At 54.8% G+C, this 115,343-nt stretch carries 99 protein-coding genes and 1 other RNA gene (1 of these 100 only partly in view); 57 read left to right on the plus strand and 43 right to left on the minus strand.

The features are described 5' to 3' along the window. A protein-coding gene (locus tag ABJ205_RS03465; protein ID WP_348156526.1) for a helix-turn-helix domain-containing protein crosses the window boundary here: on the plus strand, positions 1 to 541 show its 3' portion. Its footprint begins 233 nt before the window's first position; 541 of the gene's 774 nt are visible here — the last part of the coding sequence; the start codon falls outside the window, past its left edge; the stop codon is at positions 539 to 541. 20 nt (positions 542 to 561) lie between these two features. On the opposite strand, the gene ABJ205_RS03470 is transcribed toward ABJ205_RS03465, so the two are convergent. Next, the gene (locus ABJ205_RS03470) at positions 562 to 1,800 is read right to left on the minus strand and encodes an aspartate aminotransferase family protein (protein ID WP_348156528.1); all 1,239 of its coding nucleotides are present in this window, start codon (positions 1,798 to 1,800) and stop codon (positions 562 to 564) included. A gap of 162 nt (positions 1,801 to 1,962) precedes the next feature. Between ABJ205_RS03470 and ABJ205_RS03475 the strand changes: the two genes are divergently transcribed. Further along, positions 1,963 to 2,514 carry a hypothetical protein gene (locus ABJ205_RS03475; protein ID WP_348156531.1) on the plus strand — a complete coding sequence of 184 codons (552 nt, stop codon included), beginning with the start codon at positions 1,963 to 1,965 and terminating at the stop codon, positions 2,512 to 2,514. 2 nt (positions 2,515 to 2,516) lie between these two features. Here the strand turns inward: ABJ205_RS03475 and rpoH are convergent, their stop codons facing one another. Together rpoH and ABJ205_RS03485 are read right to left on the minus strand one after the other, a co-directional pair. Further along, complete coding sequence (gene rpoH, locus ABJ205_RS03480; protein ID WP_348156534.1) at positions 2,517 to 3,416, minus strand: RNA polymerase sigma factor RpoH; 900 nt, start codon at positions 3,414 to 3,416, stop codon at positions 2,517 to 2,519. Between the two features lie 114 nt (positions 3,417 to 3,530). Next, the gene (locus ABJ205_RS03485) at positions 3,531 to 4,484 is read right to left on the minus strand and encodes an RluA family pseudouridine synthase (protein ID WP_348156536.1); all 954 of its coding nucleotides are present in this window, start codon (positions 4,482 to 4,484) and stop codon (positions 3,531 to 3,533) included. 18 nt (positions 4,485 to 4,502) lie between these two features. Between ABJ205_RS03485 and ABJ205_RS03490 the strand changes: the two genes are divergently transcribed. The 5 genes from ABJ205_RS03490 to aqpZ all read left to right on the plus strand — a co-directional run bounded on the left by ABJ205_RS03490 (position 4,503) and on the right by aqpZ (position 9,216). Beyond that, positions 4,503 to 4,904 (plus strand): M67 family metallopeptidase, encoded by a 402-nt coding sequence (locus ABJ205_RS03490; protein ID WP_348156539.1) that lies wholly within the window; start codon positions 4,503 to 4,505, stop codon positions 4,902 to 4,904. Positions 4,905 to 5,036: 132 nt separating this feature from the next. Further along, on the plus strand, positions 5,037 to 5,690 hold the full coding sequence (locus ABJ205_RS03495; RefSeq protein ID WP_348156541.1) for a histidine phosphotransferase family protein: 654 nt from the start codon (positions 5,037 to 5,039) through the stop codon (positions 5,688 to 5,690). A gap of 5 nt (positions 5,691 to 5,695) precedes the next feature. Next, positions 5,696 to 6,439 carry an N-acetylmuramoyl-L-alanine amidase gene (locus tag ABJ205_RS03500; protein WP_348156558.1) on the plus strand — a complete coding sequence of 248 codons (744 nt, stop codon included), beginning with the start codon at positions 5,696 to 5,698 and terminating at the stop codon, positions 6,437 to 6,439. 39 nt (positions 6,440 to 6,478) lie between these two features. Next, entirely contained in the window at positions 6,479 to 8,425 is a 1,947-nt protein-coding gene (locus tag ABJ205_RS03505; RefSeq protein ID WP_348156544.1) for an alkyl sulfatase dimerization domain-containing protein, read from the plus strand. Between the two features lie 95 nt (positions 8,426 to 8,520). Next, a complete protein-coding gene (aqpZ, locus tag ABJ205_RS03510) occupies positions 8,521 to 9,216 on the plus strand; it encodes an aquaporin Z (RefSeq protein ID WP_348156547.1) in 696 nt (231 codons plus the stop codon). A 245-nt stretch (positions 9,217 to 9,461) separates the two neighbouring features. Here the strand turns inward: aqpZ and ABJ205_RS03515 are convergent, their stop codons facing one another. Further along, a complete protein-coding gene (locus ABJ205_RS03515; protein WP_348156549.1) occupies positions 9,462 to 9,779 on the minus strand; it encodes a hypothetical protein in 318 nt (105 codons plus the stop codon). A gap of 115 nt (positions 9,780 to 9,894) precedes the next feature. Between ABJ205_RS03515 and ABJ205_RS03520 the strand changes: the two genes are divergently transcribed. Then, positions 9,895 to 10,503, plus strand: coding sequence for a helix-turn-helix domain-containing protein (locus ABJ205_RS03520; protein ID WP_348156550.1), 609 nt, complete (start codon positions 9,895 to 9,897; stop codon positions 10,501 to 10,503). Positions 10,504 to 10,550: 47 nt separating this feature from the next. Next, an RNA gene (rnpB, locus tag ABJ205_RS03525) (RNase P RNA component class A) lies at positions 10,551 to 10,972 on the plus strand. Positions 10,973 to 10,987: 15 nt separating this feature from the next. Here the strand turns inward: rnpB and ABJ205_RS03530 are convergent. From ABJ205_RS03530 to ABJ205_RS03545, 4 genes are all read right to left on the minus strand, one after another. Next, complete coding sequence (locus ABJ205_RS03530; protein WP_348156553.1) at positions 10,988 to 12,478, minus strand: FMN-binding glutamate synthase family protein; 1,491 nt, start codon at positions 12,476 to 12,478, stop codon at positions 10,988 to 10,990. A gap of 149 nt (positions 12,479 to 12,627) precedes the next feature. Next, positions 12,628 to 16,152, minus strand: a complete 3,525-nt coding sequence (locus tag ABJ205_RS03535) for an autotransporter domain-containing protein (protein ID WP_348510004.1) — start codon at positions 16,150 to 16,152, stop codon at positions 12,628 to 12,630. Positions 16,153 to 16,312: 160 nt separating this feature from the next. Next, a complete protein-coding gene (locus ABJ205_RS03540; RefSeq protein ID WP_348155474.1) occupies positions 16,313 to 17,623 on the minus strand; it encodes a UDP-glucose/GDP-mannose dehydrogenase family protein in 1,311 nt (436 codons plus the stop codon). 86 nt (positions 17,624 to 17,709) lie between these two features. Then, positions 17,710 to 18,516 carry a metallophosphoesterase family protein gene (locus ABJ205_RS03545; RefSeq protein ID WP_348155472.1) on the minus strand — a complete coding sequence of 269 codons (807 nt, stop codon included), beginning with the start codon at positions 18,514 to 18,516 and terminating at the stop codon, positions 17,710 to 17,712. Between the two features lie 363 nt (positions 18,517 to 18,879). On the opposite strand from ABJ205_RS03545, the gene ABJ205_RS03550 reads away from it, so the two are divergent. Both ABJ205_RS03550 and ABJ205_RS03555 read left to right on the plus strand, forming a co-directional pair. Further along, on the plus strand, positions 18,880 to 19,788 hold the full coding sequence (locus ABJ205_RS03550; protein ID WP_348155470.1) for a TorF family putative porin: 909 nt from the start codon (positions 18,880 to 18,882) through the stop codon (positions 19,786 to 19,788). 133 nt (positions 19,789 to 19,921) lie between these two features. Continuing rightward, a complete protein-coding gene (locus ABJ205_RS03555) occupies positions 19,922 to 20,359 on the plus strand; it encodes a VOC family protein (RefSeq protein WP_348155467.1) in 438 nt (145 codons plus the stop codon). A 64-nt stretch (positions 20,360 to 20,423) separates the two neighbouring features. Here ABJ205_RS03555 and nhaA read toward each other — a convergent pair whose 3' ends face one another. After that, positions 20,424 to 21,665, minus strand: coding sequence for a Na+/H+ antiporter NhaA (gene nhaA, locus ABJ205_RS03560; RefSeq protein ID WP_348155465.1), 1,242 nt, complete (start codon positions 21,663 to 21,665; stop codon positions 20,424 to 20,426). Between the two features lie 99 nt (positions 21,666 to 21,764). On the opposite strand from nhaA, the gene ABJ205_RS03565 reads away from it, so the two are divergent. The 5 genes from ABJ205_RS03565 to ABJ205_RS03585 all read left to right on the plus strand — a co-directional run bounded on the left by ABJ205_RS03565 (position 21,765) and on the right by ABJ205_RS03585 (position 28,196). Further along, the gene (locus tag ABJ205_RS03565) at positions 21,765 to 23,252 is read left to right on the plus strand and encodes a glycosyl transferase family protein (protein ID WP_348510005.1); all 1,488 of its coding nucleotides are present in this window, start codon (positions 21,765 to 21,767) and stop codon (positions 23,250 to 23,252) included. Continuing rightward, positions 23,249 to 24,586, plus strand: coding sequence for a hypothetical protein (locus ABJ205_RS03570; protein WP_348160302.1), 1,338 nt, complete (start codon positions 23,249 to 23,251; stop codon positions 24,584 to 24,586). The genes ABJ205_RS03565 and ABJ205_RS03570 overlap by 4 nt, the downstream gene beginning before the upstream one ends. A 79-nt stretch (positions 24,587 to 24,665) precedes the next feature. Beyond that, positions 24,666 to 25,580 (plus strand): sulfite exporter TauE/SafE family protein, encoded by a 915-nt coding sequence (locus ABJ205_RS03575; protein ID WP_348160301.1) that lies wholly within the window; start codon positions 24,666 to 24,668, stop codon positions 25,578 to 25,580. 59 nt (positions 25,581 to 25,639) lie between these two features. Continuing rightward, positions 25,640 to 26,353, plus strand: a complete 714-nt coding sequence (locus ABJ205_RS03580) for a TIGR02186 family protein (RefSeq protein WP_348160308.1) — start codon at positions 25,640 to 25,642, stop codon at positions 26,351 to 26,353. 172 nt (positions 26,354 to 26,525) lie between these two features. Further along, a complete protein-coding gene (locus tag ABJ205_RS03585) occupies positions 26,526 to 28,196 on the plus strand; it encodes a DUF87 domain-containing protein (protein ID WP_348160306.1) in 1,671 nt (556 codons plus the stop codon). A 74-nt stretch (positions 28,197 to 28,270) separates the two neighbouring features. Here the strand turns inward: ABJ205_RS03585 and ABJ205_RS03590 are convergent, their stop codons facing one another. The 5 genes from ABJ205_RS03590 to ABJ205_RS03610 all read right to left on the minus strand — a co-directional run bounded on the left by ABJ205_RS03590 (position 28,271) and on the right by ABJ205_RS03610 (position 35,788). Beyond that, the gene (locus ABJ205_RS03590) at positions 28,271 to 30,034 is read right to left on the minus strand and encodes a TIR domain-containing protein (RefSeq protein ID WP_348160299.1); all 1,764 of its coding nucleotides are present in this window, start codon (positions 30,032 to 30,034) and stop codon (positions 28,271 to 28,273) included. A 24-nt stretch (positions 30,035 to 30,058) separates the two neighbouring features. Further along, a complete protein-coding gene (locus ABJ205_RS03595; protein WP_348160297.1) occupies positions 30,059 to 30,796 on the minus strand; it encodes a 7-carboxy-7-deazaguanine synthase QueE in 738 nt (245 codons plus the stop codon). Between the two features lie 195 nt (positions 30,797 to 30,991). Further along, the gene (locus tag ABJ205_RS03600) at positions 30,992 to 31,807 is read right to left on the minus strand and encodes a M90 family metallopeptidase (RefSeq protein WP_348160296.1); all 816 of its coding nucleotides are present in this window, start codon (positions 31,805 to 31,807) and stop codon (positions 30,992 to 30,994) included. 156 nt (positions 31,808 to 31,963) lie between these two features. Beyond that, positions 31,964 to 32,884 (minus strand): hypothetical protein, encoded by a 921-nt coding sequence (locus ABJ205_RS03605; RefSeq protein WP_348160295.1) that lies wholly within the window; start codon positions 32,882 to 32,884, stop codon positions 31,964 to 31,966. Between the two features lie 141 nt (positions 32,885 to 33,025). After that, entirely contained in the window at positions 33,026 to 35,788 is a 2,763-nt protein-coding gene (locus ABJ205_RS03610; RefSeq protein ID WP_348160293.1) for a valine--tRNA ligase, read from the minus strand. A 322-nt stretch (positions 35,789 to 36,110) separates the two neighbouring features. Here ABJ205_RS03610 and ABJ205_RS03615 point away from each other — a divergent pair, with 322 nt between their 5' ends. Genes ABJ205_RS03615 through ABJ205_RS03630 form a run of 4 tightly spaced genes read left to right on the plus strand, consistent with a single transcriptional unit; the run spans position 36,111 to position 39,677 of the window. After that, positions 36,111 to 37,223: an ABC transporter permease gene (locus ABJ205_RS03615; RefSeq protein WP_348160292.1), complete on the plus strand. Its 1,113-nt coding sequence runs from the start codon at positions 36,111 to 36,113 to the stop codon at positions 37,221 to 37,223. After that, on the plus strand, positions 37,223 to 38,056 hold the full coding sequence (locus ABJ205_RS03620; protein WP_348160290.1) for an ATP-binding cassette domain-containing protein: 834 nt from the start codon (positions 37,223 to 37,225) through the stop codon (positions 38,054 to 38,056). Before ABJ205_RS03615 ends, ABJ205_RS03620 begins: the two co-directional genes overlap by 1 nt. A gap of 35 nt (positions 38,057 to 38,091) precedes the next feature. Continuing rightward, complete coding sequence (locus ABJ205_RS03625; RefSeq protein WP_348160288.1) at positions 38,092 to 39,039, plus strand: MlaD family protein; 948 nt, start codon at positions 38,092 to 38,094, stop codon at positions 39,037 to 39,039. Continuing rightward, positions 39,036 to 39,677, plus strand: coding sequence for an ABC-type transport auxiliary lipoprotein family protein (locus tag ABJ205_RS03630; protein ID WP_348160286.1), 642 nt, complete (start codon positions 39,036 to 39,038; stop codon positions 39,675 to 39,677). Before ABJ205_RS03625 ends, ABJ205_RS03630 begins: the two co-directional genes overlap by 4 nt. A gap of 8 nt (positions 39,678 to 39,685) precedes the next feature. Here ABJ205_RS03630 and ABJ205_RS03635 read toward each other — a convergent pair whose 3' ends face one another. Genes ABJ205_RS03635 through crcB form a run of 6 tightly spaced genes read right to left on the minus strand, consistent with a single transcriptional unit; the run spans position 39,686 to position 43,538 of the window. Then, entirely contained in the window at positions 39,686 to 40,393 is a 708-nt protein-coding gene (locus ABJ205_RS03635) for an ATP12 family protein (protein WP_348160284.1), read from the minus strand. Further along, a complete protein-coding gene (locus tag ABJ205_RS03640) occupies positions 40,390 to 40,632 on the minus strand; it encodes a hypothetical protein (protein WP_348160282.1) in 243 nt (80 codons plus the stop codon). The genes ABJ205_RS03635 and ABJ205_RS03640 overlap by 4 nt, the downstream gene beginning before the upstream one ends. After that, the gene (locus ABJ205_RS03645; protein WP_348160280.1) at positions 40,629 to 41,288 is read right to left on the minus strand and encodes an HAD-IA family hydrolase; all 660 of its coding nucleotides are present in this window, start codon (positions 41,286 to 41,288) and stop codon (positions 40,629 to 40,631) included. Before ABJ205_RS03645 ends, ABJ205_RS03640 begins: the two co-directional genes overlap by 4 nt. Then, a complete protein-coding gene (locus ABJ205_RS03650) occupies positions 41,285 to 41,872 on the minus strand; it encodes an FMN-binding negative transcriptional regulator (RefSeq protein ID WP_348160279.1) in 588 nt (195 codons plus the stop codon). Before ABJ205_RS03650 ends, ABJ205_RS03645 begins: the two co-directional genes overlap by 4 nt. Beyond that, on the minus strand, positions 41,872 to 43,125 hold the full coding sequence (locus tag ABJ205_RS03655; protein WP_348160277.1) for an RluA family pseudouridine synthase: 1,254 nt from the start codon (positions 43,123 to 43,125) through the stop codon (positions 41,872 to 41,874). The genes ABJ205_RS03650 and ABJ205_RS03655 overlap by 1 nt, the downstream gene beginning before the upstream one ends. Continuing rightward, positions 43,122 to 43,538: a fluoride efflux transporter CrcB gene (gene crcB / locus ABJ205_RS03660; RefSeq protein ID WP_348160275.1), complete on the minus strand. Its 417-nt coding sequence runs from the start codon at positions 43,536 to 43,538 to the stop codon at positions 43,122 to 43,124. Before crcB ends, ABJ205_RS03655 begins: the two co-directional genes overlap by 4 nt. Before the next feature lie 265 nt (positions 43,539 to 43,803). Between crcB and rpsU the strand changes: the two genes are divergently transcribed. The 10 genes from rpsU (at position 43,804) to ABJ205_RS03710 (ending at position 52,665) form a co-directional block, all read left to right on the plus strand. Next, on the plus strand, positions 43,804 to 44,010 hold the full coding sequence (gene rpsU, locus ABJ205_RS03665) for a 30S ribosomal protein S21 (protein ID WP_006834591.1): 207 nt from the start codon (positions 43,804 to 43,806) through the stop codon (positions 44,008 to 44,010). 168 nt (positions 44,011 to 44,178) lie between these two features. Next, entirely contained in the window at positions 44,179 to 44,760 is a 582-nt protein-coding gene (locus ABJ205_RS03670; RefSeq protein WP_348160273.1) for an FKBP-type peptidyl-prolyl cis-trans isomerase, read from the plus strand. A 65-nt stretch (positions 44,761 to 44,825) separates the two neighbouring features. Further along, positions 44,826 to 46,526: a DUF4153 domain-containing protein gene (locus ABJ205_RS03675; protein ID WP_348160271.1), complete on the plus strand. Its 1,701-nt coding sequence runs from the start codon at positions 44,826 to 44,828 to the stop codon at positions 46,524 to 46,526. Positions 46,527 to 46,611: 85 nt separating this feature from the next. Beyond that, positions 46,612 to 46,914: an Asp-tRNA(Asn)/Glu-tRNA(Gln) amidotransferase subunit GatC gene (gene gatC / locus ABJ205_RS03680; RefSeq protein ID WP_348160269.1), complete on the plus strand. Its 303-nt coding sequence runs from the start codon at positions 46,612 to 46,614 to the stop codon at positions 46,912 to 46,914. A 104-nt stretch (positions 46,915 to 47,018) separates the two neighbouring features. Beyond that, on the plus strand, positions 47,019 to 48,503 hold the full coding sequence (gene gatA, locus ABJ205_RS03685) for an Asp-tRNA(Asn)/Glu-tRNA(Gln) amidotransferase subunit GatA (protein WP_348160267.1): 1,485 nt from the start codon (positions 47,019 to 47,021) through the stop codon (positions 48,501 to 48,503). Then, positions 48,500 to 49,573, plus strand: coding sequence for an acyltransferase (locus tag ABJ205_RS03690; protein WP_348160265.1), 1,074 nt, complete (start codon positions 48,500 to 48,502; stop codon positions 49,571 to 49,573). Before gatA ends, ABJ205_RS03690 begins: the two co-directional genes overlap by 4 nt. A gap of 30 nt (positions 49,574 to 49,603) precedes the next feature. Beyond that, entirely contained in the window at positions 49,604 to 49,978 is a 375-nt protein-coding gene (locus ABJ205_RS03695; protein WP_348510006.1) for a hypothetical protein, read from the plus strand. Next, a complete protein-coding gene (locus tag ABJ205_RS03700; RefSeq protein WP_348160261.1) occupies positions 49,975 to 50,190 on the plus strand; it encodes a hypothetical protein in 216 nt (71 codons plus the stop codon). The genes ABJ205_RS03695 and ABJ205_RS03700 overlap by 4 nt, the downstream gene beginning before the upstream one ends. Next, positions 50,183 to 51,679 (plus strand): Asp-tRNA(Asn)/Glu-tRNA(Gln) amidotransferase subunit GatB, encoded by a 1,497-nt coding sequence (gene gatB / locus ABJ205_RS03705; RefSeq protein ID WP_348160260.1) that lies wholly within the window; start codon positions 50,183 to 50,185, stop codon positions 51,677 to 51,679. Before ABJ205_RS03700 ends, gatB begins: the two co-directional genes overlap by 8 nt. Continuing rightward, a complete protein-coding gene (locus ABJ205_RS03710; RefSeq protein ID WP_348160258.1) occupies positions 51,679 to 52,665 on the plus strand; it encodes an esterase-like activity of phytase family protein in 987 nt (328 codons plus the stop codon). The genes gatB and ABJ205_RS03710 overlap by 1 nt, the downstream gene beginning before the upstream one ends. A 3-nt stretch (positions 52,666 to 52,668) precedes the next feature. Here the strand turns inward: ABJ205_RS03710 and ABJ205_RS03715 are convergent, their stop codons facing one another. Both ABJ205_RS03715 and ABJ205_RS03720 read right to left on the minus strand, forming a co-directional pair. Continuing rightward, positions 52,669 to 53,736, minus strand: a complete 1,068-nt coding sequence (locus ABJ205_RS03715; RefSeq protein WP_348160256.1) for a hypothetical protein — start codon at positions 53,734 to 53,736, stop codon at positions 52,669 to 52,671. Next, positions 53,733 to 54,455 carry a hypothetical protein gene (locus tag ABJ205_RS03720; protein WP_348160254.1) on the minus strand — a complete coding sequence of 241 codons (723 nt, stop codon included), beginning with the start codon at positions 54,453 to 54,455 and terminating at the stop codon, positions 53,733 to 53,735. The genes ABJ205_RS03715 and ABJ205_RS03720 overlap by 4 nt, the downstream gene beginning before the upstream one ends. A gap of 586 nt (positions 54,456 to 55,041) precedes the next feature. Here ABJ205_RS03720 and ABJ205_RS03725 point away from each other — a divergent pair. Both ABJ205_RS03725 and ABJ205_RS03730 read left to right on the plus strand, forming a co-directional pair. Continuing rightward, positions 55,042 to 55,794, plus strand: a complete 753-nt coding sequence (locus ABJ205_RS03725; protein WP_348160252.1) for an OmpA family protein — start codon at positions 55,042 to 55,044, stop codon at positions 55,792 to 55,794. 110 nt (positions 55,795 to 55,904) lie between these two features. Next, on the plus strand, positions 55,905 to 56,552 hold the full coding sequence (locus ABJ205_RS03730) for a hypothetical protein (RefSeq protein ID WP_348160250.1): 648 nt from the start codon (positions 55,905 to 55,907) through the stop codon (positions 56,550 to 56,552). 81 nt (positions 56,553 to 56,633) lie between these two features. Here the strand turns inward: ABJ205_RS03730 and ABJ205_RS03735 are convergent, their stop codons facing one another. The 3 genes from ABJ205_RS03735 to ABJ205_RS03745 form a co-directional block, all read right to left on the minus strand. Beyond that, complete coding sequence (locus tag ABJ205_RS03735; RefSeq protein WP_348160249.1) at positions 56,634 to 56,933, minus strand: hypothetical protein; 300 nt, start codon at positions 56,931 to 56,933, stop codon at positions 56,634 to 56,636. 252 nt (positions 56,934 to 57,185) lie between these two features. Then, positions 57,186 to 60,041 carry a pitrilysin family protein gene (locus tag ABJ205_RS03740; RefSeq protein ID WP_348160247.1) on the minus strand — a complete coding sequence of 952 codons (2,856 nt, stop codon included), beginning with the start codon at positions 60,039 to 60,041 and terminating at the stop codon, positions 57,186 to 57,188. A gap of 93 nt (positions 60,042 to 60,134) precedes the next feature. Further along, positions 60,135 to 62,348 carry an acylase gene (locus ABJ205_RS03745; protein ID WP_348160245.1) on the minus strand — a complete coding sequence of 738 codons (2,214 nt, stop codon included), beginning with the start codon at positions 62,346 to 62,348 and terminating at the stop codon, positions 60,135 to 60,137. 171 nt (positions 62,349 to 62,519) lie between these two features. Between ABJ205_RS03745 and clpB the strand changes: the two genes are divergently transcribed. Beyond that, the gene (gene clpB, locus ABJ205_RS03750) at positions 62,520 to 65,093 is read left to right on the plus strand and encodes an ATP-dependent chaperone ClpB (RefSeq protein ID WP_348160243.1); all 2,574 of its coding nucleotides are present in this window, start codon (positions 62,520 to 62,522) and stop codon (positions 65,091 to 65,093) included. Between the two features lie 169 nt (positions 65,094 to 65,262). Further along, positions 65,263 to 65,832 (plus strand): hypothetical protein, encoded by a 570-nt coding sequence (locus ABJ205_RS03755; protein WP_348160241.1) that lies wholly within the window; start codon positions 65,263 to 65,265, stop codon positions 65,830 to 65,832. A gap of 146 nt (positions 65,833 to 65,978) precedes the next feature. On the opposite strand, the gene ABJ205_RS03760 is transcribed toward ABJ205_RS03755, so the two are convergent. Beyond that, positions 65,979 to 68,987 (minus strand): TonB-dependent receptor, encoded by a 3,009-nt coding sequence (locus tag ABJ205_RS03760; protein WP_348160240.1) that lies wholly within the window; start codon positions 68,985 to 68,987, stop codon positions 65,979 to 65,981. Positions 68,988 to 69,756: 769 nt separating this feature from the next. Between ABJ205_RS03760 and ABJ205_RS03765 the strand changes: the two genes are divergently transcribed. The 3 genes from ABJ205_RS03765 to ABJ205_RS03775 all read left to right on the plus strand — a co-directional run bounded on the left by ABJ205_RS03765 (position 69,757) and on the right by ABJ205_RS03775 (position 74,319). After that, positions 69,757 to 70,929, plus strand: coding sequence for an acetyl-CoA C-acetyltransferase (locus ABJ205_RS03765; RefSeq protein ID WP_348160238.1), 1,173 nt, complete (start codon positions 69,757 to 69,759; stop codon positions 70,927 to 70,929). A gap of 53 nt (positions 70,930 to 70,982) precedes the next feature. Next, entirely contained in the window at positions 70,983 to 71,783 is an 801-nt protein-coding gene (locus ABJ205_RS03770) for an SDR family NAD(P)-dependent oxidoreductase (RefSeq protein ID WP_348160237.1), read from the plus strand. A 271-nt stretch (positions 71,784 to 72,054) separates the two neighbouring features. Beyond that, on the plus strand, positions 72,055 to 74,319 hold the full coding sequence (locus tag ABJ205_RS03775) for a M3 family metallopeptidase (RefSeq protein WP_348160235.1): 2,265 nt from the start codon (positions 72,055 to 72,057) through the stop codon (positions 74,317 to 74,319). A 71-nt stretch (positions 74,320 to 74,390) separates the two neighbouring features. On the opposite strand, the gene ABJ205_RS03780 is transcribed toward ABJ205_RS03775, so the two are convergent. Both ABJ205_RS03780 and ABJ205_RS03785 read right to left on the minus strand, forming a co-directional pair. Then, positions 74,391 to 74,786: a thioredoxin domain-containing protein gene (locus tag ABJ205_RS03780; RefSeq protein WP_348160234.1), complete on the minus strand. Its 396-nt coding sequence runs from the start codon at positions 74,784 to 74,786 to the stop codon at positions 74,391 to 74,393. Positions 74,787 to 74,878: 92 nt separating this feature from the next. Continuing rightward, the gene (locus ABJ205_RS03785) at positions 74,879 to 75,454 is read right to left on the minus strand and encodes a thioredoxin domain-containing protein (protein WP_348160232.1); all 576 of its coding nucleotides are present in this window, start codon (positions 75,452 to 75,454) and stop codon (positions 74,879 to 74,881) included. Between the two features lie 250 nt (positions 75,455 to 75,704). On the opposite strand from ABJ205_RS03785, the gene ABJ205_RS03790 reads away from it, so the two are divergent. Together ABJ205_RS03790 and ABJ205_RS03795 are read left to right on the plus strand one after the other, a co-directional pair. Then, positions 75,705 to 76,577 carry a crotonase/enoyl-CoA hydratase family protein gene (locus ABJ205_RS03790; protein ID WP_348160230.1) on the plus strand — a complete coding sequence of 291 codons (873 nt, stop codon included), beginning with the start codon at positions 75,705 to 75,707 and terminating at the stop codon, positions 76,575 to 76,577. 54 nt (positions 76,578 to 76,631) lie between these two features. Next, positions 76,632 to 77,108, plus strand: a complete 477-nt coding sequence (locus ABJ205_RS03795) for a MarR family winged helix-turn-helix transcriptional regulator (RefSeq protein ID WP_348160228.1) — start codon at positions 76,632 to 76,634, stop codon at positions 77,106 to 77,108. Between the two features lie 66 nt (positions 77,109 to 77,174). Here ABJ205_RS03795 and ABJ205_RS03800 read toward each other — a convergent pair whose 3' ends face one another. The 7 genes from ABJ205_RS03800 to ABJ205_RS03830 form a co-directional block, all read right to left on the minus strand. After that, the gene (locus ABJ205_RS03800) at positions 77,175 to 78,194 is read right to left on the minus strand and encodes a type II secretion system F family protein (RefSeq protein ID WP_348160227.1); all 1,020 of its coding nucleotides are present in this window, start codon (positions 78,192 to 78,194) and stop codon (positions 77,175 to 77,177) included. An 18-nt stretch (positions 78,195 to 78,212) separates the two neighbouring features. Beyond that, entirely contained in the window at positions 78,213 to 79,184 is a 972-nt protein-coding gene (locus tag ABJ205_RS03805) for a type II secretion system F family protein (protein WP_348160225.1), read from the minus strand. Positions 79,185 to 79,335: 151 nt separating this feature from the next. Then, positions 79,336 to 80,625, minus strand: a complete 1,290-nt coding sequence (locus ABJ205_RS03810; RefSeq protein WP_348311606.1) for a pilus assembly protein CpaE — start codon at positions 80,623 to 80,625, stop codon at positions 79,336 to 79,338. A gap of 3 nt (positions 80,626 to 80,628) precedes the next feature. Next, positions 80,629 to 81,285: a CpaD family pilus assembly protein gene (locus tag ABJ205_RS03815; protein WP_348160729.1), complete on the minus strand. Its 657-nt coding sequence runs from the start codon at positions 81,283 to 81,285 to the stop codon at positions 80,629 to 80,631. 24 nt (positions 81,286 to 81,309) lie between these two features. After that, positions 81,310 to 82,959 (minus strand): type II and III secretion system protein family protein, encoded by a 1,650-nt coding sequence (locus ABJ205_RS03820; RefSeq protein ID WP_348160728.1) that lies wholly within the window; start codon positions 82,957 to 82,959, stop codon positions 81,310 to 81,312. 96 nt (positions 82,960 to 83,055) lie between these two features. Further along, positions 83,056 to 84,171 (minus strand): Flp pilus assembly protein CpaB, encoded by a 1,116-nt coding sequence (gene cpaB, locus ABJ205_RS03825; protein WP_348160727.1) that lies wholly within the window; start codon positions 84,169 to 84,171, stop codon positions 83,056 to 83,058. A 109-nt stretch (positions 84,172 to 84,280) separates the two neighbouring features. Next, entirely contained in the window at positions 84,281 to 84,760 is a 480-nt protein-coding gene (locus ABJ205_RS03830; RefSeq protein WP_348160726.1) for a prepilin peptidase, read from the minus strand. A 145-nt stretch (positions 84,761 to 84,905) separates the two neighbouring features. Between ABJ205_RS03830 and ABJ205_RS03835 the strand changes: the two genes are divergently transcribed. The 3 genes from ABJ205_RS03835 (at position 84,906) to ABJ205_RS03845 (ending at position 87,273) form a co-directional block, all read left to right on the plus strand. Then, positions 84,906 to 85,910: an alpha/beta hydrolase gene (locus ABJ205_RS03835; RefSeq protein ID WP_348160725.1), complete on the plus strand. Its 1,005-nt coding sequence runs from the start codon at positions 84,906 to 84,908 to the stop codon at positions 85,908 to 85,910. Then, complete coding sequence (locus ABJ205_RS03840; protein ID WP_348160724.1) at positions 85,907 to 87,031, plus strand: FAD-dependent oxidoreductase; 1,125 nt, start codon at positions 85,907 to 85,909, stop codon at positions 87,029 to 87,031. Before ABJ205_RS03835 ends, ABJ205_RS03840 begins: the two co-directional genes overlap by 4 nt. Before the next feature lie 65 nt (positions 87,032 to 87,096). Further along, entirely contained in the window at positions 87,097 to 87,273 is a 177-nt protein-coding gene (locus ABJ205_RS03845; protein WP_298464512.1) for a YegP family protein, read from the plus strand. A 77-nt stretch (positions 87,274 to 87,350) separates the two neighbouring features. Here ABJ205_RS03845 and rnhA read toward each other — a convergent pair whose 3' ends face one another. Genes rnhA through ispH form a run of 3 tightly spaced genes read right to left on the minus strand, consistent with a single transcriptional unit; the run spans position 87,351 to position 89,822 of the window. Next, on the minus strand, positions 87,351 to 87,812 hold the full coding sequence (gene rnhA / locus ABJ205_RS03850; RefSeq protein WP_348160723.1) for a ribonuclease HI: 462 nt from the start codon (positions 87,810 to 87,812) through the stop codon (positions 87,351 to 87,353). Positions 87,813 to 87,842: 30 nt separating this feature from the next. Beyond that, a complete protein-coding gene (locus ABJ205_RS03855; protein WP_348160722.1) occupies positions 87,843 to 88,811 on the minus strand; it encodes a homoserine kinase in 969 nt (322 codons plus the stop codon). Between the two features lie 12 nt (positions 88,812 to 88,823). Then, positions 88,824 to 89,822 carry a 4-hydroxy-3-methylbut-2-enyl diphosphate reductase gene (gene ispH, locus ABJ205_RS03860; RefSeq protein ID WP_348160721.1) on the minus strand — a complete coding sequence of 333 codons (999 nt, stop codon included), beginning with the start codon at positions 89,820 to 89,822 and terminating at the stop codon, positions 88,824 to 88,826. Between the two features lie 109 nt (positions 89,823 to 89,931). On the opposite strand from ispH, the gene ABJ205_RS03865 reads away from it, so the two are divergent. The 9 genes from ABJ205_RS03865 to tatC all read left to right on the plus strand — a co-directional run bounded on the left by ABJ205_RS03865 (position 89,932) and on the right by tatC (position 97,696). Further along, a complete protein-coding gene (locus tag ABJ205_RS03865) occupies positions 89,932 to 90,582 on the plus strand; it encodes a hypothetical protein (RefSeq protein WP_348160735.1) in 651 nt (216 codons plus the stop codon). Positions 90,583 to 90,761: 179 nt separating this feature from the next. Further along, positions 90,762 to 92,510 (plus strand): arginine--tRNA ligase, encoded by a 1,749-nt coding sequence (argS, locus tag ABJ205_RS03870; protein WP_348160720.1) that lies wholly within the window; start codon positions 90,762 to 90,764, stop codon positions 92,508 to 92,510. Positions 92,511 to 92,553: 43 nt separating this feature from the next. Further along, entirely contained in the window at positions 92,554 to 93,306 is a 753-nt protein-coding gene (locus tag ABJ205_RS03875; protein ID WP_348160719.1) for an SPOR domain-containing protein, read from the plus strand. A 124-nt stretch (positions 93,307 to 93,430) separates the two neighbouring features. Further along, positions 93,431 to 94,453 (plus strand): beta-N-acetylhexosaminidase, encoded by a 1,023-nt coding sequence (gene nagZ / locus ABJ205_RS03880; protein WP_348160718.1) that lies wholly within the window; start codon positions 93,431 to 93,433, stop codon positions 94,451 to 94,453. Positions 94,454 to 94,533: 80 nt separating this feature from the next. Further along, complete coding sequence (locus ABJ205_RS03885) at positions 94,534 to 95,319, plus strand: ScpA family protein (protein WP_348160734.1); 786 nt, start codon at positions 94,534 to 94,536, stop codon at positions 95,317 to 95,319. Continuing rightward, positions 95,319 to 95,993 (plus strand): SMC-Scp complex subunit ScpB, encoded by a 675-nt coding sequence (gene scpB, locus ABJ205_RS03890; RefSeq protein WP_348160717.1) that lies wholly within the window; start codon positions 95,319 to 95,321, stop codon positions 95,991 to 95,993. The genes ABJ205_RS03885 and scpB overlap by 1 nt, the downstream gene beginning before the upstream one ends. Before the next feature lie 114 nt (positions 95,994 to 96,107). After that, positions 96,108 to 96,344, plus strand: a complete 237-nt coding sequence (locus tag ABJ205_RS03895; protein WP_348160716.1) for a twin-arginine translocase TatA/TatE family subunit — start codon at positions 96,108 to 96,110, stop codon at positions 96,342 to 96,344. A gap of 65 nt (positions 96,345 to 96,409) precedes the next feature. Further along, positions 96,410 to 96,829: a Sec-independent protein translocase protein TatB gene (tatB, locus tag ABJ205_RS03900; protein ID WP_348160715.1), complete on the plus strand. Its 420-nt coding sequence runs from the start codon at positions 96,410 to 96,412 to the stop codon at positions 96,827 to 96,829. 9 nt (positions 96,830 to 96,838) lie between these two features. Beyond that, complete coding sequence (gene tatC / locus ABJ205_RS03905) at positions 96,839 to 97,696, plus strand: twin-arginine translocase subunit TatC (RefSeq protein WP_348160714.1); 858 nt, start codon at positions 96,839 to 96,841, stop codon at positions 97,694 to 97,696. A 6-nt stretch (positions 97,697 to 97,702) separates the two neighbouring features. Here tatC and ABJ205_RS03910 read toward each other — a convergent pair whose 3' ends face one another. Beyond that, positions 97,703 to 99,346, minus strand: coding sequence for an amidohydrolase family protein (locus ABJ205_RS03910; protein WP_348160733.1), 1,644 nt, complete (start codon positions 99,344 to 99,346; stop codon positions 97,703 to 97,705). Between the two features lie 14 nt (positions 99,347 to 99,360). Beyond that, positions 99,361 to 100,260 (minus strand): NAD(P)-dependent oxidoreductase, encoded by a 900-nt coding sequence (locus ABJ205_RS03915; RefSeq protein ID WP_348160732.1) that lies wholly within the window; start codon positions 100,258 to 100,260, stop codon positions 99,361 to 99,363. An 88-nt stretch (positions 100,261 to 100,348) separates the two neighbouring features. Here ABJ205_RS03915 and ABJ205_RS03920 point away from each other — a divergent pair, with 88 nt between their 5' ends. From ABJ205_RS03920 to ABJ205_RS03935, 4 genes are all read left to right on the plus strand, one after another. Beyond that, positions 100,349 to 101,602, plus strand: coding sequence for a threonine ammonia-lyase (locus tag ABJ205_RS03920; protein WP_348160713.1), 1,254 nt, complete (start codon positions 100,349 to 100,351; stop codon positions 101,600 to 101,602). 276 nt (positions 101,603 to 101,878) lie between these two features. Further along, complete coding sequence (locus ABJ205_RS03925) at positions 101,879 to 102,724, plus strand: arginyltransferase (RefSeq protein WP_348160712.1); 846 nt, start codon at positions 101,879 to 101,881, stop codon at positions 102,722 to 102,724. 7 nt (positions 102,725 to 102,731) lie between these two features. After that, the gene (locus ABJ205_RS03930; RefSeq protein ID WP_348160711.1) at positions 102,732 to 104,960 is read left to right on the plus strand and encodes a BamA/TamA family outer membrane protein; all 2,229 of its coding nucleotides are present in this window, start codon (positions 102,732 to 102,734) and stop codon (positions 104,958 to 104,960) included. Positions 104,961 to 104,968: 8 nt separating this feature from the next. Next, a complete protein-coding gene (locus ABJ205_RS03935) occupies positions 104,969 to 109,195 on the plus strand; it encodes a translocation/assembly module TamB domain-containing protein (RefSeq protein ID WP_348510007.1) in 4,227 nt (1,408 codons plus the stop codon). Here the strand turns inward: ABJ205_RS03935 and ABJ205_RS03940 are convergent. Continuing rightward, on the minus strand, positions 109,192 to 109,788 hold the full coding sequence (locus ABJ205_RS03940) for a lysozyme (RefSeq protein ID WP_348160709.1): 597 nt from the start codon (positions 109,786 to 109,788) through the stop codon (positions 109,192 to 109,194). The genes ABJ205_RS03935 and ABJ205_RS03940 overlap by 4 nt on opposite strands. Before the next feature lie 263 nt (positions 109,789 to 110,051). On the opposite strand from ABJ205_RS03940, the gene ABJ205_RS03945 reads away from it, so the two are divergent. Both ABJ205_RS03945 and ABJ205_RS03950 read left to right on the plus strand, forming a co-directional pair. Next, the gene (locus tag ABJ205_RS03945; protein ID WP_348160708.1) at positions 110,052 to 112,322 is read left to right on the plus strand and encodes an EAL domain-containing protein; all 2,271 of its coding nucleotides are present in this window, start codon (positions 110,052 to 110,054) and stop codon (positions 112,320 to 112,322) included. After that, complete coding sequence (locus ABJ205_RS03950; protein WP_348160736.1) at positions 112,279 to 112,572, plus strand: hypothetical protein; 294 nt, start codon at positions 112,279 to 112,281, stop codon at positions 112,570 to 112,572. The genes ABJ205_RS03945 and ABJ205_RS03950 overlap by 44 nt, the downstream gene beginning before the upstream one ends. An 824-nt stretch (positions 112,573 to 113,396) precedes the next feature. Here ABJ205_RS03950 and glnA read toward each other — a convergent pair. Then, a complete protein-coding gene (gene glnA, locus ABJ205_RS03955) occupies positions 113,397 to 114,806 on the minus strand; it encodes a type I glutamate--ammonia ligase (RefSeq protein WP_348160707.1) in 1,410 nt (469 codons plus the stop codon). A gap of 81 nt (positions 114,807 to 114,887) precedes the next feature. Further along, positions 114,888 to 115,226, minus strand: coding sequence for a P-II family nitrogen regulator (locus tag ABJ205_RS03960; protein WP_348160706.1), 339 nt, complete (start codon positions 115,224 to 115,226; stop codon positions 114,888 to 114,890). Positions 115,227 to 115,343: the final 117 nt, after the last annotated feature.

The raw sequence follows: 115,343 nt of genomic DNA on the forward strand, positions 1-115,343 counted from the left end.
TGTTACAGAGCCGGTTGCTCTAGCGCCCTATCCCATGCACGCGCCGGCTGAAATGGGATCATACTCCCGGCCTGCCGTTCGTTGGATCGAAGGTGAGTATCTCACTTTGCGAGCAAGCTTTGGAGAGGATGGTGCTGTCTATGCCTACCGCACGGTCATCGTGTGGGATGATGCCAAAGGACATTTGGTTTTCTCAGAAAGCGACCGACTGGATGCGGAATTTGAACAAGGCGGGTTTGTTTCCATGCCGCATCTATCGGGCCACACCTATCTGATGACCAGCGAAGAAGGGCAATACCGCATGATTATGCTGGGCCGGGCAACACGCGAAGCGCGCATGTTTGGCCTGCTCTCCACCTTGCAAGTGGGGCAAGGCTCGCAATTGGTGCCGGTCTCGTGCCCTGTGGCATTTGTGCCCTTGGGGCAAATGGTGGACCAACCCGTGTTTGGGTTTGTCGGCGAGAGTAGTGAACGATTTGATGAATACCGCCGCGTGCTCAATATGGCGATGGCCGACGATTTCTGCCGCTTGCGAGAGTGATTGAATATGGCTCTGCGGTCTTAGTTATAGCGGGCTTCAACCTTTTCCCCTTCTTCGCCAGCCGCAACAATGGCGCAGCTTTCCTTCAAGTCCGAGAGGTAAAGGTCGATCACCTCTGCATGCTTGGGGGATAGCATAAGATGCAAGCTCGGCGGATCGATCGTAATCGAGGTGAACCAACCTTTGCGATACATCTCGGAATAGAGCTTGAAACTGTCATGCATGGGATGCCGAAACGCGATCAGGCCTAAAACCGGATTGCCGAGAATTTCGAACCCGAGTTTTTTAAGCCCTGCTTCAGCCCGTTCGCGCGTCTTGCAAACGAGGCCCTGTTTTTCGCAATAACCCTCAACGCCAAGCACATTCATAACCGCCCAGGCCGCTGCAATTGCGCCGCCGGGCCGGGTACCCGCAAGTGTCGGCGTTTTCATCGGGGCGCCGCTCCAATTTTGCGTGTCGAACGGCATGAAATCGTACAATTCTGCATTGCGGAAAAGTACCGTCGATGCCCCCTTCGCGGCATAGCCATATTTGTGTAGATCTGCGCTGATCGATTTGACGGCTGACACTTCAAAATCGAACGGCGGCACCGCAACCCCATTCATCCGGGCAAATGGTGCGAAATAACCGCCCACACAGGCGTCTGTATGGAGCCACACGTCTTTGGCCTCGGCCACTTTTCCCAAAGCCTCAATCGGATCAATTATCCCATGCGGAAAGTTTGGCGCGGAGCCGATCATCATGACCGTTTCTTCATCACACGCTTTACCCATCGCCTCTGGGTCCGCTTCATAGCTTCCGTCGGTTTTTACCGGAATGCGGCGCACCTCAATGTCCATCAAATGCGCACCTTTATCAAAAGCCGGGTGAGCAGATTGGGGGAGTACAAAGTTGCCCGGCCCCTCAAGGCCTTTGTGCACGCGGGCAAAGTCACGGGCCGCCTTAATTGCCATCGTGATGCTGTCGGTGCCCCCTGACGTCATCGAACCTGCCGCGCCTTCGGGTCCATGAAGAATGGAAAGCGCCATTTCGATCACCTCACGCTCCATTTGCGCAAGCGATGGGAAGGCAAGGGGACCAAGCCCGTTTTCGGACATATAGAGCGTGTATGCTTCGTGCTGGACCCGGGCGATCTCTGGCCCTGCGTTGAAAATATAGACTGCCGTTTTTCCATCGCGCCACTTTGCATCGCCAGCACCGCGGCTCTCCATCTCCTTACGCAATGTTTGCCAGTCTTGTCCGGTTTTGGGCATGTCCATGATGTAACGCTCTCCCTTGTGCATTGACTGGTAGACCTGTCACAGCAGTTGACACAATTCAAATGCTTGAGAGTGGAATAAAGCGCGGTGATTATTGTATTGGAAGGGATTAGCGCTGCGGGAAAGACGACATATGCCCGTCAGTTTGGCGATGGTCGGTTTGTGCCCGAACTCCCGGTTAAAGGCGACCTTCCAGATGCGGAGGCCAGCCTTGATGAACATGCCTATTTTTGGGCGCAGCACAATGTCCGAAAGTTCCAAATGGCGTTGGAGATTGAGCGCGAGCATGGCGTGGCAGTCTGCGATACGGACCCGATGAAAATCCATTTTTCATGGTGCATGGAACGCGCTGGCTTTCACTGGCCTGATAAGTTCGCGCACGCGCAAGGTTTTGTCCGCGACGCCATCGCAAAAGGCAGGCTGGGTTTCGCCGATCTCTATCTGGTCAAACGCATCGAACCATCCGTGGCGCGTGCCCAGAAAGAAGGCGATGCGACCCGCAGGCGGGGTAATTTTGAACAACACCTCGCCTTGCAACCGCATTTGATTGCTTGGTTCACCGTGATGTCAGACGTGCTCCCGGGGAAGGTGCGTTGGGAGTTTCCGGAGAGGGAGGCATTGCTGGCGGAGCTAAAAAGCAAAACGCCGGAGGAGGCCCCCCGGCGTTTTGATGTTTCTATTTTTGATGCGCTGCTGAAGGGCCTGCCTCAATAGGCTCAAGCCATTCCGGGCATCAAGCGGTCGCCTGCGATCCGCTGCATGGCTTTTTGCAGCTTTTCAAAAGCGCGCACTTCGATTTGGCGGATGCGTTCACGGCTTACGTCGTAAACCTGTGAGAGCTCTTCGAGTGTTTGCGGGCTTTCTGTCAGGCGGCGCTCGGTTAGGATGTGCTGCTCGCGCTCATTCAGCGAGTCCATCGCCTCAACCAGCATTTCATGGCGCACGGTCGCTTCCTCAGCGTCAGCAACTGTCTCATCCTGAAGCGGGCGATCATCGGTCAGCCAATCCTGCCATTCACCAGCACCCTCTTCGCCGCCGCGCATCGGTGTGTTCAGTGAACCGTCACCGCCCATCATCATCCGGCGGTTCATATTGACGACTTCTTGCTCTGGCACACCAAGATCGGTCGCGATTTTGGTCACGTCATCGGGGTGCAGATCGGAATCGTCGTAGGCTTCGAGCTGTTTCTTCATCCGGCGAAGGTTGAAGAACAGTTTTTTCTGGGCCGCAGTGGTGCCCATTTTGACAAGGCTCCACGAACGCAGAATGTATTCCTGAATGCTCGCCTTGATCCACCACATCGCGTAAGTCGCGAGGCGGAATCCGCGGTCGGGTTCGAATTTTTTGACGCCCTGCATCAGGCCAACGTTACCCTCGGAAATCAGGTCCGAGACAGGCAGGCCATAACCGCGGTAACCCATAGCGATCTTCGCAACGAGACGAAGGTGCGAGGAAACCAGCTGCGTGGCGGCCTCAGGATCTTCGTGTTCGGCGTAACGCTTGGCGAGCATATATTCCTGCTCAGCGGTCAATACGGGGTATTTTTTGATTTCCGACAAATAGCGGTTGAGGCTTTGCTCGCCGCTGAGTGCCGGAACTTTTGCTTTAGTGCTCACGTTAATTCCAACCTTTCTTGCGTCGACCTCGACTTTTCGGACCCCTGATGGGCATCCGGAGTTGCGGGCCACATGGTTACATATAAACGAGTTTGCTGCGTTTTGCAGTGCATTTCATCGATTAAAACGTTCAAGTTCGTCGATTAGTTCCCTCATGTCAGGCGGTAAATCCGCAGAAAACCGTATTTCTTGCCCTAAAATCGGATGTAGGAAACCCAATTCAGCCGCATGAAGTGCCTGACGGGCGAATCCGAGGTTTGAAAGCAAAGGTTTCAAGGGTTTCGGCGTCTTGCCGTACAATTGATCTCCTAATAGCGCGTGACCGATTGATGCGCAGTGAACACGCACCTGGTGCGTTCGGCCGGTTTCTAAACGACATTCAATCAAACAGCTCGAGTCGAGCTTCTGAAGCGATTTATAATGGGTAACGGCGTGTTTCCCGCGTGAGGAATTCTTTGGCAGGACGGCCATTTTCTTTCGGTTATGGTCTGAGCGCCCCAATCTTTCATCAATTGTACCCAAGGAAGGGGTAGGATGGCCTGCGCAAACAGCCAAATACCGCCGATTGACAGAATGTTCGGCAAATTGTGCGGCGAGGCCTTCGTGTACCGCATCAGATTTGGCCACCACAAGAAGGCCAGAGGTGTCTTTGTCGATACGGTGGACAATGCCGGGCCGTGCAACTCCTCCAATGCCGGATAGGCTCCCATCACAGTGGTGGAGAAGCGCGTTCACCAGTGTTCCGTCCAAGTTACCAGCAGCCGGATGCACAACCATGCCAGCGGGTTTGTTGATTATGATGAGGTGCTCATCCTCGAATACAACATCGAGCGGGATGTCTTGCGGTTTAGTTTCAGCCTCGATCGCGGGAGGAACCGTAACGAGGAAACTTGCGCCTTTTGTCACCTTCGCACTGGCCGAGGTCATGGGCTTGCCATCCACTTCCACGTGCCCTTCGCCAATCAGCGCCTGTACCCGTGCACGCGACAAACTGATCGCCTCAGCGACCGCCTTGTCGAGCCGGGCTGGGGCGGCAATTGTGCCTTTGATGACTTCCTTATCGGACATGTCTAGAACTCATGGGCGATGGCTATCAAAGTGACAAGTGAAGTGCTTGAAGCATTGCGCGAAGCAGCGAAGCGCGCTGACCCTTGCGAGGCTTGCGGCTTATTGTTGGGAGAAGCGGTGCAAATCACGCGGTTTGTGGAGGCGTCCAATGTGCATGCTAGCCCAGAAACGCATTTTGAAATCGACCCGCAGGCACTCATTGATGCGCACCGCGCTGCGCGGATGGGTGGACCTAAATTGCTCGGATATTTTCATTCGCATCCAAAAGGGCCTGCAAAGCCCTCTCAAACCGATCAGGACATGGCATCGGGCGACGAAATGATTTGGGCGATTGCCGGCGAAAGCGAGATTGCGTTCTGGCATGACCTTCCCGAAGGGTTCCGGCCACTTTCCTACGCAATGGTAGATGGGCAAAATTGAGCTTATGCAGCGCGGGACCGTTCAATTTTTGAGCCGCTTTGGTGGAACATTCGTTCCCGCCTGTGGTCGAAGAAGTCTTTTGGCCTTAGACAGTGTGCCAAGTGTGCCAAACTTTGGGAGCCAATGGGCTAAATGACCTCGCAAACTGACCTCGCCGCGCTTTTATGTTCGCGCCTTTGCCATGATCTCTTGTCGCCTGTCGGCGCTTTATCCAACGGGATTGAGCTACTGGCTGATGAAACCGACCCTGAGATGCAAAAACGCTGTGTCGAATTGCTTGAACAAAGCGCAAAGACCAGCACGGATAAGCTCAAATTCTTCCGCTTGGCGTTCGGCGCAGCGGGCGGGTTTGGTGAATATGTTCCCGTCGAAGAAGCACAAGAAGTGATCGGTTCGCTTGCTGCAGGTGCAAAGCGAGTTGAGCTTAATTGGGCGATTTCTGATGCAAAGCTGCCGAAGGCGGCGGTCAAGGTGATGCTAAACCTATCGCAAATCGCTCTTGATGCTTTGGTGCGCGGTGGAACACTCGATATCGGGGCAGAGCGCACGGGCGGCAATGTCGAGATAGTCGCGCGCGCCACGGCGGAAAAACTCGCTTTTGATGAGACGATTGGCCAAGCATTGCAGGGCGAACTCGACGATGCAGAGATCACAAGCCGCACGGCGGCTGCGCACATGATCGCATTGCTGGCCAAGGATATGGGCGGTGGATTACAGTTTGCGATGACGGACGGTGCGCTTGTGCTGGGCGCGGTTCTGCCAGAGCCGGAGGGCATGATAGGGTGAGCCAAATGCAAAACGGTGATTGGCGTGATATGGAGGTGAGCGAGCTTGTTCACCGGGTTATGCCTTCGCCCAATTGCAACGAGCGCAAAGCTGCGATCAGCATGCTGGTCGTCCACTATACCGAAATGAAGCCGGTCGAGACCGCTCTTGATCGTCTTACCGACGCTGAGGCGGGCGTGTCTGCCCATTATCTCATCACCGAAGAGGGTGAGGTCATCCAATTGGTCAGCGAGGCGAAGCGTGCTTGGCATGCGGGTGCGTCCTATTGGCGTGGAACCAAAGATGTGAACTCAGCCAGTATTGGGATTGAGCTGGATCATCCGGGCCATGATCCTGCGAATGGCGGATATCGCGGCTTTACCGAAAGCCAGTTCGAAGCCTTGGTCCCGCTGGTCGCTCGCGTTGTCAAAGACTATGACATCGCGCGTGCCAACGTGGTCGGGCATTCGGACGTCGCGCCAATGCGCAAGGTGGATCCAGGTGAGCTTTTCCCGTGGGAACGTTTGTCGGAATACGGGCTGTGCTTGCCGACCCCTGCAAAGTTTGCGCAGAGTGACCCTTTCGACAATGATGGCGCCTTCCTTCTCGCGCTAGAACGATTTGGTTATGACATAACCGAGGGCATTAAGGCGATTGAAGCGTTTGAGAGACGTTGGCGGCCCGAGCGGATCGAAGGTAAGCCGGACGCGCAATTGGGGGCGATTCTTTGGCAATTGCTGCTTGAAAGGGATCAAGGATTAACTCGCTAGCTCAAGAGGGCAGTGAATAATTGGGAACGAGGGGACATTATGAGGCATTTGGCGGCAACAGCCTCCGTGTTGGCATTGCTTACTTTGGCGGGAAATTCACCCCCACGGCAAGGCGGCGCAAGCGAGCAAACAGTGGCTGCCAATGCCAGTGTCGCACAAGAGCTCCCACTCGAAGATACTGCCGATTTCGAGAACGCTCGGCGCGGGCTATTAGCGCAGCTTGAGGGCGATATGCTCAATGATGATGGCAGTGTCGCCTGGTCGATCCCCGAATATGACTTTCTCAGCCAAAAGGCTCCCGATACAGTCAATCCATCGCTTTGGCGGCAAAGCCAACTGACCGCGATCCATGGCCTGTTTGAGGTTGTTCCCGGCATCTATCAGATCCGCGGCTATGACTTATCAGTGATGACCTTGATCGCAGGCAAAAGCGGTTGGATTGTAATCGATCCACTTTTGACGCCTGCACCGGCGAAATCCGGTCTTGCATTGGCCAATGCAACATTGGGTGAGCGTCCCGTTGTCGCCGTTCTCTATACCCACAGCCATGCTGATCACTTTGGCGGTGTGCTTGGAGTGACATCGCGCGAAGCTTTGGCGGCGGGCGAAGTTGAAATCATTGCCCCTGCTGGCTTTACCGCCGAGACCGTGGGTGAAAGCGTACTTGCAGGTGCGGCAATGGGGCGGCGGGCGCAATATCAATTTGGCGCAAACCTGCCTGTTAATGCGCAAGGTGTTGTGGGTGTGGGACTTGGTCCAAAACTGTCCACCGGACCCATCGGATTGTTGCCACCTACACGCGAACTTGGCGTAGAGAGCGAAACGCTTGAATTGGACGGCGTGGTGTTCGAATTCCTCGATGCGGGCGGAACCGAAGCACCTTCGGAATTCGTCTTCTACCTACCGCAATATGAAGCGGTTCACACCGCTGAGGTCGCGACCCGCAATTTTCACAATATTTTGACTCCGCGCGGCGCTTTGGTGCGTGACAGCCTCAAATGGAGCCGCACGATTGACGATATCTTGATGCAGTTCGGTGCCAAGTCATCCGTGATGCTGGCCTCTCACCATTGGCCGATATGGGGCGAGGACAATGTGCGCGAAGCGCTGCGTAATCAGCGTGACACATATCGTTTCACTCATGACCAAACCCTGCGCCTTGCCAATCAAGGTGCCACTATGGACGAGATCGCAAACGCAATTGGCGAACCAGACTTTGCCGCACGCGATTTTGGAACACGTGGGTATTACGGCACATATGAGCACAATTCGCGCGCTGTCTATCAACGCTATTTCGGCTGGTGGAATGCAGTTCCGTCTGACTATGATCCTCTGCCAAAGATCGAAGAAGCAACCAAATGGATTGAGGCGCTTGGCGGGGCTGATGCAGCTCTTACCAAAGGCCAAGCGGCGTTTGAGGCAGGCGACTACCGTTGGGGCGCGCGACTTTTGCAAACCTTGGTGTTTGCACAGCCAGAAAACGAAACGGCGCGGCAATGGCTTGCGGCAACCTACGAACAACTCGGTTTCCAATCGGAGGGCGGGACGTGGCGCAATATCTATTTGTCAGCGGCGGACGAACTGCGATCTCCGCGCGAGAATGCTGAGTTAAATACGGCTACAACAGGGGTGCTCGCGGCCATTCCAACCCTCGACCTGTTCGATGCGCTCGCGACGCGGTTCAATCCTGCGAAGATGAACGCGGCACCGGCGATGCTTCAATTCATATTCCCTGACACGGAAGAGAGCATCACCGTCGATATGCGTCGAAGCGTGATGTACCCGCGCGCAGGTTCAGTCGAGGCACCTGTAGCCACGTTTACTGTCGCCCGCAGTGATTTTAACCAACTGCTCGCGCAAGAGGTTGATATCCAGACGCTAATTTCGAACGAAGCGGCGACGATTGATGGCAATCCGCTTGCGCTTTTGGCGCTATTCCAATCGCTGGATCAGAATGATCCGCAGTTCAATATCATCGTGCCTTAAAGGGGGGGGGGGGCGGCTTTACAATTACTCACAGCAAATCTGCGGGAAATGTGCTTTAATAATTGAATGACAATGAAATGAGGGAGGGATCGACAATGTTAAAGAAACTTGGAGCTGAGTTTGTAGGAACATTTTGGCTGGTTTTCGGGGGGTGCGGTGCTGCGGTTCTTGCAGCTGGTTTCCCTGAGCTTGGCATTGGTTTTGTGGGCGTGTCGCTCGCCTTTGGCTTGACAGTGTTGACCATGGCTTACGCGGTTGGCCACATATCAGGTGGTCACTTCAACCCTGCTGTGTCTTTGGGCCTAGCGCTTGGTAACCGGTTCTCTTGGGGTGAGCTTCCGGGTTATTGGGCTGCGCAAGTGCTTGGCTCTTTTTGTGCTGCGGGCGTTCTCTATGTCATCGCAAGCGGCGCACCCGGCTTTGAAGCGGGTGGCTTTGCTTCCAATGGGTTTGGTGAGCTGTCGCCAGGCGGTTACTCAATGACCGCCGCGCTGGTGGCTGAAATCGTGCTGACCGCTGGGTTCTTGATTGTGATCCTTGGCGCCACTTCGAAGAATGCCCCAGCAGGCTTTGCTCCGATTGCCATCGGTTTGGCGCTGACATTGATCCATTTGATCTCTATTCCGGTGACCAATACCTCGGTCAATCCGGCGCGTTCGACCAGCGTCGCTTTCTACGCAGAGACTGCGGCTGTTCCGCAACTTTGGTTGTTCTGGGTTGCGCCGCTCATTGGTGCCGCAATTGGGGCACTGGTGTGGAAGTTGCTACTGGATGACGATGCCACCGAATAGGTTGCAGGATTTCGGAAACCGGGGCGGAATGTGTTGCCCCGGTTCCCTATCTTCAGGACCAGATCGCTTGAAGAACACGGCTTAGAATGTGGCTGGCCAGCGCAAGCCGGAGCCACACTTACGGACATTAAAAAAAGCTCACCAGCACCAATCGCCAAGGCAGGCGATTAGCGGAAACATTGCCGCTGCGCATAATGCCATGAAGGTGGATATTGCAGGATACTGGATGTCAGATATTCTTCCGCTTACATTTCCATATCCATGCCCTCGGCGACGATGATGTTTCCGCCAAGGTTTAGGTGGGGACACGCCATGGCCATTGCCCCAGCTTCCTCGCAGGTCGCAGCTTCAATGATACTGATACCGTTGAACGTGCCTTCATCGCCGACGCGCGTTACCCCGTCTTTGCTCGCGGTAACTGCCTGACTGAATGGCATGCCCGGTTCGATCATCGCATCGCCGAGGCCCGCAGACCACTCGCGCCATGCGATCATGTGCTGCTGACCTTCTTCGGGGGTCTTTGGCGGCTGTGCGTCACGATAGATAAACGCAAATTTGGGCATTGTAATCTCCTGCTCGGTTGAAAGAAGCATGGTTTTCTCACCGATCTAAATATGTTCAAGAACATAGATTGAAGCCTGCTAGAGGCGAGCAAAGGCGAAGAATTAAGGAGCGAAGATGCCCTATTCAAAAGAGCATAAAGAGCGAGTGCGCGTGCGCATCGTCGAAGCTGCGCGGCGCATGTTCAACCGACATGGTTTTGACAATGTATCGATTGACCAACTTATGGCGGAAGCGGGACTGACGCGTGGAGGTTTCTATTCCCACTTTGGCAGCAAGGAGGCCGTGTTCGCGGCGGCAACTGCAAGTTTCCTCAACGGGCGCGGTGCCGTCTGGCGTGAGCAAGCAGGGGTCGATCCGACAGCCGGTCAAGTCGAAATGGCGCAGCGGATGGTGGCGTCCTACCTCTCACATGAGCACCTTGTGCAAATTGAAGACCAATGCCCGTTGATCGCTTACGCTACGGACGTGGCGCGCGCCGGGCCGCAAGTTCAAGAAAGCTATCGAGAATTGCTGGAAGGGATGGTTAGCTTGTTCGAGCACAATTTGGCGGGATATCAGGGTGACCGAGCGCAGCGTGCGCGCGCTCTTGCCGCAATGTGTGTCGGCGGCATGGTGATCGCCCGTGCATTGCCTGGGACCGATACGGCCGAGGACATTCGTAAAGCTGCCTTAACCGAGGCGGAGACATGCTGGATCGCGAACCGGAATGATCGCGCAGCATAAGCAATCCTTTTGCAAATCCTGCCTTGAAACCCTATAGGGCACGGCGTCAGGGGGCTGAGGCAACCGCGTGTGCTTTTGGGTATGCGAGGAAAGTCCGGGCTCCACGAAACAAGGGTGGCGGGTAACGCCCGCCGAGTGTTCGCTTTCGGGCGGGCGCTTAGGGAAAGTGCCACAGAGAGCAAACCGCCGATGGGTCCTTGGACCACAGGCAAGGGTGAAAGGGTGCGGTAAAAGCGCACCGGGGCTCTGGTAACAGCGTCCGCATGGCAAACCCCACCCGGAGCAAGGCCAAATAGGGGTCTCGCGCTCACCGCAAGGTAGGGCAGGGGCGTTTCGCCCTGAGGAGACCCGGGTTGGCTGCTTGAGCGCGTCTGGCAACAGACCGCCCAGATGAATGGTTGCCGCCGCAGCGCTGGTCGAAAGATACCGGCTGCGGAGACAGAACCCGGCTTATGACGCCCCCTGATGCTTATAACGCGATTGTCTATGCCGCTTGGTTATCCGCGCCTGCCTGAGGATACAGCTCATCCAGTGGTCGTGACCGTCCATCTGCGCATCTCAACCGGACATGGTAACGCTGCATCAAACGGGGCCGTTTCACCCCAACACTGTGAGCGATAATGCCCACTTCCTTGCGGATTTGGTTAACGAAATTGGCGACACGGACCGCTTTGTTTGCAGGATCGAGGCCTCGCTGCAAAGCGGGATCGTGGGTCGTGATACCGGTGGGACAGGTATTCTTGTTGCACTTCATCGCTTGGATACAGCCGAGGGCAAACATGAACCCGCGAGCCGAGATTGTGAAATCTGCCCCCGCGCATAGAGCCCAAGCTACCTCAGAAGGCGTCACCAACTTACCGCTGGCGATGATACGGATACGGTCTTTAAGTCCTGCTGCATCGCGCATATCGACCATCATCGGCAGGGCTTCGCGTAACGTCAGGCCAACGTGGTCCATTAGCGGAAGAGGTGCAGCGCCAGTGCCGCCATCTCCGCTGTCGACGGTGATGAAATCGGGCGCACTTTCTGGACCGCGGCGATTGATCTCTTCGAACAGATTTTTAATCCAACCATGGGCACCGACTACAGTCTTGAAGCCCACTGGTTTGCCAGTCACCTCGCGGATGCGGGCAATCATATCGAGCAGTTCGACACTGCTGCCAATGTCGGGATGCCGGTTGGGCGAGATCGAGGCTTCGCCTTCGGGAATACCACGGATCGCCGCGATTTGAGCGTTCACTTTAGCGCCGGGAAGGATCCCGCCTTTCCCGGGCTTTGCGCCTTGGCTGAGCTTAAGCTCAAACATCTTAACCTCAGGATGTGCTGCGACTTCGCGCAGCTTGTCGTCGCATAGGTGGCCTTCTTTGTCTCGGACGCCATACTTGGCCGTGCCGATCTGGAAAACGATATCGCAACCGCCATCGAGATGATGGGGTGAAAGGCCGCCTTCCCCGGTGTTAAGCCAACATCCGGCATTGGCCGCGCCGTTGGAAAGGGCCGTGATAGCGGGCGTGGAAAGCGCGCCATAACTCATGCCGGAGATGTTGAAGAACGAGGGAGCGTTATAAGGTTCACGCGCGACCCCTTCGCCGATGACCATGGGGACGATCCCATGTGCTTCGGTCTCTAATGTGGGCCACGGACAATTCACAAAGATTGGGGTGCCGACAGGATCAAGCGTCTGTGTGGACCCGAAGGCAACATTGGTCGAGTGAGCTTTGGAGGCATCGTTTACCCATTCGCGCTGTGCGCGATTGAAGGGCATTTCTTCGCGGTCCATTGCAAAGAAATACTGCCGGAAGAACTCTCCCAGCTCGGACAAGATATTCCGCATCCTGCCAATCACAGGATAGTTGCGCCTTACCGTGTCGCTTGTCTGATATCGATCGATGAAAAATAGCACGACAAGCGCCAAGGCAACCACTCCAATCACGAGGATAAATAGCGAAGTGAGTATGTTAAGAATGGCTGTCATTGCGATTGCTACCCGAAGTTAGAAGCTCAGTGTTTGGGGCATAAGTTTCCCCGTTATGTTATTTTATTGTTCTCTTACAAAAAAATGCCGGGCCTTGCCAAGAGGCAAGACCCGGCGCTTTGTTAGAGCCGGAAAGCTCTAGCCGAGATTTAGAAGCGCCAGCTCAGCGACGCCTGCGCCTGATCGTTCGAAAGAACGCCTCGGCCCATATCCGATGTGACAGACACAGATGCTGATAAGTTGTTCCCCAGCAGCATCTCTGCGCCTGCATTCAAGCTAACCCATTGCGGGTCGAGTGAGTTTGAAAGCTCAAACGTCGTGTCTGCAGCACCGAAGAAGTGTGCAACCACTGTGTCCTCTGTGTCAGCCAGTTCGCGGGCATAAGCCACCGAACCGAACGCACGCAGGGAGTTCTTCTCAGACGCCATGATATCGACGCTGGCCATTGCACCGACCTTCGCGCCAAGCGAAGTGAAGGCACGGTCGGCAACGCTGAGACCAAAAGCTCCAGCACCCGTCTCATCAAAGCCGCCGAGACGGTTGTTGAGATAGTCCAAGCTGGCCACTGGGCCGACTTCAAGCCCTTGAGCAAGGTCGAAGGCATAGCCAAGGCGAACACCACCGAAGACTTGATCGCCATCGGACCGACCGATTGAGTTGTCGAAGGCATTCAAGAACTCGCCAGAAGACTGGCGGGTTGAGCCCAGACGTTGGTCAGCTGTACCGGCATAACCATCTGCGAAGAGACCGCCATCGCTGTAGGTCGCGTAGATTGCGACCGAGCGGCTGTTGTCTTCTTGCGGCTGGTTACCTGCAAGCGCCAGCTGGCTGTTGCGGATGTTAGAGACCGCCACACCGAAGCTAAAGCCTTCCGACACACGCAGATCAGCACCAACGGTGATTTCACCGGCTTGGTTCAGAGACAGCTGCTCAAACGCATTCGCGCCGATTTCGCCGGTGCTCAGACCGTTGATCCCAAAGGCACCGAATCCCGCGGTACCATTGCCAGTCAGGCCTTGCTGAACCTGGCCACCGTTGCGGTAGACACCAGAGGCGGTGCCGAACATGCCGACTTTGCCGATTTCAGCAGGCGCTCCGCCCGCAATTGCGTAGCTCGCATTGCCTGCAGCCGTGAAGCCACCAGCAGCCCGCGATCCATCACGCAGAGCCAGAGTGCGCTGAGCAATCTGGCCTGTGAAACGATGCGAGAACGAGTTTGCGGTGAAGGTTTGGTTCAACGCGCTCACTGGTGAAATCGCTGTCAAAGTGCTGCCGAGGGTGTCGAAGCTTGCAGCATCGACGATGTCGAACAGACCAACGAACTCTGCGAAGCGTGATGAACGAAGGCTATCAAGCGCGCCGCCAAGCGATTCCGTCTGCGTTCCGCGACCAAGACTACGAAGGCTGCGTGCAGTGATCTCAACAATCACCTCATTGCCTTCAACACGGCTTTCAGCCTGCAAGGTCGCAGAGCTGCTGAGAAGCACAGTGTCATCAAACGAACCATCGATCGCACCAGCGTTTAGAGCGGCATACTCTGTACCGAAACGAAGACGACGGTCAGTTGTGTCTACCAGAAGCGTACCACCAAGGAACGCAGTCCCAGTGATGTCATACGAGTCCGAGGTAATCGCTCCGCGGCGACCACGACTGAAGTCTGACAAAATGGCCCCAGCAGCCGTTTGGAGAAAATCACCATTGATGGTCATGTCGCCAAACGCGCCAGCACCGCCAGCGTTGACAAGGCCGTTGCCGTTCAGAAGTGCGTTGGTGTTGATCGTGCCACCGTCACCCCCAAGCTCACCGCCGACGAGAAGGTAGAACGGTGTATTCACCGTGCCATCAACTTCTACCAAGCCACCGAATTGTTCGATGTCTTGGATGACGTCGAAGCTAAACGGTGTATCCACGAACAGTTCAGCGTCTCCGCTGTTAACGACCAGTTTGTCGATCTCTACATCGAGATCAACAGTGGTGCGGCCAGCATTGTTCAGGTGAACTTCGAAGTACTGGGCTGGGTTCGCGAATGCGACGCCAACTGAACCATCGGTGTTCTGAGGAACAAAACCGGTCGAACCTGGGCCAAGCAAAGCAGAGCTTTCAGGAACTGTCGTATCGATGGCGTCAAAGCCAGGCGTGATGTCGGTTGGGAAGCCAGAGATATCCTGACCCAAAACCGAACCAAAATTCCCATCGGATGAAGTGATGCCTGGCTCGTTTCCATCAGGAATGCCGTTCACAATGTTGCCATTGACATCCTGAATGAAGAAGCCCGGATCGAGATCCTGCGTCCAATGTGTTGAATCAGACCAGTTACCATCACCAGCGTTCGCTGAGACATACTTATACGCCGTATTCTCAGTAATGAACTCAAAGAATGGATAGAGCGGGTTGTAAAAACTCACATCGGAGTAGGTGCCGCCCAGCTGAAAGAAGTCAAATCCGCCAGAAAGGACACCGATAGCAAGCGGGAATTCCGCAAGCTGATCAGCCACAAGTGGAGAGCCTGAATCGCCTGGTCCCGTGCCTGCTTCGCCCGGAAGCGCGTCACCATCGAAGAAGTCGATTGCAAGGATGTCTTCGAGAGTACCACAGGTAATGGTGTCACCTGGATATTCACATCCAGCTTGTTGCTCAGGCGTACGGTCCGGATTGTCGAAATCAGTCCAGTAGTAGTTTTGACTTTCAAAGCCGAGTATTTGCGTTGCTGGTGCGAAATCAGGGAAGACACCGTCGATAAAGTCACCGAGGCTGCCTCGAAGGCCCAGCATATTCTCACCGACGCGGCGAAGGAAACGGTTACCCAAGTTGTCACCGCCATTAAGACCGGTGCCGTTTGTACCGTAGCCAACTTGCAGCACGTGCGTTGTTTCAGCCAAAGGTGAGAGCAACAACGACAAGGAAGGAACATCGGTAATCGGCGCGTCAAGAGCGACCAAAGCGATATCCGCCCATGGGAAACCAATCCCTTCGTTGTCTGGGTTGGCAACATGGTGGATGATAACGTCTGTGCTCGAAGCCGCGCCGCCATCGGCATAACCGGCACCTGTCTGAGCGGTGGTAATCAACCGATCAAAGCTATCCTGCCCGGTGGCGATCAAGAGTGTGGTATCTGCTTCGCCTGGAAGACCATAGGTTTCCGAAGAAATGGTCGAAATCGGACCCTCGCTTCCATTCACACAGTGAGCAGCAGTCAGAACCGTACGCGCGTTAATCACACTGCCCGTGCAGTTGAAGAAGATACCGCCAGCATCGGGACCTGTGTTGACCTGTTGGAAAATGTGAACCGCATATGGAGCAAGATTGTCCGGGTCGCCAAAATCTACGCCCACATCATCGCGCACAAGAAGGCGCTGCTCTGGATCAACGACTGAACCGATGAACCCGTCGGCGGTGCGTGAAGTACGGAAATCCGTAATCGTTGCAGCGTCGGCCTGGAATTCGAACGCGCTGATCCCTTGGAAGGTGTTGAGCGGCGCCATTGTTGTACGCGCATTCGAAGAATCAGCGCTGTCAGACTCATTATCCGCTTCCAGACGGAATGAGACTTCATCAGTTGAACCGTCGCCGCCTGCTGTCGCTGCTTCACCGCCGGAGGCGTAAGCAGGTGCAGTGGCAAGAGCTCCAGCAAGAGCCATGCAGCCCGCGCTAGAGAGAAGGATACGATTTTTCATGTATTACCCCTTTGCATAGATGTTTCCCCTGCAAAGGAAGCTACATATCTAGGGGATATTTCCCAAGTTAATTTTTACACAAATTTTACTTTTGCACGGACTATTCCCCGGGCACTATGCTTAACGCATAGCTAGGCACAATTTTCTTTCGGGCGAGCATCTATTCGCGTCCGATACTTGCGTAGATGAAACCGCGTGCCCGTACATCATCCGGTGAATAGATGTTGCGTAGGTCAACCAGAACCCGAGAATTCGCCAATTCAGCGACTCGGCTCAGGTCAAGCGCTCTGAATGCATCCCACTCTGTAACGATGACGGTCGCATCTGCGCCTTCAATCGCAGCATAGGGATCGTCGCACATTTTGACCTCGGGCATCAGCGGCTGGGCCAGTTCCATGCCTTCAGGATCATATGCGGACACTTCCACCCCTGCATCGGTCAGCGTCTGCGCAACTGCAATGGCCGGAGAATCGCGCATGTCATCAGTATTTGGCTTGAATGTCAGACCTAAAAGAGCCGCTTTCTTGCCGCGCGCTTCGTCGACACCGCCTAAGGCCTCAAGAACTTTGCGGCCCATCGCACGTTTGCGGCTTTCATTGACCTTGACCACCGCTTCGACAATTCGCGTCGGGCTGTCATAGTCTTCGGCGGTTTTAAGAAGGGCGAGGGTGTCTTTTGGAAAGCACGATCCGCCATATCCAGGTCCTGCGTGGAGGAATTTGGCGCCAATGCGGTTGTCCATTCCAATACCGCGGCTGACGTCTTGGACATTCGCGCCCACTTTCTCGCACAGGTCGGCCATTTCATTGATGAAAGTGATCTTGGTCGCGAGGAACGCGTTGGCTGCGTATTTGATCAGCTCGCTTGTACGGCGAGAAGTGAAGAGAATCGGTGATTCGTTCAGGAACAGCGGGCGGTAAACCTCACTCATGACATCACGGCCAAAATCGTCTTCGGCACCGATGACGATGCGATCCGGACGTTTGAAGTCACCGATAGCTGCGCCTTCGCGCAAAAATTCTGGGTTAGAGACAACGGCAAAGCGATGCTTTGCCCCACTGTCTTCCAAAATGCGTTCGACCTCATCGCCTGTGCCTACAGGCACTGTCGATTTGGTGACGATAACGGCATCATTTGAAAGGCTCTCTCCCACTTCTTTTGCGACCGCATAAACAAAAGACAGGTCGGCATGGCCATCGCCGCGGCGGCTCGGTGTGCCCACAGCAATAAAGATGGCGGATGCGTCTTTAATGCCTTCAGCTAGCGAGGTCGTGAAAGACAGGCGGCCAGCTTTCACATTGGTTTCAACCAAAGCATCGAGCCCTGGTTCATAGATCGGCATGATGCCTTCATGGAGGCGGTCGATCTTGCCTTGATCTTTGTCGATACAGATCACGTCGTGGCCAAAATCTGCAAAACACGCACCAGAGACGAGCCCCACATAGCCCGAACCCACCATTGCAATTTTCATCGTCTATGTCCCTTGGGTCAAAACGTCGTTCAGGTCATTGCACGGTACCATCTTGCCCGCGCAAACCCGGCGAAACGATAGACAGATTACTGCCCACGTTCACCGTGGAAAATCTCTACTGGATCATCGCCGTTCTGGATCGTTTGAATGATCCGTCTCTGGTCACCTTCCAGCACGAGCGCGCTAAGCACACCTGAACGAAAAGCGCCAGTGTCAATCCCGATCCGATTGCCGCAATCCATCACCTTATTAAAGATAGTGTGACCATGCACCACCACCTTATCCAAGGGACCTTCGTGGCTAAGGAACCGGTCGCGGATCCACAAAAGATCGGCGCGTTTTTGCTCTTCGATTGGGAGTGCAGGGTCGATCCCTGCGTGAACGAACATATAGTCGCCTGCCACGATATATTCTTCGAAAGAGGCAATATAATCGCGCTCGCTCTGCGAGATGAGCTGCGGCAATGCTGCAAAAAGCTCCTCCAATGTCATCGCATTGAATTGCTTTTTTGTCATGCCATAGGACATCACGGTTTCGCGCCCACCATGTTTCAGAAAGTGCCTCAATATCTCGGGCTTTTTGAACGCATCGAGCATCATCTGCTCATGGTTGCCTGCAAGAACACGCACGGTTCGCTGGCATTGCCAATGGCGGGTAAGGGCAACAACACCTGCGCTGTCGGGCCCGCGATCTACTAGATCACCAAGCAGAACGACTTGGGTCTTCGCATTGCCGCGCGATGCGTCATCATCTTCGATCGCAGCAACCATCGTCTCAAACAGATCGAGGCGGCCATGGATATCGCCAATCAAATAGAAGCGCTCCCCATCTGGCACCGCAGCCAGCGGCGTCTTTGGGCGAGGTTTGAAAAAGGAGCGAATCGCGTCGAACATATCTTGACATGTTGCCTTTGTATTCAGGCGTTGGATTTATGCAGTCGATGGACTGAGCCCGCCTTTCGGCAAGCATTCTAAGGTGATGGGGATGCCCCCATTTAGGCAAGGTCGAGCTTAACAGCAACTTATCCTGAAAATTCTAACATCGCCTAGAAATACCGTGCCCACATCGTGGTGGTGCACAAACTCCACAGTGAACAACGCTTATGTTCAGGAAGTCGCCCGTGCCTGCAATTTCTCTTGTGCTATGCAGCATGAACGTGCACGATTGCTTCGCGTTTGGATGAGACTGCGTCAAAAAAAGCGGCCGACAAGCGTGCAGGTGGGACGAAGCAACAACAATAATTAAAGGAAGTTGTAATGCTCACGTCCATCCGCGGCCTTTCGGCCGCAACCCTCTCCGTTGGTCTGTTTCTGACTGCAGCTCCAGCTCTCGCCGAAAACGCTACTGCTGACGAAGTAAGCGAGTTGGCAAATGTAACGCCCGAAATTCTTGACGCATCTGTTGTCCTTGAAGCTGGGCAAGAGTCTTCAATCACGGCCCCGGCCATCCAACCGATTGACGAGACCGCCACCAGCAAGGCAGGCGGTGAAAGCGGGCTGACTTTCTCAGCAAATGTCGCTTTCGCAACCGAATACCGTTTCCGCGGCGTCAATCTATCTGACGGTGAGTTTGCCGTTCAGGGCGGCTTTGATGTTAGCCACTCATCTGGCTTGTATGTCGGCACTTGGGCGTCGAATATCGACGAACAAACTGTCGGATTTGGTTCGACCGAAGTTGACCTTTATGGCGGCTGGAGCGGCGATGTGTCTGATGGAATTTCAGCCGATATCGGGACCATTTACTACTTGTTTCCCGATGCGCCCGGCGTTGCTGGCAATACGGACTACATTGAGTTTTATGGCTCGCTGAGCTTCTCTCTCGCCTCTGTTTCGGTAACTCCTGGTGTCGCTTATGCGCCCGACCAGAGTTCGCTCGGTAGCACCGACAATCTCTATCTCTATACTGATGTGAGTGTCGGTATTCCAGATACTGCGGTGAGCCTGAATGGGCACATCGGCTACACCGATGGTTTCTTGACCTTCACCAACAACAGCAAAGCATGGGATTGGTCGGTAAGTGCTGACTATGCGCTTAGCGATACCTTCTCCATTAGCGCTGCCTATGTTGGCGTTGAAGGCGACGCGGCGAACGACCTCATCCAACCCGATGGCGATCTGGTATTCACTGGAGACGCATTTGTCGCCACGCTTTCTGCAAGCTTCTAAGCTTGGAGCTGTAATAATAGCCCGCGATTAAGCGGGAGGAACGAAGGGCGCAGGGTCGAAAGGCCTTGCGCCCTTCTGCGTGTCGGTGTTGAACTCAGCGCCGCGCCAATATGGCCTGATGAGGGAAGTTGAAATGGTAAAGTATCTGCACTCGATGATCCGGGTAACCGATCTGGACGCCACGGTCGCATTCTTCGATTTAATCGGCCTCAAAGAGGTGCGGCGTTTCGATGTTGAAGCCGGCCGCTTCACACTTATTTTTCTTGCCGCTCTGGGACAGGAAGGTGTGGCAGAGGTTGAACTGACGTATAACTGGCCGCCGGAGGACGGGAGTGATTGTGAAAGCTATGATGGCGGGCGCAATTTTGGTCATCTCGCCTATCGGGTCGATGATATCTATGAAACCTGCACAAGGCTTGCCGAAGCAGGGCACACGATACACCGGCCACCGCGCGATGGACATATGGCTTTCGTCAAGTCGCCTGACGGAATCTCAGTCGAGCTGTTGCAAGAGGGCAATCTGGAACCCAAGGAGCCTTGGGCCAGTATGGAAAACACCGGCAGCTGGTGAAGCCATACGCTGGCGCACCAGGTTGGCCGTTAGCCCAAGCGCCTAAGCCTCTCAGGTGCAAAGGTCAGGCGCTTCGTTCACCGCGTTGATCGTTCCAGTCTTTATCGGGATGCGACGTTGTAAGACGCAGGACGATATAACCAAGCACTGCGGACACCGCAGATCCCGCAAGGATGCCAATCTTCGCTGAGTCTATCATAGCTTGGTCTTGGAACGCCAAAAGGCCGATGAACAAGCTCATCGTAAAGCCTATGCCGCACAGAATCGAAATGCCCCAAATTTCCGCCCAGCTGGCATTCGCAGGGCGAGCTGCAAATCCAGTTTTGTCTGCGATGTAAACGGTGGTGAAGATACCAAGCTGTTTACCCACCACAAGGCCAGCGGCAATCGCGAGCGGCAATGGGGCAAGAAGTGCCTCGGGCCCCATCCCGGCAAGTGATACGCCTGCATTGGCAAAGCCGAACACGGGCACGATCAAATAGGCGCTCCATGGGGCAAGGTCATGTTCCAGCTTCTCCAGCATGGAATTGCCGTCCTTGCGATGAAGCGGAATGGTGAGTGCGGCCAGCACGCCTGCAATCGTTGCGTGAATGCCCGTGTTTAGAACACAGAACCAAAGGACCACCGCAAGCAGAATATAAGGCCAAAACACGCTCACATTTTTGTGATTGAGGCCCGCCATCGCAGCCAGAACGGCGCCTGATGCGCCCATCCACATGAGGAAGGAAGTCATCGATTCAATCTCAGTGTAGAAGAGTGCAATGACCAGCACCGCGCCGATATCATCGACAATCGCAACGGTGAGTAGGAACAAGCGCAGGGATGCCGGGACACGGCTTCCCAAAATCCCAAGTATTCCCATCGCAAATGCGATATCCGTCGCTGCAGGTATAGCCCAGCCGCGGGTAAGTTCACCCCCGCCCGAAACAAGCATGAATACAATCGCAGGAACCGCCATTCCTGCGGCTGCTGCTAACATCGGTAAGCGGCGCGCAGCAGGGCTAGCCAACTGCCCTTGGATCATCTCCCGTTTTACTTCGAGGCCGACGACAAAGAAGAATATCGTCATCAAACCATCATTTACGATGTAATGCAGTGAGGAGAGCTTTGGATGAGGATACCAAGCAAACTTACCATTGATCAAAGCATCATATTCATCAGAAAAAGCAGAGTTAGCAGCGAGCATTGCGGCCGCTGCGACCAAAATTAACAATATCCCTGCTGACGCATCCCCAACAAATAAAGCCCGAACTGGTGCAAAAACACGCCGTAATGGATTGGAAGTATTAGAAATATTGTCAGACATTTATATGGGTCCGTCTTGGATGTACTTGATATGGTTGATATGTCTTTAGGGCAGTGTTAAACAATTAGTAGTTCAAGGAGATCGGGGGCCTTGAATGATATGGCATCTGATATTTGGCAATTCTTGGCTCTGGTACAGTATGAACTACTTCTGTTCGCAGGGGTGTTCTTTCTCATCGGTGCTATCGATGACTTTGTTGTCGATTTGGCTTGGCTATGGCTCAAACTGACGGGACGAGCAAGGACCGCAAGAATTGATCGTGGGCAATTCCAATCCAAACCGCTTGATAGCCCTGTCGCTGTGTTTGTCCCTGCTTGGCAAGAAGCTGAGGTTCTTTCGGACACGATCCGCCATTTGCTTAATGTTTGGCCTCAAAAAAACCTTCGACTTTACATTGGTGTATATCGCAATGACCCGGCAACCCTAGAAGCGGCCGTTTGTGCTGCGCAGGGTGACGTGCGGCTGCGAGTGGTCATTCACGACCGTGATGGCCCAAGTACCAAAGCGGATTGTCTCAACAGACTTTACGAAGCGATGAGCGATGATGAATGCCGTTCATCTAGCCGTGTCTCATGCGTTTTGTTTCACGATGCGGAGGATATGGTCGATCCTGCTGGGATTGGCCTCTTGGATTGGGCCATTCATGAAGGCGCTGATTTCGCTCAATTGCCGGTTGAGCCTCTGCCGCAGACTGCCCGCGATTGGCTGGGCAGCCACTATTGTGAAGAGTTCGCTGAGGCTCACGGGAAAGCGATGGTGGTTCGAAGTTCGGTCGGCGCTGCATTGCCTGCTGCGGGTGTGGGATGCGCGATGGCGCGCGGCGCTCTCGAACAACTGGCAGATAGTAGCAAAGAAGGGGTGCCGTTTGACCCGGCATCTCTGACCGAAGATTATGAGTTAGGTTTGGCGATTGCTGAACAAGGAGGGCGTTGCCGTTTCGTCCGAGCGCGCGGCGAAGATGATCAATTGGTTGCGACGCGCGCGTTTTTCCCTTCGACCCTGAACGAGATCGTTCGCCAAAAGACCCGCTGGGTCCACGGTATTGCGCTTCAAGGTTGGGATCGAACCGGCTGGACGGGCGGCGCAGCCGAAACTTGGATGCGCGTGCGCGATCGGCGCGGGCCCTTTACCGCGCTCGTTCTGGCGCTTGGATACCTTCTTTTGGTGCTCACGCTTATAACCTCCCTTGCTAGCACTTTTGGTCACGGACCGGCCTTGGCCGTGTCACCGTTGATGTTCGGCTTGATAACCGCAAATCTGTGCTTTCTGGCCTGGCGGACCGCTTGGCGGTTTCTCTTTACCGCCCGCAATTACGGCATTGCCGAAGGGGTTTTTGCCATAGTCCGACTGCCCATAACCAACATCATCGCGATCATGGCGGGGTGGCGGGCCATCCTTGCCTATTGGCGGACATTTTTTGGACGAGGCATCGTTTGGGACAAGACTGCGCACAGTCGTCATCCAGCCAAACCCAGCTACAGCCTAGAAAAACAAACGACGGGCCCAGCAATCTACGGCAATACTCAATCGTCAGCGAACTCCTACAGGCAAGGCAGATACCAAGCAGCGCGAGGTGCTCGAAAATGAAGGACGGCAGGACCAATCGTAGGCCAGGCACCCCGTTGACGATGCTTGCCGTTTTGCTTGGTGCTTGGGTCTGTTTGCGCGTTGTCACATGGGATAGCCCGCTTTCATACACGGCGATGGCGAGTTCGGCAGCCCCATCAACGTCGCTTGCAAGCTCGGTACGCTCGTTCCCCAATTCTGCCGCAGTAGGAACAATGCCTGCTCCTCATTCGGTCGCTTATCCGCAATTTCGGCAAAGCCCACATTATCCGCCCGTGATGCTTCCCGGCGGTTACGCTTATGTGCAATATCTTGGCCCGGGGCATCATGCTTATCCGGCTGGCTATTTGGCTCCTGCGGCACAGGTGTATGGGTCAGGGAACACTCCAGCCGTCCCGCAAGGGCATTATCCGCAATTTGCAGGTGGTTATGGGCGGCCCGCCGCCTATCCGCCAACAGCTACAGCACACCCAATTGCCCCTCTCCATGCGGCAGATGGACAACGTTTCGGACGGCAACCCTTACCGTTGGATTGGCTCTTGAGCGGTGCACGCTTTGGTCAAACGGCGCCTAGCCAAGGTGACGGCAGCCGAACCAATGCCATTCAGGTCGCACCGACGCCATTCTCGGGGCATCAACCCGATGTACGTCAAGCTTCGACTGATCGTTGGATGCTGGATGTATTTGGATTTTCGCGGCAGGGGTCGAATGCGATATCATCGCCCCAAGGTCGCCAGCCAACCTATGGCGCAAGCCAACTCGCCGCAAACTTGCAATGGCGCGCGCGCCCTTCGTCCAGTCATGATCCTCGCATCTACGTTCGCGCTTATCATGCGCTTGTAGCAGGCGGCGAATCAGAGATCGCTGCCGGGGTTTCCGCACTGCCGTTCGGCAATATCCCAATGAGAGCCTATGGTGAACTTCGCGCGACACGAAACCCGGCGATTTCGGACGAAGGTGTCACCGCTCAGACAAGCTTTCGCCCCGCTGCTTACCTAGTGACAGAATTACCACCGCAGAAATTGCCGCTTGGTCTGTCATTGGAGGCATATGGCGCGGGCGGATATGTGGCTGGCGATAACGAAACATACTTCGTTGATGGGCAAGCAGCCATTACACGCGAGCTTGTACGCCTAGAAAAACCCGGTTTGCCTTCTGCAAGAGTGAGTCCTGGAGCAGGTGTATGGGGAGGGGCACAAAAAGATGTGAGCCGTGTCGATATCGGCCCGACGCTGCGGTTCGATGTTGATATCGGCAAATTGCCAGCACGCGTTTCAGTGGACTACCGCGAGCAGGTCGCCGGCGATGCAGAACCCGATTCTGGCGTGGCCGCGACGGTTTCGACCCGCTTCTAAGCAATCATCACCCATATCAATGGGGGTAGGGGATAAACGCTCCTTCCCACGCAATGCCCGCTGGGCTAGTCGATGATGCATGGATGTTTACCTGCCCATTGCGAATCTCTCAGTGAACGGCCTGTTCATCGTGTTTTTGGGCTTCCTGACCGGTATTTTGTCCGGCCTTTTTGGCGTTGGTGGCGGGTTCCTAACCACACCATTGCTGATCTTCTACGGTATCCCGCCAACCGTCGCAGCGGCCTCTGCTGCAACTCAGGTAACCGGGGCCAGCGTTTCCGGAGTGATCGCCCATGGAAGGCGCAAAGGCGTCGATTATCGCATGGGCGCAGTGATGGTTGGCGGAGGTGTGATAGGCGCGCTGTTTGGCGCAGCGCTTTTCAGGCTGCTTCAGGCGCTTGGCCAAATCGATGTTGTCATTAACATTCTCTATGTTGTGATGCTGGGGTCAATCGGCACCCTTATGATGCGAGAGGCGTTTGAAGCGCTTTCGGCGGCCAAGGGACAAAAAGACTTATCCCCTCGAAAGAGGCGTCATCATCCCCTTGTTGCAGGACTTCCCTTTCGCACGCGCTTTTATGCCTCGGGTCTATACATCTCGCCTATCGCCCCGCTCGTGTTAGGCGTTATCGTTGGTGTGCTCACGATGTTGATGGGTGTTGGCGGCGGATTTATCCTTGTGCCCGCTATGCTCTACATCCTTGGGATGAGCGGCAATGTGGTGGTCGGCACCTCGCTTTTCCAAATTTTGTTTGTGACGATGGTCACGACCATGACCCACGCTCTTACCACCAAGGCAGTCGACATCGTTCTCGCAGGGTTGCTTTTGCTAGGATCGGTTATGGGCGCGCAGTTCGGCACGCAGATCGCACTTAAGGCAAGACCTGAGGTTTTGCGGTTTGTTCTGGCTGCAATCGTGATCGCGGTTGCCTTGCGAATGCTCTATGGTCTGGGGGTGCAGCCTGATGAAATATATACGGTCAGCCCGCTATGACCGCGCGGACACGATCCCTTCTTTCGGCACTGGCCCTATTTTTCGCTGCGCCCATGCTTATGGGGCAAACAGAGCCTATCCTTGTGCCGGAAGTCAGCCAGTCGCGGATCGAAGTGCGTCAAGGCTTCACTGGGGCCGACCTTCTTCTGTATGGCGCAGTGATCGATCCGCGTGGCCCCGGCAACACGCGCGACTATGACATCGCGGTAGTTTTGAAAGGACCCGCAGAGCCAATCCGCTTGCGCGAAAAAGATCGCATTGCGGGCATTTGGATGAACGCAGGGGCAAGCGATTTTCGTTCTGCGCCGTCTTTCTTTGCGGTGGCATCGTCAAGCCCGGTCTCGGATATTGTCGATCGCAGAACGGCGGCTATTTATGAGCTGGGAACCGAGTTTATTCAGCTTAGTCCGTCGGGACAAATTGAGCCCGAAGAGCAGGCCCGATATGCCCGCGGCCTAGTCGAAATGCGCGAGCGATTGGGTCTCTACAAGCAGAATCCAGCAGGTGTTCGGATCAGCGAAGGCGTCTTGTATCAGGCCCGCATTGCTCTGCCTTCTAATGTGACAACCGGACAATACACCGCAGAAACCTTTGCAATCGCCGATGGGCGTGTGCTTGCCAGTGCGACCGCGGACATTGAAGTGGTGAAAGTGGGCCTTGAAGGCAGTGTTGTCTTTGCTTCTCAAGAATGGTCGTTGTTCTATGGCCTTGGGGCCATTGCGCTATCGCTTGGTATGGGTTGGATCGCCGGACAAGCATTCTCCAAGCTTTAGTCATCTAAGACTTCTCATCGCTTCGTTGGATTGCCCACTTTTGGCGCATGCGTTGACGCGATTTTAACTCTGTTTCGGCAATGTCACCCTAAGGTTCAGACCGCCGAGCAATCGCGCGCCAAACGGTTAGGTGCGGTGCTTTGGCTTAGACAAGGATACGCGCATGAACGCGATGGGGAATCAGAATTTTGAGGCAGAAGGCCAGGCGGCGCAGCCGCGTGAGGGAGATAATAACTCTCAAGATAACGGCAGATTGCCAATAGGCGTTGTCCTCGAAATTTCGGGGGCGGGATCGCAAATTGCGCTCGATCTCCAACGTTTGAACGAATGCATGGAAGATGACGATCGTTCGATTGCTTTGGCTGGCCAAGTGGGTAGCCAGATCAAGATCCGGGTTGGCGATGCGTGGCTTCTTGCCAACGTACGCGATCAACGCAAAGATCGCCGTGCTGAAAACGGTATCATCGCGCATATCGATTTCCTAGGTGAGGGTGCCGAAGAAAAGCTAACTGGACGCATTCACGGCTTTAAACGCGGTGTAACCCGCTATCCGGTGCCTGGCGCTATGGTCTATCCGGCCACTACCAAGGACCTTGAACAAATTTACGCCAGTGATGGGCGTGCCAATGTCACTATTGGAACGGTGTTTCCGACCAAGGATATCCGCGCTGGCCTTTATATCGACGCGATGCTGGGCAAGCACTTTGCGCTGCTGGGATCAACCGGTACGGGTAAATCGACAAGTGCCGCGCTCATCCTCCACCGGATTTGTGAGGCGGCACCTGAAGGTCACATCGTGATGATTGACCCTCACGGGGAATATTCCGCGGCCTTTCGCCAAACGGGTAAGATCCTCGACGTATCAAACCTTCAAATGCCCTATTGGCTGATGAATTTCGAAGAGCATTGCGAAGTCCTCCTCACCAGCGATGGGAATGAGCGCCAGGTCGACATGGACATTCTTGCCAAATGTCTCCTGTATGCGCGCAGCAGGAACCGCCTCGCTGAATCCATGGGTAAGATTACCGTCGATTCCCCGATCCCCTATCTCTTGTCGGACCTTTCGACGAAGATTCAAGACGAGATGGGCAAGCTTGATAAGGCTACATCTTCTGCGCCTTACATGCGGATCAAAGGCAAGCTTGAAGAACTCAAAGCCGACCCGCGCTATCAGTTCATGTTCTCTGGAATGCTCGTGGGCGATACGATGACCGACTTCATTTCCAAGGTCTTCCGCATGCCGGGCGAGGGCAAACCCATTTCGATTATCGATGTCTCGGGTGTACCTTCGGATATCACATCGACTGTTGTCGCAGTCCTTTCGCGGCTGGTATTCGACTTTGCCATTTGGGGCAGGGAAGAGAACACGCGTCCCATCTTGCTTGTTTGTGAAGAAGCCCACCGCTACGTGCCGAACGAGAAGAACTCAGATGGATCGTCTGTAGGTTCCATCCTTAGCCGGATTGCCAAAGAGGGTCGCAAATACGGGATCAGTCTAGGCCTGATTACTCAGCGTCCTTCCGACCTTGCCGAGGGCGTGCTTTCACAATGCGGTACCATCATTTCGATGCGTTTGAATAACGACCGTGACCAAGCTTTTGTGCGTTCAGCCATGCCAGAGGGCTCCCGAGGCTTCCTCGATTCCATCCCAGCGCTTCGCAATCGCGAGTGTATTGTCTGCGGCGAGGGTGTAGCCATCCCGATCCGGGTGAACTTTGACAATCTCGAAGAGCACAAGCGTCCGGCCTCCGAAGATCCAAGCTTTAGCGAGTTGTGGAACCGTGGCGGCGGCGAAGAAGAGCTGGTCGAACGCACTGTCCTTCGCTGGCGTTCACAAGGATAACATTAACTCGGCCAACGCGTTTACTGGGCCAAAACACTTACTGGACCAACGCGTTCGCTGAGAGAGTGCGCCTGTTACGGCATCAACGAACCAAGGTTTCCAACCTCGCGCCATGCCTGGCTATTGGGGTCATAGCTTACGTTGTAGAAACGTTGCAGGCCTCCTGCATCGCCGGTGTTTTGGCCTGTCGAATTGAAAAAGATCCGGCCCGTCACACCGTTGAAGCTGCGGGACCGTAGTACAGCCACTAAAGCGTCAGCGGTGATCTCACCTTCGATTTCGTTTGCGGCCTGCTTGACGATTACCCCTGAATCGAACGCCACTGCCTCGAGCCGCCAACGCGGTGAAATTGGCCCGAACAGGCCTTCGAACTGGGCTATCTCAACTGGCTTTTCACCATTGTAATCAGCGCTTTCGAAGACATCGGTCATATCGATCAGGCGTTCTGTCTGCAGAGCTGTCATTTCGCTTACCGCTTGAACCTGATGGCTGTTGTTCCAGCTGGCTAGAATTGCCCTTCGCGCAGGCTGGTCTTCACGGAACTGGCTGCTGGCAAGATCCCTGAAATCACCGCTCAATCCCATGATTACAATCAAACGGTTCTCGTCCAAAATTGCCTGCTCTTCAGGGGTCGAAAACGCATCATTGATCGAGCCGCGTATAAATGTGCGAGTGTTGACCTGGCCATCAGAGGACCAGTTTTCGAGGTTCGATTCTCCAAGCACTTCGGAAACACGGTCAAAGAATAATTCGCCATAAGTCTTCGCGTCGCTGTCCGGATTGGTTTCAATCATAAAGGTTATGCCAATGCCTTGCGAGATCGCCCGTTCTGCTAACGCTTTGAATTGCGCCGCGCGTTCGTCCACACCTGAACCCACCCGGAAAATCGGCAGATCACTGTCATTCCAACCAAGGTCAGCGCGGCTGCCAGCCGTCGTTAAAACGATTGCGGGGCGTTGCCCGCTTTCCTCAATCACTTTGAGGACTTGAGGAGTGAACTCTGTGATCGATGGGCCAATAATTGCAACGACATTGCGCTCGTCCAAAAATGTGCGGAGGTCCGCGATAACCTCTGGGGCCTCGCGCCCTTTCATGGCGCTGATCGGTGCCTCGAGATCTTGCACCATCAAGGCAGGAAACCCTTCGAGCGAGGCCTTTAACCCGTTACTTTGTTGGATGCCAAAGCTCTCGTTGGGATAGATTCCAAGGACGATCGCTTTGTCTTCCGGGACGCCAGCAAGGCGGCCGCTATCGCTACCAAATCCGATAAACTGAAACGCCAGAACCCCGGCGATAAGTAGCGCTAATGCGCCTGCGGCCATACTGATCGGACGTTTCCAAAAAGGCACATCATTGGTCTTCGCGGCAAGTGGAAGGTCTTGCCCTTGTGCTACTGTCGAAAGGCCATATGCAGCCATCTCAGCCGCACCTGCTTCTGCGCCTTGTCCCTCACCCACGATTGTGCGGACGCTTTCAAGAAAGACGGGCCAGTTTTTGCTTTGCGTTGGATCGCTTGTTGAATCCTGCAATTCTGCGGCTTGAATGCGTCTGAACCCGCGCGGGATGACAACCTCATCGATCAACGCAGGGACAAGCTTGTTTTCAATTACGCCATCTTCGGCTTCTTCTTTGACCCAATTGCTTTTGATCGACGTATCGGACCAAACGACGACAATCGCATTGGATTCCTTGATGTGCTTGTCGATGACATTGTCGAACTCTTCGCCAGCGCGAAGGTCACGGTCCCACCAAACCGAATAGCCTTCAGCTTCCAGCGCCTTGGCCATAAAATTCACACGCTCGCGGTCACGGCGCGAATAGGAAATGAAAATATCCAACTGTCTTACCCCCGAACATCCATCCTAAGTCGCTCGCGTATCGCCGTAAAGATGGATGTGCATCCGATCCGACATACGATATCCTTTGCTGAGGCACAGTGTAGAAAGCCACACTTGCCGATCCCTTAACGTTTTGGAATCAGTGCCTTCTGGCATTAAGAAGAGACGCTCCTTTGCAATTCGATATTCACGTTGCAGCGTGTCAACTTCCACTACGTCGTCTGGATTAGCCACAACAAATTTGAAGAATGCCCTTGGATCACTCGCATAAAAGTCGAGTCGTTCTGGAATAAGTGCGAGTTCGGACGTATTGCCAGAGTGGGTCAATTTTGGGCTGACATTGTATTGGTCGACCCGAATATCGACATGGGCCGACGGACGTGTCGTGCCGTTGGTTTCAATCTCCACTTCGATATCGGGCAAGTAGGCAAGCATATCGGCCAATGGGCCGCATTGCATCAAGGGTTCGCCTCCGGTGATGACCAGCCGATTTTGCCCCAACACAGCAATTTTTGCTGCGGCCTCTTCGGGAGAGAGCTTTACCTGATTGGCTTTGCGTTCATATTCGGCCCCATCGCGGTGCGGGCGATTGTCGCCCTCAAACCGCCACGTATAGGCGGTGTCACACCATGTGCAGGCAAGGTTGCAGCGCGAGAGGCGAATAAACGCCACTGGCTTGCCGATGCTGGGGCCTTCGCCTTGTAGTGAGGCGAAAATCTCAGGCCCGCCCGAATCGTCGGTTGCAAGAATCAAATCAGCCATCAGTGCTTCTAACTCAGTTCATCGCAGCTGCGAAACATTTGACACACCTGACACACTGTTATGATGCTCAAAACCAATCGATCATAGAGGTGCGCGCTGATCGACTGAGGCGATTGAAGGGTAAGCGCGCGTGGCTCATCTGCGCCCCATGTCATGAAGCTCGCATATAGGAAAACCCAATGAGTGGAGGCATGGCTAGCTCCACGATGCAGGATCAAGCGCGAGGAGCTGCGCGAACTGCGCATAAAGCGCAGGCTCCTCGCGGCGCAGATCATGCGGTCTTTCAAAGAAGGTGACGATCCCCTCTGCAAAGAACTCTTGATGGTTGGTTGCACCATAATGATCGATCAACGTGTGTTCGCCGCGTTCAACCCGGCTCAAATGGTCGTGATAGGCGTCGAGCATAGCCTTCTCCCACCGGGAGTACGCCTGACCTTTGCGAAGGATAGGAATACCATTGGTGTGGCCCGACAGGCTGTCCAATTGATGCGCAAACTCGTGGATGACGACGTTTTCACCATCATGGGCGCGAAGGCCGCCCTCAAGGGCGTGATCCCATGACAAGATGACCGGTCCGCGGTCCCAGCTTTCACCCAGCGTCCCATGGCGGTGGTCGTGGATAAGCCCCTCTTCATGGCTGCCACGGCCTGTCTCAAAGACCGATGGGTAAAGCAGCACATTGCGGATCGTGTCGTACCACATGGGGCTGTTGACGATCAGAAGGCAGGCCTGCGCTGCAATCGAAAGCCGCATCATATCGGTGACTTCGATCCCATTCTTGCCCCGGAAAGTGACCTGATCGAGGAACAGGTTGATCTTGCCCTCATGGGCGGCGCGCAGGTCCTTTGGCAGAAGCGTGACCAAAGGCACAAGCTGCTCGACAATATGGCGCTGTTGGGGCGTTAACGGGGCAGCGAGCAGAGCTTTGCGCTTACGCTTCATCGTGATGGCGCGGGTGATGAAGAACACCGCGATAAGCAGCGGGATAGCGAGGATAAGCCATGGTGACATTCTCTGGAGGTGGGGTCGCTATTGCCGGTTTTGAAGAGAGCGAAGGCTGCAACCCGAAACACGACCTTCCGCAATCGACCCAATTTCGGTCGTTCGAGAATGGACTTCAACATATCTAACTCAGACAGTATTTGAGGGTGGGATTCTACTTAGATTTCACCACTCACGCCATTCGTCTATCTCATCCACCAAGACCTTCTGCCGCGCTACATGAGCCATCTCTTCGAGAACGGCAAATATATCCTCACGTTCCTCAGTCTCAATGACGCCACCAGCGCCGTCGTCCGCCTCGTTGAACCAGATGACAGTTTTCTTCAGGACTGCCCGGACATCGGCCCTGCGTGGCTTAGAACCAAGCTCTTTGAGGTCACTGCAAGCGCTGCGGATGACCAAACGAGCAGCATCGGTGAATTCTGCTGGCGGAAATGGTGGCGAAGGGGCCCATTTGTCAAAAGGAGTTTCCGATTCAAGCTGCTCCCACGTGAGCTTGCTCAAACGAGTACGATACCGCTCTTCTCTAGCCACCCGTTCGGCTTTATTCTTGGCTTCGCGTTTCTCGTACTCGATGACGACGTTTTTCCTGTCGTTTGACCAACGCCATTCCCCTTCCGCAGCTTGATCAGCAAGATACAACGAACCCCAGCTCGTTCCTGGTGCATATTCGTCGAGCGCACTGAACAGTGATCTTTCCTTTCTCGATACGGGTAGTTTTCCCAGGAACGTATACTCATCCAAATATTCCAATGGCGCCCATAACTCTTCTCCCACCCCATAAACAGCGGGCTTACCCGTGTGGGCAAAGCGATGTTCGTTTAGTATTGACGTACTTCGGACTTCCGAAAGAGTGGGTGAGCTTCCCCAAATGCCGTCCAGAACGGCGACTGCAAAAAAGCTATCACTGGAACCAAGGATTTTGATCGCAGCAAATCGACCGGTCGAAGTGGGAGAGAAATCCGTCACAGGCCGTGTTCGAAAAGAGTAGACTTGGCCCGCTTCAATTAAGGTGGGCAACGAATCCGTACCAGCGCCTGTTTCGACTGGCTTGCTTCCTAACACACGCGTCAAAAGTTTTCTCACCAATTACACTCCAACTGCGATTGCCAAGAAGTAGGGCTGCTTTCCAACATTGAAAACAAAAAATGAACGTCCGCTTCCACCCTTAAAAGCAGACGTCCGTGCTCATGTGCTGTGAGCAAAAAAGCCGCCGCTTTGCAGTTCTCACCCCAACCTCTCTAATGCTGCTGTCAGCCGTTCAACTTCGCCTTGGTGGTGGGCAAAGTCGGCCTTTGCTTTCTCCACCGCTTCTGGCTTGGCGCGTTCGACAAAGTTGGCGTTCGACAGCCTGCCTTCGAGCGATTTTGCTTCCTTTTGGCTTGCAGCGAGAGCTTTTTCGAGCCGTGCTTTCTCTTCCGCGATGTCGATAATGCCTTCGAGTGGGATCACGAAGATATCGCCCCCTCCTGAACCAGCTTGCGCGGTGACCTGCATGGCTGGGCCCGAAGGCGCTTCGCCGACTGTTACCGGGGTGAGGCGCGCAATGCGTTCAATCGCGGCGCTCGACCGCTCGATAGTGCTGGCGGCGAGGGCGCTTGCCTCCGGTACAAAGGCCGCCAATTTCGCGCCCGGTGAAATGCCAAGCTCGTTTTTGGCGCTGCGCACATTGGTGGTGAGGTCGATCACCCAATCAATCGCGTCGGTTGCTTCTTTGGAGGTTTCACCGCGCGGGTTTGGCCATTTGGCCGTGATGAGGTCATACTTTCGTTCACCCCCGCTATTCTTGGCTTGTGCGTGCCACAGCTCCTCGGTGATGAATGGCATGAAGGGATGGAGCATGACGAGGATCTGATCGAGCGCCCATCCTGCAACTTCGCGGGTTTCGACGGCGGGCATGCCTTCGGGGTCAGCGTCGTCGGCGAACACAGGCTTGATCAGCTCAAGATACCAATCGCAGAATTTCGACCATGTGAACTGATAGATCGCATTGGCAGCCGCATCGAAGCGCAGGTCTTCCATTGCGCTTTCGATTTCAGTGCACACGGCTTGCACTTCGCCGATGATCCATTGGTTGGCGGCGAGCCTTGCTCTGGGCGCGCGCACGCTCGTGCTTTTGCTGATGTTGTGTGATTGGCAGAAACGCGTGGCGTTCCACAGCTTTGTCGCAAAGTTGCGGTATCCCTCGACCCGTTTTTCATCCATTTTGATGTCGCGGCCTTGGCTTTCCATCGCCGCCATAAAGAAGCGCAATGCATCTGCACCATATTGGTCGATCAGGCCAAGCGGATCGACGACATTGCCCTTGGATTTGGACATTTTCGCGCCGTCTGCCGCGCGTACAAGACCGTGGAGATAAAGGCGCGGCCACGGTGCCTCGCCCATATTGTAATTGCCCATCATCATCATGCGCGCATCCCAGAAGAACAGGATGTCGAACCCCGAGATGAGAAGCGAATTGGGGAAGTGTTTCTCGACCAGCAGCTGGCCTTCCTCGGGCCAGCCAAGGGTCGCGAAAGGCCAGAGCGCGGAAGAGAACCACGTGTCGAGTACGTCATTGTCGCGGGTCAAGGCGACGCCTTCGCCAGCTTTGGCTTGTGCTTCTTCCTCGGACATTGCGACATAAACGCCGCCGCTTTCGTCGAACCAAGCCGGGATGCGGTGTCCCCACCACAGCTGGCGCGAGACGCACCATGGCTGGATGTTTTCCATCCAGTTGAAGAAGGTTTTCTCCCAAGACTTGGGTACGATTTCGACCGTGCCGTCGCGCACTTGTTTAAGCGGTTTTTCCGCCAGCTTCTCCGCATCGACATACCATTGATCGGTCAACCACGGTTCGATCACCACACCGCCGCGGTCGCCAAATGGCGTTGCGATCTGGCGTGGTTCAGCATCGGAGAGGGTTTCTTCGCCCTTCTTGTTTTTGCTGACATGCGAGATGAGGAAGCCGTCGGCTTTTAGGCGCTCAACCACGGCTTCACGCGCGCCGTCCACTTTATCGCGGCGGAAACGATGGAGGCCAATAAATTCGTCCGGAACGAGGCCGTCGGCGGTCTGGCAAACATCGCCGTTTCCATCGAGCATGTTGAGCATTTGGGCCGCTTCAATACCGGCGCGCTTGCCCACGTCAAAGTCGTTAAAGTCATGTCCCGGCGTGATTTTCACCGCGCCCGAACCCAGCTCTGGATCGGCGTGTTCATCGGTCACGATCTTAATCCGGCGGCCTGTGATCGGAAGGACCACCTCTTTGCCGACAACACTGGCATAGCGTTCGTCATCGGGGTGAACCGCCACGGCCATATCGGCGAGCATCGTTTCAGGCCGCGTGGTCGCAACTTCGATGTAGTCGCGGCCATCTGCTAAGGTCTCACCATCGGCGAGCGGATATTTGAAGTGCCAGAAACCGCCCGCAATCGTCGTGGTTTCCACCTCAAGGTCGGAAATCGCGGTCTTGAGTTTCGGGTCCCAGTTTACAAGCCGCTTGTCGCGGTAGATCAGGCCATCGTTGTAAAGGTTCACAAAGGTCTTCAAAACAGCCTTGGTGAAATGCTCGTCCATCGTGAACTGCTCGCGTGACCAGTCCATGGAACAACCCAAACGGCGAAGCTGCGTGGTGATGGTCCCGCCGCTTTCGGCTTTCCATTCCCACACCTTATCGACGAATTCCTCGCGGCTGTAATTGGCGCGCTTATCGCCGGCCGCCTCCATCTGGCGTTCGACCACCATTTGCGTGGCGATCCCGGCATGGTCGGTGCCCACCACCCAAAGCACATCTTTGCCGCGCAGGCGTTCATAGCGGATCACGATGTCTTGGAGCGTGTTGTCCAATGCGTGACCGATGTGGAGAGAGCCTGTGACGTTTGGTGGAGGGTTCACAATGGTGAAGGCTTCTGCATCTGGGCGTTCAGGACGAAAGCCGCCCGTGTTTTCCCAATGGTTGTACCAACGCATCTCAATATCGGCTGGGTTGAAGGTTGTGGGTAGGCTCATTTTTGGATTGGCTCACTAACGTTTGCAGACTGTATCGTCTGCTCTTTCTATCCCCATGCCAAGCCATTGGTTGCAGTGCAACAACTCTTGGAATTTCCCCACACAAGCACACCAATCTCTGCAATGGCTTTTGCGCGAAGTTGTCGCTTGCTCAGATGAGCATAACTCCCTTGGTGCCAGATTCTCTTCCCATTGCGCCCATTTTCTCAGGGCCCGTTCCCCCAAATGGCCGCAATTTTTAGTCTCCAAAGCACTTGATTTGTGAAAGGGTCCAAGACTTTGCTTGTGAAGCGTGCTTTTTGCTCGCATAGCTGTGGCTGTAATGCTTGGGTCTGTCACCTTTTCTCTGGAAGACAACGAAGCTGGCGGCTCGCGGCTGGTTATTGCTGGCCAGATGCTCGTCTCGTCTGTCGGTTCCTTCGAAAACGAGATTGAATCTGTAGGGCGCGACTTTACCGACATCGATATCAGCGGTGTTGATGAGATGGATACCATTGGCGCATGGGTTGTTTGCCGTCTCGCGACACAGCATGAATGCCCAGTTGTCGGAGCGAGCGAGACTGCGACACATCTTCTGAAAGCGGTCGAAGGGGCAGGGGCCGACGGCGAATTGTGCCCACCTGTCGTGCCTGTTTGGGAGCGGGTTCCTTTAGCACTTGGTGATAAGGTATACGCGGCGCGTGGCGGTATCTTCGGTGTGGTGAGCTTTCTTGGCGCGATCCTTGTCGGCTTTGGTACTTTGATCCGCCGACCTTCGCGCATTCCGTTCCGCGCAGTCGTGCGCCAAATGGAGACGGTGGGGGTTTCCGCGCTCCCAATCATCGGTCTGATGAGCTTTCTCATCGGTATCGTGATCGCGCAGCAAGGCGCAGCGCAGCTTAAGCAATTTGGCGCAGAAACACTGACAGTGAATTTGGTCGGCCGCATTACTTTACGAGAATTGGGCGTTTTGATGACGGCGATCATGGTAGCTGGCCGTTCGGGCAGCGCATTTGCCGCGCAAATTGGAACGATGAAGCTGACCGAAGAGGTCGACGCGATGCGCACCATCGGCATCTCTCCGATTGAACAATTGGTTATCCCGCGAATCCTCGCGAGCACCTTTATGATGGTGATTTTGGGCTTTTATTCGAGCGTCCTCGGTATCGTTGGTGGTGCGGTTATCGGGCAGGTTGCGCTTGGCATTCCGTTCTTCACCTTCCTTGAGCGTATTCAGGAAGTTGTCCCCATTCACGATGTGTGGGTTGGACTTGTGAAAGCGCCGGTCTTTGGCCTCATCGTCGCGCTTGCGGGCTGTTATCACGGTATGCAGGTGAAGGGGAATTCTGAAGAGGTCGGCATACGCACCACTATGGCTGTGGTTTCTGCGATCTTCGCAGTGATCGTGCTGGACGCCTTTTTCGCAGTGTTCTTTACCGAGGTGGGTTGGGGTTAATGGCATATACCGAACCCGAAGCCCCCCACGGGAGATTTAGCAGCGAGCCGCCTATCGTGGTCAGTGGGCTCGTCAATCGTTTTGGCGATACGACTGTGCATGAAGACCTCGACCTTAAGGTTCGGCGCGGGGAAATTATCGGAGTGGTCGGCGGGTCTGGTACGGGCAAATCGGTGTTGATGCGCTCGATCATTGGCCTGCAGCAACCCACGGCTGGTGATATTGATGTGCTGGGCCGCAGGATCACTGATACCGATTTGGACCAACGGGTTGGCGTGCGCCGGCGCTGGGGAGTTTTGTTTCAAGGCGGGGCTTTGTTTTCGACGCTTACCGTGGGCGAAAATGTCGAAGTTCCGCTTAAGGAATTTTACCCTGATATCTCTCCGAAATTGCGCCGTGAAATTGCGCGTTATAAGGTGCTGTTGTCGGGGCTTCCAGAAGAAGCCGTGCGCAAATATCCCAATGAACTGTCCGGCGGGATGAAAAAGCGGGCAGGGCTGGCGCGTGCCTTGGCACTCGACCCAGAACTGCTGTTCTTGGATGAACCAACGGCGGGCCTTGATCCCATCGGTGCCGCTGCATTTGATCGCCAGACGCGCGATCTCAAAGAGACACTGGGTCTTACAGTGTTCCTTATCACTCATGACCTCGACACTTTGTACGAAATTTGCGACCGCGTGGCGGTTTTGGCGGACAAAAAAGTTATTGCTGTGGGGACTATTCCTGAACTGCTCGAGACGCAGCATCCGTGGATCGAAGAGTATTTCAATGGACCACGCGGACGGTCTGCTTTGGCAGCTCAAGACGCAGCCGAGGGAGGCTCGAATGTCTAGACACTCACGTGATTTTGCGCGCATAGGGAAATACTATGGAAACTAGGGCCAATCATCTTTGGGTAGGCGCGGTCACGTTGGGGCTGTTGATCGCTTTGGCTGCCTTTATCATTTGGATCGCACGCCTGAACCAAGGCGCGTCGAACGAATATGATATCTTTTATAAGCAATCAGTCGCTGGCCTCGTCAATGGTTCTCAGGTCTCATATGCAGGTGTGCCGGTTGGCCAAGTGCGCGAAATCGCGTTGTCGAGCGAAGACCCTGAGTTTGTGCGCGTCCGTGTGCGCGTGCGGGACGAAGTGCCTATTCTGGTCGGCACCGAAGCAACCATTCAGGCAAGCTTTACCGGCGTTTCTACGATCCTATTAGATGGCGCGCGCAAAGAATCGCCAAAGCTCACTTGTGAAACAACCGCTTGCCCAGAAGGCCGTCCGGTTATTCCGCCTGGCCGCGGCGGTTTTGGCGAAATTGTCGCCAACGCACCGCTTTTGTTGGAACGCCTTGCGACACTGACGGAACAGCTCAACCTTATTCTGGGTCCAGAAAATCAGGAGCAGCTTGCCGGAATCCTGGAAAACTCAAACCGCCTGACCCGGGAATTGGCCAATGCTGCGCCAGCTTTGCAAGGCACTATGGCTGAACTTGAGACCACTTTGAAAGAGGCGGGCGAGGCATTGGAGGCATTTGAGAAAGTGGCGACGACCACAGATGATCTCATTAGCAAAGAAGGCCCGCAGATTACCAAAGAACTGAGTGAGACATTGGCGTCTGCGAATGCAGCGGCGACCTCGCTTTCTGCCATGCTTGAAGATGCGCGGCCTGCCACCCGTGCACTTAGCGAAACCACATTGCCAACGGTGGAGGCGACCTTGCAGGAGCTGCGCACCACCAGCCGATCTTTGCGTGCGATCACCGACCGGCTTGAGGCCGAAGGGGCAGGATCGTTGATCGGCGGACGGCCTCTTCCGGAGTATGAGCCATGATGAAAATACCAACCCCATTGGCGAATGTCCGAACCAGCATTGTTCTGGCCGGGAGCCTTGTCTTGGCAGGATGCGTCAGCCTTGGAGGTTCGGGCGAACCGCCTGAGAGCCTCCTAACACTCACCCCTAGTGCAAGCGCACCAGTGGGTTCAGGTGTTGTCTCTGGAATCGAGGGAAGCGCTGGGTCCATCGCGGTGCTAACTCCGGAAGTCCCGGCAAAGCTTGATCTGCTGCGCGTGCCTGTAAACGTATCAAACAACGAAGTGGCTTACTTGCAAGATACGGTCTGGATCCAAAAGCCAGCGCGCCTTTTCCGCAGTCTGCTTGGCGAAACCTTGCGTACAGCTTCGGGTGATACGCAGGCACTTCTTGTGCTCGATACGTCCGATACGCCCCTGCGCCCAACGCAAACTTTGCGCGGAACTTTGATTGATATGGGCTATGAACCCTCAAGCTCTTCTGTGGTGGTTCGTTTTGAAGCGGTGCACACATTGGATGATGGGCGCGTGAAGTCGCGCCGGTTCGAAGCGCGCGAGGAAGGCGTTTTGGCAGACGCGGCCGAGGTCGGTCCCGCGTTAAATGCAGCCGCTAATGCCGTTGCAAAAGATGTCGCCGCCTGGGTGCTAGCTGCCGAATAGAGAACTGCTTAGTTGCCAGTTTGGCTATGCGTCAATTCCCAGAATTGCCGCGCCCTCAGAAAGTCGCCTGTGCGTTTCTCGCGGCGTTCTTCGGCTTCTTCGTCGCGGCCCCATTGTTCGATTTGCCAATCTTCTTCGAGGTTTGCCGCGTTCCATAGCGCCAATGCATCCGCTTTAGGTTCGCTTGCGCTAAGCCCGGTAATGAGCGATGCGGCAAGATGGGTCATCGCCTCAATCGCGGCGAGGGCGAACGGGCTCTGGCCAGTCAATTCATCACGCAGTTTGACTAGAGTTTCATCATGTTGCGGGCGATGGATGATGCCGGAAATACGGACGAATTGAACCCCTAGCCGCGCTTCGAGCGCGCCTACAACAGGCTCCCACACCTCTTGTTGACGTGCGAAAAGCGGTTCGTCAGGGTCGGCGCGGTAAAGCAGCGTATCGGTGTCGCCGTATGCTACAGCTTTCTCAATCAAAGCATCTGTGTCGGGGCTCACCATATCGATGGCATAGTCGGCCATATCGCGAAGCGGCATAGAAGCCGGATCAATTTTTTCGCCTTGTGCACTCCACTCCGCGGCGAGTGCCTCGGCAAGCACCTTAGTCGGCAATATCTGCGCAAGCCCGCCAACCGTTTTCATGGCGCGTGTGTCCAGCATGACCTGCCAACCGCTTTCGACGGCCGTAACGCTCACTTCTTTGTAGAAACGTTTCATTGTTCGCCCCGGTCGCCTGCTTTCCAGCGTTTAGCCAACATCACCGGCAGGAAGAAAAATGCGACAAGCCCCGCAACCGCAAGAGCCACTCCCCATGCATAAGGCAATGCAATCACTTCGCGCGCAATCGCAATCCCAAGGCCAACCGCAACGATCGCACACAAACGAACAAGGTTCATAACCATATACCGTTTGGCAGCCACGGCTTCTTCAGGTGTTGGGACAAGGGTGTTGCTCATGAAAAGCGGTCCAATTCTCCGCGCAAATCGTCCATTGCCTGCGCCACAAAATCGGCACCTGTGGCCGTCAAATCGTCCGGTGTATGATAACCCCACGCAACGCCAATCGCGCGTACATTGGCAGCTTTTGCCATTTGCATGTCAAAGCTGGTGTCCCCAATCATCACGGCGTCGGATACTTGCGCGCCTGCTTCGAACAAAGCCGCCTCTAACATGGCAGGATGCGGCTTTGAGGGATGACGGTCGGCAGTCTGAAGCGAGATGAACAAATCGGTTAACCCATGTCCTGCGAGGCATGCCGTAAGCCCGCGATCTGATTTTCCGGTGGCAACCGCGAGGTTCCAACCGCCAGCGTGAAGGTCGCGCAGCAGTTCGGCAATCCCGTCGTAAAGCGGCTCATGCAAAAGCCCTTCCTCACGCCGTTTGCGGAATGCCGTTTTGTAATTCTCGGTTATTTCCAATTGACGTTGATGATCGGCTTTGGGTGCGAGTTGGCGGATTGCAACGGGAAGGCTAAGCCCGACCAATCGCCGCACTTGGGCAGGCTTAGGCAAAGGCAAGCCAACCAGTTCAAACGCATGGTTCATTGCCCAAAGCACGTCGGCCTGACCATCCACCAGCGTTCCATCGCAATCAAAGACGGCAAGCTTGGTCATTGGCTGACCTCATGCATCCAGTGTGCAAGCTGCGGTCTAACCCCAGCTGCAATACGGGCGCGCTCGGCATCGTTTTTCTTTTGGCTAAGTTTGAACGTGGGGCGCTGCTCTTCGACTTTAAGCGAGAAGCCGGCGATACCTTTGAAAAGGCTTGACCAGACTTCCTCGCTCGATTCCGATGCAAGCCAAGGATCACCTTCAATGTGTCCTTCAAAAGTTGTGATCACATCGTGAAGCAAGGTCTCAAGCGCATCATCGCTCAGGCGTTCAACCGCGCCTTCCAATTCGAGCGCGGCATAATCCCAGGTCGGAACAGTATCGCGGTTATCGTACCAACGCGGGGAAATATAGCCATCAGGCCCATTTACCGTAATCAGCGCCCGTGCGCCGTCGAGATGCGGGGTGAGCGCATTGCGGCGCGCTAAATGAAACCGCAGGTCATCTTGACCATATGCGAGCACTGGAACATGCGCGGCGCGCGGCCCATCCGGTGTGGTCAAAAAGACCGTCCCAAAGGCGACTTCGCGGATTAGCTTGTCGTGCAATGCCTGGTCAGAACGTCTAAAGGCCGGATTGGGGTGCACTACCGCTTACCCTTTGGTTTGCCCGTTTTCGCCCCCGCGCGTTTGGGGGCTTTGCCTTTAAATTTGACGCCAGATTTATTTTGTTTTTGAGCTTGCTTCTTAGCGGTCGTGGCCGAAGTTGTCCGTCCGCGGCGCTCGCCCCGGCGGTCCTTGCGATATTGTTTAGCGTGACGGCGCGCCGCCTGCTTTTTCTCCGCTGGCGTGCGCTCGGGCGCCTCATCGCGGATGGGGGAGGCATCGCTTAAGCTCTCATCGAAACCAAGCGCTTCCATGCTGGCAGCAAAATGCTCAGGCAAAGGTGCTGTGACATCTAGCTTTCCCCCACCAGTTTCATTCGCCGACCTACCTTCAGGTGTGCCGATGACGAGGCGCCGTGCATGCAGGTGCATTTTGCGGCTGATCGCGCCTGTAAGGAACGCATCCTGTCCGCCATATTTGCCATCGCCCACAATTGGATTGCCAATCGCCGCCATATGGACGCGCAATTGGTGAGTGCGGCCTGTTAGGGGTTCAAGTTCCACCCATGAAGCGCGTGTTCCAGCACGCTCAACCACGCGGTAGCGGGTTTTGGCCGCTTGACCGTTTTCCTCATCGACATGCATTTTCTCGCCGCCAGAGCCGGGCTGCTTGGCGAGCGGTGCATCGATTGTACCTTCGCGAACTTCAGGAATGCCAACGACAAGCGCCCAATAAGTCTTGCGCGCGCTGCGTCCGGAAAACCGCCGCGAATAAGACGCCGCGCTTCCCGGTGTTTTGGCGATCAGGAGAACGCCCGAAGTATCTTTATCAAGCCGGTGAACAAGGCGCGGTCTAACTGTCGGAGCGTCTTGCTGGGTGCTTTCCACAAACGCGTCGAGCAGGCCGTCGACGTGTTTCGTGGTTTTGCTGCCTCCTTGGGTGGCAAGGCCGGGCGGTTTGTTGAGTACGATTGCAGAAGGCGTCTCACGGATCACCATATCACGGGCCTGTGCAATCTCTTCTTCGGTCAAGGGACGTCTCGATTTTGGCCCCTTGTGCCTTGCCTCCCCGCCGGGCGGAACGCGCATGACTTGGCCGGTCTCCAAGCGATCCTCAGGTTTTACACGGCTGCCATTGACCCGGATTTGCCCCGTGCGGGACCAGCGAGAAACAGTCGCAAACGGGATTTCAGGAAGATTACGCTTAAACCAGCGGTCTACACGAATGCCATTGTCATCATCATTGATGGTGAACTGGCGGACTTGTTGCTTTGGCTTGTCAGATGGAAGGGTCATGCCGCGCTCTGTGCTCCTACGAGGCCAATCAGGAAAGCTGTCATTCCGGCAATCACTGACGCGCTGCCATAACCCAGCGCTTGAACAAGAAAACCTCGTTGGACGAGGGTCACCATCTCCGCGCTAAAAGCGCTGAATGTGGTGAAGCCGCCCAATAGGCCAATGGCAAGGACAAGCCGCAAGGTCTCGCTTGTTTGTGCAAACATTGATGAACGAGCCAGCCATCCCAATAGGACGCCCATCGCTAGGCTTCCTATTACGTTGATCCCAAGCGTTCCCCATGGGAAAGTTTCATTCGGCCCAGTGATGTTCACAACCACACGGCCCAGGTGATAGCGAAGCGCAGCACCAACCCCGCCACCGATTGCGACGTAAAGGGTTGCCAAAAATGGAGAGAGCGATGCGCCACTCATGTTGCTTCGATCATGATAGGTTGTTCATTGTTGCTCTCGCCTTAGCTGTGCCATAAGCGTCTGCATAGCATTGACGTGCTCAATGTGAGGCAAATCGCCTTTTACAAGTCTTGCGGGTTGCCAATTTCCCCGCCCGGCGCTAGTGGGGCGCGTGTGATTGCGTGAACCGTCAGGGATTCGCGCCATTTTTAGCGTCAGTTTATAGCGCACTCCCGCAAGAAACCAGCGGGCTCAGGCGTATTTGAAGATAAGGTAGTTGCCGTTTATGCAAATCATGGTTCGCGATAACAATGTCGATCAAGCCCTGCGCGCGCTTAAGAAAAAGCTGCAGCGTGAAGGTGTGTATCGCGAAATGAAATTGCGTCGGCACTATGAAAAGCCAAGCGAAAAGCGTGCACGTGAAAAAGCGGCTGCTGTTCGCCGTGCTCGCAAGCTTGAGCGTAAGCGTATGGAGCGCGACGGCATCAAGTAAGCGTTGCTTACGCCTTCAGGCGTAAGTGGCTTTAAAATATTGGCGGGATTTCAGCCCCCATCTCATTGGGATGAAACGCTTGAAACTCAACCCGCGATACGCCATCAGGGCGCGGATTACTTCCGCGCCCTTTTTGGTATGTGGCGCGCTTAGAAGACGGGATCTCACATGACCGAAGTTACTCGCGTTCCAATTCAGCCCATTGCAAAGGGCTCGCTAACCAAAATCTGGCTTGGTGTTATTGTCGCCATTCTGTTGGGCGCGGCCCTTGCCTGGGCAGCGGTTCCCAAAGGCTTTAGCATCGACACGCTTGCCGCTGGCGAGGGTGCGATGCCGCAAGAGGGCGATATGGTCTTTGTAAAGTACAAAGGTTCCCTCGCCTCGAACGGTGAAGTGTTCGACGAATCGCAAGACATACCGCTCCCGATTGAAGGTATATTCCCTGAGGGCAGTCCGTTCCCTATTGAGGAAGGGGCGACCATTGAGGGCTTTTACAAAGGCCTGCAAAAGATGCAGAAGGGGGGCAAGTATGAGCTCTTCATTCCATCAGACATGGCTTATGGTGCAGAGCCACCACAAGGGGCGCCAATCCCGCCAAACGCTGATCTTGTGTTCGAAATTGAAGTGGTCGATTTCATGGATCGCGAGACCTTTGACCGCAATCTCGCAATCCTCCAGCAGGCGATGCAACAAGCTGGTCCGGCTGGTCCAGCAGGTCCTCCACCCGGCGCGCCTCAACCCGGCCAATAGGCCGATCGGACTTTCATTGAAGGTTCAACTGGCTTAGGTCGCCCCTCATCATATGGGAGGGATCGATGGCTGATGGTCAAAGCATTGAGCATGATGCGCACGTTGTAAAAGACTGGCGTGAGCGTCCGTGGTTGTTGGCTGCGATTCTCGCGGTCGCGGGGTTTCTGGTGCATATCTTCACTGATGGCACAAGCGACGAACCATGGCGCGCTGCGTTCGCTGCGGCGGCGGTATTTGGTCCGCTAACAGCTGCCTTCACCCTCAACCAGGAGCGTTGGCAATCCTCGCTCATCTTCTCTGGCATTATCGCTTTGGTCATGGCGGGGATCGCGTGGCGGGCGGTTGCTGCTGGTGTTGGCTTTGCGGATGAAGAGTTTTGGGTCGCAGCAGGGGTGTTGGCGAGCCTTTTATCATTGCCCTTGTTTCAAGCAGGCTTCCATAGGTTGCGTTGGAACACCAGTTACAAAGCCACCCATTTCCACGTCTGGACTGATGCCATCACTGGGGCAGGTGCGCTTGCGTTCGTCGGCATTTCTTGGGCTCTGATCGCCATTCTGGCCGAACTGTTTTCAGCCATTCAGATCGACCTTTTGAAGGGCCTGCTCCACGAAGAAGCCTTTGGCTGGATGTTCTCGGGCGCGACCTTTGGTGCCGCACTCGGCGTCCTTCGCAATCAACTCAAGATCATTGGCACCTTGCAAAATGTTGTTTTGCTGGTGCTTTCGATCCTCGCCATCCCTTTGGCGGTAGCTTTGGTTTTGTTCCTGCTTGCCGTGATGGTTTCGGGTATCGATGTGCTTTGGGGAGCCACCGAAAGCGCGACCCCGTTGCTGCTATCGGTTGCGGTGGGCTGCTTTGTCCTCGCCAATGCCGTGGTGCGCGATGATGACGACGATGCCAGCAAGTCGCAAATTCTCCGCATCGCTGGCTTTGTCTTGGCGCTCGGCATCTTGCCGCTGTCGATCATGGCGACGATTTCAATGGGTACTCGAATCGCGCAGCATGGGCTTAGCCCTGAGCGGATTTGGGCGTTGATCGCCATTGCTGTGGCTGTTGCATACGGCATTGCCTATTTCGTCTCTGCCTTACGCGGGCGGCGCGAAGGTTGGCGCGGATTGTTAAGGCAATCGAACCTTCATTTGGCAGTGATGACCGCTGTGATCGCACTGTTGCTTGCGATGCCGATTTTCAATTTTGGCGCTATTTCCGCGTCTAACCAGATTGCGCGACTCGAATCGGGTGCGGTGAGTGCTGAAGATTTCGACTATGCGGCTCTCAGATGGGAATTTGGCGATGCTGGGCGCGAGGCTCTGGCCGAGCTTACTGAACACAGCGATCCGGAAATTGCGGAGTTTGCGCTTGCAATGCAGAAGGCGGAAAGCCTGTATGACAGCCGCCGAACCGAAGATGTTGCTTTGATTAGCAAGGTGCCGATTGAAATTGAGGACGAAACGGTGCGGATTGCGGTGCGAACCTTTCTGAATGACAGCGCCTATAGATGTCAGGAGATGTGCCGTGTCGTGGCAATTGGCGAACTGAATGATCAGCCGCTGATGGTGTTGCTTGCACAAAGATTTGATCCTGAATTTCTCTTCTATGATGAGGCGGAGAATGAGGTGAAAGTTGCGGTCATGCGAAACGGGCAGCTGCAAGAACGTGAAGCGTATCAGACGCCTGGATTTGATGAGAATTCGGAAGTTGAACTTAGGCCATTCGAAGGCCAGCGGCTCTATATCGATGGCAAGCCTGTAAGCGGGGCATTCTAATAGGCACTTCGCAGACGCAATGATTCTTATCAGCTAGGAACAACTCGTGCTTGAAGCGCCTTCTTGTGAGCGCTAAGCGGCAGGTATGTCTGTAGATAAACAAACCGTGGCAAAAATCGCCGGGCTGGCGCGCATCAAGATGGGCGATGAAGAGCTTGAGCGGATGGTGCCTGAGCTGAACAATATCCTTGATTGGGTCGAGCAATTGGGTGAAGTCGATGTGAGCGGCGTTGAGCCGATGACAGCGGTTATCCCGAACACGCTTCGTCTGCGCGATGACGTGGTCGATGCAGACCCATTAACCGGCGGCGGCAAGCGCGACGATGTGATCGCCAATGCGCCCGCGGCAGAGCACGGCTTTTTCGGCGTGCCTAAAGTGATCGAATAATTGAACAAAGCTAGCATCATCGTTCGTGCTGAGCTTGTCGAAGTGCGCACGGTGACAGTCCGAAGGTTTCATCCTTCGACAGGCTCAGGACGAACGGAAATACTGTGAGCGAAGACTTTACCAACCTAGGCGTAAAAGCAACCCGCGATGGCGTGGCGGGCGGAGACTTCACCGCACGCGAAGTGGCGGAGAGCTTTAACGCCGCCGTAGCGCAGGCAGCGGCGCTTAATGCCTTTATCGTGACCACTCCCGAAGCCGCTCTTGAAGCGGCGGATAGGACCGACGCAAAGCGCGCGGCCGGGGATGACCTTGGCGCAATGGGCGGCGTGCCAATTGGCATGAAAGACCTTTTCGCAACCCACGGTGTGCAGACCACAGCGGCCAGCCACATCCTTGAAGGGTTCAGGCCCGAATATGAAAGCACCGTTTCGCAGAATTTGTGGAACGCAGGCGCTGGCATGTTGGGCAAATTGAACCTCGATCAGTTTGCGATGGGTTCTTCGAACGAGACATCACATTTCGGCAATGTAAGTAGCCCGTGGCGGAATGAAGACAGCAATGCCGCGATGTCACCGGGTGGTTCTTCGGGTGGTTCGTCATCAGCTGTCGCTGCGCGTATTGCACCTGCTGCGACTGGTACAGACACCGGCGGTTCGATCCGTCAGCCCGCAGCATTCACCGGCATTTGCGGGGTCAAGCCAACCTATGGCCGCTGCTCACGCTGGGGCGTGGTTGCGTTTGCTTCTTCGCTTGACCAAGCAGGCCCGATGGCGCGCTCGGTTGAAGATTGTTCGATCATGCTGGGCGCAATGGCTGGGTTTGATCCCAAGGATGCGACCAGCCTCAAAATGGATGTGCCCGATTGGGAAGCGGCTTTGTCGAGCGACCTTAGCGGCAAGAAAGTGGGTATCCCCAAGGAATACCGCATGGAAGGCACGGACCAAGCGATCTTGGATTCGTGGGAGCAAGGCAAAGCGTGGCTCAAAGACGCAGGCGCTGAGATCGTTGATGTATCCTTGCCGCATACCAAATACGCGCTTCCCGCCTATTACATCATTGCCCCTGCCGAGGCGTCATCGAACCTCGCCCGGTATGACGGTGTGCGTTACGGTCTTCGCGATCTGCCAGAGGGCGCCGGCCTTCAAGATATGTATGCAGAGACACGCGCAGCTGGTTTCGGAGATGAGGTCAAACGCCGTATTCTCATCGGCACCTATGTGCTGTCGGCTGGCTTTTACGATGCCTATTACACGCAGGCTCAGAAAATCCGCACTCTGGTAAGCCGCGATTTTGAGCAAGCCTTTGCTAAGTGCGATGTGATCCTTGCACCGACAACACCGACCGCGTCCTTCCCACTGGGAAGCCTCAATGACGATCCGCTGACGATGTATTTGAACGATGTGTTCGCCGTGCCAGCATCGCTTGCAGGCCTGCCCGCGATGAGCGTTCCGGCTGGACTTAACCCTGACGGCCTGCCGCTGGGTCTGCAACTTGTTGGTAAGCCGTTTGATGAGCAAATGGTCCTCAACGCTGGCCTAGCAATCCAAGAGCGCGCAGGCTTCGACCACGCGCCGGAGCGTTGGTGGTGACCAATGGTCCTGGGGCTGGTGCCCTCCGAACTGATTTTCAGCAGAATGCCAGTCGAAGATTTAAGGCGGTCGATGGCCTCAGAGCTCTGGCCGTCGCGCTCGTCTTTGCCGTGCATGGCTATTTCAATGTTTTTCGCGGTGGCTTTATCGGGGTTGATATCTTTTTTGTGATCAGCGGATTTGTCATCACACGATCACTGGTCACTGATGGAATCAACTTTAAGCGCTTCTACATCCATCGTTTTTTTCGTATCTTGCCTCCAATTCTTCCCGTATTGGTCTTCTTTGCAATTGCCAATCTCTTCGGTCTTGCTTTGGCTAGTTGGCAAGACATCTGGCTCTCCCTTCTCAGCCTGATGAATTGGGGAAGGGCATTCGGATACACCGAAGGCGGTTTCCTCGGGCATTTCTGGTCGCTTGGGATTGAGGAGCAATTCTATCTGGTTTGGCCCCTTGCGTTGGTGTTGTTGCTAAAGGAAAACGTGAGGCAGCATTCAATCGTGATACTTGCCGCCGTGCTAGCAGCATTTGTGCTGTGGCAGTTCTGGATGTCGCAACAGTCGGTTCCGCATGCGCGCATCTACAACGGCTTGGACACAAGGGCTTCTCAGCTCCTTTTGGGAGCGCTCTTGTTCTTTGTGCTACCTAGAATAACGATCCCAAAAGCGGTTTTCCTAGCCGCAGTTGTGGCCCTTGCCGTTATTGTCTTCACGATCAATTCGACGACGCAATTCTACGTGTCATATGGAATTGCCCTTATCGGCATACTCGCATTTATCGTGGTCGGCTATTGCGCACAAAACACCGGCGGACTTGTTGGTCCTTTGGAGTGGCCCGTCACCCAATGGCTCGGCAGACGTTCCTATGCGATCTACCTTTGGCATTGGCCTATGATCGGCCTATGTGTGGAGGCTGGGCAGTCGATTGGTGCAAGGCGGTTTGTAGCGTTGTTTGTCGCTCTTGTACTCACCTTGGTGTTGTCCGAATTGTCCTATCGCTTTGTCGAAAAGCCTGCTTATGGACTGCGAGACAGGTTGGATCGAAAACGTCTTGAGGTAGTACCGCAATGAGCGCAGCAAAGAATGGAAGGTATTCGCTCGATGACCACCTTTGAAACGGCCATAATCGCTTTCCTCGCTCTGGGCTTTGTGGTTCCAGCTTGGCTGCTTGCGCTTTCTTTCCGCGACCGTGCTAAGGCGATCCGGGTGGAGGAGCCGAACAAGCGATATTTCGCTTACGCAGCGCTGCTACAATCGCTCCACGCGCAACTTGATCCCAAGTCGCAGCAGGTGCGCAATGGGCCCTTGTTTGCCGCCACCGTGCGCGAACTTGCGAATTATCCGGAGTACCGCTCTTTCAGCGTGCTGTTCCTTGAAGAGATCAACATCACCGGCACCCGCAAATTCGACAATGTCGTGCGCGCCGAATTGAAGGCGGTCGAGGCGCAGCTTTTGGAGGCGAAAGAGCCTGCATGAGCTTTACCGCGATCTTCGTCCTGATTTTTCTCGTCGCCTTTGTCATTGTCGGCGGGGTGGTGATGTTTCTATCGAAGACCATCGACCACGGCGAAGCGCGCTTTGGTCCTGATGGCAAAGTGATCTCAGGAGACAGTCAGCACGCTGCTCCGGAAGGCCGAGCGCGGCCTGCACAACGTATTGATATAAATAAGGCAAGTGACAATGAGTGACTACCGCATCCAAGGTGCAACCGGTGAATGGGAGGTCGTAATCGGCCTTGAGGTTCACGCGCAGGTGACGTCCAAGTCGAAACTGTTTTCAGGCGCAAACACCGAATTTGGTGCAGAGCCCAACAGCCAAGTGTCTTTGGTCGATGCAGCGATGCCCGGCATGCTGCCCGTGCCCAACCAAGAATGCATCCGTCAGGCGGTGCGCACCGGTATGGCGATCGAGGCGGAGATCAACGCGTGGAGCCGGTTTGACCGCAAGAACTACTTCTACGCTGACCTTCCGCAAGGGTATCAGATCAGCCAGCTCTACCACCCGATTGTGGGCGAGGGCTCTCTCTTGATCGAAGCAGATGAAAAGCACGGTATTCCCGAAGACAAAGTGATCGGGATTGAGCGTATCCACGTCGAACAGGACGCAGGCAAGCTGATGCATGACCAGCATCCGACCATGTCCTATGTCGATTTGAACCGCTCGGGCGTTGCGCTGATGGAAATCGTCTCCAAGCCCGATATGCAATCGCCAGCAGAGGCAGGCGCCTATGTGCGCAAGCTGCGGTCAATCTTGCGCTATGTCGGGTCATGCGACGGCAATATGGAAGAAGGTTCCATGCGCGCAGACGTCAACGTCTCAGTGCGCAAGGCAGGCGAAGAGCTTGGCACGCGTACAGAGACCAAGAATGTGAACTCTGTGCGTTTTGTCATGCAAGTGATTGAATATGAGGCGAACCGTCAGGTTGACGTGCTTGAAAGCGGCGGCAGCGTCGATCAAGAAACGCGCCTGTTCGATGTGGCCACCGGCACGACGCGCACCATGCGCTCTAAAGAAGATGCGCATGATTACCGCTACTTTCCGGACCCCGATTTGCTGCCCTTGGTGCTTGCGGATGAGTTCCTTGAGGAATGCCGCGCGTCTCTACCTGAGCTGCCCGATGCAAAGCGGGTTCGGTATGAGACCGAGCTTGGCCTGACGCCGTATAATGCGCGAGAGCTGACCCATGAGGTGGAGACTTTCGCGCGCTTTGAAACGCTGCTTTCGGCGGCGGCTGGCGCGATTGGCAAGTCGGAGGCGGATGTCGCAACGCAAGTCGCCAACTGGGCGCTGTCAGTTGCTCCCGGTGTGATCAAATCGCTTGGCGAAGAGGTCGATCCTGCACACGGCACAGCCGAGCGGCAGGCCGCTATCCTTGCGATGCAGGGTAAGAGCGAGATTTCCGGCAGCCAGGCAAAGGAAATCTACGAAATCGTCCTCAAAACGGGCCGTGAGCCTGATGAGATTGCCGACACTGAAGGCCTCAAACAAGTTTCCGACACCGGCGCGATTGAGGCGGCGATCGACGATATCCTCGCCAATAACCAAGACAAGGTTGAGCAATACAAAGGCGGCAAGGACAAGCTCTTTGGCTTCTTCGTGGGTCAGACCATGAAAGCGATGCAGGGCAAGGCCAACCCGCAGGTTGTGAACCAGATTCTCAAGGATAAACTCGTCTGATGAGCCTCTTGCGGATCGCTCTTTGGGGTCCGCTCCTCCTCGCTGCGCTGCTCGCGGGTGCATACGTCTACACGCACGATCCCTTCGCGCGCGATGGGACAGAGCTTTTGCAGGTGCCGTTATCTGAGGATGATCCTTCGCTCGATAGGGTGGGTGATCTCAAATACCTCGGCGGCCTCGACATCCCGCGCATAGGCCAGAATATCGGCGGGCTATCGGGGCTTCGCTGGGATGCGGAAAGCGGGCGGCTGCTGGCGATCACCGATGATGCACGCTCGGTGTGGATTACCTTGGACGAACAGGGTGAACGCCTCACAAGTGTCGCGGATGTCGAAAGCGGCCCATTGCTAGGTCTCAAAGGTGAGACGCTGACGGGCAAGGAGCAGGGCGATAGCGAAAGCTTGGCCCGCAAAGGCGATGGTCCGTGGATTGTCGGTTTCGAACGCGATCACCGGATTTGGGTGTATGATCAGGGACTTGCCGAAGTGCCTACTCGGCATCCGCTAAAACCAACGGAAGTTCTTGGAGAGCTTGAGGATAATAGGGGCCTCGAAGCGATGGCCGCAGGTTCAGAAGGCCAATTGGCGTGCGCGGAGCGCATCGCCAGACCTGATCGGGCCAATTGTGTGCTTTACAATGATGATGACGACACATTCAGTGACTTTCCCGTAACTCCTCCGCAAGAGTTGACCGAGTTGGGTGCGACGCCAACCGATGCCGATGCTCTGTCCGATGGCACCTTCCTCATCCTCTTCCGCAGCTACTCACCTGCCGCAGGCAACACCGCCGCGATCGTCGCCTACGCCCCAGACGGCTCCAGCCGCGAAATCGCAACTTTCTTGCCCCCACTCACCCTCGACAATTTCGAAGGCCTCGCCGTGCGCGAAGAGGATAATAGAACCTTCATCTACATCGTTAGCGACGACAATTTCTCCGGCTCACAGCGCACATTGCTGATGAAGTTTGAATTGGACCCAATGGGATGAAACCTAGCGATTGCGTATGGTTTGTACCGTGACAAATGCTTTAAGCCTTTGATCGCCATCTCTTGCGAAAAACACAGAGCCTTTGTCATCACGAAAGAGTTCGGGGCCGTGAAAACCTGCAGATGTCACGCTCTTGCGCTTCTTATCCATGGCGCGCACCATACCCTCTTCGTCAAGAGCGATTATAGACGGTAAAACTTCGCCTGCCCGCTCAAAAGCAAGAGTGAGAGCTAATCGGGCAAAGGCGGCATCATTCGCTGCCCATATCGCCACATTTTCCTCTTCTACAAACGTTGGATGGCGTAGCTTTACGATAGATATCAACTGCTGTTCGTAGTGTGGACTGGCTGATCCTTTTCGGCGGAGTGCCATATCTGCGATGACCTGGATATTGGTGAAGTCGCTTGAGAGTTGATAACGCCAAGTCACAGTCGCGACCTCGCCTGCATCGAAATTCGCCTCTAAGAATTCGCGTTCTAAGCGCTTGCGCTCTTCATTCCACGCGGCGGCACCCCTTGTGTCATTCGCTTCCTCATCAATCCATCCAGTTGCGAAGGTCATGGAGACTGTGCTGTCAGGCGTAATATTAACGCCGTCAACGAGGTGGTCTGAAACCGCTTCACCGACAAAGTTCTGTGTTGGACCGCTTGCAAACCATGTCACCTCACTTGCAGCTGCGGAGGTCGCTTTATCCGCAAGAGGGGGCACATCGAACCCTTCAAGTGCTGCGGCGAGTGGCCGGGCAAACCTTTCAGCTCTTTCCGCAGCCCTTGCGGCGAGCTTCTCAGGTGTTCGATCGGCAGCAGAGATCAACAGTGATCCCAAAATGCCCCCAGTCGTACCTGGTAACACAATGCGTCCAAGGTCGATGCTTGTTGCAATCCTCTCTTGTGGGACAATTGCGGCCAACGGGCGGGCAGGTTCAACCTCTCTTGCAGAAGGTTCGACAAAATCCGAACTTGATTGAGTAAACGCTGTTGTGGTGAAAAACCCAAAAGAGAGAAGGGCTGCTGCAAACACATTTCTTGTGTTCGCAGCGGCTTTCTTTTTAGTCCAAGGTGTTAGAATCATTGATTTTGTTGGAATCGCTTCGCATATTCTTGGAAGTTGGCTAGAAAAGCCTGACGCAAATCAGCATCCGCCGCGACGCGTTCTTCAGCTGTCTTAGGTGGGAAATGAGACAGTCCATTACCCCCACGCCCTTTTATCATTTTTGTCTTTTCGAGACCACCACGAAAGTCCTTAAAGATAAAGCGATTGTTCAACGAACGGCCGTAGATCATCCGCTTGAAATAGGCGTTCTGAGTAACAATCAACTCAGCGTAGCATTCGTCAGTGCTCTCTGTGAGCCGCGTTTTGACTTTGGTCGTGATATCACGATCTGAAATCGGCGTTTCGAAAATGACCTCGGTGCCTTCTGGCAAACCAACAGCAGCTGGGACATCAATTGTGCTAAAAGCATCGACCTGGAAGCGAGGCCCCAGAGCATTCTTCAAGTAGTCAGCATCTGAAACGTTCCGGTCGGCATTTACAGCGGTGTCTGCGACCGCACCGACGATCCCTAAACCTGAAAGCAAACCAGAGGTCTGTGCTTGCCCTTCGGTGGTTGGAAAAACGTGCAATGAACAGGTTGGTTCAGTTGGAGTTGACACTGGTGCTGGCTCGGCCTCGGCCGCCTCGACTGTCGTATCGGTTACAACGTTTTCATCGACCAATTCGTCTTGAGCGATAGATGCCGCTGGCACTGCGACAAACGCGGTAAGACCAATCAAGATACCAGTGTATTTCATATTTCCCCCAATTTCGGTGTTCCAATCGACATACATATCAATCACCAATAAATTGGCGTGCGTTACATAGATCGGTTGGAGTAATAGACCTTTATTGAAGTCAGATTATTGCGGGCATGGAGAGGGTTTTTCAAGAGTTTTTCGAAAATTCCTTTCTGAGGAAGGTACGGCTACAAGTTGAAACAGAAGGGCCGCCTATGCGTTTCGCATCGACGACCTTGTAAATCTCTTTCTTGCGAAGAAATTGGGCGTGTCTTCCTGAAAGCGGCATCGTAACAAATGCGCCAGCGTTCATGTCGCCATTGATGCTGGCATGTTCATCCTCCAGCACATGGCGCTGCCAACGAGGGGGGCGATGTCCATCGAATCCATGTCATCATCGTCGAAGCTCAAGAAGAGCGCTAGAGCTCTATCTTGGGAACCAAAAGTCTGTGCAGCAGATCGGCCTACAGGCCTTTTTGCCATGTAACTTTCTTACCACCCAATGATTCTCGCTGCGGTGCATGTTACAAGTTTTACGTTTACTCGGTCCATTGAGCCGCTAGTCTCTCGAAGGGGTACAATGCAAAAACGAGGGGTTCAAACTATGAGGGGACTAAGCAAGGCGCTTTTGGGCGCTGGGGCTGCTTCGCTGCTTGCCGTAGGCACGCACTATGCGAACGGGGCTGGTACTATCGACAAAATCGAGACGGATGCGAGCGCGGCGCTGGCCGAGGCTGGGGTTCGCGGTGTTGACCTGTCCATCGCGCGTGACCCATTGTCGCGTAACGTCACGCTTTCCGGGATTAGCGATCCCGATGAACGCGCGCGCATTGAGGGCATTTTGCGCAAGAGTTCGAACGTCGGCGCGATTTCTTGGGAGGGCGAGCTCGACATTTTCGATGCAGAGGCCCTTGCCACTGGTATTGGGAACACGGAAGCTATCACCGGGGCAAGTGCGGAACAAATTGCCGCCTGCCAGCAAGCGCTCGATAGCTTTAAGGAAGGCAAGACCATCCTGTTCGATACAGGGTCAGCCGATCTGTCTGAGCAATCGCTCGACCTGATTAACTCGCTCGCTCGCCGCATGAATGTGTGTACGGGTATGCGCATCAATGTGGGCGGCCACACCGATGCAACCGGCACGGATGAGGTGAACCTCACCATTAGCCAAGCGCGCGCCGATGCTGTTGCTGCAGAACTTACCAATCGCAGCGTTGCTGGAGTTCGGATCATCGCCACCGGATATGGCTCAAGCCAGCCGCTGGTCGAAGATGCTGGCGAGAACGCAGCGAATCGCAGGATTGAATTTACACTGGACGATGCCGCCGCTGAGGCTGCGCCTGAAGGGGAGGGATAACATGCCACTTTTGTTAGAGAGCTGGATCGGCTTGATGATCCTTTTCGCCATTGGTCTTGGAATTGGTTGGCTCATTTGGGGCCGCAGTTAAGCGCAAAGGGAGAAAAGACATGATTGATTTGTTGATGGCACATCCCATTCGGGCGCTGATTGCAGTTGTCTTAGGGCTCGCCACCGCATGGTGGATTTGGGGCCGCTTGGGCGAAGTTGTCGCTGATACGGCGGGCAAGGCCACTGGCGCAGCCAAGGGCGCTGCGGGTGCAGCTGGAAACGCGGCTTCTGGAGCTGCTAGCATGGCTGGAAGCGCTGCCTCCGGTGCGGCTGGAATGGCTAAAGGCGCTGCGTCGGCAGCAGGTGACGCAACGAGCGGCGCGGTGGATGCGGCAAAGGGTGCTGGCAGCGCTGTTGCTGGCGGTGTTGCTGCTGCAGGTGCTGGTGTTGCGGCGGCAGCAGGCGCTGCGACTGATAAAGCCAAAGAGACGATCCAAGATGTGGCAAACATGCCCAAGATCGCTCTGGCCGTTGGTGACCCCGATGATCTGACCAAGATCAAAGGCGTTGGACCCAAGCTTGCCGAGACGTGCCAATCGCTGGGTGTGTCGCGCTTTGACCAGATATCGAAGTGGACGGACGCGGATATTGCTGAGGTGGATCAGTACCTCAAATTCAAAGGCCGTATCACACGCGATAATTGGGTAGGGCAGGCGGCATATCTCGCTGCTGGTGATACCGAAGGGCATAAGGCCAAGTTCGGCTAAAACACTGGACCTGGAATGAGAAAGGGCCGCCCCAGCATTATGCCGGGGCGGCCCTTTTCTTTTGCCTTAGAGGCGCGGCGCTTAAGCGCGGGTGCCTGAAAGCGGCATTGCGCCGAATGCACCAGCGTTCACGTTGCCGGTGATTGCATCGCCGTCAACGGTCGCTTCGCACTCAAGCGTCATTGGCATTGGAACGGTCATGTTCATTGACCATTTAAGGGTGTTGCCTTCAACTGTGCCGGTATCGATGTCCATCGAACCCATGCCGCCGGCCATGTTGCCTTTGAATGTGCCGTCGCCATTGTCTTCAATGGTCAGAGTGCCGGATTGGTCACCCATTGGGCTTTTTACGGTTGTGTTGAAAGTACCTGCTACAGACATCGTTTAGTCTCCTTGTTGGCGACCCTTTCAAAGGGGTGCCTGTTGTCTAGTGAAGAGCCAAATCACCTTCGGCGCTCATTGGCTTGCGCCCAAGTTGTACACGTCACGCAGGGGCATTCAATACCTAACGCAGCGTCAACTGGTCCGAAAAAAGAAGCGGGCGAATCCGTGATGGACACGCCCGCTATCCTTAATCCGCACCGTCCCATCTGTGCCGTAGCGTCGAAGGAAGCGAAACGGCGATTAGCCGCCTTATTGATCTGCGCTTTCCAATTCGCGCACTTCAACCGGCAGACCCAACTGTTCCAACTGCGGCGAAACCTTTTCTGCGTCGCCAACAACAACCCAGAGGAAGTCGTCTACATCCAGAGCTGTGCGGGCAGCGGCATCGAGGCTATCGGTTGTCTGCGCCTTATATTTGCCGACCAACTCTTCGTAATAGCTGTCTGGACGACCATAGAGGGCAAGGCTCTGCATTGCGCCAAGCACTGAACGCGAGGTTTCAAACCGGCCGGGTAGAAGGCCAACCGAATTGGCAACATTGCGGGTCAACTCTTCCTCGGTCACACCGTTGACGGTTAGGAATTCGCTGGTCTCACGGATCATCTCTGCGATGGAATCGCCGGTACGGTCCGCTTGAACGCCGCCGCCGATGGCATAGACCACGGCGTTTTCACGCGCTTGTGGCCCGCCGCGCACACCATAACTCCAGCCTTTGGTCTCACGCAGGTTCATATTGAGACGAGCGAGGAAGTTGCCGCCAAGCGAGTTGTTGGCGTTTTCAAAGTCGACATAGGCTGGGTCACTTGCATCAAGCGGTGTGATTTGGCCGCCGGAAATGAAACTTTGCGGCGAGTTTGGACGGTTGATGAGAACAATGCGCCCGCCTTCTGCTTCTTTCGGCATGGTCGAGAAGTCTTTCTCCCCCTTGGCCGATGCCGGATTTTCCCAATCACCAAACGCTTCGTTCAATTGAGCAACAACGGTGTCGAGCGGTAGGCTTGAGATTACAAAGACTCCGCCATTGTCTGGGCGGATCCATGCTTCCTTGAAGGCTACGAGGTCATCTCGCGTGATGCTTTCAACGCTTTCGAGCGTTTCCACACCGCCATACGGGCTATCTGTTCCAAACAGTTCTACGCCGATTGCGCGGCGCGCAATACCTTGCGGCGACCGCATTTGCTGGCGAATACCGGTTATGGTTTGTGCCTTTACGCGGGCCAAATCGTCATCATTGAACGCAGGGTTGCGAATGATGTCGCCAAACAATGCGAGCGATGGTGCAAGGTTGGAAGAAAGCGCGGAAAGTGTGAAGCTTGAACGGTCATCTCCGCCGCCAGTGCCGATAGAAACACCCAGCTTCTCACGCTCTTCTGCGATCTGCTGACTGTTCAATGTTGCTGTGCCTTCATCGAAAAGGCTCAGTGCAAGGTTTTCAACACCGCGTTTGTCCGCGCTGTCCGATGCCTTGCCTGCATTGAACGACATCGTCACATAGGTCGCTGGAACGGCATCACGCTGAGCGTAAGTCACCTGCATCCCATTTTCGAGGGTCACGCGTTCAAAATCAGGGAAATCAAGCGAGGGAACCGATGCAATTTCCGGCGCTGGTCGTTCGAGCGAGACAGCGATCGCGTCCCGGTCGCCTTCACGGTCGCGCTCTGCGGCTTCGCCGCCGTCAGTCACGCTGGTTGCTTCCTGATAAGTCGCATCACGTTCACCTGGTTCAAGTACCAGAGTGAAGGCAGGCTTGGTCATCCATTCCTGCATTGCCGATTTAATCGTCTCAGGAGTGATCGAAGCAAGCACTTCCAATTGGTTCACTGCAAAACTTGGATCGCCTGCAAGGACTTCGCCCCGGGCAAGAGCAACAGCCTTGCCGCCAAAGCCGCCAACCTGCTCAAGACCGCGAATAGTGCCAGCAAGGTTGCTGGTCGCCGCACGCTCAACTTCTTCGGCCGTCGGGCCGGTTTCGACATACCAATCGACAAGTTGCTTAAGGCGCGCTTCGAGGACGCGTGGGTCCACTCCGTCCTTAAGAGTGGCGCTAACGTTGATTATGCCGACGCGTTGGAAGTCAAAATTGCCAGCAGAAACGCCAACGGCAAGCTGTTCGTCACGCACAAGGATCTGTTCGAGACGGCTTGAAAGAAGTCCGCCCAGAATTTGTGTGCCCATGTTGAGAGCAGCCAAGTCTTCTGATGTGATGCCAGGAGCGGGCCAATACATGCTGATATTGGTGGCTGCGACTTGGTCACGCATAACCTTGCGAACTGGTTGTTCGAGAGTTGGGACCGCGGCGGCGGCCGGCGTATTCACGGCGCCGCGTGCAATCGGACCAAACCACTTTTCGACCAATGGGCGTGCTTCTTCGGCTGACACATCGCCAGCAAGTACGATCGTCGCGTTGTTCGGACCGTATTTATCGCGGAACCAATCCTTCACATCGTCAAGTGTTGCCGCTTCAATGTCAGCCATAGAGCCGATGACGGAGTGCTGGTATGGATGCCCATCAGGGAAGATGGTCTCAAGAATTTCGTAGAACACCAGTCCGCCTGGACGGTTGTCGCCTTGGCGCTTTTCGTTTTGAACAACGCCGATTTGGTTGTCCAGCTTGCCTTGGGTGACCGCGCCAAGCAGATAACCCATCCGGTCGCTTTCAAGCCACAAGGCGCGCTCAAGCGCCGGGCGAGGGACCGTTTGGAAGTAGTTGGTGCGGTCGAAATTGGTTGTACCGTTGTAGTCGGTCGCGCCCATTTCCTGTAGATATTGGAAATAGTCGTTTGGCGCGTTTTCCGAGCCATTGAACATCAAGTGTTCGAAGAGGTGAGCAAAACCGGTGAGGCCTTTAGGTTCATCCTTTGAACCGACATTATACCACACGGCAACGCCAACGATGGGCGCTTTGCGGTCTTCGTGAACGATCACGGTTAGGCCGTTTTCAAGCTCAAACTTTTCATAAGGGACCTGAACTTGTGCAACCAATTCTTGCAGGTCGTTTGCCGGTGTGGTCGCCTCGGTATGATGATCAGCAAGAGCCGGTGTGAACGGCACTGCAATCGCAGCGCTTAGCGCAGCAAGACTTGCTGCGGCTTGACGAAATTTCATATTTTCAGTCCCTTCATGCTCTCAATGCTCGTCGCAAAGCTATGAAGGAAGCCGCCTGAATCAAGGCGAAATACTGCCAGCTAAGTCGCTGGTCTATTTCGCATTGGTGACTACCTTTGAGCTTTCTGCATTGGCTCGTACGGCCTCTTCAAAAAAGTGTACAGGCTTCAATTTGTGATCGACATAAAGCTGCATTTGATCGGTGAAATGCTTTGAATTCGGCCGAGTGGTTGCTGCGCCAAAAGGTTGGATCGACCGCGATGTTACACGGCCTCCATCTGCGGGCCATTCGACCCATTGGATGAAACTGTCACCGTGGACCAGGCTGAGTCGTCCATCATCTTCCACTCTCCAAGTGGTTGAGGCGCGCAAAGTGTCTGAGCCGCCGTCGAGCGGTAAGTCGATTTTTCCTTGTCGTAGCCGCAACAACTCGCTCATCGGCGGATCAATCCGGCCGAAATGTTCCATCAAGTGATCTACCGCGCTTTGGAGATGCTCTTCAATGTCAGGGTACGAACCCCGATTCTGGTATTCAGCAGACATGAAATCCCGGATCATCAGCAGCGCGAGCGCATCAGCAGCCCCTTCATTGTCAGCGGTGAAATCCCATGACAGAAGCAAGTCGCGCGCTTCGCCGAGCGCACCTTCTGCTTCGAGAGCTTCCAGTTGCTCATACATGTAGGCCAGATATCCACGCCGTTCGTAAGCGGTATCATATTTGATCGCTTCAAGCGTTTCCCGGTCGAGGATTTCAGCTGCGCTCAGCAGTTTGTAGGCCCGCCAAGAACGATTGGTCTGTTTGCGTTCCACACCCAGAATTGGTGAGAAGTCCTCTGGCGACAAATCGCTGCCTTCGCCAGCGGCGGTGAAGGGTTCGTTGTTTGAATTATATACCCAGCCGCTCTGGGGATTGATGACCTTTGGAATATCATCAAAACCCACGGTTCCTTCCCAAATCAGGTCAGAGCGCGTTCCATCAAGGATGCCGCGCCAATTGGCTGGTGTCTCTTCGAGCGAAGGTCTGTTGGGGAAAGCGGCGTTATAAATATATCCCACGTTGCCTTCCCGGTCGGCGTAAATAACGTTGAAGTTTGAGATGTCCATCCGGCGATAAATGTCGAGCCATTGCTCCATCGTCTCCGCCTTACCAAGGCGATAGAATGCATCCATCTGAGCAACGCTTTCCATCAGGCTAAAACGGATCGCGAACCATCCATTGTCGTTTTGGATCACAGGCCCATGTTCGCTGCGATAGATGGTCTGCCGGATGGGCAGTGTGATGGGGCCAAGTTTGACCGGCAGGGTTACAGTCTCAATCTCCAGATCCCGCCATTCGCCGTCGACACGGTAGCGGCCATCTTTGACCTCCAACTCATAAACGTCGATCAGGTCTGGACGGTTCACGGTGTAGGTCCAACCAAGGCTTTCATTGTGACCCATGACCGGAAAGGGCACTCCGGGGAAATTGGGACCGGTCATGTGCCAGCCTTCGCCCGATTGCACACCCAATTCATACCATGCGACACCGCCGCGCAGCGGTTGATGGGAATTAGAAATTAGCGTCGTCGGCCCGCCAGTTTTTGCTGGAGCCACCGCCCAAGCATTTGAACCCAGGTGATCGGCCTCTTCTGCAAATGGCAAAACCATCGGACGACTAGGGTCTGCATTGTGCACGACGCTTTCGCTTTCTGGCTCTATTTGAAGTTTGCGAGGGAAGCCTGGGATGTCGGGTCCAAATTCACGGCGCAGCGGTTCACCTGACACGAGCTGGCCGACAACATTACCCAATCCAAAGAAAAGCGGTTGGCGCAAAACAAAGCCAGCGGCAACATCGTTACCGCGAACAGGGAAGAGGTTCGCAAGCTTTAGCTCGTCAGGATTGTCGCGTGCATATTGGTTCAGACCAGCGGCATATGCGTCGTAGAGCGCGCGCGTTTCAGCAGGGAGAGTGGGATATTCCCGCTCTGCAATGCCTCCGGCATCGAGTAGGTGAAACAGGAAATCGACCTGCGCTCCGTTTTCGCCAGCAATTGCGCCATACCGGCCTTTGGACATAGCAATCACATCTTGCAGGGTGAAGAAATCATCCTCTGCATGCGCAATCGCAACGCCGAATGCGACATCAGCATCTGTTTCACCGTAGATCATCGGTACACCGTATTCGCTGCGAACGATCTCGGCGGAATACTCGCGATATTCGGGGCCGACGCTTTCGCGTGCCATGAACGGTTCCCACGAGGCCAGAACGACAAATGCTGTCAGAAGCAGGCCCACCAATCCCAGCGCGCCACCCTTGATCCACTTCATGCCGTTCTCTCCCATTTGACGTCCACGCGAGACAATCGCGGCCAATAGGAGGTAGGTCAAGCAGTGCTTAGCCTGTGGCTAGGTAAGGGGCTTGCAATGTCTTTTTGCAGACCCACTTACTTGAGTAACACACCTATTGACTTCATAAGGGACCCAAGGGGACCAAATACCATGAATCTTGAGAAATTCACTGACCGCGCCAAGGGCTTCCTTCAGTCCGCGCAAACGGTTGCGATCCGCATGAACCATCAGCGGATTACACCTTTGCACCTGTTAAAGGCGCTCCTCGAAGATGAGGAGGGAATGGCAGCGGGATTGATCCAGCGTGCGGGCGGAGATGCAAAGCAAGCTGTTAGCGCAGTTGATATTGGCCTTTCAAAAATTCCGGTTGTGACCGGCGGCGGCGCACAATCGACACCGGGTATGGATAACGACCTTGTCCGCGTACTCGACGCCTCAGAAGGGCTTGCAGAGAAAGCCAGCGATAGTTTTGTGACGGTGGAGCGGGTTCTTACTGCGCTTGCCACGCAGCCAGAAGTGACAGCCAAAGCGTTGAAGGCCTCTGGCGTCACTGCGCAGGCTCTTAACACCGCAATCGAGGACCTTCGCGGCGGAAAGAAAGCGGACAGTGCCAATGCCGAAAGCACATATGACGCGATGGAAAAGTTCGCCCGCGACCTGACGAAAGCTGCGCGTGATGGTAAGCTCGACCCGGTTATCGGGCGCGATGAGGAAATCCGCCGCACTATCCAGATTCTGGCGCGCCGGACGAAGAACAACCCCGCTATCATCGGTGAGCCGGGGACCGGCAAGACCGCGATTGCGGAAGGGCTCGCACTGCGTATTGCCAATGGCGATGTGCCAGACAGCCTTAAGGGCCGCACATTGATGAGCCTTGATATGGGGGCGCTTATTGCAGGCGCCAAGTATCGCGGCGAGTTTGAGGAGCGTCTCAAGTCGATCCTTGATGAAGTGCGCCATGCCGATGGCAATATCATCCTCTTCATCGACGAGATGCATACGCTCATCGGGGCAGGGGCCTCGGAAGGTTCGATGGATGCATCGAACCTTTTGAAGCCGGCGCTGTCGAGAGGGGAGTTGCACTGTATCGGCGCAACCACGCTCGATGAGTATCAGAAGTATGTCGAAAAGGACCCTGCGCTCCAACGCCGGTTCCAACCCGTCTATATCGAAGAACCCTCGGTCGAAGATACGGTCAGCATCCTGCGCGGGATTAAGGACAAATACGAACTCCACCATGGTGTGCGCATCACGGACAGCGCGATTGTCGCCTCGGCAAAGCTCTCTGACCGTTACATCCAAAACCGTTTCCTGCCGGATAAAGCCATCGACCTTATGGATGAAGCCGCTTCGCGCATCCGCATGGAGGTGGAGTCCAAGCCAGAAGAGATCGAAACGCTTGACCGGCGGATCATCCAACTGAAGATCGAAGAGTCCGCTCTGGCAAAAGAGGACGACAAAGCGTCAGCCGAAAGACTTGAGATCCTGCTTAAAGACCTTGCCGAGCTGGAGCAGGAATCATCGGAACTGACCACCCGTTGGCAGAATGAGCGAGATAAGATCGAAGCAGAGGGCCGAGTGAAAGAAGAGCTCGATGCCGCGCGCCTTGAACTTGAGCAGGCTGAACGTTCAGGCGACCTCGCTAAGGCAGGGGAGCTTTCTTATGGCACCATCCCTTCGCTTGAGAAAAAGCTCGCCGAGGCGGAAGACCTTACCGAAAACGCACTTCTTCGCGAAGAAGTGACTGAGGAGGACATTGCAAGCGTTGTCAGCCGTTGGACCGGCATACCCATCGACAAAATGATGGAGGGTGAGCGCGAGAAGCTGCTGGAGATGGAGAACATTATCGGCAAGCGCGTGATCGGTCAGGTGCAGGCCATCGAGGCGGTCTCAAAGGCAGTGCGCCGTGCACGCGCCGGATTGCAAGACCCAGGGCGGCCACTTGGCTCGTTCCTTTTCCTTGGCCCGACTGGGGTTGGTAAGACCGAATTGACGAAGGCGCTCGCTGAATTCCTGTTTGACGATAATCAAGCGCTTGTGCGCATTGATATGTCGGAATTTATGGAGAAACACTCAGTCGCGCGGCTTATCGGAGCACCTCCGGGCTATGTTGGTTATGACGAGGGCGGGGTACTAACCGAAGCGGTACGGAGGCGTCCCTATCAAGTGGTGCTGTTCGATGAGGTCGAGAAAGCACACACCGATGTCTTTAACGTGCTGTTGCAAGTGCTTGACGATGGGCACTTGACCGATGGGCAAGGGCGCAAGGTCGACTTTTCGAATACGCTCATCATCCTGACCTCAAACTTGGGCTCCCAACACCTCGCTAACCTGCCCGACGAAGGTAAGGTCGCGGATGTTGAAGAGAAGGTGATGGACGTGGTGCGCGGGCATTTCCGGCCCGAATTCATCAATCGTCTCGATGAGATTATCCTCTTCCACCGCCTTGCGATGGAACACATGGCACCGATTGTCAGCATACAGGTGCGCCGCGTGCAGAAGCTGCTTAATGACCGCAAAATCACGCTCGACCTAACCGAAGCGGCGCTCAGATGGCTTGGCCGGGTGGGTTATGACCCCGTCTATGGGGCACGGCCGTTGAAGCGTGCTGTGCAGCGGTATCTACAGGATCCACTTGCTGAGATGCTTATCGAAGGCAAGGTGCCTGATGGCACCACGGTCAAGGTCGATGAAGGCGATGGCGAGCTGAAAATGGATATTTAGGAGGTCAAATCACGGGACCCAATCGATATAACATCTTGAGAATATTGATTGTCTCCGATTTTCTCTCGCAAAATCGGAAACAACATTTGGCCGGATTGCAAAGCTTGGCCGTGCGAATATATTCGTACCGTTTAGATATCCCAATCCTCACCAACAAAAGGGTCCGACAATGACATCCCAAAAAAAGACTATTCTTAAGGTAGGAGTTGCTTCGACGCTGCTCGTATCTGCCGGCGCTGCACTGTCCATGCAGAGCGAAGGCCCGAGTGAAGGCGAGGACGCTGCTCGACCAGAAATCTATTCAGATCTGCTCGCCTGCCGGGCTGTCGTTTCGATCGAGGAGCGAGTGCGTTGCTATGATCAACAGGTTGACGCGTTCTCACGCGCTGAGGAAAGCGGCGAATTGGTGATCGCCGATAAAGAGCAGGTTGAGGAGGCTCGTCGCGGTTTGTTTGGCTTCACTTTGCCGCGGATCGGCCTGTTTGGCGGCGGTGACAAGGATAGCTCTTCGGATGCACAGCTCGATGAAATCGAGGCAAAAGTGATGAGCGCCCGGCGCTATTCAGCGACCAAATGGGAGTTTCGTTTGGATGATGGGTCAGTTTGGCGACAAACCGACGCAAGTCGTTTGTATGAGCCATCTGAAGGCGATCGCATCACAATCAAGCGCGCCTCACTCGGTAGCTTTAAGGCGCGTCTGCAAGGGCAAGGGAATATAAGGGTTCGGCGCCACAAATAACTCACGCTGGCCAGCGACATCGTTGATGAGTTCAGCCTAACCTTGAAGCTCGTACCTTAGAATTGAAGTCGCGAAATTCATAACTGAAACAAAAAAGGGAGGCCGTGATAACGGCCTCCCTTCTTTTTTGTGATTTATCTGAGTGATTAGAAGCTCAGACGAACACCTGCGTAGTAACGACGACCGAAGATGTCATAAACATCCGCAGCTGTGTCAGTACCGGTGACGTTAAATGTCGTGCCCGAAAGCAGGTTTGGAGCGTCGTTGTCAAAGACATTGTCAGCACCAAGGTAGACATCAAACGTATCGTTGATTGACCAGTTGATTTGAGTGTCGAGGTAGAACTCAGCACCCTGAGTAAAGCAACCTGGATCCAAGTCGAAGGCAGCACAGAACTGATCATCTTCTGATGCAGAACCGATATATGTACCAGTCCATGACCAGCGCAGAGGACCCTTGTCGAATGCTACGTTCGCTGTGAAGCGGTTATCTGACGTACCGATTTCACCGTCCGCTGGATCAGCAGGTGCTGTAGTGGAAGGTTGGAAATCATACTGGAAGATATGGTTGTATGAAACACGCGCACTAAGTGTAGCGTCTTCCATGCCCAGACCGTCAAGTCCTGTACGGTAGGATGCAGTAATATCCAGGCCGCGGGTTTCAAGAACAGCACCATTGCTTGAGAAAGCGTTGATGAATTCAATGGAACCTGCACTGTTCTGGCCATCGCCAACTTGGCGACGAATTACCAGATCACAGAATGCTTGGTTACCTTCACCAAAACACTGGTCCAACGTAAACTGACGAGGTGACGAAGCGATCACGTCGGTGATCTCAATGTCATAGTAGTCAGCTGTAATCGTCAGGTTACGCAGCGCATTGATTGAACGCGGAGTGATAACTGCACCAACCGTGAAGGTGTCAGCAGTTTCTTCAAACAGGTTGGGGTTACCACCGTTGAAGCCACTGATGCCCTGAATGTCAGGTTGAGTCAGTGTGAAGATACCGTTCGCTGCGATGTTGGCTGCTACACCTGCATCAGCACGACAGTTGTCACCAGTCGCGCCGCCGCCAGTTGCACCGATGCCTGTGCAAGGATCAGTCAGGCCAGACGGGAAGGTCTGCGACTGAGCGCTGAACAGTTCGCCGACGTTTGGCGCACGTACCGAGCGAGAGTAAGTTCCACGGAACCGGATGTCTTCGACCGGCTGCCATGTACCCGTACCGCTGTAGCTTGTTACAGTTCCAACGGTTGAGTAATCTGCGACACGGACCGAACCACCAACTTCAAGCAGTTCAAAGAACGGAGTGTCGGCAAGAATTGGAACACGAACTTCGACATAACCTTCGATTACGTCGAATTGACCTTCAGTGTCACCAATTGCGTTACCGGCATTCAGACCAGCATTGGTCAGTGCATCCAGATCTTCTTCACTGGTTTCCCTGCGGTATTCAAAGCCACCTGCGATTCCAACTGGACCAGCAGGCAAATCAAACAGTGAACCCGAAATGTTACCCTGTACGACTTGCTGAGTGATGTCCGTTTGGAAGCTACCTTCAGCGTTCAAATATGCCAGTTGCTCAGGTGTGATTGAGCCAACGCCAAAGACGTTGAAAGGCACACAGCCGTCAGCACGAGCATCCGCATCTGCACAGATTGCATCTGTTGTGCTGCCGTCTCCATCAAGATCCATCGTGTCCGTGATTGCGTTAAGAGCAAGACGGGCGTTGACAGTGTTGATCTGACCAGAGGAACGTTGGTTCTCCGTGGTCGTGCCGTAGTTATAGCTAAGATCCCAGGTGAACTGATCATCGAACAGTGAACCATTGAAGCCAACTACGAAACGGAAAGTATCGCGATCGGTGCTGCCTTCGCGTGGACCGAACTCAACAATACGGCGGATGAAGCTGAAGTCGCGCAGCCCATCACCATTGTTGTCTTGCGATGCAGCAACGATGTCAGCTGGAACCAGCGGGTTAATGTTGCCGTTCGCATCTTCAATAGGAACACGACCATCGGACTGGAAGATATCGCCAGATGACAGGAAGAATGGCTCGATTTCACGTGAAGAGCTAGTCTTCGAGTACGTACCTTCGAAGAAGAAGTCTACGCCATCAACAAACTCATAACGGCCAGCCGTTGAGAAGAGATAACGCTCAACAGGAACAGCCAAGGTCCGGAAGAACTGACGGTTGAAGCCATCAGGACCAATCGCTTGACCATCAAATGCAGTACCTGGCGCGTTACATGTTCCGCCGTTTGCAGAGAAGCAAGGACGAAGCACACCGGTTGCAGGGTCAAACGTGAAGTCGTCTGCTGAAGTCGCAGAACCATTTACGTCAAAACGACCCTGTGGCGGACCAGATGAGAAGAACGGTGCGGATGATGTACCGAAGTCTGCTGGATCGCCGGTGAGACGGAACAGATCGAAGTCATCGGTGAAGGTGTTTTCACGCTCACGTGAAAGCAGACCTTCTTCATTTGAGTAACCGAAGTGAACCAAGATGTTGCCGCGACCGTCGCCGCTGTTCACGCCAGCTGTAACGTTGGCCTGATAGCGATTGTCATCACCTTCTTCAGTGATGCCATATTGTGCGTTTGCTTCGATACCTTCGAAATCTTGACGATATACAAAGTTAACAACACCAGCGACAGCGTCTGAACCATAAAGCGCTGATGCGCCGCCAGTCAGAACGTCGACACGCTCAACGAATTGAGTTGGGATCATGTTAAGGTCGACGGTTGACGATCCTGGGAGACCCGCAACTACGCGGCGGCCGTTGATCAGAACGAGAGTCCGGTCTGAGCCAAGGTCGCGAAGGTCGACAGTCGCAACGCCGGTACCTGATGTCAGGAAGGCCGAGTTTGTACGGCTAAGTGCAGGCGTACCAAACGCTGGATTCTCAAGCAGAAGCTCTTGAATGTTGGTAATGCCTGAGTCAGCGATCGCTTGGCTGTCAACAACCTGCAGCGGAGCCGCAGACGTAACTGTTGCCGACGCAATACGCGAACCGGTGACAATGATAGCCTCGCCTTGCTCCGCCCCATCATCTGTGCTTGTTTCGGCGTCTTGCGCAAAAGCCGGCGAAGCGGCCAGTGCAAGACCCAAAGCCAACGGCGCAGCGCTCGCTTTCAGAGTAAAGGTTTTCTTCATGGTGTCTAATTCCCTTAGTTGCCGACATTACGCCGGCAATCAGTCCTAGGTTCACAAAGCACCGCGCGTGGATCACGCGACTTTGCTGAGCGTCAAATGCCTCAAGGTTGGTTTACACCGCAATCGAATTGGCGTTGTTTCGCGAGTTTGAATTATTCATGTATCATTATTGCAACATTGATGCGCGCGCTTGAATGAATCGCTCTGTCCTTGGCCTCTGGCCCGTTGGAGCTGCCGAGGTCGGTGCTCGATAAGACCGGCGCTAAGTCGTATTTGAGGCTGTGCGCAGACCGCAACACTTGTAAAATTGATTAAAGATCAGGGACTAAGGCAAGGACGCTCATCTTCGGTCAGTCGTCGAATGCCGTGCTCTATAGGGGATAGTGCTCAAATCTTGAGGCGCATCCCTTAATGATTGGATGGGTTAGCCGAGTGCAAAGCCCATTCATGCGCGATTGGGAAAAGGAGCGTGCTGGCCCAGAGCCCATCGGACACGAGGCCGGGGCGATTCGAGGCTGGCTGGTCTAGTTTAGCGCACGTTATCCTATGTATAAGGCGTGTTTGCTGCCCTCACTGCTCGATTCAAACCAGTCACGAGGCGCCATGATTTGGTTGAGTCGCCAAACAGAACCAGAAGGCGATTTGGCGACCACCATCTCAAAAGCTGAACATTTGATAGTGTACAGCCAGCTTGATTCCGCAAAGCCTCGCTGCAATAGACGAGTGGCAAAACGCAACGTTTACGTAAACGGGAAGGAACACTGCCGCCATGACAACTGCATATATCGTTGATGCCGTCCGCACCGCTGGAGGCCGTCGTGGAGGTCGCCTCGCAGGAGTTCACCCTGCCGATCTGCTCGCTCAATCGCTTGATGCGGTCGTTGGTCGCAGCGGCATCGATCCTCGCGCAGTCGAAGATGTTGTTACCGGATGCGTTACTCAAGCAGGCGAACAGGCTATGCAGATCGGCCGGATGGGCGTTCTTGCATCCAAGCTTCTGCCACAATCAACGCCAGCTGTTTCGATCGATCGCCAATGCGGTTCTTCGCAACAAGCCATTCAGTTCGCAGCGCAAGCAGTCATGAGCGGTACGCAAGACGTCGTGATTGCAAGCGGCGTTGAGAGCATGTCCCGTGTACCCATGGGTTCAAACGCGACCTTTCATATGAAGGAAGGGCTTGGCCATTATAAGTCGCCAGGTATCGAGGAAAAATACCCCAAGGTGCAATTTAGCCAGTTCATGGGCGCTGAGATGATCGCCAAGAAGCATGGCATGACAAAGGATGAACTCGACGCATTCTCTTTGAACAGCCACGTCAAAGCAAAGGCGGCGACTGAAGCGGGTGTGTTCGAAAATGAGATCGTTCCTGTCGAGATTGAGACTCCGGAGGGCAATGAGATGCACACTGTGGATGAAGGCATCCGCTTTGATGCAACGCTCGAAGGGATTTCCGGGGTTAAGTTGATCGATCCACGCGGCATGGTGACTGCGGCAAGCGCAAGCCAGATTTGTGATGGATCATCGGCTGTACTGGTGGTTTCCGAGGAAGCGCTGAAGGCTCACAACCTCACGCCGATGGCGCGTATTCACAATCTGACTGTCACAGCAGGCGATCCTGTCATCATGCTTGAAGAACCTCTGTTTGCGACTGACAGAGCACTTGAGCGCGCGGGCCTCAAGATCGGCGACATCGACCTATATGAAGTGAACGAGGCTTTTGCGCCTGTTCCTATGGCGTGGCTTAAGCACACGGGCGCGGATCCAGAGAAGCTCAACGTACATGGCGGCGCCATCGCATTGGGTCATCCGCTTGGCGCATCAGGTACCAAACTGATGGCGACGCTTGTTCACGGACTTAAACGACACGGTAAGAAATACGGTCTTCAAACGATGTGTGAAGGCGGCGGAGTTGCCAACGTGACCATCATCGAAAATCTCTAATCACGCTTTTACAAATTTGATCCCCAATATCGAAATCCCAGAGAGGAAATCTAATGGAAGTTTCAGCTAACACCCCTGCCGTTGTTACCGGCGGTGCATCCGGCCTTGGCGCAGCGACTGTTCGTGCGCTCGCAGCCAAAGGCGCAAAAGTCGCAATCTTCGACATGAACGAAGAAAAAGGCGAAGCGATGGCTGCTGAAGTCGGCGGCATCTTTTGTAAGGTCAACGTGACCAGCGAAGAAGAGGTGGATGCAGGTTTTGCAAAGGCGCGTGCGGCCCATGGGCAAGAGCGTATCCTTGTGAACTGCGCCGGGATCGGCAATGCGATGAAAACTGCCAGCCGCGTACGCGACGAAAATGGCGGTCTTACTGGCGAAACAAAGCACTTCCTGCTTTCAGCATTCGATTTCGTGATCCAAGTGAACCTTGTCGGCACCTTCCGCTGTATCGCAAAATCAGCTGCGGGCATGCTGACGCTTGATCCGATTTCTGAAGACGGCAATCGCGGCGCGATCGTAAACACCGCATCTGTGGCAGCAGAAGACGGTCAGATGGGCCAAGCTGCATACTCTGCATCCAAAGGCGGCGTTGTTGGCATGACATTGCCGATTGCTCGTGACCTTATGAGTGAAGGCATCCGTGTGAACACGATCCTTCCGGGCATCTTCGAAACCCCGTTGATGAATGCAGCGCCACAGAAGGTGAAAGACGCTCTGGCTGCTTCGGTCCCGTTCCCAAAGCGTTTGGGTTATCCTGGAGAGTACGCCAAGCTTGCAATGACCATGATCGAAACCGCTTACTTTAACGGCGAAGATGTGCGTCTTGACGGTGCGATCCGCATGGCACCGCGTTAAAGTTCACCTCACCATAGAACAAGAGAACCCTCGGCGTTTCAAAGTGCTGGGGGTTCTCTTTTTCGTAGGCTCTACATGTTCCTCCTCGAGAGTCGAAGGGCACAGGCCTGATATGAAGGAACGCAGTCGCGCGGTGATGGGCAAATAAGCGCTCATTAGCCATTCAAGTTGCTTTGCACAAAGCAACATTCTAACAGTCTTGCAGACACAAAAATACGCGCAGCTTTGTCACGCGTGTTTACAGTTCAATTCAATGAGAGGTCGCCCACATATGACGCGCAAACTCGCTTCTTTCGCCCTATCTGCATCCACCTTTGCTCTTGCCGCCTGTGCAACGACGGGTGAGGACGCTCCCTTCAACGCCACTGTCGCCGACGCGAAACCGATCCCGCATTCTGCGCCAGCCGCCGCAATCCCTGAGGGGACAGGTTATTTCGCATCGGACAGCACGCTGCCATTTATGGCGCCTGACTTCACCAAAATCAGTGAAGACGATTACGAGCCAGCGTTCGAACAGGGCATGGCGATCCAAGCTGCCGAAGTTCAGGCGATCATCGACAATTCTGCCGAACCAACCTTCGACAATACTATTGTCGCGCTTGAAAAATCGGGCCGCATGCTGGGCCGTGTCGCGCGCGTCTTCTTCCAGCTCACCGGTACAAACACCACTGACCGTCTTGATGCGATCAACACAGAAATCAGCCCCAAGTTGACTGCGCACGGCGATAGCATCACGCTGAACCCTGAACTCTTCGCCCGCGTCAAAGCGATTTATGACAATCGCGCGTCGCTCGGCCTTGACCGTGAAGACACAAAGCTTCTCGAAGGCACCTATGACGGCATGGTTCAAGCAGGCGCCCTTCTCACCGAAGCTCAAGTTGAGCAGGTCAAAGCGATCAACTCGCAGCTTTCCAAGCTGACCACCGAATTCGGTCAATCAGCCCGCGGCGCGATGGCAGATCAGCCGGTGCTCTTTGATAGCGCGGATGACCTTGCTGGCCTTTCAGAAGGTGACATTCGTTCAGCGGCCGATTTTGCGACAAGCCTTGGCCACGAAGGCAAATATGCCATCGCGCTGCAAAACACGACGCAGCAGCCGTTGATCCCGGCGATGGAAAATCGCAGCAGCCGCCAAAAGCTGTTTGAAGCAAGCTTTAAGCGGGCCGACGGAAATACCGATATCGACACTCGCCTGCTGATCGCTCGCATTGCTGAGCTGCGTGCAGAAAAAGCGGGTATCTTTGGCAAGCCTGATTGGGCGACCTACACCATGTGGGACCGCATGGCTGAAAAGCCCAGCACAGCTCTTTCATTTATGGAGCAAATGGTTCCAGCATTGGCCGCGACACAGCGCCGCGAGGCCGCTCTTCTTAACAATGCAATTGCGGCTGATGGCGGTGATTATGAAGTGAAGCCTTGGGATTGGTATCGCTATGCCAACCAGATCAAAGCCGAACAGTTCGACCTCGATGAAGATGCGGTCATGGAATATTTCGTCCTTGATAAGGTGCTCGAAGACGGCGTCTTCTACATGGCTGAGAAGCTCTACGGTCTGACCTTTAAACGCCGCACTGATCTTCCAGTTTATCACGAGGATGTGTGGGTTTACACCGTGTTCGAGGCCGATGGCAGCGAGCTTGGCCTGTTTTATTTCGATCCATTCCAGCGCCCATCAAAACGCGGCGGCGCATGGATGAGCAATTTTGTCGACCAAAGCTATATGTGGAACACAAAGCCGGTCATTTACAATGTGCTCAACATCCCCAAAGCGCCCGAAGGCGAGCCGCAGCTCGTCAGCTTTGACTGGGTGAACACAACCTTCCACGAATTTGGCCACGCGCTGCACGGCTTCTTCGCCGATCAGAAGTATGAGACCCTTTCAGGCACCGCGACTGCGCGTGACTTTGTGGAGTATCCAAGCCAGGTCCACGAAATGTGGATGGTCTGGCCTGAAGTCCTCCAGAATTACGCGAAGCACTATGAAACGGGAGAGACCATTCCAACCGCGATGGTTGAGAAGATCGAAGCCGCTTCCAAATTCAACCAAGGCTATGACTTTGGTGAAGTGGTAACATCTGCACTCCTCGATATGAAGTGGGCCGCGCTCACCAAGGAAGAAGCCGCCGCGCTTGATACGCCAGAAAAAGTGGACGCTTTCGAACGGTCTTCGCTTAAAGAATTGGGTCTTGAGATTGATCTCGTTCCGCCGCGGTATCGCAGCACTTATTTCAACCACATCTTCTCATCACCTGCGGGCTATTCAGCTGGCTACTATAGCTATCTGTGGACCCAGATGCTGGACCATGACAGCCGCAGCTGGTTCCGCGAGAATGGCGGGCTTTCTCGGGAAGCGGGCCAGCACTACCGCGACACCGTTTTGAGCCGCGGTGGAACGATGGATTACTTCGAAATGTATCAGAACTTCGCCGGGCGCAAACCCGATGTGAAATATATGCTTGATGCGCTTGGCCTCACAGGCGGCAGTGATAATGATGCAAAAGCGCCAAACGATGATGGGGCAGCAGGCGGCTCTTAAGCCCCCACACAAACTGACATAGGAAAGGCCCCGCCCGTGACGTCACGGTGCGGGGCCTTTTCAATATGAGATTAGTCTAGGACGGTTACGCCGCCAGCGGACGGTGCAATGGCGTTCTGTTCTAGCAATTGCTCCAGAAGAGCTGTCACTTGTGACGGTGTACGTGCATTCGTCATATTGGCGATGGGTTTGCCGTTTACGATCGCATAGACAGTCGGCATCGAACGGACTTGATACTGCTGAGCGATGAATTGTTGTTTATCAACATCCACCATCACCAAATCCACGCCCCGCTCTGCATATTCAGCTGCCACTTTTTTGAGAACGGGCGTTAGCTGTTTGCAGGGGCCGCACCATTCGGCGAAGAAGTCCAGAATCACCAATTTTTCCATTGATGGCGCAACGACAACTCTCCGAAACTCAGAAATTGCGTTTTGCTGATCGGTGTTAAGGGCATTGCTAGCCATGTGGGTTCCTTAGCTGTGCTGTTTTTTGAGGATTCAGCGTATTATGAAAATTGGTTACAGTGAGGGTTCTTGGCACCTTAAGCCCGAAGCAATTAAAGCAGTGGATCGATGATCGCACGCCATTCCTCTAGTGTTGGGTCTTCTGAGAGTTGACCAACCAAATCAGAGGAGTTCAGGAAGAATGTGGGCGTCGCCCATACACCTTTCGTCGAAGCAAATCTGATCGGGGTGCGAGCGTCGGTATAGATCTCATTTGTGTCAATCAGACCAAGCATTCGCGCTTTATCAAAGCCCGAAAAATCATAAGCATATTGAGCGATTTGTTCGATCAAATCCTGATGAGTTTTGTCGCGAAATTCACTGTTATAGAACTCATCCTGACGGGCAAAGAGGTAACTGCCAAACTCGAAAAATGCCTCGTCATCATCTCTCGCCAAGGCAAAGATTCCTTTGCTGATGTCCCATGACTGGCGGTGATTGCTTAGCGTGATCAAATGCACCGCAAGGCCAATTTCGCCAGAAACGTAGTGGTCTTTGATTGCGATCAGTGAGGGCCAAGCTCGTTTGGAATGCGGGCATTGGATGTCAAGGAAGGCGTCAACTTGGATGGCCGCGCTGCGTGAACCATGGAAGAAACCACTGGGTTTGCGGGCGATAGGAATTGGCACGTTGAAACCTCCCAAAGATTGGTTCGAACTCTATTAGAAACGGTCGGCAGCTTGGCAACCCTAGCGAACAAAAACGGCGATCTGGGCCCTGATGAAATTCGCTGTCCTACAACAGAAGGCGCCGCGTAAAAGAGCGCCATGATCTTGTCTCATCCTTCTGTTCGCCGCGTCAGTTTGCGCAGTGATTTGGAAGACAAACTTTTCTCTCCTTGGACAGTGTGCCAAGTGTGTCAAACAGGAGAGACAATTGATGACTGACTACACTCAAATTCTGGTCGACAAGACCGATGGCATCGCGACAATAACATTGAACCGTCCGGAAAAAATGAACGCCTTTACCCGAACAATGGGCGCGGAAATCATCGCGGCAATGGATGACATTGATGCCGATGACGACGTGAGAGCGGTCATCTTTACAGGCGCAGGCGAGAAGGCGTTTTGTGCAGGCGCTGACCTTACACCTGAAGGGGGAGGGCAGATATTCTCCGATGGCGCAGAGGTTGAAAACCTTTCTGACAAGCGTGTGCGTGATGGCGGCGGTTTGGTCACCTTGCGTTTGTTTGAAAGTACGAAACCTTTGATCAGCGCCTGCAATGGCGTGGCTGTGGGTATCGGGGCGACCATGCAACTTGCGATGGATATAAGGCTGGCAGCATCCCATGCCCGTTATGGTTTCGTATTTGCCCGGCGCGGGATCGTACCTGAGGCGGCATCAAGCTGGTTCTTGCCGCGCCTTGTCGGGATCAGTCAGGCGCTTGAGTGGTGTTATTCTGGCCGTGTCTTTGGCGCAGAAGAAGCCAAATCAGGCGGGCTGGTGCGCTCTATCCATGCGCCTGATGACCTCTTGCTCGAAGCACGGGCAATTGCGCGCGAGATTGCGGACAACACATCTGCTGTATCTGTGTCGATGACGCGGGCTATGATGTGGCGCTTGATGAACTTAGATCACCCGATGGAAGCGCACAAGATCGACAGCCGTGCAATCTATCGTCTGTCACGCGGAAAAGATGCGAAAGAAGGCATCGCAAGCTTCCTTGAGAAACGAAAACCACAATATCCGGGCAAGGTAAGCGAGGACATGCCGGATTTCTATCCATGGTGGGATGAGCGTCCCTATGAATAGCTGGTTTGATTGTACGCCTTGCGCACCGTTTAGTTTCCTGAGAAACCGGTTCGCATGACCCAAAGCACAGACTTTCAGCTCGCTGACTTCCTGCCTTATCAGCTCTCGATCACCTCTAATGCGGTGAGCGATCTGATTTCAGAGCGGTACCGTTCGCGGTTCGGCCTAAAGGTTACGGAGTGGCGAGTGATGGCGATCTTGGGCGACAGGGGCAGCCACGGAGGGCAGCTTACGCAGCGCGATCTCACTAAGGCGACTGTTATGGATAAGGTTGCTGTGAACCGGGCTTGTAAAGTGCTTGAAGAACGCGGCCTTGTCGCCAGGGTTGCCAATGAGAGCGATGGCCGCTCACATCTGCTTGCTCTGACAGGCGAGGGGGAGGCAATTCACAGCGAAGTGATGCCGACCGCCCGCGCGACAGAGAGCGAGCTGTTCGATGGGTTTGATGAAACCGAAGTGGCGTCTTTGCGCGCGATGCTTGCAAAATTACGAGCAAAGGCCGGGTCGCTGACGGATCTATCCGGGCGATAGATAAGAAAAGAGCCGGCGCCCTGATGGGACCGCCGGCTCTCTTGATTTGGGTTGAAGGCTCTGGCTTTAACCGCCGCCTTCTTGTTGCGGCGTGATCAACGCATCGCTGATCGAACAGGCCGCCGGGCCAAGGATCACGATGAACAGAACCGGCAGAATGAACATAATCAGCGGAACCGTCATAATCGCTGGCAAACGCGCTGCTTTTTCTTCAGCCCGCATCATACGCTCGTTCCGGAATTCGGCAGAGAGCACACGCAGAGCAGAGGCAAGCGGCGTACCATAACGTTCGGTTTGAACCATGGTGGTCACCACGCCTTTGACCGCTTCGAGATCGACCCGATAGGCAAGGTTGTCGAAGGCAAGCTTACGCTCATTCAGGAAGGACAGTTCAATCGCGGTAAGAGCAAATTCATCGCCCAATTCCGGATAAGCACGGCCCAGTTCTTTCGCCACCCGGTTGAATGCAGCGTCCACGGTGAGACCCGCTTCTGCGCAAATCACGAGCAGATCAAGCGCGTCTGGCAGACCTTTTTGGATTTCGGCCGTACGCTTGTTTGCGAGGTTCGACAGATAAATCTCAGGACCTTTGTAGCCGAGGAAAACGAGGGCGCCAAAAGCCATCACTTTCTTCATGGAGCCATCGCCCCAAGCGAAATAGTCGAGCCAATAGAAAAGCACGAAGCCGATGGCGCCGAAAATGATAGGCAGTATTGCGCGAAGGCCAATGACGATCACCGCCAGTTCCTTGTTGCGGATACCTGCGTGCGCAAGTTTTTGCTGCACAGCCTCAATCTGGCTCTGCTCAAGCACGTTCATCTTGCCCAGACTGTCTTTCACCTTGTCGGTGGTGTCAGTCCGACGAACGAGGCTTGCACGCTTGCGTGAGCCGCCGGTCACGATACCGGCTTTCAGTTCGTCGCGGCGTTCTTCGAGCGATTTAACGCGCTTAGCCATCGGATCTTTGATCGTAATGGCGGCATAGATTGCCATCATGACGGCAAAGGCTGCCAATCCTGCAAGGATGCTCCCCACAAGGATAACGTCAAAGCCAAGAAGCGTTGGTCCGGCTGGTTGATCAAGCATTGTCTTATAACTCCCTGATCAAATCTCAAAGCTGACCATTTTGGCCATGATAAATGCACCGATGCTCATCCAGATGAGCCCGCCGAGCCCGGCAATGATCAGGCGATCATCGATGAAGAACTGGCCAAGGTAATCGGGGTTGATCCAATAGATCAGACCAAACACGATGAAGGGCAATGAACCCACGATGTAGGCAGAAGCTTTCGATTCAGAACTCATCGCCTTAATCTTAAGCTTCATTTGCGAACGCTTGCGCAGCACATCGGCAAGGTTCGAAAGCGTTTCCGCCAAGTTACCACCGGTCTCGCGTTGGATCGCAAGAGTGATGGTGAAGAAGTTGAACTCAGGAATGCCAAGCCTGTCGCCCGCTTCCTGAAGCGAGTCTTCCATCGTCTTACCGATCTTGATGCGCTCAACGACGCCCTTGAATTCGATGCCAACGGGCCCCGGGACTTCCTCGGCCACAACCTGAAGCGTTTCAGCAACGGGAAGGCCAGAGCGCAGGCCCCGAACGAGCAATTCGATACCATCTGGGAATTTTGCAACAAAGTTGTTTGTGCGCTTCTTGATGAAGAAACCCACGACAAAATGCGGTAATCCGCAGCCGATAACGGCCCCTATGCCCAGCGCCAATAAAGGTGCGCCGCTTTGGAGGAATATCAAGACCGCAACCGTCAATGTAAGGCCAAGCGATGCATAGATATACTGGGACAAGGTCCATCCCTTGCCAGTGCGGTCTAACCGCATTTCCAGGGCTTCTATGCGTGATCCGGACCCAGCCACACGGTGTGATTTGGGTCTGCGCGCCGCGATGGCTTTCTTAAATTGCGATTCAACTTTGGAATCGGTGCTGTCAGAATGTCGATAGCGCAGCGCATCAACGCGCCGTTTTTGCGATTTGCCAATATTGGGACCTGACAAAAGCAAGTAGCCGCCAACGATCACCAGAAAGATCACCACAGTGATCAGCAGGGTTTGCAGTATGTCCATCTTGGTTTTTTCCTGCCTGTTTTCGTTGCCTTGTTTGCGCCTAATACCCGTAAATGAGCGCCCGCATTGGGCCGCGCGAAATGCTAATCATGCCCCCGGACAGACCAGCGCGAAGCGCAAAACTTCAACGCTGTGACTGTACGGAAGTCGCTTATTCTGCAGGCTCTGTATCAGCAGCCTTGCTCTTGTCTTTCTTCGCCAACAGCGATTTCAGATCAAATCCGCCCAGGAGAGATTTCTTCTCTTCCGTAATCGCGGCCAGATCATCTTCGCTTGCACCCATGATGCGCTCTGCGATCTGTTTGATTGATGCAGTCGCTTTTGAGTTTTTGTTCGCTTCGGTGAAGACCTGACCGAGCTTGGCAGCATTGGATGCGGCTTTCACATCATAAGGAACTACGAAGTCGATCTTACGCTCGATTGAAGCTTCAAAATCGGTCTTGCTGATTTCAGCGACACCGGGCTGGAACTTGTTGACGACGACCATCGGATGGGCGTGCGCGGCATTAGTCTTGAGCCACGACAGAACCCGGATGGTATCGCGTGCAGAAGCAAGTGTAAGCTCGCATGTCAGCACGACAAGATTCACATCAGACAGCAAATGTGGAAAGTTGATCAGCATGTTACGTGGCAGATCAATTACCGTCATTTCAAATGCTTGGCGGAATTCCTCTTCGAGCTGCACAAAAGCAGAGCCATCGGTCATCAGTGGTTGGCTGATGGGAGCCTCGGCTGAGAGGATCGACAAATTGTCGTTGGCGCGGATCATGGCGCGTTCGATAAACAGGCCGTCGATCCGGCTGGGGTTATCAATCGCATCGGTGAGACCGCGGCCAGGCTCGAGATCAAGCGCAAGAGCGCCCGTTCCAAAGTGTACGTCGAGATCGAACAGTGCGGTTGGCGCACCATGTTGATCGCTGAATAACCATGAAAGCGAAGTGGCCAGCGTCGATGCCCCCACACCGCCGCGCGTTCCAACGACAGCAGTTGAGATGTGACGCTTAACACCTTCAGAATCGCCAGCTTTTGGCGAAGTGAAGACAGCCAAGGCACCATTCAATGCATCGTGTACGGCTTGGGCATTCAATGGCTTAAGCAGATAGTCGTGGATGCCGCTTGAGATCAGATCACGGTACAAGCGCACGTCGTTGACCTGACCGATTGCGATCACAACCGTTCCCGGCTCACAAACTTCAGCCAAAGCATTAATATCGTTGAGCGGATCGCCGCTTTCAGACAGATCGACCACCAAAATGGCCGGGCTTGCACTGACCGACAGTGACTGGACTGCATTGCGCAGTCCGCCCTTGTTGCATTTCTCAGGCTGCCAGCCCATTTCGATCACGACAGGGCGAAGCACATCGAGCGCTGCATCGTCGCAAATGTATGCCGCAAAGGGATCGCGATTGCCGGGGAGACCGGATTTCCATGGAGCGTTCATTGATCAGTTACCCCCTTGGGATTGAGCTTCTTGAAGGCCGGCTGCGCCCGTTGGTGCAGCCTCGCGGAATGTTTCGATCGCCTTCGTGCCGGTTGCGATAACGGTTTCACCCGTCCCCGATTGCCCTTCGAGAAGGTCTTCAGGATTGGCGACCATCGCTGCTAGATTGCTGTTAATAGCGCAGCCATAGTTCTTGCTTGTTTCGTTCTTGAAGTTGCCGTCATAGCGGCCCTCCCAGTTTGGGCACCCAGGCACTGAAGCGGTGGAACGGGTGATGATCACACGTGCCTGACCTGCTCCTAAAAGGCCCGGAGTTGTCGGGGCGATGCCTTCGACAATTAGACCATATCGACCTGCCAGTTGGTTCACTGCATCAGAAACCGCAGGGTTGGACGATGGATCTTCGATAGTGATACGATCACCATAGCGCAGGTCCATAGTTTCAAACCAACCGTTCACGCGCTGCTGCTCATTGATCGACAGGCCAGTGCGGCTTGTGTCCACATCAAGAGTGAAGTTGTCGCGCTCAACAACCGGTTGATTAACCGAGTAAAGCGAGGTGTTGGTTTCTGTAAGCGGGCCGCTGCTGCATCCAGCAAGACCTACGCCCAAAGCCAGGGCAATAGCGCCCATCAGCTTGTTATTGTGTGTATTTGTCATCACGGTAACCTTTTTGCTGAGGGCTTAGAGGCTGAAGCCGGGCGCAGGAGCATCGGCCCCATCACGCTTGCGGTTTCGGCTGCTATCTGCGCGGCGGTCCTGCTTGCTTGGTCGCGAAGGCACGATCGCAGCAGGGTCAACAGCGCTGACTTGTGGGTCTGGAGCATCTGGCTCAGAAGCGGTTGCGCCAGGGCGCTTTTCTCCGCTTTGGCCGTTGCTTTCACGGTAGAGCAGCAATTGCTCCAATTCGCTTGATGCGCGGAAACCATCGGTTGGATAGACGATGTCACGCTCGTTTACTGGCTTGACCAGATATGGCGTCACAACAATCACAAGCTCGGTTTCGCCCCGTTGGAAAGACCGCGAACGGAACAAATTGCCAAGGATCGGCACATCGCCAAGGCCAGGGGCCTTGTCCAATGAGTTCTGGGCATTATTGCTCAGAAGACCGGCGATCATAAAGCTCTCACCCGAGCCAAGCTCAACCGTCGTTTCGGTCCGGCGGATTGTGAGGGCAGGAACTTGGAAACCATTTAGGGTAACTGCGCCTTGTGTTGAAAGCTCAGACACTTCAGGGCGAACGCGGATCGAAATCCGGCCGTTGGCAAGCACCGTTGGCGTGTAAGCGAGGCTCACACCAAAATCCCGATATTCAATCGCAACATTGCCTAGCCCTTGAGAGATTGGGATCGGGAATTCACCGCCGGCAAGGAAGGTCGCAGTTTCACCAGAAAGTGCGGTAAGATTGGGTTGTGAAATCGTCGTGATCAGACCCAAGCGTTCTGAAAGATCAAGAGCGCCAAGGACATCAAGTCCAAACAAGCGAGTCAGCCCGCCAATAGTGGTCCCTGCACCTGCGTTTGTTCCAAGCGCGCTGCCTGCAACATCTTCAAATTGAAACGCGCCGCTGTCATCGAGGATCGGAACGCCGGTGGCGTCCCTAAGCAAGCTTTGGCCTGTTACAGTGCCTGCCCCAGGGCCAACGCTCAGCGGGCCGCCGGTGTTAAACCCAGATTCACCAACAAGATCCCTGCCAGTACCGACGCCGCCTCGGAAGCCTCCTTGAGCGCCATCAATCGTAGTTATGTTACCGCCCACCGCACGCACAAGGCTGCGGCTGACCTCAGCAAACTTCACTTGCAGATTAACCTGCAAAGGTGTCGCCGTTTTCAGGCGGGTGATGACATTCGTTTCGTCGCCAAGGAAGGCCGACACCAAACGCTCTGCTTCGGCGGCATCTTCAGGAGCATTAACCGTCCCTGTCAGAAGGACCGTATTCGTACCCATGGTTGCAACGTTCACCTTGGCTTCTGGCATGGCCAGAGCAAGCATTTGATCAATGCTGCCAATGTTGTTGCCAACCCGGATATTTGCAGAGAAGATCACATCACCGCGAGAGTTGCTGGCGTAGATTGTGGTTTCACCGCCTGCGCGTCCGAAGACATAGAGTTGGCGTTGAGATTTGATCTGAACGTCAGCAACATTTTCGTTCGCCACAAAGACGTCGGTCATTGCGCCCGGTACAGCGATCAATTCGCCGCGTCCGATGGAAAGCACGATCTCTGAATTCGGGCTAACGACTTGCTGCGCTGTTGCTGACCCGGTTGGCATTGCCGCCATTGGCAACATTGCAATTCCGGCGAGCAAAGCTCTGCTAAGAAATTTGGCTTTCATCTTTGGGGCCCCTCTGGATTCCCGTTCGGCTGGATTGGCCAAGTGGATGTTCGTTTTGGTGTAGGCTCGCATGGCTTTTGTCCTCTTTCGAGCCCGTTACCGGATTGTGCTCAGCGCGGACGGAACGGTCTGACCAGCTTGGCCAACGCCCCGGCTAACGGTGTTGTTGAGGTTACCGGTTGCAGCGGTGATTGACCCGCTCACTGGAACCTCTGTGGTTGCTTTGCCGCGTGTCACGCGGACCGATGGACCCTTGTAGACAGGCGCACCGTTGACCTTTGCACCGACACCAGGCGCTGCTGGAGTGCGTTGTGGGGCACGGTTACGGCCACCTTGGTCTTGCGGCGGAATTGATTTGCGCTGGAAGCGTGAGACATCACCGCCGGTTTGGAAGGTTGATTTGCCTTCAACCGGGCGACCCATCGCAGTGCGCAGGAAGCGCTCTTCTTCTTCAGGTGTCGCGTCTGATGGGATCTCAATCTCGCCAGAAGCGATCGCGCGCTCAAGTTCAGCCTGATTGTCCGAAATCGACCGCAGAACCAAAGTGAGTTCACCGATGGTTTGCGCAACGGCCACCTTTTCAGCGATACGCGGGGTAACTTCGAGAGTAACCGTACGGAACGCGCGAACGAGTGTCTTGCCTTCTTGGTCGGTCACTTGTTCGGTTGTTTGGTCGGTTGCCAGTACGCGAAGGTTGCGAAGTACAGTTTCAGCTGCCTGAAGGTCGCGGCCTTCGCCTTGAACGGCTTGGGTCAAAACCATGTCGACGCGGTCGCCTGGGAAAACAAAGCCGGCAACACCGGTTTTGGCTGACACAGGAACAGTAACAGCGCGCATGCCTGGGCCGAGCGCTGCTGCGAGGAAACCTCGGTCGCCGGGACGAACAAGCGAACCGTGCGTTACAGGCTCACCCGCCGTTACAGGGAAGCGAACGACAGTGCCTAAAAGCTGGCTCATGTCAGAATTGCCTTCAATAAAGTAAGCGTCCTGTACGAGCTCTTCCGGCCATTGCTGATAGCCCATGGCATCAGCGGTGATGATTGTGCCTGCAGGCAATGCGCGGTTTGCAACAAGAACCTTAGGTCCTGTTGGCTCAGCTTGGGCTTCGGCAGACGGAGCTGCGTCGCCTGCGAACATGCTGCGTGCAAGGAATGCGCTGCCGATCGCGACAACGAGTGCACCAAGCAACAGAACCAGTTTCTTCCTATCCATGGCTAATTAGCCCCCTTCGTGGGCCCGTGACATTACGGGCAGGTATGCTTGAGTTAGATACGATCAAAGTAGTTAAGATCGGGTTTCCAGCCCGCGCTCTTGTGGAGTTTCAGGCAATTGTCGGAAACTCGCTGAGGCGGGGGATCAATATCCAGAAGGCGCCAATGGCAATCGCGACTCCATATGGAATGGCGAGCTTTTCCTTCTGTTTGCGGATTGCGTGTACTGCGGCCATCGCAACGGTCAGAATGCCGCCTGCAACGGCCATGACGAGCAACAACTGCAAAAAGGCACTGGGTTCGATCCAAAGCGCAAGGGCGGTAAGGAGCTTTACATCGCCGCCGCCCATCATCCCAAGTGCAAACATTCCCGCAAAGACCGCGAAGGCGGCAACAGCAATGCCCAATTGAATGGCGACATCAGGCCAAAACGAAAGGCCGCTTGCCCACCAGAAAACAGGAGCAACAGCAGCTATGCTTAGGTTTAGCCAGTTGGAGATTGTGCGCGAACGGACGTCCGTAAACGCGGCGTAGAGGAGCGCAATTGCCAAGGCAATCAGCAGTCCGTATTGAATAGTAGTCATCAACATAAGTGCCCCTCGACAAGGTGTTGGCGAAAGCCGGGAGATGGCCTTCCAACTTTGTGTCTTGCGAGGTGTGCTACAGCCGAGTGCTTACCAAATAGTAACCACGATCAATGGCCCGGGACCGCGTGCGAAAATTATGAATGAACAAATGACACAAGATGATCCACATAGTGGAAACACGGATGGTCCCATTGATCGACGCGCAATTCCCCCTGAGGCAATTGAGAGCACGTGGCGTCTCGAAGATGGGCACGAGGTTCGCCGGATTGATTGGCCCGGCACTTCCATTGCTAGAACAAAGCCAACGCGCGGTTCGATCCTGTTTTTGCCGGGGCGCGGCGATTGCTATGAAAAATATCTTGAGACTTTAGAGGAGTGGCACCGCGACGGATGGCGAGTGACCGCATCAGATTGGCGCGGGCAGGCAGGATCGGGCCGCTTGAGCAAAGATCCCTACACTGGTCATATAGATGATTTTTCGACTTGGACCGATGACCTTGCCTTTCTTTGGCGAAGCTGGGTGAAACAGGTTCCCGGGCCCCATATAATCGCGGGTCACTCCATGGGCGGCCATGTTATTATGCGTACGCTTGTTGATGGTAAGCTTGATCAAGAAGTGCCTCCCAAGGCTGTATTTCTCAGCGCGCCGATGTTGGGAATGCAGGGGCCGTCTGTCCCTATCATTGTGCAACACTTTGCGGCCAAGCTGATGACTTGGATTGGTGACCCGACCCGCCAGGCATGGAAATGGAGCGAGAAACCCGGGGAACTTCCCAAGGAACGGATTAACCTTCTTACTCATGACACGGACCGTTATGCGGATGAGCAATTCTGGCGTGATGCTAGACCAGAACTGGTGATGGGCCCTGCGAGTTGGCACTGGGTTGAACGAGCTTATTCATCGTGCCGAGCGCTCAACGCGGCGGGCGCGATGGAGCGCGTTGAAGTACCGGTTCTTATCGCATCCACTTCGAACGATAAGCTGGTAAGCCACCCGGCCAATATTCGCGCGGTAGAGCGGCTTCCAAACGGACGCATGTTTGAGCTGGGGGAAAATGCCCATCATGAGGTCCTGCGCGAAACAGATGCTGTGCGCGCGAGCGTTATGGTCGCAGTCGCCAAATTCCTTGGCGAGGTCGCTCCGCCTCAATGACCGGAACACTCTACGATTTCGCAATTATCGGAGCAGGGATGGCAGGCGCCAGCCTTGCGGCAGAATTGGCTCCTTTCGCAAAGGTGCTTGTGCTGGAAGCGGAAGAGGCGCCAGGCTACCATGCGACTGGGCGTTCGGCGGCGTTTTGGGAGGAATGCTACGGCGGGCCAGGCGTGGTGCCCCTGACGCTCGCATCGGGCAAATACTTGCGAGAACGCGGATTTCTTCGCCAGCGCGGAGCGCTTTATATCGGCCGCAAAGAAGACGGCCCGAAACTTGATGAATTCGAAGAGCGTTTCGCGGGGAGCGGGGTAACTATTGAACGCATCGCAGGCGCAAAGACGCATGCTCACGCTCCGTTTCTGCGGGAGGAATGGAACGATGCGATCTATGAAGAAGCATGTGCAGACATCGATGTAGCGGGCCTGCACCAGCACTATCTAAAGGCATTCAAGTCAGCAGGTGCCCAAATGGAATGCCGCGCACGCGTCGTTCGACTTATTAGCGAAAGCGGGGGCTGGCAGATCAAAACCAGCGGTGGGGAAACGTTTCGCGCAGCCAAACTTGTCAATGCAAGCGGCGCCTGGGCCGATGTGGTCGCGCAAATGGCGGGTGCACGGCTAGTCGGCATCACGCCTTATCGCCGCACAGTGGCTCAATTGCGTGTTGGCCCCAGCGTACCAGATGACATGCCACTTGTTCTCGATATTTCGGGGCAGTTTTATTTCAAATCAGACAATGGCCGCCTCTGGCTTAGCCCTCATGACGAAACACCCTGTGAACCATGCGACGCGGCCCCTGAAGAACTCGACGTCGCGCGCGCTATCGATTCGTTTGAGCGTGCCACTCATTGGCGCATCAAAGCGGTAGAACGGCGCTGGGCTGGGCTTAGAAGCTTCGCGCCAGATCGCCTCCCGATCTATGGTCCCGACCCTGAGGTTGCGAACTTTCTATGGTTCGCGGGACAAGGAGGCTTTGGAATCCAGACTGCGCCTGCTGCGGCCCGCCTAATGGCGCAAATGACATTCGGCCTAGAACGAGACGAAACCACGCGCGCAATTGATGCAAGAGTTTACACTCCATTGCGGTTTTACAACCAAAAAGCCATGGCGGCGCTCTAGCCAGAACGCATGTGATCTGTATGATGTCTGTTGAGTTCCAAGACAAATGAGAGGGTAGACAAACCATGGCTCACAAGTTTGAAATTTATAAAGACAAAGCCGACGAATTCCGCGTACGCTTCAGCTATAACAGCGAAGTGATGTTCTCGACCCAAGGCTATTCCAGCAAGTCGTCGGCACAAAACGCGATCGATTCGATCAAGAAAAATGGCCCCGGCGCACCAGTCGAAGACAACAGCTAAGGTTCCAACTTTAGTAAGTTGATGAGCGGGCGTGCCGAAAACGGTGCGCCCGTTTTCATTTCAGGCCCGTTTTCATTTCAGGAAGGCTCACCTGCAGCGATCCGGTCTGCTGCATCGCTTGCAAGGCTATCGACACGCTCATTTTCGGCGTGGCCCGAGTGGCCTTTTACCCAGTGCCATGACACTTGGTGACGCGAGCTTGCGTCGATCAGGTTATGCCAAAGATCTGCGTTGCGAACTGGCTTCTTACTGGCATTGATCCATCCGCGCTTTTTCCAGCCGTGGACCCATTTTGTAATCCCATCGATAACATATTTGCTGTCTGAATAAACGTCGACAGAGCAGGGCTCGATCAAGGCATTGAGCCCTTCAATGACCGCTATCATTTCCATGCGATTGTTGGTGGTGTCCTCTTCTCCGCCTGAAAGCTCTTTTTCATGGCGGCCCATGCGCAAAAGCGCGCCCCAACCACCCGGGCCGGGATTGCCCTTGCATGCGCCATCGGTGAAGACTTCAACGTGTTTGGGTGGTTTTTCCATGGTTCGCGCCGTGTGCCTCAACCTTCGTCTTTATGCAAATATATCAGCGCCGTGTTCGTTATAGCAGTGCCAGCGTGAGACAAATTGCATGGGGTCTTTGCGTGTCACAAGCGCGTCTTTAGGCGTATCTAGCCAGTCTTCCGCGCGGCTAGCGATAAATCGGATAGCCGCACCCTTGGCAATTTCCGGCAACGCGTCTTTCTCTGGCTGTGCAAGAGGGCGCACACTTTGATAACCTGCAAGCAATGCGTCTCCGAGATCGGGTATGTAGATGCCGTTTTCGTCAAAACACCAAGCGGCATGCGTGACCGCCAAATCCAGCGCCATGGGCCCTGTGCAAGCAAAATAGAAGTCGATAAGCCCTGTGACATTGTCGCCAAGCATGAGCACATTATCCGGGAAAAGATCGGCGTGAATTTGGGCTTGGGGGAGGGCGGACAAGTCTAACTCAGCAGCTTCGCGTGCGGGGCCTAAGATGTTAGGCAAATCGGGGTTGATCGATGCCAGTATTTCCAACCCGCAGGTTTCAAGGTAAGCTAAGTTCTGCGCAAAGCCCATGGTGTTTTCGCGTGATAAGTCAAAGCTTTGGCTTGCTGCATGGATTTTTGCGAGGGTTTTTCCCACGGCGAAGGCTTGGGGCGCATCTGGTTTTGTGGGGGAGATCCCGGGCAAAAACTCTATCAATGCGACAGCTTTGTCATCCAGCATCCGAAACGCGGCGCCATTCTTGTCATGAATTGTGCGCGGCACTGGGCAATCATTGGCTGACAGATGATCTAATAGCCCGAGGAAATAGGGTAGGTCCTCAAGCTCAATGCGCCGCTCATACATTGTAAGAATGAAACGAGCACCGTCAGCATCCTGACCCGCAGTGTCAATCAACCAGTTTGAGTTGGATACGCCTTCTGCAATACCCTTGGCCGAAACGAGCGGACCAACCGGATACTGCGCAATAAGCGCAGCCAAATCCTCAGCGCCGAGATGTGTGTAAACGGCCAAAGGAAACCTTACCTATTGCGTAAGCTGACGCGGAAGTTTGAAGGTCATCTTCTCTTCCGCTGTCTTGATCGTTTGCTCATTGAGCGGGCGCAGTTTGGCAAGCACGTCGACCACTTCGCGGACCAATACCTCCGGTGCTGAAGCACCTGCCGTAAGCCCGATTGTGTTTACTTTGCTGAGCCATGCCGGATCGATTTCATCCGCGCGCTGGATCAATTTGGCCGGCGTTCCCAGCCGTTCGGCGACTTCTACAAGGCGAAGCGAGTTGGACGAATTTGGCGCGCCAACAACAAGTACCAAGTCGCAGTCATTTGCGAGTTCCTTGACCGCCGCCTGACGATTAGATGTCGCATAGCAAATGTCTTCGGCTTTAGGACCGCTGATATTGGGATAGCGCGACATCAGCGCATTAATGACCTCATGCGTGTCATCCACGGAAAGCGTTGTTTGAGTAAGGTAGGCAAGCGGTTCATCACTATCGTATGGCAGCTTGGCCACGTCCTCAATATTCTCAACCAGTGTCATTTGGCCCGGTTCAACTTGGCCCATCGTGCCGATCACTTCCGGGTGCCCTTCGTGCCCGACAAAAATGATGTGACGACCTTTTTCAAGCTGACGCTCCGCTTGACGATGGACTTTCGATACCAATGGGCATGTCGCATCGACATAGATCATATTGCGCCGCTCGGCTTCGGCAGGAACAGATTTTGGGACGCCGTGCGCGCTGAAGACGACCGGCGCATCGGTCGGCACTTCGTCAAGTTCTTTTACGAAGATCGCGCCTTTGGCCTTTAGGCCTTCGACGACATATTTATTGTGGACGATTTCGTGCCGAACAAAAACGGGTGCGCCGTAAAGTTCGAGTGCCTTCTCAACAATTTCAATCGCTCGGTCTACGCCTGCGCAAAATCCGCGCGGCGCAGCGATGAGAAGATTGAGCGGTTCTGCCGAAATTTGGACATAATCGCGAGCTGCATCGGCTCGTGTATCACGGGTTATAGGCGCGTTCATATAAGACCCCCTAGCGCTTTGCTGCATGGCTCGCTAGGGGCTAATGAGGCTTTGGACAATTTGCGTTACGTACGCGCAACAAATGAATTTCGAGGGATCACAGCTTACCATGATGCATCGCAAATCCGCTATTACTGCTCTTGTTGGAGCCGCTGCGCTGGCTGGTTGTGCTAGTGAAGGTGATCTGGTGATTAACCAGGGTGTCGGGATTACTGCTGTGCTTTCATCTTGCCCAACTGTGGGAATTCCCGACTACACTGGCGATGTGACCACTTTCCGCGCGGCTGGCGAGCAAACTCAAAGGAATCTAGATGTGAGCGCGGCGATGACCAACCTGCGCTCATCATGCGATGATACAGGCGAAAAAATCTATTCCGAGGCGACATTCGACGTTCTTGTACGCCGGACTGATACTCGCGGTGCACGTACTGTGACGCTGCCGTATTTTGTGACGGTCCTTCAGGGAAGCAGTGCGGTTGTGACCAAGCGAGTGGGTCAAGTCACCGTTGCCTTTGCCGATGGCCAAGACCGCGCAAGAGCAAGCGCCAGGGCTGGCTCGTTCGTTGATCGTTCTGCGGCGACTCTTCCTGACGATATTCGGGAACGTATCACGCGCAAGCGACGGGCTGGCGATGCCGATGCGGCGCTTGATCCGCTGTCTGCACCCGAAGTAAGGGCAGCTATTCAACGCACTCGGTTTGAGATGTTGGTTGGATTCCAGCTGACCGAATCGCAATTGGCGTACAACGCAACGCGTTGATTTTGCCGAAGGCTGATAGACGCCTTCGTAATCGCCAGACTTGCTTCATTTCATAGACCTGCAGCAGGTGCGCGGCCGCCTTGGCGGTGCTTAACTGGCGCCGATCAATTGCGAGCCTTTTGCGGTTTGACCCTTTCCCTTTGTTCCTTCGCACCCTTTGCGCTAACGGCGCAGTTGAGATGACTGATATGCAAACCCTTTACACTGCCTTTAGCGGCACAATTGACACAGCGCTCAGCGCACTTGTCGCGGACGGCATTCTGCCTGCGGACGTTTCATTCAAGAACGTTACGCTTGAGCCGCCGCGCGATCCTTCGCATGGCGATTTGGCAACCAATGCGGCGATGGTTTTGGCAAAGCCTGCTAAGACCAATCCCAGAGCTCTTGCCGAAGCTCTTGTGACAAAGCTTGAAGCGGCACCTGGTATTCTCAGCGCACAGATTGCCGGACCCGGCTTTATCAACCTGCGGCTCGAGGGGCAGGTGTGGCTTGATGAGTTGGCTGCGATTACGGCGCTTGCTGGCGATTATGGCCGTTCTGATATGGGCAAAGGCACGCGCGTCAATGTCGAGTATGTCAGCGCCAATCCAACTGGTCCGATGCATATGGGTCATTGCCGGGGCGCTGTAGTTGGCGATGCGCTTTCGAGCCTGCTTGAACTTGCCGGGCACGAGGTCACACGCGAATATTACATCAATGATGCTGGCGGTCAGGTCGATACGCTCGCCCGGTCTGCGCATCTTCGCTATCGCGAGGCGCTTGGTGATGAGATCACTATTCCCGAAGGGCTTTATCCGGGTGATTACCTTGTCCCGGTGGGTGAGGCTCTGGCGAAAGAACTTGGGCGTAAGCACAAGGATTCAGCCGAAGACGAGTGGCTGCCAATATTTCGTGAGCATGCCGTCACGCAGATGATGGAGCTTATCAAGTCGGACCTCGCTTTGCTGGGTATCCATCACGATGTGTTCGCTTCCGAAGCTGCTTTGCATGCGGCGGGTAAGCCTGATGAAGCAGAAAAATGGCTTCGTGAACAAGACCTTGTCTATGATGGTGTGCTCGAAGCGCCTAAGGGCAAAGCGCCTCCCGAAGATTGGGAGCCAGTGGAGCTTCCTCTCTTCCGTTCAACCAAATTTGGCGATGATCAAGACCGCCCGATCAAGAAATCGGACGGGAAATGGACCTATTTTGGCGCTGATCTTGCTTACCACATGCAAAAGGCGGATGTGGCAGACGAGTTGATCGACATCTGGGGAGCGGACCACGCAGGGACCGTCAAACGGATCAAAGCGGCCGTCGCAGCACTTTCCGAAGGGAAGGGCAAGCCAACGCCATTTGACGTCAAATTGGTGCAGATGGTTCAATTGATGCGCGGCGGCGAGCCTGTCAAAATGTCCAAGCGTTCTGGCAACTTCATCACCATTGCCGAGATGATTGAAGAAGTGGGCCGCGATGTTGTGCGGTTTACTATGCTGACGCGTAAACCCGAAGCACAGATGGAATTCGACTTCGCCAAAGTGGTTGAGGCGTCAAAGGACAATCCTGTCTGGTATGTCCAATATGCGCATGCACGAATCCAATCCACTTTGCGCAAGGCTTCTCAAGAAGAGAGTTTTGAGCCTTCAGCCGACGATCTTGATGGGTTGGGCGAAGAGGAAATCGCGCTTGTCAAACGCGCGGCGCAATTCCCACGCGAAGTCGAAGCGGCGGCAAAGGCGCGAGAGCCACACCGGATCGCATTTTACCTCTACGACTTGGCAACAGACCTTAATGCCTTCTATTCTTTGGGTAACACTAACACGCAAAAACGCTTCATTGTGAAACAGGATGCTCGTTTGTCGCAATCTCGGCTTTTCCTGGCCGCAGCAATCGGGCAAGTTCTGCGTAATGGCCTGCGCGTGCTTGGCGTGGAGGCAGTGGACAGAATGTAATGGGTCGGGCGAGTGAGCGCCTGAACTCCAGGGGAACGAAGCCGTGATTATCGACGCCGAATTTGAAGAAGTCGAAGGCAGTGAGGGTGAACTTGACCTGTCTGATGATGACAGCCTGCCTTGGCTTGAGGCGGACGAAGACGACGGTGGCGCCGGAGGCGTAGACAATACGCAGATCATAATCCTTGCACTCATTCTGCTTGGCATTCTGGCTTTGGCGGTTGGCACAGTTTGGATCTTTGGCAACCAAACCACCGACGATACACAGGTCGCTGATGGTAGCGTCATCGAAGCGCCAAAAGGCCCTTATAAAGAACGTCCCGATGACCCCGGCGGCAAAGAGTTCGCGGGTACGGGCAATGTCGCTCCAGTTGTCGGAGAAGGTGGCACGCCCGAAGGTGTGATGAACACAAGCGGCAATGGTGGCGATGCTGATCCCGCTGGTGCAGCAACCGGCACTGACCAAAATGGTGCAACATCTGGCTCTGCCAACGCAATTGCTGCTGGAGCAAATGGTTCAGGCCAGTCGGGTGCGCAGCCGAACGCGGCTACCTCACGCAGCGGTGTTGGCGTCCAACTTGCCGCTTATTCGTCGCGGGCACGCGCCGAGCAAGGTTGGAATGAACTGAGCCGCCGCACCGATGCTTTGTCTGGCTTGCGTTACCGCATTGAGAAAGGCGTAGTTGATATTGGCACCGTCTATCGACTCCAAGCGGTTGCAAGCGATCGTGCAGCGGCCAATCAGCTTTGCGCAAACCTCAAATCCGATGGCATTGATTGCCAAGTTAAGGGTTGATCGGCCTCATTTTTGGCAGTGAATGGCGGTTTCCCCCGCCTTTCGCGTATCTTTCCCCGCAAAAAACCACAATGGATGGTTACAGCGCTTGCCTGATTAGCTGAGCCCTGCAAATCTCTCGCCCATGGTTCCGGCAATATTCGGATGTTCTGGTACAAAGTTGACCGAGGAAGAGCGAGCGTTCTTCCGCGAAGCTAACCCTGCGGGTTACATCTTGTTTGGCCGCAATTGTGAGAGCCCCGAACAGCTGCGAGCATTGACCGATGAACTGCGCGACTTGCATAGCCGGGACAAACTTCTGATCTCGATCGATCAAGAGGGCGGACGTGTTGCACGCCTTCGCCCGCCGCACTGGGCGGCTTATCCATCTGGCGAAGCGTTTGACCAATTGTATCAACTGGCCCCGGCAAGCGCGATTGAAGCAGCGCGTGCAGGTGCAAAGGCGATGGCTTTGGAGCTGTCGGCGATGGGCATAACGGTTGACTATCATCCACCCTTGGACCTTCGTCAAAAGGGTGCTCATGACGTGATCGGCGACCGGTCTTTGGGCCATGATCCGATGCAAATTGCCGCGATTGGCCGTGCAATTCTTGATGGATTGGCGTCAGGCGGCGTCGCGGGCTGTATCAAACATATGCCAGGTCATGGCCGATCGAGTGTTGATAGCCACAAAGAAATGCCTACGGTACATGCCAGGTCAGATGAGCTAGAGGCGGATATTGCTCCTTTTCGTAAGCTCAATTCAGCATTGATCGGGATGACTGGGCACCTCAAATTTCCAGTCTGGGACGGTGTCAGTCCGGCCACCTTTTCCGAAAAGATCGTTCGCGAGATTATCCGCGGCAAAATTGGGTTTGACGGTCTTCTGCTAACCGATGACATCGACATGGAAGCGCTGGATGGATCGGTGCCTGAACGCGCAGAACGCGCGATTGCGGCGGGTTGCGACATTGTGCTGAATTGTTGGGCCAAGATGGACCACATGCAAGGAATTTGTGAACGTGCGCCTAGCATTTCCGAGCAGGCGGCAGGGCGCCTTGATCGTGCGCTTGCGGGCACGCTTGTGGCTGACAATATCGCGGATGAGGCGGCCGACCTTCTGGCCAAACGCGATGAGCTTCTCGCCCTTGCTGGCGAAGCTGCATGAGCCCGCCAATGACGATCGAGGCGGAAGACGGCTTCATGCTTACCGGCGGTGGTATGAATACCTCCGAGCCCGGCGCGATCATGCCGGACGGTTGGGACGATGATCCTGCAAAACAGGGCGCAAAACCGGGTGAAGAGGCGCTTTATCTGGAGCTTGACGGGTGGGAGGGGCCGCTCGACCTATTGCTTGACCTTGCGCGGCGGCAGAAGGTTGATCTGAAACAGATTTCAATCCTCTCTCTCGTGGATCAATACCTTACCTATATTGAAAGGGCGCAGGACCTACGACTGGAGCTTGCAGCCGACTACCTCGTGATGGCGGCATGGCTTGCTTTCCTTAAATCCTCACTCCTTCTGCCCAAAGACGAGCAAGAGGATCCAAGTCCTGAAGAGCTTGCTATTCGGCTGCAGCTACGCCTGCAACGCCTAGGGGCGATGCGTGAGGCAGCGGCAAGGCTTTTGGGGCGTGATAGGATCGGACGCGATATATTCCTGCGAGGAAATCCAGAAGGGTTGCGCACGGATCGTAAAACCCTTTGGAAGTCCGATGCTTTTTCGCTGATCCAGGCATATGGCCAAGTAAAGGCACGCACGGCGCCTCGAATCTATCATGTCTCTGACAGGCCGGTTATGACTCTCGACAGCGCGCTTGACCGTGTGTCCGCGATGCTGGGTGTTACGCTTGACTGGATGGAAATCCGCGATTTTCTTCCCAAGCACGCGGGCACAGAATTACGCAGATCAGCCTTGGCATCGAGCTTCGTTGCTGCATTGGAGCTTGCACGGCTTGGCCGCGCAGAGCTTGACCAAGAAGGTGCTTTTGAACCTCTGCGGATCCGCCGTCTCAAAGAGAAAGTGGAAAGCTGATGTCGGACCTAAACGGTGAACCTGACGAGCTAGAGAGAGGTCTTGAGGCGACCCTTTTTGCCGCCGAAGAGCCACTCACTATCGATCAGATTTCTGCCCACTTGGGTGATTGTGACAAAAGTTTGGTCCGCGACGGATTACAGGCGCTTGCACACCATTATGAAAACCGGGGTGTGCGTTTGGTCGAGCGAGGCAAACGTTGGCATTTTGAAACGGCTGCCGACTTGGCCCACCTTTTGCGCCGCGAGAAAGAACAAGTTCGCCGCCTCAGCCGCGCTGCGACCGAGGTACTTGCGATTGTTGCCTATCACGAACCAGTAAGCCGCGCCGAGATCGAATCGATCCGCGGGGTTCAAACCAGTTCGGGCACGCTTGATGTGTTGATGGAAGCAGGTTGGATCAAGCTCGCTGGTCGCCGCGAAGTGCCTGGGCGCCCGGTAATCTATGCCACGACTCCGGACTTTTTAGACCATTTCGGGCTTGGTTCACGCCGTGACTTACCTGGTATTGATGAACTGCGTGCCTCGGGTCTTCTCGATCCTGTAGATGACGCATTTGAAGAAGCAATGTCCGCAGGCACGGAGGAAAACGAAGGAAAAGATGTCGCGGAGATAGGTTTGGAACATCAGTGCGAAGCCGGGGCTGAAGGGTTGGAAGGCCACAATCCAGACTGAATTTTTGGCCGAAGTTCCATAAGAATTACCGTCCTCACTGGCGCGAATGCGAGAGAGTGCCTATATCAAGGTGTGTAACCCCGTCCTGCACAGGGCAATGAAGAGAGAAACCTTATGTTTGGCCAAGTCGGTATCTGGCAAATCCTTATCCTTGCTGTGGTCGTCCTGATCTTGTTTGGGCGCGGTCGTATTTCCGAAATGATGGGTGATTTTGGCAAAGGCATCTCAAGCTTTAAGAAGGGCATGAGCGAAGACGATACAGCCAAGGATTCTACGAAGGCGCAGATCGAAGCGCCTGCCAAAGAGGCGAGCGAAAGCAAAGCAAAAGACAAGAGCGAAGCCTCTAATTGATGCCCCTGAACGGGCGTGTTTGGTCAATGTCCGTGTTATCTGAAAGTCCGAAAGTCCTTTAGGCAATGTTTGACATCGGCGCAGCAGAGCTTCTGGTGATTATCATCGTCGCGGTCCTTGTGATCGGGCCGAAGGATATGCCTTTGGCAATGCGGCATGCAGGACGTTGGATCGGAAAGGTTCGCCGCGTTTCTTCCCATTTCCGCACTGGTTTGGATGCCATGGTGCGCGAAGCTGAACTCGAAGACATGGAGAAGAAGTGGAAGGCGCAAAATGAGGAGATCATGAAGCGCTCCGCAGCTGACGTTGAAGTCAGCAAAGGTGAGCCTGCTATGACCGGGCCGCCTCCGGTGGAAATGCCTTCTGCTGATGCGGAGAGCGCGGTCGCCAAGACACCGGCCCCAGATATTCCAGCTGAGGCTGAGCCTGCGCCAAATCATGCCAAACCATCGCCGCCGGAGACCCCGGCGAAGTCACAAGATTAGGCGGCGGTTTTGGCATTCGAAGTCACAGACATTGACGAAACCCGGGCACCTTTGCTCGATCATCTGATTGAACTGCGCAGCCGATTGATGCGCGCGATCTTTGCGCTGCTCATTGGTTTTGGTGTGTGCTTTTATTTCGCCGATCCGATCCTCGGTTTTCTCGTCCAGCCGTTAAAGGATGCCTTTCCCGAAGGGGAGGGGCAGCTGATCTTTACGAAGCTTCCCGAGATATTCTTTGTCGAGCTGAAAATCGGGCTGTTCGCAGGCTTTATGGTGAGCTTTCCGATCATCGCCAATCAACTTTGGGCGTTTGTGGCTCCAGGTCTTTATGCAAAGGAAAAGAAGGCCTTCTTACCATTTCTGATCGCAACACCGGTACTGTTTATCGGCGGCGCGGCGCTCGCCTATTATGTGGTTATGCCACTCGCTTTCCTTTTCTTCCTGGGATTTGGAGGAGAGGCAGGCGGACTTACGGTTCAAGCGCTCCCAGCGGCAGGTGAATACCTTGGTCTGGTGATGCAGTTCATCCTCGCTTTTGGGCTGACGTTCCTGCTTCCAGTGCTGCTAATGCTGCTGCACCGCGCAGGGATTGTGACCCGGGCGCAATTGGTCGCCGCGCGCCGCTATGTGATCGTTGGGATTGTGGCGATTGCCGCTCTTGTGACCCCGCCTGACCCGGGCACGCAGGTTATCCTCGCCGTGCCCTTGCTGCTTTTGTTTGAAGGGTCACTTCTTCTCATGCGCCTACAAGAGCGGGGCGTGAAAAAGAATGCAATCGATGCCGATGATGCGGAGGGTGAAGCAGAAGTTGACGCTGAAACTGGCCCTGAAACCACATCCGATCCGAGCGATCAGCCCGCTCAATAATTCGATTTAGCGCGCAAACACGCGCTCGCCTGAAAGATACACTTCGCGAACTTCGGTCTCGCGGATCTGTGTCGGCGAGGCGAGCATCGGATCGCGGTCGACGAACAGGAAATCTGCTCTTTCGCCCGGCACCAATCGGCCAAATTTCCCGTCTGCAAATCCAGCATAGGCCGCATCAGAGGTAAACGCTGCGAGCGCTTGCTCGCGGCTCACCGCTTCATGCGCGCGCCATCCGCCAAACGGATTGCCATTTTGGTCGGTACGGCTGATTGCAACCGCGATACCAGCAAAGACATCGGCGGGTTCAACTGGCGCATCAGAGCCAAAGGCAATGCGGCCGCCAACGTCGATAATGCTCTTCCATGCGTACGCGCCGCCCAAACGATCATCGCCAAGGCGTGCTTCGGCCATAAACATATCGCTTGTCTGGTGAAGCGGTTGCATCGAGGCAATAGTGCCATGCTCACCAAAGCGGGGAAGATCAGCGGGATCGACGATTTGCGCATGTTCAATGCGCCAGCGGCGATCGCCTTTATAGCTTTCAGACAGCTCAGCGATTGCCATTAGGACATCGGCGTTGGCCGCATCGCCAATTGCGTGAACGGCGGTCTGGAAATTGTCGAGCGCGGCGCGGCTCATCCGGTTGCGCAATTGCGCCGGGGATGTGATCGCGATGCCGCGTGTTGTCGGCTCATCGTGATACGGTTCTTTCAAGGTCGCGCCGCGCGAACCCAGCGCGCCATCGACGTAAAGCTTGATACCGTTGAGGCGCAATTTGTCCTCGTAAAGCCACGGTGTTGGGCCGGGGCCTCCAATAAGTTCCATCGCCTCTGGGCTATCGGCATAAGACATGATCCGAATCCGCAAGTTGCCGCGGTCGGCGGATCTGCGGAAAGTCATCCAGTCAATGACCGGCGTGCCCATATCGGCCACCGCAGTGATGCCATTTGCTAGCAATTTTTGCTGTGCCATCGCGAACGCGGCATCGCGGTCTTCTGGGCGAGGGGCAGGAACGCTGCCGCCAACCAAGGAAATCGCGTTGTCGATGAAGATGCCGCTTGGATTGCCGCTCGCATCGCGAATAATGCGGCCACCTTCGGGGCTTTGGGTGTCGGAATTGATCCCGGCACGCTCCATCGCGATGCTGTTGGCCCAATTGGCGTGGTTGTCGGCGCGCTCAAGCCACACGGGGCGATCGGAAACAACCGCATCCAATTCTGCCGCTGTTGGGAAACGGCCAAGACCCCATTTTTCCTGATTCCAGCCGCGCCCAAGTATCCACGGTCGGCCCTGATTGGCCTCAGCAAACTCGGCCACTTTGGCAAGCGCCTCTTCAAGGCTGTTTGTGTCAGACAAATCGAGGGTAAGGGCAGCAAAGCCAATGTCCATTACATGGACATGCGCGTCGATCATGCCTGGCAGCATTACCTGACCTTTGCCGTCCATGGCGAAATCTATGCCTTCAGGACGCTCTTCACCGCGTTCCAGAACGTGGGTGATGAGCCCCTCATCATCGAACACCAGTTCGGTAAAGCGCTTAACCTTGCCCTCTTCATCGATGGTGACGCCATCGACGTTGTAGACAACTGTGTCGGCTAATACTGGGGCAGCGATAAGGGCGGCGCCGGCGACCAGAAAGGATCGGATCATGGAAAGTTTCTGCATTAGGATTTCGCTTTTGGAAGTCGTGAAATGAGCGAGCTGGTGTCATGGCGCGAGCCACCCGAAGCTTGCACCTCGGCATAAAACTGATCAACGAGAGATGAGATCGGAGATGAAAGCCCAAGACGCTTTGCTTCATCGAGAGCATAGCCCAAGTCCTTGCGCATCCAATCCACGGCAAATCCAAATTCGAACTCATCGTTGGCCATGGTGGCCCAGCGATTGTCCATTTGCCAGCTTTGCGCCGCACCCCCGGAAATCGCCTCATAAGTCTTATCAAGATCGAGGCCAGCGCCTTGCGCCAGCCGGATCGCTTCGGACAGCCCTCCAAGGACGCCCGCGATACACATTTGGTTGGCCATTTTTGCAGTTTGGCCAGCGCCGATTGGACCGACATGCACAATTGATTTGGCGTAGGCTTCCATCACCGGAGTTGCCCGCGCCATCGCTTCGTCCGAACCGCCGCACATGATCGCGAGCCGGCCGTTTTGTGCGCCGGCTTGCCCGCCGCTTACGGGCGCATCGACGAAGGCGATTGATCTTTCCGCGCACACACCGCCCAAGCGGCGGGCCATATCGCTAGAAGTGGTGGTATGGTCAATGAGGAGCGCGCCTTCGCTCATTGCCTCCAAAACGCCGCCGGTTGATGTTGTGACGCTTGCCAAGTCCTCGTCATTACCAACGCAAATGCAAACCACATCCGCGCCTTGGGCGGCGTTTGCAGGTGTATCTGCAAAAGCAACCTCGAGCCCCTCTTGGTCCCAGGTCTTGCGCCAACTATCTGCGCGTTGTGGTGAACGATTGTATGCGGCAACTGAAAAGCCAGCGCGGGCGAGGTGTCCCGTCATTGGGCCACCCATCACGCCCAGCCCAATAAAGGCGATCTTGAAGCTCTTATCCATAAGTTGAGGACCTAATAGCTTTGCTACACAATTGCCAAGGCAATCGCGGTTGCTCATGCGATTGAGAGAGCCTAGTGGCGAACTCATCATGAATGCACCAAACGCAAGCCTCACCTGTGAAGCAACCCCTGCCGACCTCACGCTTGAAACTGTTCGGGCAGCAGCCGCGCGAATTGAAGGCTCTGTGGTCAATACGCCGATGATGCATTCCAAGACGCTGTCGGAGATTACCGGCGCGGAAATCTGGCTAAAGTTTGAGAATCAGCAATTTACCGCCGCATATAAGGAACGCGGTGCATTGAACGCATTGCTGCAACTGACCGAAGAGCAAAAGAAGCGCGGTGTGATCGCGGCATCGGCGGGTAACCACAGCCAAGGCCTTTCCTATCACGGGACCCGTTTGGGTGTGCCGGTCACTATTGTCATGCCTAAGACCACGCCAACTGTAAAAGTCATGCAGACCGAAAGTGTTGGCGGGAATGTTGTGCTTGAAGGCGAAACTTTTGATGACGCCTATGCCCATGCATGCGATTTGAAAGAGGAACGCGGGCTTACTTTCATCCACCCTTTCGATGATCCTTATGTTGCAGCAGGACAAGGAACCGTGGCGCTGGAAATGCTGGACGTAAAGCCAGACCTTGATTGCCTTGTGACCCCAATTGGCGGCGGCGGGCTTATCTCGGGCATGGCGACCGTTGCGCGCGCATTGTCACCTGATCTCGAAGTTGTCGGTGTGCAGGCAGCCTTGTACCCAAGCATGTTTGCCAAGCTTAAGGGCGAAGACCGCGCTTGCGGCGGTGACACGCTGGCTGAAGGGATCGCCGTTAAACAACCTGGCCATTTCACCTCTCAAGTGATTGCAGGCAAAGTCGATGACATTCTCCTTGTTGGCGAGCCGGTGCTCGAAAAGTCAGTGTCTCTTCTGCTTCAGATTGAAAAGACCGTTGTCGAGGGGGCAGGGGCGGCTGGCCTTGCCGCTGTGCTCGACAATCCGGATAGGTTTGCCGGTAAGAAAGTCGGTTTGGTGCTGTGCGGGGGTAATATCGACACGCGCCTCCTTGCGAACGTACTGCTGCGTGATCTTGCACGGCAGGGCCGGTTGGCGCGGTTGCGTGTGACCTTGCAAGATCGCCCCGGCGCGTTGTTCAAAGTGATGCGTCTGTTTGACGACCACAACGTCAACATCATTGAAATCTATCACCAACGTATCTTTACGACGCTCCCCGCAAAGGGCCTCATCACCGATATCGAATGCGAGGCGAGAGATGCGCAGCAGGTTGAGCAATTGGTCGAGGCGTTGCGCGCTGCGCGATATCATGTGGATGTCGTCGAGCTTAACTGATTCGCTTGATACAGGGTCTTGCAGAGCCTGCACTATTGGCCCCGCGCTAATTGCTAACAGGTGAAGCGTCCCACAAAGCGACGGGCGTCGTTGTGATCGTGAATCAATGCTCCGATCTGGTTCCTTTTTGCGTCCAGTCATGTGCAAAGTAAGACAAAATTCACCGTGATTTTTGGTTAAGGCCCTTTTACCGGCCCGCGCAAATAGGCATAAGAATGTCTTAACGCAGCAATTGCTGATTCCACCTTCCCCTTTAGAGGACGAAGAGCCCAACCCGTGACGGCCCCAATTCGCTTCCCTCGCTTCTTCGTGACAAGTCCGGCGCCGTGCCCCTATCTTCCGGGGCGCAGCGAAAGGAAAGTGTTCACAGAACTTAAGGGTGCACACGCAGATCAGCTGAACGAGGCGCTTGGCCGGATTGGTTTTCGCCGCAGTCAAACGGTGGCCTACCGCCCAAGCTGTTTGGATTGTCAGGCCTGCGTCTCGGTTCGCGTGGTGGCGAATGAGTTCAAACCATCAAGTACACAAAAACGCGAAATCAAACGTAACCGTGACCTGATTGTGACGGAATGCCGCCCTTGGGCGACCGACGAACAGTTTGAATTGCTGACCAAATATTTGAGCATGCGCCATCCCGATGGCGGCATGTCGACGATGGACGAAATGGATTATGCCGACATGGTCGAGCATACGCCTGTGACGAGTTCTCTGGTGGAATACCGTGAGCCGACGGAAACCGGCGAACCAGGCAAGCTTATCGGGGCATGTCTGACAGATCGTCAGGGCGATGGTCTTTCGATGATCTACTCATTTTATGACCCTGATCATGAAGGGCGCGCGGGCCTGGGTAACTTTATCATTCTCGATCATATCCAACGTGCGGCAGAAAGCAGCCTGCCCTATGTTTATCTCGGTTATTGGGTCGATGGGTCACCGCGGATGCAATACAAAGTGCGGTATCGCCCGCTGGAACAGCTCACACGCGATGGTTGGCGCCGGATGGACGAGAGTGAACAAAGCCGTCTGATTGCCGCAGCAACCGCTCCTCGCAGCGAAAAAGATGGCGCAATTACTGGCGCACGGGGTAAAGACGGACAGCCTGTCAAATTCTCTGCGAGTTGATCGCTACTTGAAAGCACTGAGACTGAGACTAGCCCTGAAAACGGGCTTTGCGGCTGGACTGCTTGCGACCGGCACTTTGGCAGCCGGACAAGAGAGCTCGTCTACTGAATCGGAAAGCTCGTCTCCTTCCGAAAGTTTCGCAGGTCAAACGCTCGACGATCTCATCCCTGAAGATGCAACGGAAAACGCTGAAGATTGGGCCACACGAGGCCGCGACGGGCCATCACAGGCCAACACCGCCGGACCGGAAGCGGACATGGCTGAGGCTGATCTATCCCAAGAACCTGCTCAGGTTTTCGACATTGATGGGACGCTCGATCGTTTAGACGTTGCTGAGCCTGAGGTTCTCTCGCCGGATGCCGACCGCCCATCATTTGCCGATATCGACGCGCCGACCTTAGTTGACCTGCCGGATCTCGCTGAATTCGACTTAAGCGATCAGCTAATCCTTGCTTTTCCAGCGGAGGCTGGACGGTTCCCAGAAGAAGAGGAATTTATCGCGCGCTTCCGCGCATTATCCGCGATTGAGGCACTTGGTACCGGCGAAGATACGGTCCCACAGCTCGCGGCAAGGGCGCGCTCTGACGAAGAGCTTCTTGACGCTATGCTGCGCAATTATGGCTATTACAGCGGAGAGGTTGTTCGGCAGCTTTCAGGTGGCAGACGTGGGTTTGCTGATGAAGCCGATCTCGGCAATGAACTCGCTGCCGACCGTGATCCAAAGGTGCGCTTTGATGTGCTGCCAGGACCCCAATATGTATTCGGCGCGGTTGATCTGGGCGCTTTGGGGCGCCTTGTTTTAGATGATCGCGGGCCGCTTTTAGAGGCGTTTGGGATTGCGTCTGGTGATCCGGTTTATGCTGATGCGATTGTATCAGGCGAAGCCCAGCTTCGATTGGCCCTTGGGGAAAGCGGTTATCCATTTGGCGATCTTGGCAAGCCCGACCTTCTGATCGACCATGCAAGAGAAGAGGGTGATCTGACACTGCCTGTTGAAACGGGCGGGAAATTCGCATTTGGTGAAGTGCTCAGCGATGATCCCGACTTCCTTTCAGACCGACATTTGGGACGCATCGCCCGGTTCGAAGCCGGCGATATTTACCAAACAAGTTTGCAAGCTGATTTGCGCCGCGCGATCTTGGCAACTGGCCTGGTATCTTCGGTCGCGATTACGCCGCGTGCGATTTCTCAGCCCGATGGAGATGATCCGGGCGAGGTTGCCTTAGATGTTGCGCTCGAGCGGGCCCCGCTACGCACGATTTCTGGAGCAGCCGGGTTTGGTACCGAAGATGGCTTTAAACTCGAAGCGGCATGGGAGCATCGCAACCTCTTCCCGCCTGAGGGGGCACTGCGTGTGCGCGGTATCGTCGGTACACGCGAGCAATTGGCGAGTATCACTTTCCGGCGCAGCAATTTTCGCGGACGCGATCAAGTCCTCTCGGTTGATGCATTCGCGAGCGATATCGAAACCGAAGCGGTCGATGCCCGCACGGTCGCTTTACAAGGGTCATTTGAACGCGTCTCAAACCTGCTTTTCCAAAAGCCGTTTAGCTGGCAACTGGGGGCAGAGCTTCTCTATACTGATGAGCGCAACCGCGTGACCAACGGCATTGCGCGTCCGCGTCAGGAATATCTGATCGGAGGCATCTTTGGCCGCGCGACCATTGATGGCAGCGACGATCTCCTCGACCCCAGACAAGGGTACCGTGTTTCCTTCTTCGCAGAGCCGGAATTCTCACGCAGCTTGAGCGAGAACTCACCATATTTGCGCGCTCGTTTGGACGCCAGCTACTATCAACCTGTTGGTAGCACGGTGATAGCAGCTCGTTTTGCTGTAGCGAGCGTTGCGGGTGCGGATCTGCTTGATATCGCGCCGTCGCGCCGCCTGTATTCCGGTGGTGGCGGATCAGTTCGCGGGTTTGGATTCCAAGCCATTGGCCCGCGCAACGAATTTGATGAACCCGAAGGGGGGCGCTCGCTTCTCGAGGCTGCCGTCGAAGCGCGTATTCCAACAGGCTTGTTAGGCGGGGCGATTGAAGTTGTGCCGTTTTTCGATCTTGGTTCGATCTCAAGCGAAGCGCGGCCCGATTTTGACGTTGTGCGCGCAGGTGCCGGGGTTGGGGTTCGTTACAAGACCAGTTTTGGCCCAATCCGCGTTGATGTTGGCGCGCCTCTCAATCCAACACCAACCGACGCGCCCGTTGTCGTCTATGTCAGCTTGGGGCAGGCCTTTTGATGGCGGAAATGGACGACATGCAGGTGCAAGAGCACCAAGAGGCCACTCGTAAAAGAACTTGGACAAAGCGGCTCGGGTGGATGCTCTTGATTGTCCTGACCCCGCTTGTGCTTGTTACTGTGTTTTTATCCTCGCCAATTGGAAAGCGGTTCGTTGTCGACCAGATTGCCAATGCAGCGCCGGCATCGGGTCTGCGGATTGAGGTGGGGCGCATTGAAGGCGACCTTTACCGCAAGGCCGTGCTTCATGATGTGGTCCTGAAGGATCCGAACGGTCAATTTCTCACCGTTCCTCAAGTGGATTTGGATTGGCGGCCACTCGCATGGCTGTGGAGCGGGATCGACATCCGCGAGCTGACAGCGAAGCGCGGGCGACTGGAGCGTTTGCCCGAACTTCTTCCCGGCGATCCAGACGCGGCGATCTTACCAGACTTTGATATTCGAATTGATGAGTTTGAATTGGAGAATTTTAGGCTCGCGCCTGGCCTTGCAGGGGACGAAGCCCAGCGGGTCGATTTTAACGCCAAGGTCAATATTCGAAAGGGCCGTGCGCTCGTCGATGCGCAGGGGCGCTTTGGTCCGGAAGACCACATTGAACTTCTCTTAGATGCAGAACCTGATGGTGACCGTTTTGAGCTCGCATTGGATTACAAGGCGGCTCGAGATGGACCAATCGCGAAACTATCAGGGTTGGGAGCTGCGTACGAGGCGCGGATCATGGGCGAGGGTAAATGGTCGAGCTGGCTCGGACACGCTTTGGTAAAGCGTGAGGATGAAGCCGGACTAAGCGACCCGGTTGCTGCTCTTGAACTGACCAATAGCGCGGGTCAATTTGGCGTTTTGGGCAAGATATCACCTGATCTTCCATCCAATACCACTTTGGGTAGAACCCTTGCTGGCGGTATCGATCTGGTGATGACAGGTACGCTTGAAGAGAGTGTATTTGACGGCCGGATCGCTGCGGTGACTGACACTTTGGATTTGCGCGGCACCGGCGCAGTCGATCTGGCGAGCAATCGTGCCGACGGCTTCAATGTCGGGCTTGACGTGCGCGATCCTGAGTGGCTCTCGCCAGCTATTGAGCTGCAAGGAGGCAAACTTGCCGCCTTGATCGATGGCCCATTCAGAGAGCTTGAGATCGACCATCAACTGGATGTCGAGGCGCTAGTCATCGGGCAGACCATCACGGTTTCTCGCTTTGTACAGAGCGGCACCGCAACTTTTGATGGGGAGACTTTGCGTGTGCCACTTGATGCCGGAACCGAGCGGGTTGTGACCGGCAACGAAGTGATTGATGAACGGCTTATTGGCGGAAAATTGCAAGGGATGCTTAGTGTTCTGGGCACTGATCTTGTGGCGGACAACGCCAAGATACTCTTCCCTGAGCTCGCCGGCGAGCTCACATTTCGCGGCGACTTGCGGAATGGCGCTTTCGCATTGGCAGGTCCCGTCAAAGCGCGCGATTTATCAATAGAAAACCTTGGTCTGGTGACGGCGGACGCAAAGCTGTTAGCCAAATTTGGAAGCGGCATTCCATGGAGCTTGCGCACCAACATGGCCGGTGTCGCAAGCCAGTTTAAAAATGCCTCAATCGCAACCGTTGCCGGTGACAGTGTTCGGTTCAAAGGAAGCCTTGGGATGCGCGCACAAAACCCCATCGTGCTGCGTGATGTGACGTTGGAAAGCGCGCGGCTAAGCGCAACGCTCGACAGCCGTATTGTCGATTCACGATCAACCTTTTCAGGTGCAGGAACCCATGTCCAATATGGCGCTTTCGATTTTGATGCCGAGATAGCGGACGAAGGGCTTCGCGCAGATTTGGTCCTTGCCGACCCATATCCAAATGCGGGTTTGAAAGACGTACGACTTGGGATTGCACCCAGGGGCGATGGTTTTGGAATTGATGTGGCTGGCGGGTCGATACTTGGTCCGTTTGAAGGCGCGCTTGCTTTGGTATTGCCCCAAAATGGCCCCAGCCGCATTGATGTTGATGCTTTGCGGATTCACCGGACCGATGTGAGGGGGGGCCTGACATGGGCAGAGCAAGCACTCAGCGGTGATCTGTCCCTTAGCGGGGGCGGTATCAACGGAGAGATCGCGCTGTCGCCTGCCGCAGGTGGGGCGCAAGGGTTTGACCTTGATTTAACCTCACGTGGTGCGCGTTTTGGCGGTGATTTGCCTGTTGCACTTGAATATGCGGATGTGGATGCGAGCGGTGCATTTGGCGGCGATGCCGGTCCGAGTTCGAACCGAATTGAGGGTAAGATTGCGGGCAGGGGGCTCGAATATGGTGCGCTACGGCTGCACGCGTTCAACGCCAAAGCACAGATTGTGGACGGTGAAGGTGATGTCCAAGCCTCGATAGCCGGGCGGAGAGCCGATCGGTTCCAGCTCAAGCTTGATGGAGATTTCTCACAGCGGCAGATCGCTCTTATTGCGCAGGGCGAATATGGCGGAAGGCCAATCACGATGCCGCGCCGCGCCGTCCTCACAGCATTGGAGAATGGCGGATACTCGCTGTCGCGCACGCAAATCGGATTTGCGCGAGGCTTTACCGTTTTGGAAGGTCAGCTTGGCGGTGAAAAAACGCTGATCGAAGCACGATTTGCAAAAATGCCTTTGCGTCTTGCAGATCTTGCGGGGGCGGATTTGGGTCTTGGCGGACTGTTATCTGGTGTCGTCGAATTTGCCCAAGATGGAAGCGGTCCTGCGACGGGCAACGCGCGGATCAAGATCGACGGATTTGGCCGTTCTGGCCTCGTTCTTTCTTCGCGCCCGGTCGATGTCTTTGCGGTCGCGAATTTGTCTGCGCGTGAACTGGCTGTGGGAATGCACTTAACGGAAGGCGATCAGCGATTGGGCCGAGTTGATGCCAGGATCAGCGGATTGGCCAGGTCAGAGCGCACCGATCGATCCTTAAGTCAGCGGATTATGCGAGGCCGGTTGAATGCGAACCTAGGTTATGACGGAGCTTCAGAGGCCTTGTGGCGCTTGCTTGCAATTGAGGTGTTTGACCTCACCGGACCTTTGAGCGTTCAGGCGCGGGTTACCGGAACACTCCAAGAACCACGCATCGTCGGTGATTTGTCGAGCGATAACTTAAGGTTGCAAAGCGCAATTGCTGGAACTGATATCAGTCAGGTTTCCGCCCGAGGCCGTTTTGGAGGGTCAAAACTTGCGCTTACCCGTATTGCCGGTGTGACCAGTGGCGGCGGTGCAGTGACCGGAAGCGGAACCATCGATCTCGCCGAAATCTCATCCTCGCGCGGACCTGGTATCGATATTCGGGCAGCGGTGACAAAAGCGAAATTGCTCAATGCAAATGGGTTGGAGGCAACGATCACCGGGCCGTTGAGGATTGTCTCGGACGGGATAGATGGGACGATTGCTGGACGGGTCAGTGTCGACAAAGCGAGTTGGGCATTGGGTGTGGCAGCAGAAGATTTGCGCCTGCCAACGATCCCGACGCGGGAGACGGGCAGGGCGCTTCAAACTGTTCTTACCTCGCAGGCCCAGAACGGCGGATGGCGTTATTTGATCGATGCAAAGGCGCCTTCCAAAGTGGCAGTCGACGGTCTTGGCCTTGATAGCGAATGGGGCATCGATATTGCTTTGCGCGGGAACGTGAACGATCCACGCATCGGCGGAGAAGCACGGCTTGTGCGCGGTGATTATCGTTTCTCGGGAACGCGGTTTGAGCTCACTGAAGGGCGGATCGCATTTGATCCCGCAAGGCCAATTGATCCCCGGCTTAATATTCAGGCTGAGGCGAGTGCCAATGGAACGGAGGTGACGATCGACATCACCGGCAACGCGCAGGCACCGCAAATCACCTTTTCCGCCCTGCCTGCATTACCCGAGGAGGAGATATTGTCGCGCCTCTTGTTTGGCGGGTCCGTGACTTCGCTTTCAGCGACCGATGCTATTCAATTGGGGGCGGCTCTTGCCGCCCTGCAAGGCGCTGGAAGCGGGCTTGATCCAATTGGTAATTTGCGCCGTTCAATCGGGCTGGATCAATTGCGGATTGTAAGCGCAGACCCTGCGTTGGGACGTGGGACTGGCGTTGCTTTGGGTAAAAACCTTGGCCGCCGCGTCTATGTTGAACTGGTGACGGATGGTCAGGGTTACAGCGCAACGCAGGTTGAATATCGCATCACGAGTTGGCTTGCTCTTCTCGGTAACGTGACGACCATTGGACGCGACAGCGTGCTGGCAGAAATCAGTCGGGATTACTAACTCTCTTTGTAAAGCTGGGCCTCTTCCCGTCGCCTGTTCACAAGACCTTTCAAAACCCTGCCACCCGCCTTGTTCCACCGCGTAAATTCGGCCGTGGCGCTGGCAAAGTCACCAACCTTGTGTTTTCGCGTCAGAGTTGCTCGGTGAATGGCGCCGATGTTGTAGTGAAAGCTGACCATGGCATCGAATTGACCTTGTGTGGTTGGTGCGGCCCCAATTGCGCGCGACACTTCTTCGGCATAGGCAATCAGATCCGTCGCGAGCCGAGCATCACATTGCGCCTGCGTCCAAACACTGCCTGGACCGATCCGATCATCCGTATCAAATTCCTTGCCAGTGGCCCCCCACCCAATAGTCCATGGTTCTGCCCCGGTACCGGGGTCGGGATAGGCCTCGACCATGCCATCGCGCCTGAGCCGCGCGCATCCTTCAAAACGTTTGATGAGCGCCACTCCGCGCGGACCAATGGCGCGTTTGGTGCCAAGGATCGCTTTGTTGCGTCCAGAGATGCCTACATCAAGGGCATCGTTGAGAAGCTCGACTTCGGATTGACGAAACTTGCGGCCCAGCAATTTGCGGACAAGATCAAACACAGGTTTGCGTGCCTGTGAATGCGGGGTGGGGGCGGAAAAGCATCAGACATACACATTACCTCGAGGTCGATTCGCGAAAGACGAGGCCGTCTGATTAGTCACAACCAATGTGAGTAGGAAAACGCTTTGAGGAGTTGTTTGCCAAAGTACTGTCGTGCTCATACGTAGTCAGCGAGGGATCTGCGCTACCTCAAATCAACCTTCACGGTTTTATGACCCCGCGATGCAATTGGTTGCAGCAGCGAGGTTATCTTAAATAGGTCATGGGCTTACATCTCATCGACACAGAGAAAGAACGCCTTGCATCGCTTCGTGCATTGCAGTTGCTTGATACCCCTCCTTCCGCGATGTTTGATCGCATTACAAAGCTTGCCTCGGTCCTTTTTGACAGCGCGATCTCGGTCATTTCATTGGTGGATCACGACCGGCAGTGGTTTCTTTCCAGAGTGGGTATGGGGTCTAAGCAAACCCGAAGAGAGTACGCATTCTGTTCGATTGCAATCGAACAGGATTGCGTGCTGGATGTACCAGATGCGTCCCTAGATGGACGTTTTACAGATAATCCACTTGTCACCGGTGCCCCATTCATCCGATCTTACATCGGACACCCGGTGCGCAGTCCGGACGGATATTTGATCGGAACCCTCGCTGTTATCGATCCGCGTCCTTCCAAATTCGAAGGGATCAATCGCGAGAAGTTGAAGGTTCTTGCTGGCGTGGTCGAAGATCTCTTGCGTTCGTATAAGCAGACCATTGCGATGACGGACCTCGCGGACCAAGCACGCGGCAAGCAAGACGATCTGGAGAAAGCCAACCGTATCTTTGTCGCCGCTGAAAAAGCGGCGCGGATCGGGTCATGGGAGATTGATCTGACCACGATGGATCTCACGTGGTCCGAGGGTGTCTATGAGATGCATGGCATTCCCGTGGGGCAAGAAATCTGTGTCGAACAGGCGATCAGTGCTTATGCCCCCGAAGACCGTGCCCATGTTGCGGCTTTGGTAGAGACTGCAGTCTCCAAGAGGGAGCCATTCGAATTCGAAGCCAATTTGGAAGACAGTGATGGCAAAATTCTGCGTGTACAATTGCGCGGTGAACCCATCAAAGGTGACGAAAAAAATCCCGACAGGCTAGTCGGAGTAATCCATGACATTACTGAAAATCACCATGCGAAAACCGCGCTTCAACGTGCAGCGGACTATGACCGCCTCACCGACCTTCTGAACCGAAACGCCTTCGACCGGATTTTGGGCGAAAAGATCAAACGGCAAGGCGCGACCGGTCAGACGCTTGCGGTCATGCTGATCGACCTTGATGGATTTAAGGCAATTAATGACACATTCGGGCACCTTGTTGGCGACATGGTCTTGCAACAGATGAGTGATCGGCTGCGCAAGACAGTGCCGGAAGATGTCGTCATTGCGCGGTGGGGAGGAGACGAATTTGTGTTTATTCTTCCCTTGGGGGCCACGCGATCTGATGTAGAGTCCTTGTGGAGCCTCTTGTCTGAGGCCGTGTACAAACCGTTTCTGATTTCGGGGCGCAAGCTGGTGATCCACGGCACAGCCGGTGTTGAAATCAGCAATGAGGTGATCGGGGGACGAGAAATAGTGCGCCGTGCCGATCTTGCCATGTACACCGGCAAAAAACGCGCATCTGCGACGCTCAGTTTCTACGATGCGGCGCATGCGCAAGAACATACCGACAAAATACAAGCGGTCACCGAAGTGCGCGAAGCGATGCAATCAGGCCGCCTGTTTGCGGCCTATCAGCCGATCGTTGATCTACTGACCCAAGAAGTCATTTGCCTGGAGGCGTTGATGCGAGTGAAATCACGCGATGGTTCGGAGCTGACGGCGGGCAACCTAATGCCGGCGCTCGTTGATCCTCATGTATCGCGCGAGATTAGCAACGCCATGGCTTCCAACATTTGCGCCGATCAACATGAGATAAAGTGCGACATCAGCACTCTTCGCTCGATCAGCTTCAACGCCAGCGAAGCCGATCTACTCAGTCAAAATTATGCGCCCAACCTCTTGAGCAAGCTTGAAGAAGCAGGAATCGATCCTGCTTCACTCACTCTCGAGGTTACCGAGACCATGTTGATGGTGAACGACAATGATACCGCTCGAAAGGTCCTGACTGACCTCAAAGAAGCGGGCATGAAGATTGCTCTAGATGACTTTGGAACAGGATATTCATCCCTTACACACCTGCGCGATTTTCCAATCGATATCGTCAAAATTGATCGTAGCTTTGTGAGAGTGATTAACTCTGATCACCATTCGCGCCTGATCGTTCAGGCCATGATTGCTATGGCCCAAAGCCTTGAGATTGATGTGATTGCGGAAGGCATTGAGACACAGGTTCAACGCGATCTCCTTGCCGTCATGGGATGCCGTTACGGGCAAGGTTACTTGCTAGGTCACCCTCAACCCAAGGCGCGTTTGGCAAGGGAAATCGATCGCACATCTGCTGCGCGTGCTATCAATGCCAGAACGCAAACAGAAAAGCGCCGCAGGTTGGTGCCTTAACCTGAAGGATGGCAAGGGCTCGCAAACAACCGGAATTCCGCCTGCATGCGGATCACCATTGACTGGCATTGGTTTGGTGAGATGCATCAAAGGTCATCGTAAAAAGCACAGTTCGAACCAAGGTGAACCGGTGCGCCATCTTGGTATGTCGCGCCAAGCAATCAACGCCGTCGGAGCTGGAAAATATGTTCTCTTTGCCTGGTTCGCCTGCAAGTCATTTAAGTTGGAACAGAGCGCTTACGAGCTGTAATACATGTCATACTCAACTGGAGCAGGCGTGGTTTCAAGGCGCATAACCTCTTCCCACTTGAGCTCCGCGTAGACTTCGATTTGATCTTTCGAGAAGCCATCGCCTTTGAGAAGGAGTGAGTGTTCTAGAGGGTGTCTAGGCTTTCTATGTTGCCATTCACCCAGTCGAAGTTGCTTGGAGGAAGGCGCCAAATGAAACGGGTAAAGTTTGGCTGCTTCCCTTTCAGAAAGTTCTCAATGCGTTCCCGATACAACGTAATTCCACCGCGAGCTGCGGCGTCCATCGCGGTGCGAGCATGCCGCCAGTTTCCGTCGATCTGAGAGCGATTGTCTCCACAAGTTCCATCTCTGCCGCGATAGTTTGAGCCTTGTTCCGAATGCCACAACGAGAGATTCTCTTCTGTCGGAAAGGCGCCTCGGATAAGCTTCAAGCTTCCTGTGACTTTGGCATCATGTTTCCAACTGCAGCGTCCCGAACCGTAATGCTCTGAGTGATTGATATGGCCTCGGAAAGAGACTCTAAATAGGACTGATGGTCCCTCGCGTGATTGGGCAATTACAATGTGCACTGGCCCATTTGTGTATGCGTCACGAGGCACTTGAGCATGCGCTGGGTTCGAAATCCCGAATGAAAATACCAAGACAAAAATTGCCGCTACTAAATGTACCAACTTTGACATGATTACTCCTTCCTTTTGTTCTGAGGAACGCACTGGTAGGCCACGCCAATTCGGACTGCGCGTGATGAAGGTCACACAAATCTGCCAACAAAAAAAGGCCGCCCGGATCGCTCCGGACGGCCTTTCTTGTCGGTAAGACTAACCCTTACGAGCTGTAGTACATGTCATACTCAACTGGAGCAGGCGTGGTTTCAAGGCGCATAACCTCTTCCCACTTGAGCTCAGTGTAGGCTTCGATTTGATCTTTCGAGAACACGTCGCCTTTCAGCAAGAAGTCATGGTCAGCTGCGAGCGCTTCGAGAGCTTCACGAAGCGAACCACAGACGGTTGGAACCTGAGACAGCTCTGCTGGTGGCAGATCATAGAGGTTCTTGTCCATTGCGTCGCCGGGGTGGATCTTGTTCTCGATCCCGTCAAGGCCAGCCATGAGCAACGCTGAGAATGCCAGATAGGGGTTCGCAAGCGCATCCGGGAAGCGGAATTCAACGCGCTTGGCTTTCTCACCTGCACCGTAAGGAATGCGGCAGGAGGCCGAACGGTTACGCGCAGAGTATGCAAGAAGCACAGGTGCCTCAAAGCCAGGGACCAGACGCTTGTAACTGTTGGTGGTCGGGTTGGTGAAAGCGTTCAGAGCCTTCGCGTGTTTGATCACCCCGCCGATGTAGTAAAGGCAGTTTTCCGAAAGACCGGCATATTCATTGCCCGCAAAAGTCGGTTTGCCATCTTTCCAGATCGACATGTGGCTATGCATGCCTGAACCGTTATCGTCCTTGATTGGTTTTGGCATGAATGTCGCGGTCTTGCCGTAAGCGTGCGCGACTTGCTGTGTCACATACTTGTAAATCTGCACATGGTCAGCCGACTCGGTCAGTGTTTGATATGTGATGCCCAACTCGTGCTGCGCTGCGGCCACTTCGTGGTGGTGCTTGTCCATGGACAGGCCGATTTCCTGCATGGTCGAAACCATTTCAGCGCGGATATCCATAGCGCTGTCGACAGGAGCCACGGGGAAATAGCCGCCGGTTGCGCGTGGGCGGTGGCCCATGTTGCCCATTTCGTATTCTTTGCCGGTATTGGTCGGCAGCTCGACATCATCAATGGCAAAGCCTGAACCTGCATAACCGTCTTCAAAACGTACATCGTCGAACATGAAAAACTCAGGCTCTGGCCCGACATAGATCGTGTCGCCGATACCGGTTGATTTAAGGTACGCTTCAGCGCGTGTCGCGGTTGAACGTGGGTCGCGGCCATACAGTTGGCCATCGGAAGGCTCGATGATGTTGCAGAAGATGCTAATCATCGGAGTTGCGCTAAATGGATCGGCGTAAACCGCGTCCAGATCGGGCTTAAGGATCATGTCACTTTCGTTGATGTCTTTCCAACCTGCGATCGACGAGCCGTCGAACATCAGGCCATCTTCGAGCGCATCTTCGTCCATGACGACGGCTGACATCGAAAGGTGCTGCCACTTACCCTTGGGATCGGTGAAACGGAGATCGACCCACTCGATTTCCTCGTCTTTGATACGTTGTACGATGTCTTTTGCGGTCGCCATTTTGGTTTACTCCAGCTTGTCGTTCTTGTTCGAGAGGTGCGCCGGACGGTGTTCGGCCCTAGCGCTGTTGATCAGTTGAAATTAGACTGCGTCGTCGTTGGTTTCGCCCGTGCGAATGCGAATTGCGCTGGCAATATCGCTGACAAAGATCTTGCCATCACCAATTCGGCCGGTTTGCGCGGCCGCTGCAATCGCTTCGACAGCCCGTTCGGCCTGATCATCGGCGATCACAACTTCGAGTTTTACCTTAGGTAAAAAGTCGACGACATATTCTGCTCCGCGATAGAGCTCGGTGTGGCCCTTCTGGCGGCCAAAACCGCGCGCTTCTGTGACGGTGATGCCAGACACGCCAATTTCGTGGAGTGCCTCTTTCACTTCGTCCAGCTTGAAGGGCTTGATGATCGCTTCGATCTTTTTCACGTTAGGTCTTTTCCCGTATGCGCCGTGTTTACTCAATGCATTTGGCACTTATTGTTGAGACGCGCGTATCAAGAATCATGCCAAGGCCTTGTCACACTTGGGTAGCTGATCTGAGCC

It is taken from the genome of Erythrobacter sp. (genome assembly GCF_039988855.1).
Lineage (GTDB): Bacteria > Pseudomonadota > Alphaproteobacteria > Sphingomonadales > Sphingomonadaceae > Erythrobacter.

What these genes read in the sequence shown, in the direction of transcription:
- ABJ205_RS03470 (WP_348156528.1), bottom strand. Translation starts at nt 1,800, where the DNA reads ATGGACATGCCCAAAACCGGACAAGACTGGCAAACATTGCGTAAGGAG.
- ABJ205_RS03485 (WP_348156536.1), bottom strand. Translation starts at nt 4,484, where the DNA reads ATGTCCGATAAGGAAGTCATCAAAGGCACAATTGCCGCCCCAGCCCGG.
- ABJ205_RS03490 (WP_348156539.1), top strand. Translation starts at nt 4,503, where the DNA reads ATGGCTATCAAAGTGACAAGTGAAGTGCTTGAAGCATTGCGCGAAGCA.
- ABJ205_RS03495 (WP_348156541.1), top strand. Translation starts at nt 5,037, where the DNA reads ATGACCTCGCAAACTGACCTCGCCGCGCTTTTATGTTCGCGCCTTTGC.
- ABJ205_RS03500 (WP_348156558.1), top strand. Translation starts at nt 5,696, where the DNA reads ATGCAAAACGGTGATTGGCGTGATATGGAGGTGAGCGAGCTTGTTCAC.
- ABJ205_RS03505 (WP_348156544.1), top strand. Translation starts at nt 6,479, where the DNA reads ATGAGGCATTTGGCGGCAACAGCCTCCGTGTTGGCATTGCTTACTTTG.
- aqpZ (WP_348156547.1), top strand. Translation starts at nt 8,521, where the DNA reads ATGTTAAAGAAACTTGGAGCTGAGTTTGTAGGAACATTTTGGCTGGTT.
- ABJ205_RS03515 (WP_348156549.1), bottom strand. Translation starts at nt 9,779, where the DNA reads ATGCCCAAATTTGCGTTTATCTATCGTGACGCACAGCCGCCAAAGACC.
- ABJ205_RS03520 (WP_348156550.1), top strand. Translation starts at nt 9,895, where the DNA reads ATGCCCTATTCAAAAGAGCATAAAGAGCGAGTGCGCGTGCGCATCGTC.
- ABJ205_RS03530 (WP_348156553.1), bottom strand. Translation starts at nt 12,478, where the DNA reads ATGACAGCCATTCTTAACATACTCACTTCGCTATTTATCCTCGTGATT.
- ABJ205_RS03535 (WP_348510004.1), bottom strand. Translation starts at nt 16,152, where the DNA reads ATGAAAAATCGTATCCTTCTCTCTAGCGCGGGCTGCATGGCTCTTGCT.
- ABJ205_RS03540 (WP_348155474.1), bottom strand. Translation starts at nt 17,623, where the DNA reads ATGAAAATTGCAATGGTGGGTTCGGGCTATGTGGGGCTCGTCTCTGGT.
- ABJ205_RS03545 (WP_348155472.1), bottom strand. Translation starts at nt 18,516, where the DNA reads ATGTTCGACGCGATTCGCTCCTTTTTCAAACCTCGCCCAAAGACGCCG.
- ABJ205_RS03550 (WP_348155470.1), top strand. Translation starts at nt 18,880, where the DNA reads ATGCTCACGTCCATCCGCGGCCTTTCGGCCGCAACCCTCTCCGTTGGT.
- ABJ205_RS03555 (WP_348155467.1), top strand. Translation starts at nt 19,922, where the DNA reads ATGGTAAAGTATCTGCACTCGATGATCCGGGTAACCGATCTGGACGCC.
- nhaA (WP_348155465.1), bottom strand. Translation starts at nt 21,665, where the DNA reads ATGTCTGACAATATTTCTAATACTTCCAATCCATTACGGCGTGTTTTT.
- ABJ205_RS03565 (WP_348510005.1), top strand. Translation starts at nt 21,765, where the DNA reads ATGGCATCTGATATTTGGCAATTCTTGGCTCTGGTACAGTATGAACTA.
- ABJ205_RS03570 (WP_348160302.1), top strand. Translation starts at nt 23,249, where the DNA reads ATGAAGGACGGCAGGACCAATCGTAGGCCAGGCACCCCGTTGACGATG.
- ABJ205_RS03575 (WP_348160301.1), top strand. Translation starts at nt 24,666, where the DNA reads ATGGATGTTTACCTGCCCATTGCGAATCTCTCAGTGAACGGCCTGTTC.
- ABJ205_RS03580 (WP_348160308.1), top strand. Translation starts at nt 25,640, where the DNA reads ATGGGGCAAACAGAGCCTATCCTTGTGCCGGAAGTCAGCCAGTCGCGG.
- ABJ205_RS03585 (WP_348160306.1), top strand. Translation starts at nt 26,526, where the DNA reads ATGGGGAATCAGAATTTTGAGGCAGAAGGCCAGGCGGCGCAGCCGCGT.
- ABJ205_RS03595 (WP_348160297.1), bottom strand. Translation starts at nt 30,796, where the DNA reads ATGGCTGATTTGATTCTTGCAACCGACGATTCGGGCGGGCCTGAGATT.
- ABJ205_RS03600 (WP_348160296.1), bottom strand. Translation starts at nt 31,807, where the DNA reads ATGTCACCATGGCTTATCCTCGCTATCCCGCTGCTTATCGCGGTGTTC.
- ABJ205_RS03610 (WP_348160293.1), bottom strand. Translation starts at nt 35,788, where the DNA reads ATGAGCCTACCCACAACCTTCAACCCAGCCGATATTGAGATGCGTTGG.
- ABJ205_RS03615 (WP_348160292.1), top strand. Translation starts at nt 36,111, where the DNA reads ATGCTTGGGTCTGTCACCTTTTCTCTGGAAGACAACGAAGCTGGCGGC.
- ABJ205_RS03620 (WP_348160290.1), top strand. Translation starts at nt 37,223, where the DNA reads ATGGCATATACCGAACCCGAAGCCCCCCACGGGAGATTTAGCAGCGAG.
- ABJ205_RS03625 (WP_348160288.1), top strand. Translation starts at nt 38,092, where the DNA reads ATGGAAACTAGGGCCAATCATCTTTGGGTAGGCGCGGTCACGTTGGGG.
- ABJ205_RS03630 (WP_348160286.1), top strand. Translation starts at nt 39,036, where the DNA reads ATGATGAAAATACCAACCCCATTGGCGAATGTCCGAACCAGCATTGTT.
- ABJ205_RS03635 (WP_348160284.1), bottom strand. Translation starts at nt 40,393, where the DNA reads ATGAAACGTTTCTACAAAGAAGTGAGCGTTACGGCCGTCGAAAGCGGT.
- ABJ205_RS03640 (WP_348160282.1), bottom strand. Translation starts at nt 40,632, where the DNA reads ATGAGCAACACCCTTGTCCCAACACCTGAAGAAGCCGTGGCTGCCAAA.
- ABJ205_RS03645 (WP_348160280.1), bottom strand. Translation starts at nt 41,288, where the DNA reads ATGACCAAGCTTGCCGTCTTTGATTGCGATGGAACGCTGGTGGATGGT.
- ABJ205_RS03655 (WP_348160277.1), bottom strand. Translation starts at nt 43,125, where the DNA reads ATGACCCTTCCATCTGACAAGCCAAAGCAACAAGTCCGCCAGTTCACC.
- crcB (WP_348160275.1), bottom strand. Translation starts at nt 43,538, where the DNA reads ATGAGTGGCGCATCGCTCTCTCCATTTTTGGCAACCCTTTACGTCGCA.
- rpsU (WP_006834591.1), top strand. Translation starts at nt 43,804, where the DNA reads ATGCAAATCATGGTTCGCGATAACAATGTCGATCAAGCCCTGCGCGCG.
- ABJ205_RS03670 (WP_348160273.1), top strand. Translation starts at nt 44,179, where the DNA reads ATGACCGAAGTTACTCGCGTTCCAATTCAGCCCATTGCAAAGGGCTCG.
- ABJ205_RS03675 (WP_348160271.1), top strand. Translation starts at nt 44,826, where the DNA reads ATGGCTGATGGTCAAAGCATTGAGCATGATGCGCACGTTGTAAAAGAC.
- gatC (WP_348160269.1), top strand. Translation starts at nt 46,612, where the DNA reads ATGTCTGTAGATAAACAAACCGTGGCAAAAATCGCCGGGCTGGCGCGC.
- ABJ205_RS03695 (WP_348510006.1), top strand. Translation starts at nt 49,604, where the DNA reads ATGACCACCTTTGAAACGGCCATAATCGCTTTCCTCGCTCTGGGCTTT.
- ABJ205_RS03700 (WP_348160261.1), top strand. Translation starts at nt 49,975, where the DNA reads ATGAGCTTTACCGCGATCTTCGTCCTGATTTTTCTCGTCGCCTTTGTC.
- gatB (WP_348160260.1), top strand. Translation starts at nt 50,183, where the DNA reads ATGAGTGACTACCGCATCCAAGGTGCAACCGGTGAATGGGAGGTCGTA.
- ABJ205_RS03710 (WP_348160258.1), top strand. Translation starts at nt 51,679, where the DNA reads ATGAGCCTCTTGCGGATCGCTCTTTGGGGTCCGCTCCTCCTCGCTGCG.
- ABJ205_RS03715 (WP_348160256.1), bottom strand. Translation starts at nt 53,736, where the DNA reads ATGATTCTAACACCTTGGACTAAAAAGAAAGCCGCTGCGAACACAAGA.
- ABJ205_RS03720 (WP_348160254.1), bottom strand. Translation starts at nt 54,455, where the DNA reads ATGAAATACACTGGTATCTTGATTGGTCTTACCGCGTTTGTCGCAGTG.
- ABJ205_RS03725 (WP_348160252.1), top strand. Translation starts at nt 55,042, where the DNA reads ATGAGGGGACTAAGCAAGGCGCTTTTGGGCGCTGGGGCTGCTTCGCTG.
- ABJ205_RS03730 (WP_348160250.1), top strand. Translation starts at nt 55,905, where the DNA reads ATGATTGATTTGTTGATGGCACATCCCATTCGGGCGCTGATTGCAGTT.
- ABJ205_RS03735 (WP_348160249.1), bottom strand. Translation starts at nt 56,933, where the DNA reads ATGTCTGTAGCAGGTACTTTCAACACAACCGTAAAAAGCCCAATGGGT.
- ABJ205_RS03740 (WP_348160247.1), bottom strand. Translation starts at nt 60,041, where the DNA reads ATGAAATTTCGTCAAGCCGCAGCAAGTCTTGCTGCGCTAAGCGCTGCG.
- ABJ205_RS03745 (WP_348160245.1), bottom strand. Translation starts at nt 62,348, where the DNA reads ATGAAGTGGATCAAGGGTGGCGCGCTGGGATTGGTGGGCCTGCTTCTG.
- clpB (WP_348160243.1), top strand. Translation starts at nt 62,520, where the DNA reads ATGAATCTTGAGAAATTCACTGACCGCGCCAAGGGCTTCCTTCAGTCC.
- ABJ205_RS03755 (WP_348160241.1), top strand. Translation starts at nt 65,263, where the DNA reads ATGACATCCCAAAAAAAGACTATTCTTAAGGTAGGAGTTGCTTCGACG.
- ABJ205_RS03760 (WP_348160240.1), bottom strand. Translation starts at nt 68,987, where the DNA reads ATGAAGAAAACCTTTACTCTGAAAGCGAGCGCTGCGCCGTTGGCTTTG.
- ABJ205_RS03765 (WP_348160238.1), top strand. Translation starts at nt 69,757, where the DNA reads ATGACAACTGCATATATCGTTGATGCCGTCCGCACCGCTGGAGGCCGT.
- ABJ205_RS03770 (WP_348160237.1), top strand. Translation starts at nt 70,983, where the DNA reads ATGGAAGTTTCAGCTAACACCCCTGCCGTTGTTACCGGCGGTGCATCC.
- ABJ205_RS03775 (WP_348160235.1), top strand. Translation starts at nt 72,055, where the DNA reads ATGACGCGCAAACTCGCTTCTTTCGCCCTATCTGCATCCACCTTTGCT.
- ABJ205_RS03780 (WP_348160234.1), bottom strand. Translation starts at nt 74,786, where the DNA reads ATGGCTAGCAATGCCCTTAACACCGATCAGCAAAACGCAATTTCTGAG.
- ABJ205_RS03790 (WP_348160230.1), top strand. Translation starts at nt 75,705, where the DNA reads ATGACTGACTACACTCAAATTCTGGTCGACAAGACCGATGGCATCGCG.
- ABJ205_RS03795 (WP_348160228.1), top strand. Translation starts at nt 76,632, where the DNA reads ATGACCCAAAGCACAGACTTTCAGCTCGCTGACTTCCTGCCTTATCAG.
- ABJ205_RS03800 (WP_348160227.1), bottom strand. Translation starts at nt 78,194, where the DNA reads ATGCTTGATCAACCAGCCGGACCAACGCTTCTTGGCTTTGACGTTATC.
- ABJ205_RS03805 (WP_348160225.1), bottom strand. Translation starts at nt 79,184, where the DNA reads ATGGACATACTGCAAACCCTGCTGATCACTGTGGTGATCTTTCTGGTG.
- ABJ205_RS03810 (WP_348311606.1), bottom strand. Translation starts at nt 80,625, where the DNA reads ATGAACGCTCCATGGAAATCCGGTCTCCCCGGCAATCGCGATCCCTTT.
- ABJ205_RS03815 (WP_348160729.1), bottom strand. Translation starts at nt 81,285, where the DNA reads ATGACAAATACACACAATAACAAGCTGATGGGCGCTATTGCCCTGGCT.
- ABJ205_RS03820 (WP_348160728.1), bottom strand. Translation starts at nt 82,959, where the DNA reads ATGAAAGCCAAATTTCTTAGCAGAGCTTTGCTCGCCGGAATTGCAATG.
- cpaB (WP_348160727.1), bottom strand. Translation starts at nt 84,171, where the DNA reads ATGGATAGGAAGAAACTGGTTCTGTTGCTTGGTGCACTCGTTGTCGCG.
- ABJ205_RS03830 (WP_348160726.1), bottom strand. Translation starts at nt 84,760, where the DNA reads ATGTTGATGACTACTATTCAATACGGACTGCTGATTGCCTTGGCAATT.
- ABJ205_RS03835 (WP_348160725.1), top strand. Translation starts at nt 84,906, where the DNA reads ATGACACAAGATGATCCACATAGTGGAAACACGGATGGTCCCATTGAT.
- ABJ205_RS03840 (WP_348160724.1), top strand. Translation starts at nt 85,907, where the DNA reads ATGACCGGAACACTCTACGATTTCGCAATTATCGGAGCAGGGATGGCA.
- ABJ205_RS03845 (WP_298464512.1), top strand. Translation starts at nt 87,097, where the DNA reads ATGGCTCACAAGTTTGAAATTTATAAAGACAAAGCCGACGAATTCCGC.
- rnhA (WP_348160723.1), bottom strand. Translation starts at nt 87,812, where the DNA reads ATGGAAAAACCACCCAAACACGTTGAAGTCTTCACCGATGGCGCATGC.
- ispH (WP_348160721.1), bottom strand. Translation starts at nt 89,822, where the DNA reads ATGAACGCGCCTATAACCCGTGATACACGAGCCGATGCAGCTCGCGAT.
- ABJ205_RS03865 (WP_348160735.1), top strand. Translation starts at nt 89,932, where the DNA reads ATGATGCATCGCAAATCCGCTATTACTGCTCTTGTTGGAGCCGCTGCG.
- argS (WP_348160720.1), top strand. Translation starts at nt 90,762, where the DNA reads ATGACTGATATGCAAACCCTTTACACTGCCTTTAGCGGCACAATTGAC.
- nagZ (WP_348160718.1), top strand. Translation starts at nt 93,431, where the DNA reads ATGGTTCCGGCAATATTCGGATGTTCTGGTACAAAGTTGACCGAGGAA.
- ABJ205_RS03885 (WP_348160734.1), top strand. Translation starts at nt 94,534, where the DNA reads ATGCCGGACGGTTGGGACGATGATCCTGCAAAACAGGGCGCAAAACCG.
- scpB (WP_348160717.1), top strand. Translation starts at nt 95,319, where the DNA reads ATGTCGGACCTAAACGGTGAACCTGACGAGCTAGAGAGAGGTCTTGAG.
- ABJ205_RS03895 (WP_348160716.1), top strand. Translation starts at nt 96,108, where the DNA reads ATGTTTGGCCAAGTCGGTATCTGGCAAATCCTTATCCTTGCTGTGGTC.
- tatB (WP_348160715.1), top strand. Translation starts at nt 96,410, where the DNA reads ATGTTTGACATCGGCGCAGCAGAGCTTCTGGTGATTATCATCGTCGCG.
- ABJ205_RS03910 (WP_348160733.1), bottom strand. Translation starts at nt 99,346, where the DNA reads ATGATCCGATCCTTTCTGGTCGCCGGCGCCGCCCTTATCGCTGCCCCA.
- ABJ205_RS03915 (WP_348160732.1), bottom strand. Translation starts at nt 100,260, where the DNA reads ATGGATAAGAGCTTCAAGATCGCCTTTATTGGGCTGGGCGTGATGGGT.
- ABJ205_RS03920 (WP_348160713.1), top strand. Translation starts at nt 100,349, where the DNA reads ATGAATGCACCAAACGCAAGCCTCACCTGTGAAGCAACCCCTGCCGAC.
- ABJ205_RS03935 (WP_348510007.1), top strand. Translation starts at nt 104,969, where the DNA reads ATGGACGACATGCAGGTGCAAGAGCACCAAGAGGCCACTCGTAAAAGA.
- ABJ205_RS03945 (WP_348160708.1), top strand. Translation starts at nt 110,052, where the DNA reads ATGGGCTTACATCTCATCGACACAGAGAAAGAACGCCTTGCATCGCTT.
- ABJ205_RS03950 (WP_348160736.1), top strand. Translation starts at nt 112,279, where the DNA reads ATGCCAGAACGCAAACAGAAAAGCGCCGCAGGTTGGTGCCTTAACCTG.
- glnA (WP_348160707.1), bottom strand. Translation starts at nt 114,806, where the DNA reads ATGGCGACCGCAAAAGACATCGTACAACGTATCAAAGACGAGGAAATC.